The sequence below is a fragment of the Paenibacillus sp. YSY-4.3 genome (assembly GCF_054767475.1).
The window spans coordinates 287,366-402,708 of record NZ_BAABMC010000003.1; the positions used below are offsets into that span (position 1 = coordinate 287,366).

The 115,343-nt window shown below is 48.6% G+C and carries 113 protein-coding genes and 1 riboswitch (1 of these 114 cut by a window edge); of the genes, 30 read left to right on the forward strand and 83 right to left on the reverse strand.

The features are described from left to right. The 15 genes from resB to ACYUJT_RS12175 all read right to left on the reverse strand — a co-directional run. Window positions 1–1,411: the 5' portion of a cytochrome c biogenesis protein ResB gene (gene resB, locus ACYUJT_RS12105; protein WP_460322224.1), read on the reverse strand. 269 nt of this gene lie to the left of the window's left edge; the window shows 1,411 of its 1,680 coding nt (coding positions 1–1,411); its start codon is at window positions 1,409–1,411; its stop codon lies off the left edge, out of view. 19 nt (window positions 1,412–1,430) lie between these two features. After that, window positions 1,431–1,961: a redoxin domain-containing protein gene (locus ACYUJT_RS12110; protein WP_460322226.1), complete on the reverse strand. Its 531-nt coding sequence runs from the start codon at window positions 1,959–1,961 to the stop codon at window positions 1,431–1,433. A gap of 121 nt (window positions 1,962–2,082) precedes the next feature. After that, a complete protein-coding gene (locus ACYUJT_RS12115) occupies window positions 2,083–2,826 on the reverse strand; it encodes a pseudouridine synthase (RefSeq protein WP_460322228.1) in 744 nt (247 codons plus the stop codon). 118 nt (window positions 2,827–2,944) lie between these two features. Next, window positions 2,945–3,478, reverse strand: a complete 534-nt coding sequence (locus tag ACYUJT_RS12120; RefSeq protein WP_460322231.1) for a spore maturation protein — start codon at window positions 3,476–3,478, stop codon at window positions 2,945–2,947. A 6-nt stretch (window positions 3,479–3,484) separates the two neighbouring features. After that, window positions 3,485–4,114, reverse strand: a complete 630-nt coding sequence (locus tag ACYUJT_RS12125; RefSeq protein ID WP_460323289.1) for a nucleoside recognition domain-containing protein — start codon at window positions 4,112–4,114, stop codon at window positions 3,485–3,487. Between the two features lie 31 nt (window positions 4,115–4,145). Further along, on the reverse strand, window positions 4,146–5,306 hold the full coding sequence (locus ACYUJT_RS12130) for a D-alanyl-D-alanine carboxypeptidase family protein (RefSeq protein ID WP_460322233.1): 1,161 nt from the start codon (window positions 5,304–5,306) through the stop codon (window positions 4,146–4,148). Window positions 5,307–5,453: 147 nt separating this feature from the next. Beyond that, on the reverse strand, window positions 5,454–5,921 hold the full coding sequence (gene ytfJ, locus ACYUJT_RS12135) for a GerW family sporulation protein (RefSeq protein ID WP_460322236.1): 468 nt from the start codon (window positions 5,919–5,921) through the stop codon (window positions 5,454–5,456). A 110-nt stretch (window positions 5,922–6,031) separates the two neighbouring features. Then, window positions 6,032–6,742: a DUF2953 domain-containing protein gene (locus ACYUJT_RS12140; protein WP_460322238.1), complete on the reverse strand. Its 711-nt coding sequence runs from the start codon at window positions 6,740–6,742 to the stop codon at window positions 6,032–6,034. An 82-nt stretch (window positions 6,743–6,824) separates the two neighbouring features. Continuing rightward, entirely contained in the window at window positions 6,825–7,430 is a 606-nt protein-coding gene (scpB, locus tag ACYUJT_RS12145) for an SMC-Scp complex subunit ScpB (protein ID WP_460322240.1), read from the reverse strand. Next, on the reverse strand, window positions 7,399–8,196 hold the full coding sequence (locus ACYUJT_RS12150; RefSeq protein WP_460322242.1) for a segregation and condensation protein A: 798 nt from the start codon (window positions 8,194–8,196) through the stop codon (window positions 7,399–7,401). Before ACYUJT_RS12150 ends, scpB begins: the two co-directional genes overlap by 32 nt. Before the next feature lie 105 nt (window positions 8,197–8,301). Further along, window positions 8,302–8,769, reverse strand: a complete 468-nt coding sequence (gene ribH, locus ACYUJT_RS12155) for a 6,7-dimethyl-8-ribityllumazine synthase (protein WP_460322244.1) — start codon at window positions 8,767–8,769, stop codon at window positions 8,302–8,304. A 28-nt stretch (window positions 8,770–8,797) separates the two neighbouring features. After that, the gene (locus tag ACYUJT_RS12160) at window positions 8,798–10,036 is read right to left on the reverse strand and encodes a bifunctional 3,4-dihydroxy-2-butanone-4-phosphate synthase/GTP cyclohydrolase II (protein WP_460322246.1); all 1,239 of its coding nucleotides are present in this window, start codon (window positions 10,034–10,036) and stop codon (window positions 8,798–8,800) included. 47 nt (window positions 10,037–10,083) lie between these two features. Further along, window positions 10,084–10,764 (reverse strand): riboflavin synthase, encoded by a 681-nt coding sequence (locus tag ACYUJT_RS12165; protein ID WP_460322249.1) that lies wholly within the window; start codon window positions 10,762–10,764, stop codon window positions 10,084–10,086. A gap of 37 nt (window positions 10,765–10,801) precedes the next feature. Further along, window positions 10,802–11,908, reverse strand: a complete 1,107-nt coding sequence (gene ribD, locus ACYUJT_RS12170) for a bifunctional diaminohydroxyphosphoribosylaminopyrimidine deaminase/5-amino-6-(5-phosphoribosylamino)uracil reductase RibD (RefSeq protein ID WP_460322251.1) — start codon at window positions 11,906–11,908, stop codon at window positions 10,802–10,804. Window positions 11,909–12,182: 274 nt separating this feature from the next. Further along, window positions 12,183–12,359: riboswitch (FMN riboswitch) on the reverse strand. A 133-nt stretch (window positions 12,360–12,492) separates the two neighbouring features. After that, window positions 12,493–12,774, reverse strand: coding sequence for a hypothetical protein (locus ACYUJT_RS12175; RefSeq protein WP_460322253.1), 282 nt, complete (start codon window positions 12,772–12,774; stop codon window positions 12,493–12,495). 678 nt (window positions 12,775–13,452) lie between these two features. Here ACYUJT_RS12175 and ACYUJT_RS12180 point away from each other — a divergent pair. The 22 genes from ACYUJT_RS12180 (at window position 13,453) to tlp (ending at window position 41,287) form a co-directional block, all read left to right on the forward strand. Further along, window positions 13,453–13,635 carry a hypothetical protein gene (locus ACYUJT_RS12180; protein WP_460322255.1) on the forward strand — a complete coding sequence of 61 codons (183 nt, stop codon included), beginning with the start codon at window positions 13,453–13,455 and terminating at the stop codon, window positions 13,633–13,635. Continuing rightward, complete coding sequence (locus ACYUJT_RS12185; protein ID WP_460322257.1) at window positions 13,598–16,342, forward strand: hypothetical protein; 2,745 nt, start codon at window positions 13,598–13,600, stop codon at window positions 16,340–16,342. Before ACYUJT_RS12180 ends, ACYUJT_RS12185 begins: the two co-directional genes overlap by 38 nt. Next, entirely contained in the window at window positions 16,339–17,106 is a 768-nt protein-coding gene (locus ACYUJT_RS12190; protein ID WP_460322259.1) for a hypothetical protein, read from the forward strand. Before ACYUJT_RS12185 ends, ACYUJT_RS12190 begins: the two co-directional genes overlap by 4 nt. A gap of 158 nt (window positions 17,107–17,264) precedes the next feature. Beyond that, complete coding sequence (locus ACYUJT_RS12195) at window positions 17,265–17,990, forward strand: hypothetical protein (protein ID WP_460322262.1); 726 nt, start codon at window positions 17,265–17,267, stop codon at window positions 17,988–17,990. Between the two features lie 13 nt (window positions 17,991–18,003). After that, window positions 18,004–18,798: a hypothetical protein gene (locus ACYUJT_RS12200; protein WP_460322264.1), complete on the forward strand. Its 795-nt coding sequence runs from the start codon at window positions 18,004–18,006 to the stop codon at window positions 18,796–18,798. Window positions 18,799–18,937: 139 nt separating this feature from the next. Further along, window positions 18,938–19,489, forward strand: a complete 552-nt coding sequence (locus ACYUJT_RS12205; protein ID WP_460322266.1) for a hypothetical protein — start codon at window positions 18,938–18,940, stop codon at window positions 19,487–19,489. Between the two features lie 21 nt (window positions 19,490–19,510). Continuing rightward, window positions 19,511–19,939 (forward strand): DUF1617 family protein, encoded by a 429-nt coding sequence (locus tag ACYUJT_RS12210; RefSeq protein ID WP_460322269.1) that lies wholly within the window; start codon window positions 19,511–19,513, stop codon window positions 19,937–19,939. 60 nt (window positions 19,940–19,999) lie between these two features. Next, a complete protein-coding gene (locus ACYUJT_RS12215; protein ID WP_460322272.1) occupies window positions 20,000–20,758 on the forward strand; it encodes a phage tail tape measure protein in 759 nt (252 codons plus the stop codon). Between the two features lie 362 nt (window positions 20,759–21,120). After that, window positions 21,121–26,130, forward strand: coding sequence for an NlpC/P60 family protein (locus tag ACYUJT_RS12220; RefSeq protein ID WP_460322274.1), 5,010 nt, complete (start codon window positions 21,121–21,123; stop codon window positions 26,128–26,130). A 70-nt stretch (window positions 26,131–26,200) separates the two neighbouring features. Then, window positions 26,201–29,632: a phage tail spike protein gene (locus ACYUJT_RS12225; protein ID WP_460322276.1), complete on the forward strand. Its 3,432-nt coding sequence runs from the start codon at window positions 26,201–26,203 to the stop codon at window positions 29,630–29,632. An 85-nt stretch (window positions 29,633–29,717) separates the two neighbouring features. Further along, the gene (locus ACYUJT_RS12230) at window positions 29,718–30,170 is read left to right on the forward strand and encodes a PAAR domain-containing protein (protein ID WP_460322279.1); all 453 of its coding nucleotides are present in this window, start codon (window positions 29,718–29,720) and stop codon (window positions 30,168–30,170) included. A gap of 45 nt (window positions 30,171–30,215) precedes the next feature. After that, window positions 30,216–30,830, forward strand: coding sequence for a phage tail domain-containing protein (locus ACYUJT_RS12235; RefSeq protein ID WP_460322282.1), 615 nt, complete (start codon window positions 30,216–30,218; stop codon window positions 30,828–30,830). Between the two features lie 15 nt (window positions 30,831–30,845). Further along, on the forward strand, window positions 30,846–31,481 hold the full coding sequence (locus tag ACYUJT_RS12240) for a hypothetical protein (protein WP_460322284.1): 636 nt from the start codon (window positions 30,846–30,848) through the stop codon (window positions 31,479–31,481). An 11-nt stretch (window positions 31,482–31,492) separates the two neighbouring features. Next, window positions 31,493–32,128: a phage tail family protein gene (locus ACYUJT_RS12245; RefSeq protein WP_460322287.1), complete on the forward strand. Its 636-nt coding sequence runs from the start codon at window positions 31,493–31,495 to the stop codon at window positions 32,126–32,128. Between the two features lie 12 nt (window positions 32,129–32,140). Continuing rightward, on the forward strand, window positions 32,141–33,292 hold the full coding sequence (locus ACYUJT_RS12250) for a hypothetical protein (RefSeq protein ID WP_460322290.1): 1,152 nt from the start codon (window positions 32,141–32,143) through the stop codon (window positions 33,290–33,292). A gap of 44 nt (window positions 33,293–33,336) precedes the next feature. Then, window positions 33,337–33,798 (forward strand): hypothetical protein, encoded by a 462-nt coding sequence (locus tag ACYUJT_RS12255; protein ID WP_460322292.1) that lies wholly within the window; start codon window positions 33,337–33,339, stop codon window positions 33,796–33,798. Window positions 33,799–33,869: 71 nt separating this feature from the next. Beyond that, window positions 33,870–34,469, forward strand: a complete 600-nt coding sequence (locus tag ACYUJT_RS12260; RefSeq protein WP_460322295.1) for a hypothetical protein — start codon at window positions 33,870–33,872, stop codon at window positions 34,467–34,469. Window positions 34,470–34,481: 12 nt separating this feature from the next. Beyond that, window positions 34,482–36,617 (forward strand): hypothetical protein, encoded by a 2,136-nt coding sequence (locus tag ACYUJT_RS12265; protein WP_460322297.1) that lies wholly within the window; start codon window positions 34,482–34,484, stop codon window positions 36,615–36,617. A gap of 40 nt (window positions 36,618–36,657) precedes the next feature. Beyond that, complete coding sequence (locus ACYUJT_RS12270) at window positions 36,658–39,522, forward strand: DNRLRE domain-containing protein (RefSeq protein WP_460322299.1); 2,865 nt, start codon at window positions 36,658–36,660, stop codon at window positions 39,520–39,522. Between the two features lie 60 nt (window positions 39,523–39,582). Then, window positions 39,583–40,050: a phage holin family protein gene (locus tag ACYUJT_RS12275; protein WP_460322302.1), complete on the forward strand. Its 468-nt coding sequence runs from the start codon at window positions 39,583–39,585 to the stop codon at window positions 40,048–40,050. 49 nt (window positions 40,051–40,099) lie between these two features. Beyond that, window positions 40,100–40,984, forward strand: a complete 885-nt coding sequence (locus ACYUJT_RS12280; protein ID WP_460322304.1) for a peptidoglycan recognition protein family protein — start codon at window positions 40,100–40,102, stop codon at window positions 40,982–40,984. Window positions 40,985–41,062: 78 nt separating this feature from the next. Next, window positions 41,063–41,287 carry a small acid-soluble spore protein Tlp gene (gene tlp, locus ACYUJT_RS12285; protein WP_460322306.1) on the forward strand — a complete coding sequence of 75 codons (225 nt, stop codon included), beginning with the start codon at window positions 41,063–41,065 and terminating at the stop codon, window positions 41,285–41,287. Between the two features lie 502 nt (window positions 41,288–41,789). Here tlp and ACYUJT_RS12290 read toward each other — a convergent pair. The 14 genes from ACYUJT_RS12290 to ACYUJT_RS12355 all read right to left on the reverse strand — a co-directional run bounded on the left by ACYUJT_RS12290 (window position 41,790) and on the right by ACYUJT_RS12355 (window position 53,669). Then, a complete protein-coding gene (locus ACYUJT_RS12290) occupies window positions 41,790–42,227 on the reverse strand; it encodes a peptidylprolyl isomerase (RefSeq protein WP_460322309.1) in 438 nt (145 codons plus the stop codon). A 114-nt stretch (window positions 42,228–42,341) separates the two neighbouring features. Further along, complete coding sequence (gene lysA, locus ACYUJT_RS12295) at window positions 42,342–43,673, reverse strand: diaminopimelate decarboxylase (RefSeq protein ID WP_460322311.1); 1,332 nt, start codon at window positions 43,671–43,673, stop codon at window positions 42,342–42,344. Window positions 43,674–43,782: 109 nt separating this feature from the next. After that, window positions 43,783–45,438, reverse strand: a complete 1,656-nt coding sequence (locus ACYUJT_RS12300) for a spore germination protein (protein ID WP_460322314.1) — start codon at window positions 45,436–45,438, stop codon at window positions 43,783–43,785. A gap of 45 nt (window positions 45,439–45,483) precedes the next feature. Continuing rightward, window positions 45,484–45,909 (reverse strand): stage V sporulation protein AB, encoded by a 426-nt coding sequence (locus ACYUJT_RS12305; RefSeq protein WP_460322316.1) that lies wholly within the window; start codon window positions 45,907–45,909, stop codon window positions 45,484–45,486. After that, window positions 45,906–46,547, reverse strand: coding sequence for a stage V sporulation protein AA (locus tag ACYUJT_RS12310; RefSeq protein ID WP_460322318.1), 642 nt, complete (start codon window positions 46,545–46,547; stop codon window positions 45,906–45,908). Before ACYUJT_RS12310 ends, ACYUJT_RS12305 begins: the two co-directional genes overlap by 4 nt. A gap of 175 nt (window positions 46,548–46,722) precedes the next feature. Continuing rightward, window positions 46,723–47,478: an RNA polymerase sporulation sigma factor SigF gene (sigF, locus tag ACYUJT_RS12315; RefSeq protein ID WP_460322321.1), complete on the reverse strand. Its 756-nt coding sequence runs from the start codon at window positions 47,476–47,478 to the stop codon at window positions 46,723–46,725. 11 nt (window positions 47,479–47,489) lie between these two features. Further along, entirely contained in the window at window positions 47,490–47,942 is a 453-nt protein-coding gene (spoIIAB, locus tag ACYUJT_RS12320) for an anti-sigma F factor (protein ID WP_460322324.1), read from the reverse strand. After that, window positions 47,939–48,292 carry an anti-sigma F factor antagonist gene (spoIIAA, locus tag ACYUJT_RS12325; RefSeq protein WP_460322326.1) on the reverse strand — a complete coding sequence of 118 codons (354 nt, stop codon included), beginning with the start codon at window positions 48,290–48,292 and terminating at the stop codon, window positions 47,939–47,941. Before spoIIAA ends, spoIIAB begins: the two co-directional genes overlap by 4 nt. 92 nt (window positions 48,293–48,384) lie before the next feature. Further along, entirely contained in the window at window positions 48,385–49,569 is a 1,185-nt protein-coding gene (locus ACYUJT_RS12330; RefSeq protein WP_460322328.1) for a D-alanyl-D-alanine carboxypeptidase family protein, read from the reverse strand. Window positions 49,570–49,739: 170 nt separating this feature from the next. After that, complete coding sequence (locus ACYUJT_RS12335) at window positions 49,740–50,567, reverse strand: purine-nucleoside phosphorylase (protein ID WP_460322331.1); 828 nt, start codon at window positions 50,565–50,567, stop codon at window positions 49,740–49,742. Window positions 50,568–50,608: 41 nt separating this feature from the next. Further along, a complete protein-coding gene (locus ACYUJT_RS12340; RefSeq protein ID WP_460322333.1) occupies window positions 50,609–51,520 on the reverse strand; it encodes a site-specific tyrosine recombinase in 912 nt (303 codons plus the stop codon). A 24-nt stretch (window positions 51,521–51,544) separates the two neighbouring features. Continuing rightward, window positions 51,545–51,781: a DUF4227 family protein gene (locus tag ACYUJT_RS12345; RefSeq protein ID WP_460322336.1), complete on the reverse strand. Its 237-nt coding sequence runs from the start codon at window positions 51,779–51,781 to the stop codon at window positions 51,545–51,547. A 166-nt stretch (window positions 51,782–51,947) separates the two neighbouring features. Further along, on the reverse strand, window positions 51,948–52,424 hold the full coding sequence (gene fur / locus ACYUJT_RS12350; protein WP_460322339.1) for a ferric iron uptake transcriptional regulator: 477 nt from the start codon (window positions 52,422–52,424) through the stop codon (window positions 51,948–51,950). A 390-nt stretch (window positions 52,425–52,814) separates the two neighbouring features. Further along, window positions 52,815–53,669, reverse strand: a complete 855-nt coding sequence (locus ACYUJT_RS12355; protein ID WP_460322341.1) for a putative phage abortive infection protein — start codon at window positions 53,667–53,669, stop codon at window positions 52,815–52,817. Between the two features lie 178 nt (window positions 53,670–53,847). Here ACYUJT_RS12355 and ACYUJT_RS12360 point away from each other — a divergent pair, with 178 nt between their 5' ends. Further along, a complete protein-coding gene (locus tag ACYUJT_RS12360; protein WP_460322343.1) occupies window positions 53,848–54,195 on the forward strand; it encodes a hypothetical protein in 348 nt (115 codons plus the stop codon). Between the two features lie 242 nt (window positions 54,196–54,437). Here the strand turns inward: ACYUJT_RS12360 and spoIIM are convergent, their stop codons facing one another. From spoIIM to ACYUJT_RS12375, 3 genes are all read right to left on the reverse strand, one after another. Then, window positions 54,438–55,073, reverse strand: coding sequence for a stage II sporulation protein M (gene spoIIM, locus ACYUJT_RS12365; RefSeq protein WP_460323291.1), 636 nt, complete (start codon window positions 55,071–55,073; stop codon window positions 54,438–54,440). 93 nt (window positions 55,074–55,166) lie between these two features. Beyond that, a complete protein-coding gene (locus ACYUJT_RS12370; RefSeq protein WP_460322345.1) occupies window positions 55,167–56,399 on the reverse strand; it encodes an endonuclease Q family protein in 1,233 nt (410 codons plus the stop codon). A gap of 2 nt (window positions 56,400–56,401) precedes the next feature. Next, window positions 56,402–56,971, reverse strand: a complete 570-nt coding sequence (locus ACYUJT_RS12375; protein ID WP_460322347.1) for an NUDIX domain-containing protein — start codon at window positions 56,969–56,971, stop codon at window positions 56,402–56,404. An 88-nt stretch (window positions 56,972–57,059) separates the two neighbouring features. On the opposite strand from ACYUJT_RS12375, the gene mciZ reads away from it, so the two are divergent. Together mciZ and ACYUJT_RS12385 are read left to right on the forward strand one after the other, a co-directional pair. After that, entirely contained in the window at window positions 57,060–57,221 is a 162-nt protein-coding gene (gene mciZ, locus ACYUJT_RS12380; protein ID WP_460322350.1) for a Z-ring formation inhibitor MciZ, read from the forward strand. Continuing rightward, entirely contained in the window at window positions 57,218–58,168 is a 951-nt protein-coding gene (locus ACYUJT_RS12385) for a hypothetical protein (protein ID WP_460322352.1), read from the forward strand. Before mciZ ends, ACYUJT_RS12385 begins: the two co-directional genes overlap by 4 nt. Before the next feature lie 83 nt (window positions 58,169–58,251). On the opposite strand, the gene ACYUJT_RS12390 is transcribed toward ACYUJT_RS12385, so the two are convergent. Further along, window positions 58,252–59,379 (reverse strand): M20/M25/M40 family metallo-hydrolase, encoded by a 1,128-nt coding sequence (locus ACYUJT_RS12390; RefSeq protein ID WP_460322355.1) that lies wholly within the window; start codon window positions 59,377–59,379, stop codon window positions 58,252–58,254. 77 nt (window positions 59,380–59,456) lie between these two features. On the opposite strand from ACYUJT_RS12390, the gene prli42 reads away from it, so the two are divergent. After that, window positions 59,457–59,558 carry a stressosome-associated protein Prli42 gene (gene prli42 / locus ACYUJT_RS12395; RefSeq protein WP_083484945.1) on the forward strand — a complete coding sequence of 34 codons (102 nt, stop codon included), beginning with the start codon at window positions 59,457–59,459 and terminating at the stop codon, window positions 59,556–59,558. Between the two features lie 3 nt (window positions 59,559–59,561). On the opposite strand, the gene lipB is transcribed toward prli42, so the two are convergent. The 5 genes from lipB to lpdA form a co-directional block, all read right to left on the reverse strand. Continuing rightward, complete coding sequence (gene lipB / locus ACYUJT_RS12400) at window positions 59,562–60,263, reverse strand: lipoyl(octanoyl) transferase LipB (protein WP_460323294.1); 702 nt, start codon at window positions 60,261–60,263, stop codon at window positions 59,562–59,564. A gap of 37 nt (window positions 60,264–60,300) precedes the next feature. Next, entirely contained in the window at window positions 60,301–61,644 is a 1,344-nt protein-coding gene (locus ACYUJT_RS12405) for a dihydrolipoamide acetyltransferase family protein (RefSeq protein ID WP_460322358.1), read from the reverse strand. A gap of 17 nt (window positions 61,645–61,661) precedes the next feature. Continuing rightward, window positions 61,662–62,648 carry an alpha-ketoacid dehydrogenase subunit beta gene (locus tag ACYUJT_RS12410; RefSeq protein WP_460322360.1) on the reverse strand — a complete coding sequence of 329 codons (987 nt, stop codon included), beginning with the start codon at window positions 62,646–62,648 and terminating at the stop codon, window positions 61,662–61,664. A 2-nt stretch (window positions 62,649–62,650) separates the two neighbouring features. Next, window positions 62,651–63,676 (reverse strand): thiamine pyrophosphate-dependent dehydrogenase E1 component subunit alpha, encoded by a 1,026-nt coding sequence (locus tag ACYUJT_RS12415; RefSeq protein WP_460322362.1) that lies wholly within the window; start codon window positions 63,674–63,676, stop codon window positions 62,651–62,653. 173 nt (window positions 63,677–63,849) lie between these two features. Continuing rightward, entirely contained in the window at window positions 63,850–65,271 is a 1,422-nt protein-coding gene (lpdA, locus tag ACYUJT_RS12420; protein ID WP_460322364.1) for a dihydrolipoyl dehydrogenase, read from the reverse strand. Between the two features lie 183 nt (window positions 65,272–65,454). On the opposite strand from lpdA, the gene ACYUJT_RS12425 reads away from it, so the two are divergent. Continuing rightward, on the forward strand, window positions 65,455–65,739 hold the full coding sequence (locus tag ACYUJT_RS12425; RefSeq protein WP_460322367.1) for a DUF2627 domain-containing protein: 285 nt from the start codon (window positions 65,455–65,457) through the stop codon (window positions 65,737–65,739). Between the two features lie 67 nt (window positions 65,740–65,806). On the opposite strand, the gene ACYUJT_RS12430 is transcribed toward ACYUJT_RS12425, so the two are convergent. From ACYUJT_RS12430 to ACYUJT_RS12605, 36 genes are all read right to left on the reverse strand, one after another. Next, complete coding sequence (locus tag ACYUJT_RS12430; RefSeq protein WP_460322370.1) at window positions 65,807–66,016, reverse strand: hypothetical protein; 210 nt, start codon at window positions 66,014–66,016, stop codon at window positions 65,807–65,809. A gap of 86 nt (window positions 66,017–66,102) precedes the next feature. Beyond that, window positions 66,103–66,654, reverse strand: coding sequence for a methyltransferase family protein (locus ACYUJT_RS12435; protein WP_460322372.1), 552 nt, complete (start codon window positions 66,652–66,654; stop codon window positions 66,103–66,105). A gap of 142 nt (window positions 66,655–66,796) precedes the next feature. After that, window positions 66,797–67,738, reverse strand: coding sequence for a cation diffusion facilitator family transporter (locus tag ACYUJT_RS12440; RefSeq protein WP_460322375.1), 942 nt, complete (start codon window positions 67,736–67,738; stop codon window positions 66,797–66,799). Between the two features lie 12 nt (window positions 67,739–67,750). Beyond that, the gene (locus tag ACYUJT_RS12445) at window positions 67,751–68,059 is read right to left on the reverse strand and encodes an ArsR/SmtB family transcription factor (protein ID WP_460322378.1); all 309 of its coding nucleotides are present in this window, start codon (window positions 68,057–68,059) and stop codon (window positions 67,751–67,753) included. A 415-nt stretch (window positions 68,060–68,474) separates the two neighbouring features. Further along, window positions 68,475–69,281, reverse strand: a complete 807-nt coding sequence (gene spo0A, locus ACYUJT_RS12450) for a sporulation transcription factor Spo0A (RefSeq protein WP_460322381.1) — start codon at window positions 69,279–69,281, stop codon at window positions 68,475–68,477. A gap of 449 nt (window positions 69,282–69,730) precedes the next feature. Further along, complete coding sequence (spoIVB, locus tag ACYUJT_RS12455) at window positions 69,731–71,059, reverse strand: SpoIVB peptidase (RefSeq protein WP_460322383.1); 1,329 nt, start codon at window positions 71,057–71,059, stop codon at window positions 69,731–69,733. Between the two features lie 114 nt (window positions 71,060–71,173). After that, window positions 71,174–72,898 carry a DNA repair protein RecN gene (recN, locus tag ACYUJT_RS12460; RefSeq protein WP_460322386.1) on the reverse strand — a complete coding sequence of 575 codons (1,725 nt, stop codon included), beginning with the start codon at window positions 72,896–72,898 and terminating at the stop codon, window positions 71,174–71,176. A gap of 60 nt (window positions 72,899–72,958) precedes the next feature. Continuing rightward, window positions 72,959–73,408, reverse strand: coding sequence for a transcriptional regulator AhrC/ArgR (gene ahrC, locus ACYUJT_RS12465; RefSeq protein WP_460322388.1), 450 nt, complete (start codon window positions 73,406–73,408; stop codon window positions 72,959–72,961). After that, window positions 73,405–73,911: a hypothetical protein gene (locus ACYUJT_RS12470; protein WP_460322391.1), complete on the reverse strand. Its 507-nt coding sequence runs from the start codon at window positions 73,909–73,911 to the stop codon at window positions 73,405–73,407. The genes ahrC and ACYUJT_RS12470 overlap by 4 nt, the downstream gene beginning before the upstream one ends. 165 nt (window positions 73,912–74,076) lie before the next feature. Continuing rightward, the gene (locus ACYUJT_RS12475; protein WP_460322394.1) at window positions 74,077–74,949 is read right to left on the reverse strand and encodes a TlyA family RNA methyltransferase; all 873 of its coding nucleotides are present in this window, start codon (window positions 74,947–74,949) and stop codon (window positions 74,077–74,079) included. Window positions 74,950–74,972: 23 nt separating this feature from the next. Beyond that, window positions 74,973–76,883, reverse strand: a complete 1,911-nt coding sequence (dxs, locus tag ACYUJT_RS12480) for a 1-deoxy-D-xylulose-5-phosphate synthase (RefSeq protein ID WP_460322398.1) — start codon at window positions 76,881–76,883, stop codon at window positions 74,973–74,975. A 121-nt stretch (window positions 76,884–77,004) separates the two neighbouring features. Continuing rightward, window positions 77,005–77,916, reverse strand: coding sequence for a polyprenyl synthetase family protein (locus tag ACYUJT_RS12485; protein WP_460322400.1), 912 nt, complete (start codon window positions 77,914–77,916; stop codon window positions 77,005–77,007). After that, window positions 77,900–78,184, reverse strand: a complete 285-nt coding sequence (xseB, locus tag ACYUJT_RS12490; RefSeq protein ID WP_460322402.1) for an exodeoxyribonuclease VII small subunit — start codon at window positions 78,182–78,184, stop codon at window positions 77,900–77,902. The genes ACYUJT_RS12485 and xseB overlap by 17 nt, the downstream gene beginning before the upstream one ends. Further along, window positions 78,174–79,535 (reverse strand): exodeoxyribonuclease VII large subunit, encoded by a 1,362-nt coding sequence (xseA, locus tag ACYUJT_RS12495; RefSeq protein ID WP_460322405.1) that lies wholly within the window; start codon window positions 79,533–79,535, stop codon window positions 78,174–78,176. The genes xseB and xseA overlap by 11 nt, the downstream gene beginning before the upstream one ends. Before the next feature lie 34 nt (window positions 79,536–79,569). Further along, window positions 79,570–80,427: a bifunctional methylenetetrahydrofolate dehydrogenase/methenyltetrahydrofolate cyclohydrolase FolD gene (gene folD / locus ACYUJT_RS12500; protein ID WP_460322408.1), complete on the reverse strand. Its 858-nt coding sequence runs from the start codon at window positions 80,425–80,427 to the stop codon at window positions 79,570–79,572. 32 nt (window positions 80,428–80,459) lie between these two features. Next, window positions 80,460–80,906 (reverse strand): transcription antitermination factor NusB, encoded by a 447-nt coding sequence (gene nusB, locus ACYUJT_RS12505; protein ID WP_460322410.1) that lies wholly within the window; start codon window positions 80,904–80,906, stop codon window positions 80,460–80,462. Window positions 80,907–81,089: 183 nt separating this feature from the next. Next, entirely contained in the window at window positions 81,090–81,323 is a 234-nt protein-coding gene (locus ACYUJT_RS12510) for a DUF2273 domain-containing protein (protein WP_460322413.1), read from the reverse strand. Window positions 81,324–81,337: 14 nt separating this feature from the next. Then, window positions 81,338–81,877, reverse strand: a complete 540-nt coding sequence (gene amaP, locus ACYUJT_RS12515) for an alkaline shock response membrane anchor protein AmaP (RefSeq protein WP_460322416.1) — start codon at window positions 81,875–81,877, stop codon at window positions 81,338–81,340. Window positions 81,878–81,946: 69 nt separating this feature from the next. Next, the gene (locus ACYUJT_RS12520) at window positions 81,947–82,354 is read right to left on the reverse strand and encodes an Asp23/Gls24 family envelope stress response protein (protein WP_460322419.1); all 408 of its coding nucleotides are present in this window, start codon (window positions 82,352–82,354) and stop codon (window positions 81,947–81,949) included. Window positions 82,355–82,467: 113 nt separating this feature from the next. Beyond that, window positions 82,468–83,811: an acetyl-CoA carboxylase biotin carboxylase subunit gene (gene accC, locus ACYUJT_RS12525; protein WP_460322421.1), complete on the reverse strand. Its 1,344-nt coding sequence runs from the start codon at window positions 83,809–83,811 to the stop codon at window positions 82,468–82,470. A 64-nt stretch (window positions 83,812–83,875) separates the two neighbouring features. Next, a complete protein-coding gene (accB, locus tag ACYUJT_RS12530; protein ID WP_460322423.1) occupies window positions 83,876–84,376 on the reverse strand; it encodes an acetyl-CoA carboxylase biotin carboxyl carrier protein in 501 nt (166 codons plus the stop codon). A gap of 170 nt (window positions 84,377–84,546) precedes the next feature. Beyond that, a complete protein-coding gene (locus ACYUJT_RS12535; RefSeq protein ID WP_460322426.1) occupies window positions 84,547–85,332 on the reverse strand; it encodes a SpoIIIAH-like family protein in 786 nt (261 codons plus the stop codon). A gap of 68 nt (window positions 85,333–85,400) precedes the next feature. Then, window positions 85,401–86,045, reverse strand: a complete 645-nt coding sequence (gene spoIIIAG / locus ACYUJT_RS12540) for a stage III sporulation protein AG (RefSeq protein WP_460322428.1) — start codon at window positions 86,043–86,045, stop codon at window positions 85,401–85,403. A gap of 15 nt (window positions 86,046–86,060) precedes the next feature. Continuing rightward, window positions 86,061–86,852, reverse strand: coding sequence for a stage III sporulation protein AF (gene spoIIIAF / locus ACYUJT_RS12545; RefSeq protein WP_460323296.1), 792 nt, complete (start codon window positions 86,850–86,852; stop codon window positions 86,061–86,063). 24 nt (window positions 86,853–86,876) lie between these two features. Then, a complete protein-coding gene (gene spoIIIAE, locus ACYUJT_RS12550) occupies window positions 86,877–88,037 on the reverse strand; it encodes a stage III sporulation protein AE (RefSeq protein WP_460323299.1) in 1,161 nt (386 codons plus the stop codon). Between the two features lie 53 nt (window positions 88,038–88,090). After that, window positions 88,091–88,480: a stage III sporulation protein AD gene (gene spoIIIAD, locus ACYUJT_RS12555; protein ID WP_460322430.1), complete on the reverse strand. Its 390-nt coding sequence runs from the start codon at window positions 88,478–88,480 to the stop codon at window positions 88,091–88,093. A gap of 11 nt (window positions 88,481–88,491) precedes the next feature. Next, entirely contained in the window at window positions 88,492–88,695 is a 204-nt protein-coding gene (spoIIIAC, locus tag ACYUJT_RS12560; protein WP_055107680.1) for a stage III sporulation protein AC, read from the reverse strand. A gap of 64 nt (window positions 88,696–88,759) precedes the next feature. Next, window positions 88,760–89,278: a stage III sporulation protein SpoIIIAB gene (gene spoIIIAB / locus ACYUJT_RS12565; RefSeq protein ID WP_460322433.1), complete on the reverse strand. Its 519-nt coding sequence runs from the start codon at window positions 89,276–89,278 to the stop codon at window positions 88,760–88,762. Next, the gene (spoIIIAA, locus tag ACYUJT_RS12570) at window positions 89,271–90,272 is read right to left on the reverse strand and encodes a stage III sporulation protein AA (RefSeq protein WP_460322436.1); all 1,002 of its coding nucleotides are present in this window, start codon (window positions 90,270–90,272) and stop codon (window positions 89,271–89,273) included. The genes spoIIIAB and spoIIIAA overlap by 8 nt, the downstream gene beginning before the upstream one ends. Before the next feature lie 105 nt (window positions 90,273–90,377). Then, a complete protein-coding gene (locus tag ACYUJT_RS12575; RefSeq protein WP_460322438.1) occupies window positions 90,378–90,644 on the reverse strand; it encodes a YqhV family protein in 267 nt (88 codons plus the stop codon). A gap of 135 nt (window positions 90,645–90,779) precedes the next feature. Beyond that, complete coding sequence (locus tag ACYUJT_RS12580; protein ID WP_460322440.1) at window positions 90,780–93,200, reverse strand: glycogen/starch/alpha-glucan phosphorylase; 2,421 nt, start codon at window positions 93,198–93,200, stop codon at window positions 90,780–90,782. 186 nt (window positions 93,201–93,386) lie between these two features. Then, window positions 93,387–94,640, reverse strand: coding sequence for an aspartate kinase (locus tag ACYUJT_RS12585; RefSeq protein WP_460322442.1), 1,254 nt, complete (start codon window positions 94,638–94,640; stop codon window positions 93,387–93,389). 279 nt (window positions 94,641–94,919) lie between these two features. Continuing rightward, a complete protein-coding gene (gene efp / locus ACYUJT_RS12590; protein ID WP_460322445.1) occupies window positions 94,920–95,477 on the reverse strand; it encodes an elongation factor P in 558 nt (185 codons plus the stop codon). A gap of 80 nt (window positions 95,478–95,557) precedes the next feature. Further along, window positions 95,558–96,634 (reverse strand): M24 family metallopeptidase, encoded by a 1,077-nt coding sequence (locus tag ACYUJT_RS12595; protein ID WP_460322448.1) that lies wholly within the window; start codon window positions 96,632–96,634, stop codon window positions 95,558–95,560. A 12-nt stretch (window positions 96,635–96,646) separates the two neighbouring features. Further along, complete coding sequence (gene aroQ / locus ACYUJT_RS12600; protein ID WP_460323301.1) at window positions 96,647–97,090, reverse strand: type II 3-dehydroquinate dehydratase; 444 nt, start codon at window positions 97,088–97,090, stop codon at window positions 96,647–96,649. Between the two features lie 76 nt (window positions 97,091–97,166). After that, window positions 97,167–97,676, reverse strand: coding sequence for a YqhR family membrane protein (locus ACYUJT_RS12605; protein ID WP_460323303.1), 510 nt, complete (start codon window positions 97,674–97,676; stop codon window positions 97,167–97,169). Between the two features lie 151 nt (window positions 97,677–97,827). On the opposite strand from ACYUJT_RS12605, the gene ACYUJT_RS12610 reads away from it, so the two are divergent. Beyond that, entirely contained in the window at window positions 97,828–98,823 is a 996-nt protein-coding gene (locus ACYUJT_RS12610; protein ID WP_460322450.1) for a DUF1385 domain-containing protein, read from the forward strand. Window positions 98,824–98,829: 6 nt separating this feature from the next. After that, window positions 98,830–99,153, forward strand: coding sequence for a hypothetical protein (locus tag ACYUJT_RS12615; protein WP_460322452.1), 324 nt, complete (start codon window positions 98,830–98,832; stop codon window positions 99,151–99,153). Here the strand turns inward: ACYUJT_RS12615 and ACYUJT_RS12620 are convergent. From ACYUJT_RS12620 to ACYUJT_RS12650, 7 genes are all read right to left on the reverse strand, one after another. Then, on the reverse strand, window positions 99,150–100,121 hold the full coding sequence (locus ACYUJT_RS12620; protein WP_460322454.1) for a patatin-like phospholipase family protein: 972 nt from the start codon (window positions 100,119–100,121) through the stop codon (window positions 99,150–99,152). The genes ACYUJT_RS12615 and ACYUJT_RS12620 overlap by 4 nt on opposite strands. A 70-nt stretch (window positions 100,122–100,191) precedes the next feature. Beyond that, window positions 100,192–101,829 (reverse strand): family 10 glycosylhydrolase, encoded by a 1,638-nt coding sequence (locus tag ACYUJT_RS12625; protein ID WP_460322457.1) that lies wholly within the window; start codon window positions 101,827–101,829, stop codon window positions 100,192–100,194. A gap of 166 nt (window positions 101,830–101,995) precedes the next feature. Then, complete coding sequence (mntR, locus tag ACYUJT_RS12630; RefSeq protein WP_460322460.1) at window positions 101,996–102,421, reverse strand: transcriptional regulator MntR; 426 nt, start codon at window positions 102,419–102,421, stop codon at window positions 101,996–101,998. Window positions 102,422–102,530: 109 nt separating this feature from the next. Then, on the reverse strand, window positions 102,531–103,244 hold the full coding sequence (locus ACYUJT_RS12635; protein ID WP_460322462.1) for a cytochrome c biogenesis CcdA family protein: 714 nt from the start codon (window positions 103,242–103,244) through the stop codon (window positions 102,531–102,533). Between the two features lie 42 nt (window positions 103,245–103,286). Next, window positions 103,287–104,081: a metal ABC transporter permease gene (locus tag ACYUJT_RS12640; protein ID WP_460322465.1), complete on the reverse strand. Its 795-nt coding sequence runs from the start codon at window positions 104,079–104,081 to the stop codon at window positions 103,287–103,289. A 144-nt stretch (window positions 104,082–104,225) separates the two neighbouring features. Continuing rightward, a complete protein-coding gene (locus tag ACYUJT_RS12645) occupies window positions 104,226–104,987 on the reverse strand; it encodes a metal ABC transporter ATP-binding protein (protein WP_460322468.1) in 762 nt (253 codons plus the stop codon). Window positions 104,988–105,018: 31 nt separating this feature from the next. Then, window positions 105,019–106,032, reverse strand: coding sequence for a metal ABC transporter solute-binding protein, Zn/Mn family (locus tag ACYUJT_RS12650; protein WP_460322470.1), 1,014 nt, complete (start codon window positions 106,030–106,032; stop codon window positions 105,019–105,021). Window positions 106,033–106,554: 522 nt separating this feature from the next. Between ACYUJT_RS12650 and ACYUJT_RS12655 the strand changes: the two genes are divergently transcribed. Further along, window positions 106,555–112,902: an immunoglobulin-like domain-containing protein gene (locus ACYUJT_RS12655; RefSeq protein WP_460322473.1), complete on the forward strand. Its 6,348-nt coding sequence runs from the start codon at window positions 106,555–106,557 to the stop codon at window positions 112,900–112,902. A 90-nt stretch (window positions 112,903–112,992) separates the two neighbouring features. Here ACYUJT_RS12655 and metG read toward each other — a convergent pair whose 3' ends face one another. Then, window positions 112,993–114,993: a methionine--tRNA ligase gene (gene metG, locus ACYUJT_RS12660; RefSeq protein WP_460323305.1), complete on the reverse strand. Its 2,001-nt coding sequence runs from the start codon at window positions 114,991–114,993 to the stop codon at window positions 112,993–112,995. 104 nt (window positions 114,994–115,097) lie between these two features. Next, window positions 115,098–115,292 (reverse strand): hypothetical protein, encoded by a 195-nt coding sequence (locus ACYUJT_RS12665; protein ID WP_460322476.1) that lies wholly within the window; start codon window positions 115,290–115,292, stop codon window positions 115,098–115,100. Window positions 115,293–115,343 lie beyond the last annotated feature (51 nt).

The following is a 115,343-nucleotide window of genomic DNA, read 5'->3' on the forward strand; positions in this document are numbered from 1 at the left end:
TGAAGTCAACGTCCTCCATTGCTAGCATATCGAATCTCAGCTTGTGGTTAATTCCCCCAAGCGCTTCATTCAGCTTTTCCTGCCCGAAAAGCTCCTGCTGCTGAAGGTACGGAAAGTAGATGTATTGTCCCCCGTCCTCGGGCAGACCCGGTCCTGTTATCGTAAACAAGAAGGCCGGTGCATTCGGTTCGCCCGATTTCGTAATCGGTTTATTATTCTCGTCCAGGCCGAAATCCAAATACTTGTCTTTGAGCTTCAAATGATAAGGCCCTACGTCATATTCCGTTTCGGGGTCGTTCATGCGCAGCGTAAACTTTCCGTACTCTTCCCCCGTCTCCTGATCCACTAGGGTCGGCTGTACGGAGCGCAGCGTCGTAACCTCCTCGAAGTCGAATTGGTAGGCCTGAAGGCCTTTGTAACTCAAAGGATCGTTGACACGGATGTTATGCCGGTCGACCTCTACAAGCTCAGGTTCCTTCAACGGATCATTACAGCTGGCAACGCACTTGTACAGCACGGCCTTCGTTTCGAATAGCTTTGGAACGGTTTTCCCTTTTTCCCTGAATTCCTCGGACATTTCGTCCTCGGTATAATATTCCACGGTAAATTTCTCATTTTTCAAATAATAGTTCGTATCGGGAATCTGTGTGATTTCGCCTTCAGCAAACCATTGGTGCTCGTCCATATGGAGGCCGGGCAGCCCGCGGAATAACACGGCGAGCAGGAAAACAATCAGGCCGATATGAATCACGTAAGGACCCAAGCGGCTGAAACGCTGCTTCTCTGCCAGCAACGCCCCGCCGTCGATATGAACCCGGTAACCCTTCTTCTTCAGAGGAGCAATGGCCCGGTGCACCCATTCCTCTCCGCTGCCAGAAACGGGTCCCTGATAGACGACCCTTTGTCGTGTCAAGAACTGCATATGCTTGCGAATCTTCTGCTTGGACAGCGCTCGGTAGAGCGGTAATACCCTGTCCAAACTACAAATAACGAGCGATGCGCCAATCATGACAAGCAGCAGAATGAACCACCAGGAATTGTACGTGTCGGACAATCCGAGTTTATAGTAAATCTGACCGATGGTTCCATACTTCTGTTTGTAGTAGGTGGCCGCATTGAAGTTTTTTACGAACATCGTCTCTTGGGTAAACACAGTGCCGAGCATCGCTCCGACCAATGTAATGCTGATCAAGTACACCGCTACTTTAACCGAAGAGAAGAAATTCCAAATTTTATCGATGAAATTGGGATTGGCCCGCTGCGAGCGGCGGGCTACCCCGTCATAGCGCATCTCCAGCAGTTCAGCGGAGTTACCGCCCGTCTCTTCATATTGAGGTTTGCCGCATGCTTCGCAGAGCACCGTGCCGACCGGATTCTGATGCCCGCATTCGCATTTCGTATTTTTAATCAATGTCTGGTCCTCCTATTCATCAATTGGCTGCAACGAGCGTGGCGATTTGTTGGTTAAGCGTCTTCAAATCCAGCTCGCCCTGATGGATGGAGATAATTTTGCCTCGCTTATTCACAAAAAAAGTAGTCGGCATCGGAACAACCCCGTATTGTCTAACGATTTCATTTTTCTTATCGAATAAGATCGGGAAATCGACTCCGGTTTGCTTTACGAAATTGGCCACGGTCAAATCGTCTTCCCCGGTATTGATCCCCAGTATAACGACGTCTTGATCCTTCCATTTCTCCCATTGCGTCTGCAAAGCCGGCATTTCGCTCACGCAGTACGTACACCAGGTCGCCCAGAAGTTAATAACCAGCGACTTGCCCTGGTATTTCTCCAGATTATGTACCTGTCCGTCTAAACCGCGCAAGTTGAAGGCAGGAGGTTTATCCCCAGCTTGAGGACTCCCCTTCTCGCCTCCAAGCACAGCCGTGCCTATCGCATAACCTCCCAAAATGACGATGAGCGTCAATATGATAATTTGTACCGGACGCCTTGCCTTACCCATTATCAGCACTCCTTCTATGACAAAGCTCATAATTTATGGACAAAAGGTGAATATCCTATGAACATTATAACGAAAAGTGTCATAGATGCCGCTAGGTTAAATTTGAACTTTATGTGACCTTCTATCGTTTTCTTGGCTTGCCTGCGTTTCGCGCTTGCTTGAACAACTCTTCGACCTCTTCCTTGCTCAAATGGCGGTACAGCCCTCTTTTCAAATTGTCGAGGAAAAGACCCCCGAAGGAGATTCGCTTCAGCTTCGTAACCGGATGCTGGATCGCCTCGAACATTCGGCGTACTTGACGATTGCGGCCCTCGTGGATCGTAATGCTGATGACCGCCTGCTTGCCTTCGGGATCCACGTCGTGGTATTCAACCTCAGCCGGCGCTGTCATCCCATCCTCCAGCATGACGCCTTGCTTCAGCTTCTCCAGCTCCGTACCGTGCGGAACTCCTTTGACGGTAGCCAGGTAGGTCTTCGGCACATGGTGTTTCGGATGCGTCAGCAAATGGGCAAAGTCGCCGTCGTTCGTCAGCAGCAGCAGCCCCTCCGTATCGTAATCCAGGCGGCCTACTGGATACAGCCGCTCGGTAATGCCTTTCAAGTAATCGGTGACGATTTTTCTTCCGTGCGGGTCGGAAGCGCTCGTGATCACACCTTTGGGTTTATTGAACATGATATAAATCTTCTTTTCTGCTCCGATCGTTTTTCCGTTCACGGTAATAACGTCAACGGCCGGATCGGCCTTCGTTCCAAGCGCAGTAACCGTCTCGCCGTTCACCTGCACCTGTCCACTTGTAATCAATTCCTCGCATTTACGGCGCGATGCCACGCCGGCAGCGGCCAATATTTTCTGTAATCTTTCCATTATCCTTAGTCACCTCATAAACATGATACATATATGAAAGATAAATCACAATAGGACAGGTTATCCGGCAAAAATAAAGAGCCGTTCGAGCTGCTTTTCAACAGTCGAAACGGCTTGATCAACCAAATATCAGCAAGCATACCGCGATGGCGGCCACGAACCCTACGACATCGGAAAAGAGACCGACCTTCAGGGCATAACGCCCATTGCGGATACCTATCGCTCCGAAATAAACGGTCAGCACGTACAACGTCGTGTCGGTGCTTCCCTGTACCGTGGAGGCGATCCGGCCAATCATCGAATCCGGCCCGTACATCTTGATCAGGTCGGTGGTGAAGGCCAAGGAGCCAGTTCCTGTCAAAGGGCGGAGTATTCCGAGAGGCAATACTTCGGGCGGCACCTGCAGCTTCTCAAGGAGCGGCCCCATCCACCCGACGAAGAATTCAAGCGCTCCAGAAGCGCGAAAGACGCTGATCGCCACCATCATCCCGACCAAGTGGGGAATGATGCCAATCGCCGTAGAGAAGCCATCTTTGGCTCCGTCTACAAATGATTCATACACCGGAACCTTCTTCATAAATGCATATAACGGGATAAATGCAATCATCACAGGAACGGCCCAAGCCGAAATAATATTGATCCAATCCAGCAAGCACGATCACCTCTTCATCGTTATTGCGGAAGCGGGCGCTGGCGGATTCGGCGTACGGCGGAAAGTACGGTTCCTATACCAGCGGTCCGCTGCAATCGCCGCGGCGGTGGCAATGGCCGTCGCCAGCAAGGTCGAGCCGACGATTTCCGCCGCATTGGCGGAGCCGAAGTTTAGCCGGATTGCGATCAATGTCGTTGGAATCAAGGTAATGCTAGCAGTATTCAAGGCGAGGAGCGTACACATCGCTGCGGATGCCGTCTCCTTGTCTGGATTGAGCTCCTGCAGCTCCTGCATCGCTTTAATGCCCATCGGCGTTGCAGCATTTCCCAACCCAAGCAGGTTTGCGCTCATATTCGAGAGAATATATCCCATCGCAGGATGGTTCTTCGGCACATCCGGGAATAAATAAGTAACGACTGGCCCTAGCAGCTTGGATATCACCTTGACGAGTCCGGCATCCTCCGCCATCCGCATCATTCCCATCCAAAATACAAGAACACTAATCAAACCGAAACAAACGGTAACACCGGTTGCAGCACCCTCAAATGCCGCCTGAGTGACAAGATTGATATCCCCTTTGACCGCCGCAAAAGCAAAACCGATGATAATTAGCCCTAACCAGATTTTGTTGACCATCATTTCATCCCCTCTCCTACAGGGTAATCTGCTAATCTGCGAGGAACAGTAATTTGATAGCTGCCGCAAACGAATTTCCCCAACTGCCGCCAGCAAACACCGCTCTTGTTTTCAGATTCCCCCCCGCCGGGTCTGGCGAGGGAATGAAGCTGCCTTGCTCATAAATGGGAACCTGTCCGATTTCATGGCCATCCAGCGAGATTTTGATTTGCCCCCTATACCCGAAGTCATTAGCCCGCGCGTTCTTGAGAAACAGCTTCCGCTGAACGCGCTCCAGTTCTCCATTGGCAAGAGCATAACTAAAACCGGTGCCCGTCACAAATTCGTTCTCCACGGGCTGCCCCGCCCCGATGATTTCCTTCAGCGGGTAATTGGCAAAGCCGTAATCGAGCAGCTTCTGATGATCATTCCAATCGTCTCCGTCGTTGAGTGTGACGACGGCGAGCTGCTGGCCTGACCGGCTTGCGGAGCTAACCAAGCAGCGCCGGGCGGTTTTAGTGTAACCCGTCTTTACGCCGTCCGCTCCCTCATAGAATCGCAGCATTTTATTTTTATTGTCCCATTTATAATCCCAAGGATTATTCGGATTGGGAGCACGCTTGCTTCGCGTTTTAACGATTTCCTTGAACACGGGATTCTGCAAACCATACGCGGTAATGACCGCCAAATCATTCGCCGAGGAATAGTGCCCCTTGGCATCAAGGCCATGCGGATTCTGGAATTGGGTATGCTTGAGTCCCAGCATTTTCACTTTTTCGTTCATTAAATGCACGAAGCCTTCCTCCGACCCGCCGACATGCTCTGCGATAGCCGTCGCTGCATCGTTCCCTGAGCGGAGCATAAGGCCATAGAGCAAGTTCTCCAGCTTCATCTCTTCCCCAAGCTCCAAATAGATAGAGGAGCCTTCTTTGCGATAGGCGTTTTTGGTGACGGTCACAACCTCATCCAATTTGCCATGCTCAATCGCGACGATTGCTGTCATAATCTTGGTCAAACTGGCCACCGGCATTTCCACGTCACCATGATGGCTGTATAAAATACGTCCTGACTTTACGTCGATCAGGGTTGCCGCCTGTGCATGCGTTTCCGGCGGACGTGGAGCTTTATATTCTGCTGCGGCGTTAACGGGGATCAGTAATGATACAGCCATCATTGCTGTCATGCTGTAACGAAATATCGAGCGTATTGTCATTATGCGACTCCTCCGGTATTGTAGCGCTAATACTTGTACACTATATGCGGAAAAAGAGGAGAGTATGTCCACCATTCCCGGCAAAAAAAGACCCCTCCCGGAATCAGCGGAAAGGATCGGTCAACCTAATCGGCTAGGAAACCTGTCTTAGCTATACGGATTTCCTGTATTATGATCGGCAACAGGGATCCCTTGAATCGAAGCTGATTGAGATGTTCCCGCGCCGTTATTGGGAAACATTGATTGGATTTTGTCCATCATGTAAGGAACAGAATCGATCATTTTCTCAAACAGATGAGTTTGATTATCCAGCGGAACGATATTTACACCCTGCTTCCCAACAACGAGAAATGCGATCGGATTGATCGACACACCTCCGCCGCTTCCGCCGCCAAAAGGAAGCTGTTTATCCGACGCAGCTGAGCTCCCGTGGTTCTCATCCATGTTATAGTCGCTACCACCGGCAGCAAAACCAAAGCCAACGCGGCTAATCGGCAGTATAACGCTGCCGTCCGGTGTTTCTACGGGCTCGCCGACGATTGTGTTTACATCCACCATATCCTTAATGTTCTCCATGGCCGTTTGCATTAACCCTTGGATCGGATGATCTGACATAATTAATCCTCCTCTTCAACCTAAGTAATAAGAACTACCTTCACTTCTACAGTTTGCACAGCACAAGGCCGTAATATGCGCGTTAAAATCAAAAGGAGTCCGGTGGTCTCTTAAGACCACGAACTCCCTTGATGTCCTTTCATGGTAACGCTCAGCCATTTTTTGAATCCGCCTTTTACCTTTAGTACGCGAACAATAAGAACGAAACCGGCGTATAGTGCGCGCCCTAAGCGAATTTGTCCGCTGCATTCGATTTCGGTTACAAATTGCGGCGGCTGGTCAAAGACCGGCACAACGAATAGCCTCGGCATTTGCCTTAAGCGTATGTAGCAAGATAGCCAGCCAATCAACGTCGTTTTCAAGCCCCACAATGCTCCCGATAAAGTTGCGGTATGAGCCGCATTAGGCAAAGCAACATTCGTAGACCAGTCCAGCTTATCAAATGAAATATGCTTAAGCGTGCTTGCCATCCATTGCTTTAGCCCTCTCGTCGCCCGCAGCAAATCATAGAACTGACCAGCCCAGAAACGAACTTTGCCTTTATTGATATCCTGCGCACTGCTATCCACTTGTCCCTTCGCCAGGTTGTTCGTATTATTCTGCTCCACCTTGAAACCGTCCTTCATATTTTTGAAAATGATGTACGGAATTTCATAGCGAAGCCGGATCAACCCGTAAAGCGTAACCACTTCAAAACGAACAGTTTCGTTCCAGTTTACTTTGCGGGCAACCAAGCGAAATTTGATCGGAGATAACAAAATGAGGACTAAAGCAATACATGCGAGCAACAGGATCAGGATGACTCCGAGCCAAATCCACACAGGAAAGCCCTCCATACCATTCAAATGACGATCTTGAATTAGTATGGCTCCGCAAAAAGGAAATCATTCGCTAAAGCTGCTGCTACTCATCTTTGACGTCATCAAACGTAAGCTGCTGTTCCTCCAGCTTCTGGAATAGAAGTTGGGTCTCTTCCTCCAAATTCTCTGCGTTTTCAAACTCATTCAGGTCCGGCAAGTCCTGCAGGCTGCCCAAGCCAAAGTAATCCAAAAAAGCAGCCGTCGTCCCATATAAAATTGGCCGTCCGATCGCCTCGGCGCGCCCAACCTCTTGGATCAAATCCTTGTTCACCAGCGTATGAATGGCCCGTTCCGACTTGACGCCACGGATCTCTTCCACCTCGATCCGGGTTATCGGCTGCCGGTACGCAATGATGGATAAAGTCTCCAGCGCGGCCTGGGACAATGACGAGCGGGTCGGCGAATAAGCAAGCCGTTCGAAATAGGCGGCATGCTCCGGCAGCGTAGCAAGCTGAAAGTTGCCCGCCAGCTGGACGATTTGCAGCCCCCGTCCCTCCCGTTCAAACGACGACTTCATATCCAATAAAGCATCGGTAATGATGTCTTGACGCTGTTCGGTAACTTCGGCAATCTGCTTCACGCTGAGTCCCTCTTCCCCCGCCAGGAACAGCAACCCTTCAATAATCGACTTCAAATCCCGATAATTCATCTGCCTTAACTTCCCCTCTCCACTCCATCACAATATCATCAAATAGCTTGTTCTGATAACAAACGATCTGCTTCATCTTCATGAGCTCCAATATCGCCAGAAAGGTTACGACGATTTCATGCCGGTACATCTCCGGGTGCAGCAGCTTGGAAAATAGGAGCCTGCCGCCTGTGCCCGTACTTTCCAGCGCAGCTATTACGTCGCGGATCCGATCCTTGACCGAAATTTCGTCCCGGTGAATCCGGGCGACCGTGCTGCGTTTCACGGCGCGGCGCAGAGCCTTCTGGAATGAAGCGATCAAATCGGCTGCGTGCAGCCCTTTAACGGGATTGTCCTGCACATCCGGCAAAAAGGACGACAAATCCTCGGCCTCCTTCGTAAAGATCAGGCTGCGCTCCCATTCCCGCTCATGTAAATGCTCGGCAATCCCCTTGTATTTGCGGTATTCGATCAGCTTGCGGATCAGCTCGTCCCGCGGATCCTCCTCATCCTCCATCAAATAATCGAAATCGTCATCGAATTCGATCACAGGCGGCTTTGGAAGCAGCTGCTTGCTCTTGATCGATAGCAGCGTAGCTGCCATAACCAGAAACTCGCTCGTGATTTCCAGCTCCAATTCCTGCATATTATCCAGGTATTCTAGATATTGATCGGTGATTTCACTCACTGATATTTGGTATATATCGACCTCTGCCTTATCGATGAGATGCAGCAGTAGATCCAGCGGACCCTCAAAGGTATCCAGTTTATAAGTTACTGTCGTCAATGGACATCCTCCACCCGTTAGAGGCAGTTCAAAAGGCGCTCCTTCTGAACGCAAAGTGAATAAAAAATGCAGTACCCTTAAAAAGGGTACTACATTAAATAAGCACTATTTTAGCAAATTCGTCAAGTTAGCCATTTCGATTGCAGCCATCGCCGCATCCCAGCCTTTGTTGCCTGCCTTCGTGCCCGCGCGCTCGATGGCCTGCTCGATATTCTCCGTAGTCACTACGCCGAAGATGGTTGGAACGCCTGTTTTCAATCCGATCGCAGCCACGCCCTTAGCGACTTCGTTGCACACATAGTCATAATGAGACGTAGAGCCACGAATAACCGTACCTAGCGTAATGACAGCGTCGTATTTACCGCTCTCGGCCATCTTTTGCGCGGCGAACGGAATCTCGAACGCTCCCGGTACCCACGCTACGCTTACCTCTTCATCTTTTACGCCATGACGCTTCAACGCATCCAGCGCACCGCCAAGCAGCTTGCTCGTAATAAACTCGTTAAAGCGGCCAACTATAATGCCGTATTTCAAACCTTCCGAGACGAGATGTCCTTCAATTACGTGTGCCATAATCAATTCCTCCAATAATAGTTATAGTCTAATTACCCGATGTTTCGTTCTGTTCGATGACGTCAAAGTTAAGCAAATGTCCCAGTTTCTCCTGCTTCGTATGCAAATAATTGCTGTTGTCCTCATTTTCCTTCATTTGGATAGGTACGCGTTCCACTACCTCAAGACCATATCCCTCAAGTCCAGTAATTTTACGGGGATTATTGGTAAGCAGCCGAATTTGGCGAACGCCCAGATCCTTCAAAATTTGCGCGCCGATGCCGTAATCCCGCAGGTCGGCCGGGAACCCAAGCTTCAGGTTGGCATCGACAGTATCCAATCCCTGCTCCTGCAGCTTGTAAGCCTTCAGCTTATTAATCAGCCCGATGCCCCGTCCTTCCTGGCGCATGTATAGCAGGACGCCGCTGCCTTCCTCTTCGATTTGCCTTAATGCCGCCTCGAATTGTGGACCGCAATCGCAGCGATGGGAATGAAACACGTCCCCGGTCAAGCATTCGGAATGCACTCGCACAAGCACGGGCTCCTCGCTGTTGATTTCCCCTTTGACAAGAGCGACATGTTCCTTGGAGTCCACGTCGTTGGAATACGCGATCGCACGGAACTCGCCATAGTCGGTCGGCATGCGTACTTCCACCTCGCGAGTGACGAGCTTCTCCTTTTCGTTGCGGTAATGGATCAAATCCTTGACGCTGATCAGCTTCAAGTCAAACTGCTTGGCAATCTGCACAAGATCCGGCAAGCGCGCCATCGTACCGTCTTCCTTAATTACTTCGCAAATGACGCCGGCTGGGTATGAACCGCACATCCGCGCCAGATCGACCGCCGCTTCTGTATGCCCCGCACGCCGCAGGACACCGCCTTTCTTCGCGATCAGCGGGAACATATGCCCCGGCCGACGGAAGTCGGAAGGCTTCGCGCTCGGATCCATGATCGCCTTCACCGTAAGCGAACGCTCATAGGCCGATATGCCGGTCGTAGTGTCGACATGGTCGATCGATACGGTAAAAGCCGTGCCATGATAGTCCGTATTTTGGGCGACCATCGGTTTTAAATCCAGCTCCTCCGCTCGTTCCGACGTAATCGGCAAACAGACTAACCCGCGCCCTTCGGTAATCATGAAGTTGATAACTTCCGGCGTCGCCTTCTCCGCGAGCGCCACAAAGTCTCCTTCATTCTCGCGGTCCTCATCATCAACGACGATAATGACTTTGCCGCGCATGAGCTCGTAAATGGCTTCTTCTACCCGGTCCAATTGAATGTCACTCATGTTTATGTCCCTCCCTATAGCTGTTCTATTAATTGAAGCAACATAACTTATGCAAACCCGTTATTCATCAGAAACGGCATATCTATGCCTGATGAAGATCCCTCGGTTCCGGACGGCTCTTCCTCATTGTTCCCTTTGCCGTACCCGAGCAAATGCTCAACGTATTTGCCGAGGATGTCGCATTCCAGATTAACGGTATCGCCCTGGCGTTTATAAGCCAGAACAGTCTCCGCCAGAGTATGAGGAATGATCGATACGCTGAAGATATGCCCTTCCGCGCGCACCACCGTCAGACTTATACCATCGATCGTAATGGAGCCTTTAGGAATAATGTATTTGAACAAAGACTTCTTCGCAGGGGAAATTTCGAACACAACCGCATTCTGATCCTGTTTCATTCCCATGATCGTTCCTATTCCGTCCACATGCCCTTGAACGATATGTCCGCCGAAACGGCCGTCAGCAGCCATAGCTCGTTCCAGGTTCACTTTGCTGCCCGGTCTGATCTGGCTTAAGTTCGTGTGGCGGTACGTTTGCGGCATAACGTCAACTGTAAAGGATGAGCGGTCAAAATGCGTCGCCGTCAGGCATACCCCGTTTACCGCCACGCTGTCCCCAAGCTTCATCCCTTGCGTCACGGTATTCGCCGTTATACTGATGACCATGGCCTCGCCCTTGCTTTGAACTGATTTAATTGCGCCGACTTCCTCCACTAATCCGGTAAACATTGCAGCCTCCTCCTTTCCACTAACTCCTTAAGCCATTTCACAATGCGTTCCAAACGGGATATCCCGTAATGCATACATTATCGCCAATTTGCTCCACGGACAGTTCGCTTAAGGTGACCGCATCCTTCATGAGCTCGAAGCCATCGAACACGAAGGTTCCTGGTGCATTCAAACCACCGATGATTTTAGGCGCCAGGAACAAAGCGACTTCATCGACTAGCCTGCCGCGCAGCAGCGACCCGTTAAGGCGGCCACCGCCTTCGACAAGCAGGGAGGAGATGCCGAGCTCCCCAAGCTTTTGCAATCCAGAGCGAAGATCCACCTGCGGCCCTTCGCCGCAAACGATGACTTGAATCCCCTGCTCCGTTAGAGCTGACCGTCTATCTTCCGGTGCCTGCTCCGTAGTCAGCACAATGGTTTGTGCGGCACTGTCGACGAGCACTTTGGCTCCGCCTTGAATGCGGAGAGTCGAGTCCACAATGATTCTTGCCGGGGAGATGCCGGGTACCGATAACCTCGTCGTTAATGAAGGATCATCGGCGATCACTGTATCCACCCCGACCATAATGCCATCGTGCCGATGACGCATCGTGTGTACGCGCTCACGTGATTCCTCGTTGGAAATCCACTTGCTGTCACCGCTTTTAGAAGCGATTTTGCCGTCTAGCGTACTTGCGGTCTTGATGGTGACGTAAGGCAGCCCTGTCGTAATGAATTTGATGAATTTCCGATTCAGCTTGACCGCCTCGTCCCGCAGCACACCGACTTTCACCTCAATGCCGTTTCTCCGCAGCAGTTCTATACCTCTACCGGCCACTTGTGGATTAGGGTCTTCGCAAGCAACAACGACGCGGCTCACCCCGGCCTTAATCAACCCCTCACTGCATGGGGGCGTGGCTCCGTAGTGGCTGCATGGCTCCAACGTAACGTAGACCGTGCTGCCTTCAGCAGACTCCCCGGCCATATTCAACGCATGGACTTCCGCATGCGGAGTTCCCCGCTTCAAGTGACTGCCAAGCCCGACGACCTCGCCGTTCTTCACGATCACGGCTCCAACGACCGGATTGATACCGGTTTGTCCCTGAGACCGGCTCGCCATGTCAATCGCTAGTCTCATATAGTACTCATCATTAATAATTTCCAATATGTTTCACCTCCACCTGCTTCAAGCAATATCAGCAAATAAATAAAGCCCCACCGGAGTCCGATGGGGCCATGAGAGCAATTATACGCAAAATGAAAGCACAAAGTCGGGTATGCGAAAACATAACGGAACATGGGGGCAAATTTGCACAAAAAGCACCCAAAACCGTCATCGCTAAACCAACTCTTCAAGTGTCCGCTATGTGAAAATTGGAACTTAAAGAATATGCTTTAATCATATAGATATATTCGTAGTTGATACGTCATATATCCTGCGTTTCCTTCTCCCATCCAGACTATACTGTCGGTCCCGGAATCTCACCGGCTCAGCCGCATGCTTAATATGTAGCGCAAACGGGTCACGGACTTGTACTTGCTTCAAGCTCATTCTACTGAGTTCTCAAGCAGTCATCACCGTCGGTAGGGAATTTCACCCTGCCCCGAAGTTAACGTTGGAAAATATTTAGTTGTCTCACTGTGTTGATTAATGGCTTCGTAAAGATGTTACCACCAAAAAAATTAAAAAGCAAGGCGCCAATCTGAATGGGCACCTTGCACAATCCTATATTTAATTTGAAATGGTAATCATAATTGCTCTGAAAAATGATCTTTCAAACATTCATTGCTATTTACGGTGAACACGTATTTCCACTCATTTTCTTCCGGTTCAAGCCATTCAAATTGATAAGAAATTTCATGCCCCGCTTTCTTGATACTGAAGCATCGGATGAGAGTTTCTTGGTCATAAGAGTAATCCACTAATAATTTCCCCACTTCAATTAGCGGCGCCTCAACTTCTTTATCGACACATTTTTCTGCATCGGCCTTCCTCAAATAGACGCTGCCGCAATGGATACAGCTATACATAAGAGTCCACCTCTCACTTCACAAAAATATACTTTTTTATTCTTTAACCGATTATGTTTGGGTAAAATACGGTCAAACTAAACGGTTGCTTTAATTCGTTGGTAGTAGGTACATGGTAGCAAACTATTCGATGAACAGAATATCTCGAGCAACAATCATTTACAAGCTATCATTTTCAATAGGTGTAGATATGCTACCTTTCTCGTTCAACAAAAAATCCCCGATTATTCTAGAGCAATTCATCCAGCTTAACCCTCTCATCGACATTCAGAAAATACATCGAATTTAACCAGGAAAATAATATGAAGTTAAAAACAGGATATACAGGAACATATGTTTGCATTTCGTTAAAATCCATGATAGTATTACCTTATTGGTAACAACAGATTACTTTATATTAAAACATGATGGAGTTGAGAATTCAATATGAAAAACGGCAAAAGTTGCGTAAATTCAGGAAATAACTATAGCTACTTGCTTTCCTGCACACATTCCTACCTAAGCGAAATCCTTAGAATTTATGATTAGCCTATTCGATAAATATACCATTTCGGTAATACAAGAGGATCTCCATACATGTGCTTACAGCTAGTGAGAATTAGATGATTAGCGGACACGCCTGTGTCCTTTATGAAATGAAAATACCATGGTGGCGTTAACCGAGGGGAGGTGATGTGGATGAGACGCGGACATTCCAGGCTAAGCTGGCAAGATCTGTACTACGACGGCGAAATCGACAACAAATCCGATTTTTTTGACGAGGACATGCAGGAAATCATCATTATTACGGCAGAGGATCGTTATACTGCAGGAGGTAATTTTATTGGCCAAACAATCAGCTTCCTTGAAATACGTTTATAAAATTCGTTCCTCCCGGCTCCGAAAAGCGAAATGGAACCTTTCCCTTTCCATTGAAGAAGCGATGAGAAACGAAGAAATCGTAGCATTGGCGGACAGTACGGCGCTCCGGTTCATTTTGGAAATAGAACATAGAGAAAATCAAGACCCATACATATTAAGTATCCGGGATCAGATTCATCTTTTAAAAATGAAAGAGAACTTAGCCGCCAATAAAAAAAAGCTCAACACGCTATATAAGGAATTGTACGAGGCCTCGTTCGTTTCCAGCTACCTGAGCGTCGTTATCGATAATAATCAGGACTATGACCGTTTGAACAGCAAAAAGGGCTTTAATATCAATGGCATAAAATATAAAAGATTGTTAGCAACAACAAGCGGAGCGAAGAACAGCACCGTTGTCTTTGTGAATTGTGACATCTACGACGAACTAAACAGAAGAATTAATAACGGCAGAAATATGAACATATCATTTGTCCCTGCCAGGCTTGAAGCCTATAAATCCCTTGTGTGCAGTACAAGCACTCCGGTGCCTCATCCTAATGGAATTCTGGTGATAAATGATTGCGAAACCTCGTTCGTCAGCAATGTCATTGAAATTGACGATTCGGTCACAAAGAAGTTTCCAAAGATGAGATACAAAGAAAATTATGACATTAAACTGAACGAAAGCGATGGTTATGGACTGATCCTCCCTTCCCTTAGCGAAAAATGGGCCAAGCATCTCGGGGAAAATTATATTCCTAGCGGCTTTTGCATCAGAAATGCTTTTACGAAAGGCATGCTGTTTACGTTCGATTTCCACGCGTTTGCGGAGCAAATAGCTGAAAGCTATATCGTCAAAGATATATGGGGATATGAAAGAGACATCCGTAAGGCGGAGATTGTACTGACGGCCTCCATGCTTAAGCTATGGGACTCCTATGATCATCTTGAGCACTATCTCCAAAACTGCCAACAAAACAATTATTCCTTTAGCGTAACCAAAGTGACTCCCGAAACGCTGGAGGATGAACGAAATCTCAATTATCAGTTCATTCAGTCCCTGGATCTATCCGACGAGCAACTCCGAACGCTAATAGCGCCAACCGTGAATGAAATCAATGATATTTTAGGGCTGGATCCATATAAGAGCATTTTGTTTTTAAACGGCAAAGATATTACAACAGATACTTTTCATAAGAAAGGCAATGATTTCTCCAAAGCTCTTATGGCTGATCCAAGCGTCATTCATGACCCGTTCATAAGGAATAAAGTTTATGGAATGATTAAGAAAAGAATAAATGATGCCAAGGTCGGCGTTATAAAAGTAGCCGGCAACTTCTCCACCATCTCTGGCGACCCCTTCAGTCTATGTCAGAGCATGTTCGGGATGGAGATTACGGGGCTGCTCCGTGCGGGTTCCTTCTATTCAAAATACTGGAATGACAGAAACGTAAGCCAGGTCGCCTGCTTCAGGGCACCGATGACCTGCGCGGAAAATATAAGAATACTTCAATTGGAAAATACGCCGGAAATGAATTATTGGTACAAATATATGAACACAGTCACGATTTTCAATTCATGGGACACCACCACCCATGCTCTGAACGGAGCGGACAAGGACGGCGACGCCGTTCTTACTACCAATAACAAGGTGCTGCTGGACAGCATTGAGAGATTACCTGCTATCGTATGCGTCCAGAAAATCGCCGATAAGAAAATCGTAACCGAAGAAGATGCGATTCAAGCAAACAAAAACAGCTTCGGCGACGAAATCGGCAAAGTCACGAACCGGATTACGTCCATGTTCGATGTCCGCGCCAAGTTCCCGAAAAACAGCAAAGAATATAAGACGCTAACCTATCGCATTCAAAGCGGCCAAAACTATCAGCAGAACGCAATCGATAAAACGAAAGGCATCAATAGCAAGGACATGCCTAAAGAATGGTATGACCGCCAGGCTGCCGACGCCTCAAAGGACCGGGAGTTGAATCTGCGCATCCTTGCCGACAAAAAGCCTTATTTTTTTGGTTACATTTATCCCGAGCTGCACAAACAATATCGCAGCCATATCAAAGCCTATGAAATGAATTGCTGGGAAAGATTCAGAATCGGCCTTAACGAGCTCACTGCCAAAGAAGAACGGACAAACGACGAACAATTATTTTTACAAAATTACTATGACTATATGCCCCTCTCGATCACCAAGTCCGTCATGAACAGATTGTGCCGGATGGTTGAGGATGTGTTCGATCGAACGAAGGAAACAGCTTCCAAAACGGAATTTGACTACAGCATTTACAAAACAGCCAAGCCCTACTCCAAAAGAATATTTCAGCAATTATCCGAGGTAGTGGAGATATATCAGGAAACCGTTAAAAGCCATGTCCTCTCAACGAGAAAAAATAGAATGAGCGAAGATGAAGCACAGTCCGCCAGAATGATGTTCAAGGAATCCTTCAAGCAGGAAGTTTATGAAAAATGCAGCAACACAGAAGATGTGTGCAATATTTTACTGGACCTCTGCTACAGCAAAAATACGACCAAGCAAATCATTTGGGATATTTGCAGCGATCAGATCCTATCGAATTTGCTAGAGAAAAATGGCCATACCATCACTTATCCACGGCAGGATCGGCATGGCAGCATTTCCTTCGGCGGAAGTTTGTTTTCGCTTGAAACCGTAAACCTAAAAGATCCTGATCATAAGGAGCTGAAGCCCGCATGAAATTAATCATTAACGAAATAGAGCTCGTTCAACAGGCGCTGACGGAAGGTTTTATCCATCAGAAAATCTCTAAAACGATTACCTGTTTAATCAAACACTATTACTCGCTTGGCAACAACCGACAGGAAACTCGCAATGCAATCGAATTGTTCATGCAGAACCATTATCCGCATTTTAACAGCGTCAAGTGGCAGGATACTTTAGACCGATGGGTCAAAACGATTGAGAAACAAGATCATTCGCTTTTGGAAATCAAGGAAGTCGTCATAACCAACAAAGAATTGGAATATATCAGGGGCTTGAATAGCTTGATTCACGAGAAGCTAGCCTTCGTTTACTTGGTATACAGCAAAATTTTCAACAAGATGAATGGCAATGACTCCTATTGGGTGAACACTCCGCGAAGCGATATTTTTAAAGATGCCAAGGTTACGGCGAATAGCATCAAGCAGGGACTGCTCGTCAATGATCTAATGACGCTCGGTGTAATTGAACCGACCTTGAACACCAAAAAATTGAGTAAAAGAGTGTTGTTTGCGAATGATCAGGACGCGGCAGGAATCATCGTGAGGGATTTCAGAAATTACATCTACCTATATTTGGAGTGGCGCGGCGATAAGATGATATGCTGCAGTTCCTGCGGCATCCTGCTTCGCCAAACTTCCAATCGAAAGAAATACTGCAACGAATGCTCCAGGGCAAAACAAAAAGAATGGCAGCGGAATAGCATGAAGAAAATAAGGGAACACGTGTTCGTGAAGTGATGGAAAACTCCCTCAAGCGTTGATACATAAAGACTTTGACGGTATCGGCCCAAATTTGTATTAGTGATAGGAATTCACAATATTCCTAAATAATTAAATTTTTGACTTTTAAGGAGGTGCTTAACTATGAATCAATCGGAATGGATGGAGCCACCGAAATGACCCATGAAGAAGACATTCAGCTTGCTTTGCTGGCGAATGAACCGGTGTTTGTCGCAGATATCGGTTATATCCGCTCACCGAAGCTGAGAGATGTCATTAAGCTGGGGTACAGCAGCTACATGGAATCACTGTCGTCTCTATTGTTTGACAAGTCAAGAATATCCGGCTTGGGAGAAGTACCGGAGTCGGCATTTGTGCTGGCGTGTTATTTCTTCATGCAGAACGAACACTTCCGAGCTTCTTTTACCAACGGAATCCAACTTCTATTACAAAAAGAAATTGAGCTCGTAGATTCTGAGGAGGCTCCCTATTTCAACCTAGGAGATGGGATGACCCTGCACGAAGGCAATTTTCAACGTTTCCAGGAGATCGTGAAAATCGCTAACAAGGCTGAATTAGCCAACGACAAGGATGAGTATAATCCTGGAAATTCAAAAGCCAAAGAAATGATCGAGAAACTAATGAAGGGCAAAGCGAACAAGCCCGCCAAGAAACCGGTCATGAATTTGCACAGCATCATATCGGGCCTGTCCTGGAAATCGACCAGCGGCATCAATATCCATAATATTTTCGAGCTGAGTATTTATCAGTTCTATGACGGCTATTACCGGCTTGAAAATATCGATCATTACAACAGTGTCGTCACTGGCATTTATACCGGCAATATCGATGCAAAAAAGATTAATATGCAAGAAATCAATTGGACAAAAATTATTTATTAGGAGGAATTTTTTTATGGCAGTTACAAATAGATGGGCAGTACGGGACGTTGCAACAGCATCATTTTTCGATATCGAAACAGGAAAGCTGAAAGTTAAAATCGACACGCTGAAAATGTCTAACATTGAGAACACCGCAGAAACGGTATATGCCGTGGGCGGAAGCGGCAATCCAAAGTTGGTCGGGTTCTCCGGCGGCCGTTCTGCAAGATTCGTGCTGCAGGATGCCCTGTTCTCCAACGAAATGCTGGGCATGCTGCTTGGCAACGAGGTCACCTCTAGTGCGAAGAATGTCATTAAAAATGAAGTATGCGTAGTGAGTGGAGATGCCGCTACACTTACATATACACCAGCTAGCAGCGGAGCGCTGGTCAGCGTGAACCTGCTCCATGCAGACGGAACGGTGGGCAAAGCCTTTGAATATGTCGCCTCGGCACCAGCATCGAACAGCTATACCGTAAGCGGCAAGACGGTTTCCTTCGCCAGCGGCGAAATTCCGGATCACAGCAAAATCATCGTTTACTACGAAACAGCGGCAAGTCCTGATACGAAGGAAATCCGCGCATCCTCCGATAAATTCGCCGGAAGCTTCAAGCTCGTGCTCGACGTATTGGTGCGTGACTATCACCTTCAAAAGGACTATGCAGCACAAATTACGGTCGATAATGCAAAAATCGAGGATAACTGGAACCTCAATATGCAGCCAGATGGAGAACCTTCTCCACTTGATATTCCGATGGAGGCTTTGAAGCCAGCCGACTCTCACGATCTGTACGTGATGCGGATTTATGATGAGGAAGATTTGGCGTAAGGATTTAGGAGGGGCTCTCCCCTCCTCCCTTCATTCTTCTTATCTTAAAGCTAGTGAATTGGTCCTTTGCTCATTTTCAGATGAAAAGAAACCAGCTCATCATAAAATACAAAACAATACGAACTAGGAGATGATTCATATGACGACTAAAACGAAATCCACGAAAACGAATAAAGTAAAAGATACTAAACTAACGCTAGACAACTTGGTGCAAGATGTAGATAAATATGACAAGCTGCAACGGGTCAGCTTTGAAGACGGGCGCTATACAGAGGTACATACCTGCTTCAGGCCAACACGGATCGATGAAATGCTCGTGAGCTTTTCTGAATTCATTACCGAGTATAACCGCAGATTTTCCGAACTGAAAGAAAACAAATTAATGGATTATTTAAGCCTTCATATCCTCTTGTTTTTCTCTACTTTAACCGAGCGGACCGACTATTCCTTTGAGGAAAAAGTCGATATCTTCAATAAAATGCTGGACAGCGAGCTGGCTGAGACCATTTTTGAGCATTTTGAGAAAGCAGAAATTGAAAAAATCTACTCTCGCATCTGGAAGAAATTCAGCATGTACGAGGAATTGGTCCAAAACAATAAAGAACTGCAAAGCGAACTGCTGGATTACATCGAAAATGCAAATTTAGAAAATACAGACGTCATCAAAAACGTTCTGATCCCAAACAACTAAATGCCAAAGGAGCGAATCGCTTTGAAGTTTTTCATTCATGAACTGGAATATGTCATCTCTTTTCTGTATCGTCTGAAATTACTGGATTTTAGCTCTCGTATGAGAACTCGATTCATTAAAATTTTGGCGGAGCGCTTTCAACAATATAAGGAAGAATATCTTGACCTCGTGATGGAGCACTGCGTACTGGATGGCGATGGTCAGCCGGAAATTATTACGGAAGGCGAGGTCCAGCGTTACAACATCAAAGACCTGCAATCGTTCCAAACCTCCCTTGCCCCCCTGCTAAATGAGGAATTCGTCATTGAAGTCACGGACAATAACCGAAACATGCTCAAGAGCGTTGCCTACTCCGTGCTGAATTGCGGTCTGGAATTCGACGGCGACGATCAGTTTAAATACGATGCTTTAGCTTCAAAATTTGAAGAACTCAATCTGGACGAAATTTAAAATATACTTTGTAAAAATGGCCATCGGTTGGTCATTTTTTTATTTAAAGGAGTGAGAACCATGGCAAATGATACGAAGATTCTGCTTACGGCCGATATCAACATAAATTTGTCGATCACCGCACTGAATAAAGCCATAAAAGATATTGAAAAACACCCTTCTTTGAAAAAAATCAAGATCACGATTGAAATCGACAAACAAGAAAGTGATAAGGTCGGGAAAAGCTTCGGCCAAGCACTAAAATCCGTTTATAAACAAACGCAAACTTTCATTAAAAATAACAAGGCTCTCTTGAAGCAAGGTATGCAGGATATTATTAAAACCATTCTTGAGGTCGATACGCAAATCACACAGCTTAAACGGGTCATGAACGAAGGAACGGATTTCGAGAGCATGCTGCGTGGAAGCATTCAAACGGCGAATGAGCTGGGACATTCCATCAGTGAAGTAAATGGCTTGCTGATTGATATTGGCCGGATGGGTTATGACGAGAAGCAAACCCTAGCCCTCGCTAAGACGGCCGCCCTGTTTCAAAATATATCGGAGCTGACGCCGGACCAAGCAATCCAAACCATGACGGCAGCGATGTCCGCGTTCAATATCGAAGCGGAGGACAGCATTCTAATTGCTGACAGGCTTAACGCGGTGGACAATAAATTCACCGTGACAAGCCAGGATTTAGCCAGCAGCTTAACCCAGGCCGGAACTGCGGCCAACAACTATGGCATTTCCATGGAAAAGCTGATCGGTGATACGACAGCCATTTCCATTGCTACGCGTGAGAGTGGTGAAGTGATCGGTAAACTCGTTGCCGCCTGATCAAGCGATTGATCAGTGAAAATCTCGACTAATGGACTTGGAACTCCTATCTCCAAAAATAGGACAACAAGGGGCAAGTTTAAATACAGCCTGAACGACTAAATGTCGAGACATCTTCCCTTCTTCGCTTAAAGGTGAAGATGATGCGATAGTCTGAACACACTAGCAATAGTGTGAGAAGCGGTCGAGTGTAAAGACACTCCTGGAAGCACCGTTTCCGCTGCACTTCTCGATTTAAGATTGTGCAGTCCGTAGGACGCCTTATGTCCGAAAGTAACAGCCTGAACTCACTAACCACAATTTACTCGCGCCTGACGACACTCGGAGAATCTGAACAGGTACTGAACAGCATTGGCATTTCCATGAAAGACATGAACGGCAATGTGAAAAACGGATCTATCGTTCTGGACGAAGTTGCCGGAAAATGGAGCAATTTAAGCAAGGAACAGCAGTATAATACCGCACTGCAATTGGCCGGTCAGTCCCAACTCTCCCGGTTCATTGCCCTTATGGAGAACTATGACACCAGTACGAGCGCAAGTGAAGCCGCTCTCAACTCTCAAGGCTCCGCCATGCGGGAAAATGCCGACTATATGAACTCCCTCGAAGCCAGAATCCAAACAATGAGAACCGCCTGGGACACGCTTGCCTTATCCATGGGGAATGCCGTGATCAACGACTCAATTATTGGTGTAACGAGTGTATTGACGGGTTTGATGAAGGTGCTAACCTGGTGTGTTGATACGTTTGGTTTGCTCCCTACTCTGCTAGGGATCGTTGGTACCTCAGCTGCCACTGTAAGTAAAAACTTTAGAACAACTACGATTGCTGTTTTAACACTTGGTCGAGGCATGACATCGCTTGGAGTTTCTGCAAGAGCGGCTGGTATTGCCATAAAGGGCTTACTTGCAAGTACAGGAGTAGGACTAGCTCTAGCTGCATTAGGTTTTGTACTTGAGAAGGTTATTAATTTATTTGGGAATGCCAAAGAGTCTCAAGAAGAGTATTTTGATAATTTAAAGCAAAATATTGAAGATACTGAAAACAATATCGTATCCCTTGAGAATTTAAGCAAAGCTCTTAGTGACCGTAGTAAATCTCAAGAAGAATTAAATAAGGCTCTTGAACAAACTTCACAGTCCGTCCCAGATATCATCAGTCATTACACCGCTGAGGGAAAAGCTGTTTACAAATCTAAAGCAGAAATAGATAAGCTTATTGAGTCTGAAAAGGCCCTAAATCTAGAAAGAAGCAAAAGATTATATCAAGAATCAACGGAATCGTTAAAAGGCACCGCGAAAGAAATTACTTCAAGTAAAAAAAAAGTTGGGAAGTTACAGCAAAAACATGACTACGCATCAGCTAAGGTTGACGCACTATTATACGCCGAAGAATTCTTTAATAATAACGATTTGGATGCAAACTCTAAAGATTATATTGATAAAATTCAGTCACTTAATGATAAAGTTGCTTCTATATTCAGAGAAAAAGGTCAGTACGTCGATGAAAGCTGGCTTTCTAAAGAATTATTAGGTAATGACGGCATTACTCAAGCAGTTACTGCGGCCAGATCGGAACTGGGCAAACTGGATGGACAATTTCAGGATGCTAAAAGCAAATATGATAGTGGATTAAAAGACTTTACGGATCTTTTTAAAACCTATAATAACAACCTCATCAATGAAACAAACGTGACGGATAATAATGTCAGGCTGTTTCTAGATAAGCTGAGTAATTCCTTTACGGAAACAATGAATGTTACGAAATCGAATTCGGATGATTTGGTTTTTCAATACGAAGACCTGGCCACAGATATCAACCAGTACCTGTCAGACAATAAAATTGATCTGGCACAAGCGATTCAATCAGGAAACACCGCTACAATTATTGAAGATCTAAAGGAAAAATTCCCTGATTACATTAATGTTCTGAATGATCTGGCCATATCTTTAGCTGAAACATCCAAAAATACCAAAGCAGGCCTACCAGTCTATGATGAAACCGGAAGGGAAATCGGCAGAATAGCAAGTGCAGCCGATGCGGCAGCCAACAGCTTCCGTGGATTAAAGGAAGTTTTTGGCGAAAACGACGAAGTCATTGGATTTAAGGGTTACTTAACAAATACCGAAGGTACGATCGGTTATTTGAGCGAGTATTTGCAAGATGCAAAAGATGAAATGAAACTTCTGAATGACGCTGAGAAAGAGCTCGAAGAAGACCAGTCTCTCTCAATATCGACCATAAAGATGCTCAATGATAAATATGGCGATTTTGCTGACGTTACCAAACTTGGACGCGAAGAAATACTTCTTTTCTTGCAAGCCAAAAAACAACAACAAATCGAATCCATAGAAGCAGACATTAAAGAAACCCAAACCTTAATCAATAATGCAAATGAGAGAATTAAAAAAATTAAAGAAGAACGTCAAGCATTTATTGAGACATATGCTGCTAAGGTAGCAAATGGTACAATGACTGATCTTCAAGCAGAAAAACTGGCATTTGGCAAAACTTCTGCAATACAAAATACTACAGAATCTGAACTTGAAGACGAGACTGTCAAACTCAAGTTATATAAAGCTGCTCTCGACGAGCTTACCAAGACACAAAATTCAAACGAAAAAGAAAACAAGAAATCAAAAGAAACCTTGGAGGAAACTACAGAAGTCCTTTCAAGGCTTCAGCAGCAATTAAATGCCGTTGACGATGCAATCAAAAAAGTCAACAGCCAGCGTGAACGATACGCTAAACATTCTCAAAAGTACCGTGATTCGATAATTGCTGAAAATAAATTGCTTGCTGAAAAAAATAGACTTTTAGAAGAAGGTGTTAAAGACCCTTCTAAGTTGCTGCCGGTCAAACAAGAAGTTAATAGTTCTGGAACTAGCAGCTCGTCTAGCGACCCTATTAATAATATGCTTTCTGCTGCTTCCGGTTTGCAAGGTACTTTCACATATAAACAAGTTTCCGGTAAATTCAAAGGCACTTATGAGGAATTCACGAAACAAGCCGTTTCGGATTGCTCCCAATTCGTACAAGAAATGTTCGAAGAGTTTTTAGGAATCAACCTCCCTCGTACCGCTGCTGAACAAGCCAAACAAGGTGCAAAAGTTGATAAAGCAGACTTGCAAAAAGGGGATCTTTTATTTTTTAATACCACGGGCAAAGATAATTCTCATGTTGGTATTTACAAGGGTAACGGCGAGTTTATCCATATGGGTGTCAATAGCGGGTTAAGTACTCAAAAATTGGACAGCAAATATTGGTCAGAAAAATACCAAGGTGCAAAAAGGGTAACTAATAACAGCTCTTCCAGTGGCACTCCGATAAGTGGCGATCATTCGCAAAAAGACCTCGACGAAGCAGGCAAACAGGCTGCTCAAGAGATAGAGGATAATAAAGCCAGAATCTATCAAGGACAGCGGGATTATCTAGAAAGTGTTCGAGCCTATTATGCAAATTTACTAGATATCGAAGACGACAAAATTCACAAATCTCAATTCAGCCAGTCGAATTACTCTGATTATTCTGAGGATTGGAGAAAATATGAAGCTGATGTCGTCGGTAATTTAATTAAAAAGAGAGATATAAAAAAACAGGAATATCAAGAGTTCCAAAATACGATTGATGCAAAAGGATTTGAGCCCGAGCTTTTTGAAGCGGATCTACGAAAGTTGTTACAAGAAATCGATAGTATTTCGCAAGAGATTGACGGTAAAAATCTCGGCATCATCAATAGTAAGCTTGATGAATTCAGCGAAAAGGCCTCTAAGGCTAATAAGAAACTTGAACTTTCTAAAGCTAGAATGGAACAGGCAAATGAGAATTCTGCTGAATACTCTAAAGAACTGTCTCTGCAAATTTCGCTAACCAGTCAGCAAATCGACATTAATGAAAAAGCCATCAAATATCTTGAACAGCAAATACAAAGCGAACAGTTGTCGGCTAAAGCCAAAGAAGAATTAACAAAAGAACTTCATAGCTTAATCATTGCTAACTATGAATATAACCGATCCATCCAGGATATCAGAGAAACCTACGCCGATCAGATCATCAGCAACTTCAAGAAAATGATCGAGACACAGCGCGATCTAGAGCTGGATGCCCTTGAGGAACGCACCAAAGCGGAGAACAAAAGGCACGATAAGTTCATGGAGAACATCGACGAGGAAGACAAACGGTTTGAAGAGCATATCAACAAACAAATCAAACTCCTTGACCGTCAGAATGCCTCGGATGACTATGAAACCGAACTGGAGAAAAAACTCAAAGAACGGCAAAAGATCCAGGAAAGCCTGAACAAATGGTTCCTCGACCAATCCATGGAAGGCAAAGCCAAACGTAAAGAATTACAGGAACAGTTGGATGCTGAAGATGAAGAGATCGAGCGCTTTAAATTAGAGCGTGAAAGAGCCCTCACCAAAGAAGGCCTGCAGGATCAGTTGGATGATCGCAAGAAATATACAGATAAGGTCAAAAAGGATCAAGACGATCTTCATAAAGAAACACTTGATAAAATCGATAATGAGAAAGAGAAAACGCAGCAAAAATATAAAGATATTCTCGAAAACGAGAAATATTTTTATGAAATGAAGAAAAACCTGCTCAGTCAGGATGCTCAAGTTGTTGAAGCAACGCTTAATGAACTAAAGGGCAAGTACGATATATTTTTCTCTATATTAAAGAACCATGCCTTCGATACTTCCCAAGCTTTCGAGAACCTGAACTATGCTATGCAATTGGATTATGATAAGCTGCTCAATTTCCCTATGGGGAGTAATGGTGGCTCCAATAACAATAGCAATACTGGAAACACTAGCTCATCTAGCAACTCTCCTTTTACACAAAAAGAAAAGAATACTATTAAAATGATGATAGCTAATAGCGATGCTTGGGCAGCAGCCACAGATAAAGCTGCAAAAGACTACTACGCTGCAGAAAATCTCAAGCTTGGTACTGAAATTGGAGCTACACGCGATGACAAAACCGGAATATGGTATAAAAATGGGGTCAAGCTATACCATGACGGTGGAGAAGTCGGAGTAGCCGGAACCACAACTCAGACCTGGTGGGAAAAAATAAAGAGCACCCTGAAGCCCAACGAAGAATTAGGCATTCTCAAAACAGGCGAAGTTGTCCTGGATAACCCTCTGCAATTCGTTTATAACTTTGCCGGCGAAATGTCCAAGAAGCTCTCTCTCCTCTCTCCGTCCAGCAGCACGGCCAATGCGGTTTCGGCGGTCTCTGGCGGAGGCGTCGCGATCGATACCGTCATCATTCAGGCCAATGACCGCGAGACGGGAACCAGCCTGCTAAACAAGTTCGAATCCGCGATGAACAGATCCATAAAAATAGGAACGTTTAAAAAATGATATGCTGGCAGAGCCGCTTTCCCATCCGAAAGCCCGCTCTGCTTTTTGCGATTTAGGAGGTAATATACACGTGCTCGGAGAGATCGATTACAACTTAAAGCCGATACAACCGCAGTATTTTCTCTGTAAACCAAACCGTGAAATCATTGGCAAGCTGAAACATATTTATAATGATTCCATCCAGGAGCCGTTAAACCAGGTAGGTGAACTAGAATTCACCATCCCTATGCAAATCGATTGGCACCATAAGCTCATCAAAAACAAACATGCTGAACTTATCCGCGAGAGATATTTGATCAAAGTCGTCCGCGGCCAGAAAACCGACTGGTTTATCGTGGTCAGCCTGTCCCAGGCTTCCGAGAATGACCAGGAAAGCATGACGGTAAAATGTTATTCCGCCTATCACATGCTGACTGACAAAATGATCAAGAGTTATAGCGTCGAAGCGTACTATTGCCGGCAGGTGCTGACGGATATGCTCGCTAATACCGTATGGGACATCGATTATATCGATGCCGATTTCGACCTTTCCTATCGCGCTTTCGAGTTCCAGTCATGTACAGTTCTGGACGCTATTTATTCCATTGCTGACAAATATAATGCCATCGTCGAGTTTAATACGGACGCAAAAACCGTAAGCTTCAAAAAACCGGAATTGTTCGGCCTCAATCGAGGACTTACGTTCAGCTTCGGCAAATATCTCAAAAGCATGAACAAACAAACCACGGCCGACCAAATGGTGACCAGGCTTACGGCCAAAGGCAAAGACGATTTAACGATCCATCACGTCAATCCAACGGGTCAAGGGTACGTTGAGAGCTTTAGCTACTTTGTGTACCCTTTTCGCAGAGATGACCAGCGAGCGGTCCTCTCTTCTTCTTTTCATATGAGCGACTCCCTCTGCCACGCCCTGCTCGACTACGAAGAGCTTGTACAATCGAAGACAGGCCTGATTGAAAGCTACATTAAGCAGCGACAGGTCTATGAGGATGAGCTGAATCAACTAGACATTGACCATAACAGGCTTAAGAACAATGAAAAAGTCATAACAGGCACAGTACTGAGCCAGCAGTTTGATGGCAAAATGTTTTTCGAAAAATATGGGCATACCGGAAGCTCTTCGCACACTTTTGAAGTAAACAGTACTTATGCCTACGCTGTATTGATCAAAGCCGACAATACAGTCGGTCTATCTGTCTTCTTAAATGGGCAGCTTCGAAGCCTGCCCTCCGGACAATGGGCTATGCTTGGCAAAGTAAAGGACGTCTCCTCCATTCAGGTTGCACTCCAAGGGGGCAATACGGGAGTATTCATCCAAGTAACCAACATAAGCCTCGATGAATGGACCAACTCAAACAATGAGCAGACCATCGTGGAAAGATACAGCCTGGATCACAAGGAAAATCAGCTGCGGCTAAAAGAAATTGAAATCAACAACAAGATGGATCAAATCGACGATATCCAAAATCAAATCGATGCCCTTCAAGTTGTTTTAGCAGCCGACAACAACTTCTCCCCTGCTCAGCTTCAAGAGCTGAACGAGTTTGTTATAGAGCGGGAGTTCAGTGACGATGTGTACGTCGACGAGCATGATCTTTATGAAGCGGCTCAGGAAAAACTGCGAGAGCTGCAGCAACCTCAGCTTTCGATCGACATCGATATCGTGAACTTTCTAGAAATCGTCGGCGAGCAGCGCAATTGGCACAAGCTTGTACTTGGCGATTTTGTAAATATCAAGTATGAACCTACGGCTACCTATGTCACGGCGCGAATTGTAAGTATCAGCTACGACTATGAAGGCCAAGAAATCAGCCTTACCCTGTCCAATATTAAAGACGTTAGTGACGACAGCAAGGATATGGAGAAATTCATCCAGAACTCGACCAATACGAATATCATCGTTGACGCCAGCAAGCATAAATGGGGCAAAGCCATCGTCGATGTGTCCGAAATGTCGCAGTTGTTCGAGAATTTTTGGAACAAGGTCACCAATGATATCAATATGGCCTCCAATGAACATGTCGTGATCGACCGCAAAGGCATTACGATCATCGATCCTAATGATCCTTTGAGATTTCTGCGCGCAACCCATGGCGTATTGGGCTTGACGCGTTCTGGCGGATTGAAGTATGAAACAGCCATCTCCCCTGACGGTGTGATTGCCGAAATGGTGCTGGGTAAAATCATCCTCGGCCAAAGGGTCGTCATCGGCGATACGACGGGAGTTTTTACAATTGAAGGCTCTCGGCTCATGATCGATGACCGCTGCGGCAGGGAAGTTCTCAAGCTTGGCTTACTGTCCGAATCCCCGGATAAGTTCGGCATTTTCGTAAATCGTTATGCTTCTCCAACGGACTGCAACAACACAACAATTCTGAACCGGGTAAATATTACTGCCGATGAGGGCCTTGTACTGGAACGAAATCGCAATGGTTCTTTCCAAAAAACACTCTACACCTCCACGGACGGGGATTTATATATGATTGGCAATCTGCGGGTTGGCGAAGATGAGCGAGTGTTCATCGCGGATCGCAACGGAATAAGCGTGGGCGCGAGCATTTGGGATTATGCCCCTTTTCGTGTAGACATGCTCGGCAATTGCTGGCTGGATTCCTTGTTTGCTAATCACGCTGAAATAAAAAACTCGCTATTCAAAGATGGTCACATTGAAGGATCTTCCCTCGTGTTGCGTGACGCTCTTGGCGGGGTTATCAAGATGTATCCTGATCATGGACTGTGGTTTGGAGCAGAACAGTTTAACGACGCCATCGCAAGCATAGCTATGGACGGCACGGCAAAGTTCAAGAAATTAATCGTCACAGATGGACTGAACAAACTTTTGATCGATAGCGAACAAAAGAAGATTTTCATGAACAACTGGGATATCGTAGGCGCTGGCGCCATTGACACGGATCTGCTATCGGCCAACATCGTAACTGCGATGGACGGCTTTGTCACCGATCTGACGGCATCCCGAATGACTACCCTGACCGGTCAGATCCGAGAAAGAGCAATGGATTACATTCGGATTGACGGCCATACACAAAAGTTCATTAGAGGAGATATTAAACCTGGTTCTGCTGTGCATAAATCTCTCCCTGACGGCAGACTGCTCTATTGGATCAACGCTTCCCAAAGCGGACAAATGACAACAGAAGTAACGAATTGGCCGGTCATGACTTATGACATGATTGAACGGGATAAATTGATCATCGGACTTAATGACACCAGGCCTAATGCTACTCCCTTTATTCAAATGGGAATCGGTGACGGGAATAATACTCAAGGCGGAAAATCGCTGATCGACAAATATGACGGCGGATTAAAAACTTCCTATCATTCCAGCGGTTCGGCGATCGAAAGAAGCATCGATCTGGCCGACAACGGCATTACGATTCTATCGGATGGCCAAGGCCATATTACGATCAAGGCTCATAGTATTAAACTAGAAGCTACTGGCACTATTAATTTTTCTGGAACCGAGTATGTATTCACAGGATGATAGCTTTCATTTTCAATTAGTCATCTTATTGATGGATCTTTTTCTTGCTTTATTATGTTTTATGAGGTGATTTAAAATGCCCGGAGTGGCTGTAAACGGATCGACATATGAAACGACTGTTGAGGGGTATGTGACTTTTGATATTTTCACACGTAGAAGAACAGGTACCGATGAGCATGGTAATCCCGAATATGAGTGGGATGAAAGCCCTGGGAAAACTAATGCTAAGATAACGGGGTCTGTGATTGCATCTTCCAAGATGAAAATCAATGGAGTTAGTGTCGCTGTAGTGGGGGATAGAACAAATGAAACTTGGGTTGCTAGCCCACCGGTACCATCTGACACTGAGCGCGTGCGCTATCGAAACATACAACCTGGGACTTCTGGCAGTGGCCAAGGCGAAATCATCACTGGCAGCACCAAAGGAAAGTTAGACGGCAAACCAATTGCTTTAATTGGTTCGACTGTAAGAACTATTATACCTAATGCAACTGCTACTATCAGAACAGGAAATGAAAAAATGAAATTCAGCAGCTAAGAATTAATTATTTCATTTTACTAATCTTTTATTTCAGGAAGGGAGGTGTTCAAAATCACAATTCGGGATTCGTTATATTTTTCATACGCGGGTAGAGTGTCCGCTGAGTTTGGCATTTTAAATGTCAGCCTAAGCGGCGGGATGGCAGAAGAACTTTTGGCGGCAAGCCGTGAGATTCATGAGGTCTCCATAAAAGGTAGAGATCAGCCCTATTTTCAAGGCATAGAGAAAGATCCGCTGCGGTTTAACGTTTCTTTTGCCTTCCAGGACAGATTTAATACGCAAAAACTGAGGGAAGTGGCAAGATGGCTGACCGAACACGATTACTACCAGCCGCTATTTTTTACGAATGATTTAGGCGTGGAGCCTGAAAAAGTTTACTATGCCTTAGTCGTGGATGAACCCGCATTAGTGCACAATAGCTTGCAGCAAGGCTACATCACGCTTGCTTTTCGCTGCGATTCGTCCTATGCGTATTCGCCGCGTATTTTATCCAAGGAATACGATTGGACGGACCAACCGTTTACGAACCGGATAAATCATTTCACAAATCATACGCAAGAGAGAACCGCCGTTGATCCTGCTGGCCACCTCGTTTTAACCTCATCTAGGACTACATGGGCGGATATTCCTTCCGGCACGCGCTGGATCGACCTGTAAGGAAAGGAGATTGCAATGTCAACACTAACTAATCGTTTAGGACTCATCAAGCCGGAACATACAGATGAAACACATCAAACCATTTTAGATTTAAGCCAGAACTTCGATATCATTGACGCTGCAGCGGAAAGATACGCATCCGCGCCGCCCACAAGCGGAAGTCACACGATCCGGGATCGGATTTGGAACGACCGGCCAGCCGCGGGATCATATGCTGGATGGATCTGTTCGCGTACGGGAAGAGCAGCGCCAGCATGGACTGGGCTAACCTCCTACTCTATTGGCCATACCATCGTCCCTACGGCAGATAATGGACATTATTATGAATGCATTCAAGCCGGCTATTCAGCCGTGCAGGAACCAACTTTCCCCGTAACCAGCGGAACTGAAGTGGATGACACCAAAGCAGCGACGGCCTGGACCGCCAATAAGGCTTATGTTCAGAACGAAATCGTGTTCCCCACGATCGATAATGGTCGTTTCTATGTTTGTACTGTAGCCGGTGACTCGGGGATGTTTGAACCTGTGTGGGCAACTACTAATGGCTATATAACAAATGACGGGACTGTCGCCTGGTCAAGCTACCGCATTGCCAAATGGCGTGAGGCTGGAGTTTCGGCCATGTTCCGTCCATTTGGAAAAATAGAATAAAGGGTGATGATATGAATTGGCTGCAACTAGGCAATCTGCAAGGCATTTCGACATCTCCCCCCTTCACTGTACCTTTGCAAGTTGATGGCGCACTAACCAAAATATCGTGGAAGTCCTCTTCCCCTCCTGGTTCGAAAATCATCGTCCAAACCAGGCTTTCTTTTACCAAAGGCACGGAATGGACGGAATGGAGAAATTGCACCGACGGCGGAGCTATTCCCGACCTCTCCCCCACCGATAAAATAGATCACCTGCAAATGATGTATAGAGTCATCATATCTTCGCCGAATTACGCTTCCGTTCCAGTATTTGAGGAGATTACTTTTTTCTTTGAACCTGTAATCGTCATCGATAATACCGGTGATGTAACATGCAACCCGGAGATTTGGATTACCAAAGAAGGGAACGGTGATTTTAGCATCGTGAACCTGTCCAGCAAAGCTGAGGAATTTAAATTCACCGACCTTATCGATCAAGAAGCGGTCTATATCGATAACGAGCAGGAAGATATCGAAACAAGTCTGGCAGCCACCTATAGATACTCAAGCTTCAATGATAACTATTTATGTTTGCCTGTGGGCTTAAATCTTTTGAAATTATCCGGGAACGCCAAGGTGCAGTTCAGGTACCAATTCAAGTACTTATAAGGAGGTGATTCAATGCCACGACTGCAAAAGCAATTGCAATACAACGATCCGTCGATCGTCATTTGGCGGGACCCGCCGTACATCGATCGTGCAGACTCCCTTCCGGTCATTAACGGCATCATTACACTGTTAGAAGTCCCTTCATCCCAGGACAGAGTTCGCATCGCTGGAATGATTGAGGTACATATCGAGGACTTTATCCATAAAAATACGCTGGAGCCGGATGAATTCCACGTCAACTACGGAAACGGCCAAATTCAATTCCATCCCTCCCATGAAGGAAAAACGTTTCTCTGCGAGTACAAGGGCAAAGGGCAAATTCTGCTCCCAGCTTCCCGGGTGTACGCCATGGTTGAACGAAATCCCGATATCGTCAAAACGCTGCAAGACATCATTGACGAAATGCTGCTTCATCTCAGTCAGTACAATTTGAAGCTAGTGGAGATTAACAATGCTATAGCCGCGGCGACACAGGCTGCGGTAGAAGCCAATCTTTCAGCGGATAATGCCAACAAAGCGGCTCAAACAGCCTTAAATGCCGCAGACCAGGCGCTTGTTGTCATTCGCGATGCCATGAAGATTTACAAGGCACCGGTTAATAGTTACGGTGACTTGGCGACAACCTACCCTAGGCCCGAACTGGGATGGACGGTCATGGTTCGAAACACAGGGAATATCTACCGCTGGGATGGGTTCAGTTGGATTCTCATTGAGAACTTTACCCAGATGGCCTTCCCTATTGCCTCTAGAACCGTAAATGGATTAATGAGCAAAGAGGATTTTATTGCATTTCATGATAAATTAGAGCTTAAAACTTTAATGTTCCTGGTGGGGAAACCAAAATTAACGGGCGTTCCTCCGCTGGTCAGCTCTTTTCCTTTTGCCGGAGAAATAAAAAATGTTAAAGCATTCTGTCTGCACAGCGGCTCATTCCAGCCCACCGAAATTGAAATACAAAAAATCTCCGAAACTAATTTCAAAAATAATGGCATCTGGGACAATATTCTAACCGATAGTATTAACTTTCCGGTAGGGAGTTTGGAGTCTACTACGCACACCGTTTCAAATCATAAAGTAAATACCAACGATTATTTCAGGCTTAATATTACGGACCTGGATTCCGAGATTCAGGGCATTACAATTCAAATCGATATTCAAATTTAACACTCAAGTTGGAGTGTTTTATTATTTTTAGGAGGAGATTATAAATGGCAATCGCACCAATCGTAGAATTTACGCAACCCAACGGGACTTCTCAGGTGAATTCCCTGGATTTTCTCACTGTCGACGCAGGTACGGTTTCAAAAGATTTCTCGATACTTATTTGGAACAATAGAGGAAAATCTTCTGCAGTTTCAAATATGGAACACTGCACGATTACAACGCAGGATCAAAACGGCGGGAATACAGGAGAACTCGTTACCGGACGATGGATTGAAGTACGAGTGGACTCAATGGATGAAACCTCTTATACTCCAATCGGTGGAAACAACACTAAAACCATTCAAGCCAAAGGTGCTGGTGCGGGCGAGATCTCCGGTGCAGCCAATAATGGTACGGTCGATGGAGCCAAAGCTAACTATGCTCAAGTAACGCTGCAAGCGAATGTGCCTTCTTTGGCAACAGCTGGGAACATCGACTTCTTAATCCGGGTAGCTTATCAATTTTAATAAAATAGTGACGCTTAGGACACTCTTGCGGTGTCCTTTTTTCATATTCCAATACAATGGGAGGCGATTTTATGTTTCATAACATACATCCTTGTTCACCCGTGGAGCAAGAATTCATTTGGATGGCCGAATATGACGATACCACCTATTTAGCCGAATATAATTTCGATGATAAAGCAGGAAACCTGTTTACCTCGATCAACAAAGACAAACTGCTTAGATTCGGTCTGATCGGCAGTGGAAAAAGATTTTATTTTGAAGTCTGGGGCGGCGTATTCAAAATCGACGGAAGATTGTATGAGCTGTTTTTCGAAACGAAAGATCAGACGATTCCCCTCACGGGAAATCAATTGAATTATAACGATATTATTTCCTATAAAACGGCGGAAGTCCTGTTGAACCCTGTGACGCTGCAATCGGTAAGAGATACCGCAATTACAAGCTACAACTTTGGGTATAAGGCAAGCTTAGATACAGACAATCACGCGCTTCAATTTAAAGCACAATGCGTAATTCCGTACGATCATCCTGTTCATTTCAACTTCAGGCTGGTATCGGACAAAACGCTGCACGGAGATTTCATCATCAAAAAGAACGGCAAAGAAATCGACCGCATTGCAACATCGCTAAACAAAAACGTGGCAAGCGAACTGAACTGGATCATTCAATAAGGAGGTGTACATATGAGTCTGGGATTAAATAAATTAGAGGCTGTCGCGCTGCCGAAGCCAAAATATGTTGACGACAACGGCATTGAGCGAGACGTAGAATTAGAGGTTACTTCAAGCTCTGATCACAGGTATGAATTTGAGAATACAACGAACTTGATTAAAACTTACTTCAAGAAAAATATTAGCGAGTACGCGCCGGTCAAAGTAGTTGTCGGAGATCGGTTTTTTGAGTGGACTCCTTTCGGAGTAGGATTCGCGGATGAGCATGGCAATGAAGATTGGTTTGGAAGAATCAATGATGCTCAGGCAGTGATTGACGACAATAAAGTCACCTATAAAAACCTATTGCATGGTATTGACGATGAGTTCATCGTGAACGCTGGCGAGTTGAAGCATAACACCATTTTGAGCTCTAAGCCGATCTATAATCAGACGCTGCCAGGGAAACAAATTAGTGTGGTCGTTGATGGAATCATCGACTTCTCCACGGACATTGATATGTTCGTTGACGGCACGCTTCAACAGGATGAGTTCGACACTTCATCTGAGATCCAGTTTAGGGACAGAAGTGGAGATACTGTTTTCACTTTGCCCCCGCCAATTGCCTATGAAATCAACGGGAGAGAAAGTATTCAATGTATGTATAAAGTGATCAAAATCGGAAGCGTGATTAGTCTTAAGATTTTCTCACCTTATGAGTGGATTGAGGATTCTAGTAGGGTGTTTCCGGTGGCGATTGATCCGACAATTATTAGTATTGACACTAACTATCTGACATTTCCTGCAAGAATAAGAACTAATACAGTATCTTATACCGGAGAGTATGTTGCAATCAGTAATATATCCGAATTTAAAGCAAGAATTTATAGATTTAATAAGGCAACAAATTTATTAACTGAACTCCCTGCCCCATTTGGAGGCTACACTAATGATACTAGAAATAGCATACTATTTTCAAAAAATGAAATGTTTGTTTTTATGGGTGGAAATAGTTCATTTGCTATATTTAAATACGATTCAGTAACTGGCGGGTTTACAAATCCAATATACAATTCAACAGATAGTGCGCAGGCCATAGCACTTACTTCCGACAATAAATTTATAGCTTATGGGAATGGCTATAATATTGTTTTTCACAATTTTAATGATACAACAGGACTCCTGACTAGCAGAACCACCTATTCAACCTCATATAGACCAACACGGATACAGTTCACTAATAATAATAAATTTGTATTGAGGGTTGATGATGGCGGAAAATTTGCTATTGCGCCTTTTTCAAATGGAACAAAAGGAGCAGATATGTCAAATAACTCCCTCCCCATTGCATCGTATAATATTGCTGACTTTAACCTTTCATCAGACAACAGGTTTATTGTATTTGCATACGCTGGCTCACCGCGAGTTTGTGTTTGTCCATTCGATATCGACACAGGGGTAATAGGAAATCCAATATTTCCAAATGAAGGAGCAGAAGTGACCACTCTTGCAGTTTCTTTTTCAAAGAGAATGCAATATCTAGTGGTATGTCAATATGAAGCATGGAAAAATGCTCCTAGAATATTCTTTTATCGATTTAATAGTGAAACTGGCATTATAGGTGAGAGGTTTACAATTCCAGACTCTATTACTCAACCAGATCAAAGTGGGTCTAGTGGGAATTTATCGAACGCTAGAATGGATATAGGATTTAGTGGACGAGGAGATTACTTATTGGTTACCCAAGACACGGGAAATATCAAGAATAATTTCTTTATGTACAGATTTTTTTACGAACCATTTGACAACATCTTCTTTAAAGATGAAGTAAGCCAAGATTACTACTCAGATAATAAGGGCAACACCCTTATGCTCATTGATTTTGGAACAATAGTTGCAGGTCAAACCACTAGTCCAAAGAAACTACTTCTAGAAAATTGTTATGACTATTCTGTGAATAATATCCAATTATCAATATCAAATCCGTCTCAAGAATTTAGGGTCGAGCTAAGTGAAAGTGAAGTCCCTTTTATACCACAACAAACGCTTAGCTTTAATCAAACACTAAATACGAAAGAAACCATGCCATTTTATATTCGTGTTACAACAACAGATCAATCTCAATCGGGAGGAACGTTTGAAGTGTTGGCTAAGTGTGATGTGGTTTAAAAACTATATCCAATTCCAATACAATGGAAGAAGGTGAACTATGTTTAGGATAACTGAGCAAACTCAAGCTCAAATGCAACAGGGATACTTCAGCAACTCGGATATATATGTGGACGGGTATGGGAAGTTAACGCTAGTAAATCGTAACAAGCAGACGAATTTGGCGTTGAATAAACCTTATACAAAGACATTAAACTCTCCGCTTTCCCCAGGATACGGGGACACTGGTGATAAATTATTCACAGATGGAAATCAATCTACTTGGTTTAGATATAATAGTTTATCAAAGGAAGAAATAATTGTAGATCTAGGTTCTGCTCAATTGATTGGTGGCATGCTTTTTTCAACAAATTTGCAGATTAGTGCAGCAGGAAATCCTCACTATGTAGAAGTGCATGGTAGTGTTGATGGAGCTGACTTTGTTTATCTAGGAGCTGATGGGACAGGTTCTTCAGTTCAGAACACATTTACTTCAGATTTCCATGGTAGATATAGATATGTCAAGTTCATAATTACAAGAAGGGTCCCTAATACTGTTCAGATAGCAGAAGGTGAGATTTATTCCGGTTTAACCCATACTGCCTATAGGGAACAACTATACGATATTTCATCTGTCGGGAGTCTCCGAACAAACAATGTGTTTTGGATGGAGGACTCCCCTTTTGGAACCAACATCACTGTGGAAACGTCCATTTCTCTCGATGGGGGAGTAACTTGGTCTACTTGGAAACCGCTAATTAACGGAAGCTCAATCAAGAACGTTCCACTGGGAACAGATATAAGTAACGGTCGATTAAAGATTAGGACAACATTATCAACCAATAATATCAATGTTCCTTCTTTTTATAACTTCAATCTATACTTTGACGACACCACAAAGATAGATGAGAAGTATATTGTTATCCCTAAAAATGCTTATTCGTTAAATAAAATTACTCCAATAATGACTTCTAGAAATACTCCTGCTCCATATGTAGCGACTGGAACGGGCGTTAACGAAACAACCAACCCTGCTTGGAAATTATTCGATGGAATCCTTAATACCGGCACTACCACAAATTCTTGGAGAGGAAATGGTGCAGGAACATACGCACAGATTGATCTGGGGGTTGAAAACTTAGCAGCCATTTCCGCCTATAGACTTCATAGAGCGACTATGCAAAACACCGGACACATCCTTAATTATCGGTTAGAAGGAAGTTTTGATGGTGTCAGCTGGGATATCCTCGATGCTAGAAATACTGGAACTGGACTTACATGGCCTTCGCTTGAGCAGGATTTTCAGATAAATTTTGAAAATAACAAGAATTCTTATAGATTCTATAGATTCACCTTATCTGATGTCGGAGGTATTAGCCCTGGTGCGCCTTACATAGCCGAACTTGAGCTCTTCGAACTCGTAGACGGCAACGGCTATCAAATCAAGTCTTCCCTAACTGTTCCCTACGGAGTATCTTTACCATCAAAGCTTTATATACCGCCACATAACAAAGCCACTGGTTATGTAGATGTACGAGCAGTCTATCGGCATGATTTGACGGCAACGGTAAGCATCAAGGTACATGATAATCTACCATGTCGCATCAACATTCCTATTAACAATCGAGCCAATGCGATCATCAATGTCGTTCAGCCGCCGACGAAAATGCTTTCGATGAGCCCGGTCAAAGATGCTTTTGTTCGTGAAGGCACTCCAAAGTTCAACTACGGCACCGAACAGGATTTGTATGCAGGGTACAACCAAACATTCCAAGAAAAGTACCGTTCCTTTATTGGCTTTGATCTAACCACCTTGCCGCTGGATCAAACCATTAAATCAGCCCACCTTAGGTTATATCACGAACTAGACCATGCACCGGTTCAGAAAATCGAAATTTATGAGTTGGATCGCGAATGGAATGAACGAGGAATTACGTGGGACAACCAGCCGTTACCGACCAATAAAATAGCGGAGCTCGATATAGGCAGCGTTGGAGGCTATCTCTCCGTTGATTTTACAGACATCGTTAAAGACTGGTACGATGGCAGCAAGAATAATAACGGCTTTATCATTAAGCTCGCGGACGAAAGCGAGCAGAATTATAAGAGGTTCTATTCCAGGGAAAGCAGGCACAGCCCGGTACTGGATATTGAATATCTTGATCAGACCGTTTACACCTACGAAAGAGCAGATCTCAGAAACAACCGTATTGTTGTCCGCCAAAACAAAGATAAATCCATCTCTGCTAAAATTAACATACATCAAATTTGGTTCGATAAAGCAATCAAATCGCGGATCAAAATTGCCAATATGGGCGTTATCGATGGCAGTTTGATCGTTAAAAATCCCGTCTTGTTGTCACGAATCATCGTCCGGCAATCTGAGCAGAGAGATTTAACCGCCAAGCTAAACGTTCAAATTAAGAAAAGCGAAGATATCCTCTCTCAAATCACGGTCAGCAGAGATTTTGCGTTCGGACGAATTAGAGTACGGCAACGCAAAGATTTTGGCTTGGCGAGCCGAATTGCCATCAGAGTATCTGAACAGCGAAATCTACAGGCAACACTTGCCGTAGTTAACCCTTACCTTAGTGCCATAATTTCCGTCGTAAAAAGCGAATACCTGACCGGTACTATCCATGTCATCGGGTTGGAGGAAAAGGTACTACGAAGTAAAATCGTTATCCGCAGGAATGAAACTAAGGATCTTCCCGCCCATATCAGGGTATTCGAAAAGGAAATCTTACCTGCAAAAATCCATGTCATCTCTGCCTATATTCCATGCCGAATCTCCGTTCCTACTCACGCCAGCTTCGATCAGCCTTCCCGGATCAGAGTCAGAGTGAAATGGGCTGCCGACTTGAAGAGCCGAATTGTTATAGACGATCCCAATGGAGATTCGCAGGGATATGTGTATATATTGTAAGTTTCCAGAGACTTCTCATCATGAGAAGTCTCTTTCATTTTTCACAGCGAAGGGAATGGAATGATGAACAACTATATCAAATTACTCGAGATCAGAGGTTTGATCGTCGCCTATCTCAAGCCACTGACCGCCAAAGAAATTGGATTCTATGGCATATTTGGCGTGATCGGGAGTATGATCGCACAAACATTTGGGGGTTGGAGTCCAGCAATGACATTACTTATTATTCTCATGGGTTCTGACTACATTACAGGCATTCTCGCCAGTCTGAAGGAGGGCCGGGGCATCGCCAGCGCCGCCTCATTCTGGGGCCTGATCAAGAAAGGCCTGATGCTTCTTGCCGTGCTCATCGCGCACCATGTAGACATCGTGATGAATACGGATTCTGTCATGATTGGGAGTATTTATTTCTGGTATGCCAATGAAATTATTTCACTGGCCGAAAATTATGGACGACTAGAGCTTCCTTTTCCAGAATTCATCAAAGAAAAAATCGCCATGCTTAAGGGCAAAGAAAAACACAATTAAACTTTTCATTATAGCTGTAATTCAAATAAAGATTTCATAAGGAGACATCATGAAGCAGCAAGGCCACTTTCTGTTAATGGAACGCTCGGAATTCCGTGACTGGCTCCAGAAACAGACCATTACGAGGAGCATCAGCAAGCTGCAGGTGCACCATACAGCTTCCCCCAATTATGCTACCCGCAAAATGAACAACGGGATCGCGCAGCAGGATGCTTTTGCTTGCTTGGAGGGAATGCGGAACTACCATGTTAACACCAATAAATGGAGAGCAACGGGTCAAAACATTACCATTATGGAAGACGGCCGGATCGCCATTTCACTGGACAGGGATTTGAACCAGACGCCGGCTGGTATTGCCAATCAGAATAGCGGATGGGTCTGCATTGAGATCATAGGCAATTTTGATGCCCGTCAGGATGTGATGACTACTGAGCAGCAGCAATCCGTCATCCATGTATATGCTTGCTTATGCGACAAGCTATCTATCCCGGTAAATACCAGCCATATTGCTTACCATGCCTGGTTTACGGGTACTGGCATCCGCTTGCCGGACTACACCCCCGGCCTGTCCGCAAAGACATGTCCAGGTACAAGCTTCTGGGGCCATGGCAATACAGTGGCCGCAGCCAAGCAAGGCTTTATCCCTGCCATCAGGCAGGAGCTAGAACGACTACAACACAAAGGAACGGTGGAACAGCCCATGACAGCAGATGAGAAAAAGGTTTTTAAAGAGCTCAAGGAGCAAGTAGCCAGCTTAACGCTAAAAGCTGCCCTGCCGCACATCCCTGCTTACGCCCAACCAGCTATTGATGAGTTAAGTAAGATGAAGGATAAGAATGGCAATCCTGTATTAAATGCCGTCCATGGCCGAAGCCAGGATTTTTACGACACCATGACGGTACTCTTTCGGGCGGGAGTTTTTGCACAAAAATAAACCAAGCGGCCCAGTTTGCATAAAAGCATTTGTTGGCGGGAAAATTACAAACAATATGCTGACAAGGAGGTAATTATTGTGGCCAAGCCGGACGATCGTTCCGATAACGTGGAAAAGTTGCAGGATGCCATCCAGGATACCATTGAAAATTTCCGTGAAGGACAGGATTATTTAAGCGAGCATGCCGACGAAATCAGCGGCGAAGAAAAAGCCCAAATCGAGGCTAAAAACGAACGCCGTCTGCATAGTATCCAAGGCTTCCGCGAAGAAGCTAAGGACGAAGCCGCCGACGCTAAGAAATAGCTGCCTGCTTGATTCATACTTCAGAGAGAACAAAGATATTCATCTTGCGTTCTCTCTTTTCTATTGCACTTCCTTCCCTCTGCCTTCTCGCGTCCTTGTTACTTATTCTGCTCGCTAATCATTTGATTCAAAATAGCCTGCGCCTCCTCTTGAATATGCATCGCCGCCTCATCCACGGATTTATTCTCCTCCTGCACATGCATAAGCTCCCTATTAAGCAATTCGGAAAAAAGCGAATCGAATTCTATAGGTATAACACGCTTCCCGTGGTCATTGCGGACATACTGTTCATCATATCCATAAATACGCGTCTGTTAGTAGAATGATTGCCGATCGTTGCCACAACTGAACTTGAATGATATCCCTCATGACTATCCTCCAAGAAAAAATGATGTTATCTAACCAATCATCGTTCCCCAGTGGTAAAAAGTTACAAACGCGCTCATAAAAAAATGACACCGATCTCTCGATCGATGCCATCCTTCTTCAAGCTTCGCTTAAATTAAGCTTCATCCCAAACGGTAACTTCCTTCATTTTGTCGCCAGGGCGAACTTGATCTACAAGCTCCATGCCGGAAGTCACTTTCCCGAACACCGTGTGTACGCCGTTTAAATGGGGCTGTGGCTCGTAGACGATAAAGAACTGGCTTCCGCCCGTATCTTTGCCCGCATGCGCCATAGACAGTACGCCACGCTCGTGCTTCGTCGTATTCGTAGCCGTCTCGCACTTGATTGTGTAGCCAGGGCCGCCTGTGCCGTTTCCAGTTGGGCAGCCGCCTTGCGCTACGAAGCCCGGAATAACGCGATGGAACGTTAGTCCATTATAGTAGCCGGAATTAGCCAGCTTCTCGAAGTTTGCTACAGTGCCCGGCGCCTCTTCCGGCAAAAATTGAATTTCTACCTCTCCGCCTTTTTCCAGTACGATTTTCCCTTTTTTCATATCGGATCACTTCCTTCTTTATTCTCAGTAAGACAAACCTCTTACAGTTTACTATGAAATCGGGCGATGAGCAAAAAAATCCGCCACCAATTTTGGCGGCGGAACTTTACAAACTTATTTAAACGACGGTTGCTTGGCAATACGCTCGGGGATGACATCACATGAAATGATATCATCAAGGGTTTCTCGCTTAACAACAACGTCGCTAACCCCATCCTTGACGAAGACGACCGCCGGACGGCGGATGCGGTTATAGTTGCTGGCCATAGCGTAATTATACGCTCCCGTGCAGGCTACAGCGAGCAGATCTCCTTGGTTCGCCTTAGGCAGCTCCAGATCCCAAATGAGCATATCCCCGCTTTCACAGCATTTGCCGGCAATCGATACCGTCTCCTCATTGTCGTCCTTGCCCCGGTTCGCCAGCATTGCCTCGTATTTGGAATCGTACAATGCAGGGCGCGGATTATCGGTCATCCCGCCGTCAACAGCAACGTATTTGCGTACGCCGGGAATATCCTTCGTCGAGCCGATCGAATACAGCGTTGTACCAGCATCGCCGATAATGCTGCGGCCCGGCTCCACCCAAATTTCCGGAATTTGCGCATAGGTCTTCGCGAAGTGCTTCTTCACCGCATCGGTAATCGCTTTGATGTATAGAGATACATGCAGAGGCTGATCCTCCTCGGTGTAACGGATTCCAAAACCGCCGCCGAGGTTAATGACCTTGAACACGATGCCAAGCGTCTCCTTGACGTTTGCCGCAAATTGAGCAACGCGCTCGACGGCAAGCTCAAAGCCCTCTACCTCAAAGATTTGCGAGCCGATATGGGAATGCAGGCCAAGCAAGCGGAGATTCAGGCTGCCGGAGGCAAGCTCCACCGCCTCTTTAGCCGAGCCGTTCCCGATATCGAAGCCGAATTTCGAGTCGGTCTGTCCCGTTGAAATAAATTCATGCGTATGGGCTTCCACACCGGGAGTCACGCGCAGAAGCACATTTACAGCGACGCCCTTCTCCGCAGCGATCGCTTGGAGCATATGCAGCTCCGTGAAATTGTCCACGACGAAACAGCCAATACCCGCGTTAATGGCCATTTCCAGCTCCTCCAACGTCTTGTTGTTGCCATGGAAATGAATACGTTCTGCCGGGAATCCGGCTTGCAGCGCCGTGTACAGCTCCCCTTCCGAGACGACGTCCAGCGACAGCCCCTCTTCCTCTACGACTCTGCACATTGCCATTACGCAAAATGCCTTGCTCGCATATGCCACCTGAAAAGACAGGCCTGATTGCTTAAATGCATCCATATATTCGCGGCATCTTTGCCGTACAAGTGCTTCATCAACGATGTAGAGGGGCGTACCATACTGCTGCTTCAATTCGACGGTATCGCAGCCGCCGATTTCGAGATGCCCTTTGGCATTAATTTTACTAGTACCGTGTAAATACATTTAGCACTCTCCACTTTCAATTTTTACACCAGTATAGCAAACATTAGGTGAACTGAAAAATGGATTTTTGCGAATATCATTTGTATTTTTTAGCGGACAACCTATTCTGCTACTCCTTCCGCGGCATACGGCTGCGGTCTCTTGTCTTGTTGAAGGACGGCCTTTGCTTGGAAGTCATGACTGGCAAACGGAACAATATGGCGGCCATCGCCTTTGCATTAAACGGAATAAACGGCCACAAGTAGGAGGAATTATAGGACCGCCGCAGCGTCAGCCAGATAATGAAGGCCGTCACGCCTACAACAAACCCTGGCCCCCCGAAGATCGCAACAGCGATAAGCAAGCCCAGCCGGATTACCCGATTGGCAAGGCCCAGCTCATAGCTCGGCGTGGCAAACATTCCGATGGCCGCAACAGCCATATACAGCACTACCTCATTCACGAACAAACCTGTTTTTACAGCGATGTCTCCAACTAATATCGCCGCAATCAAACCCATAGCCGAAGCAAGCGGGGTCGGCGTATGTACCGCAGCCATTCGAAGCAAATCCACACCGAACTCGATCAGAAGAAATTGTGCAATCAGCGGAATTTTAGCATTGGTCTGGGGGCCAATAAACGAAAGTGTAGCTGGCTTAAGCTCAGGATGAATAACCATGAGGAGCCATAGCGGAAGCAGAAACAACGAGGCGAATATGCCGGCAAACCGCACCCAACGCAAATAAGTACCCATAAACGCCGTCTGCCTGTTCTCCTCCGCATGCTGGCACAGATCAAAGAATGTCGTCGGTAAAATAATAACGCTGGGAGACGTATCGCTAAATAGAACAATCCGCCCTTCCAGGATATGCGAAGCAACGACATCCGGCCTCTCGGAATACCGGACCAGCGGGTACGGATTCCAGCCCTTGCGGACGATCGCTTCTTCCAATTGCTTGTCCGCTAGCGGAATGCCGTCCATATCGATGGAAGTGATTTTATCTCGCACGGAATCGACCTGCGTCTTATCAACGATATCATCGATATATGCGATACATACATCGGTTTGTGTTCTGCGCCCCACTTTATGCAGCTCAAAGACGAGGCCTGGATCGCGAAGCCGCCGGCGGACAAGCGTGATGTTCGTGAGCAAAATTTCGGTAAAGCCGTCCCTCGACCCTCTGACAACGCGCTCGAGCGAAGGCTCTTCAGGATTACGCGCAGGGTAAGAGCGGGTATCCATTACCAGTGCTTCCCGCTCGCCGTCAATGAATAAGACGCTCATCCCGCTGAGTGCCATCGTGATGACATCGCTGAGCTTATCGAATTTTTGAACCTGAACATGCGGGATATAGAGTTCGAAAAAATCATGCAGCACGTCAGAGGAAAAATTATCGGGCGTCAAATACGTCAGCCGCTTCAGGATCTCCTGCAAAATATTCTCCTTCACGAAGCCGCTGATGAAGAACAAACCCGTTCGCTTATCCCCAAAGGTCATTTCGCGGAAATCAAGATCGAAGCTCTTGCCGAGACCGACAACCTCCTTCAGCGTTTCCTTTGTCGTCTCCAAATTCTCGCTAATATTGCTGCTCTTCTGCCAATACAGGACCGACTCCTCAATCGTATCCGAATGCTCCTCCTCAATCTTTTTATTCCTCAGTTTATCGCTTCTGTCCCGCTGCTCTCCGTCGGCACCATCCGTCTCCTCGGCAGAGTATTTCTCCGGGTAAGGAATGAAATCCGGCTGCTCCTCCTGCGAATAATCGTTATGCTCCCGATCCGTCATATCCCTTTACCTCCTTGCATTAAACTCATTTCGGCCTTTCCACTTCTATGGCGTATAAACGAAAAATTCAAATAAAGAGCCGGCTACTTTACCGAATACCATCGCCAGCAGCAGCCCCAGCAAATAACGCTGCATCCGGAGCCTCTTGGCAAGAATCGGCAGGACATTAAGCACCTCGGTCAAGGCTGCCGCGAGCATGCCGATAAAAATGCCGTTCAACAAGCCGACAAAACCGCTAATCAGCCAAGGGCCATGCATATGCAACTGATAGAAATCGGCTACTGTCCCAACGAGGGCTCCGCTGACCATCGCTCCTTCATACCAATGCACCTTGTCATACGACTGGGTCACTTGGGCGAGTCTCGGAATTACGTCAAGTACGATAAAAAGCGCTATAATCCCTCCCCCCACTGCAATGCCGCCGGCCAACCCGAGAAAGACAAGCACCGCCGCTAACCAGGGTGAAATCAAGACTTCTTCTCCCCCTGTCTTTCCGCTTTATGCATCTTCTTATATTCCTCGGTAATAACGAATTGATCGAGGTTTTCTTGATATAGATACATTTCCACTTCAAGGGGAGTAGGCTCCTCATTCCACTTTTTCTTGAACAAATGATTAAAGAACACCACCATCCCAAAGCCGATGCCGAGGGAATACGCCCCTTGAAACAAGTGCGGATGTTCATCCCGCTCTCCTGTAATCATCTCCACGATCCGTACCTGAACCGCCTGCATGCTGACATCCGCGTGGAAGTTCATAATCGTCAGCGCCGATCCGAAGAAGAGAAGCAGCCAAACGGCAAGAAACAGAACCAGCAGCGGTCTTTTTTCCTTGCCGACCATCTCCACCAGTACCTGAGGCTCGCCCATATACTCCACTTGTATATCCGGAAAGCGCTCTTGTAGGCGCGATATGATCTGCAGCATATCGATCAGAACGAGATTGCCGTCCTGCTCCCGCGGCTGCTTAAGGACCATGTCCAGAAGACTCTGCTCCAGTTTCGGATCGGTAAGAACGCGAGCGACGTCCCTCAGCCGTACGGCCTGGCCTAGCGGAAGCTTGATATGCTTGCGCAGCTGCAAATAAATCGTAGCTGTGCCCTGTTTCATCCTAACACCTCTTTCCAGGACGAATTGTCCATAGTATGCCAAGCGGAGGGCCGCTTTACTCGCGATTAAGCAAAACACCGCCCCACACATCTATGATGAATACAAAAAAATAAAACGGCTCCCGGTATTAACCGAAAGCCGTTTTACTGCAACCGCTGCCCATATTAGCCCTATATCATTGGGCGATTTGGTCACGAATGCTTTGCAGGATTTTTTTCTCCAGCCTCGACACCTGCACCTGGGAAATACCAAGCCGGGTCGCTACCTCAGACTGGGTCTGATCGCGATAATAGCGCAAATACACAATCAGCCGTTCCCGATCGGACAAGCCATGTATGGCCTCATGAAGCGCCAGCTTGTCGAACCAGCGCTCTTGAGACTCATCTGCGATTTGGTCCATCAGGGTGATGGGATCACCGTCGTTCTCGAATACCGTCTCATGAATCGATGTAGGTGGCTTGTTAGCCTCCTGAGCAAATACGACATCCTCCGGCGTTATGCCGAGCTCGTCCGCCACTTCCTTGACCGTGGGCAGACGATTCAGCACCTTGGATAGCTCATCCTTCTTCTTGCGAACCTTGTTCGCCATCTCCTTCAGCGAGCGGCTGACCTTAAGGGTCCCGTCATCGCGCAGAAAACGCTGGATTTCTCCGATAATCATCGGCACCGCGTACGTGGAAAATTTGACGTCATAACTAAGATCGAATTTATCCACTGATTTTAGCAAGCCGATACAGCCGATTTGGAACAGATCCTCGGGCTCATACCCCCGATTCATAAACCGCTGTACTACCGACCAGACGAGCCGTATATTGCAGTTCACCAGCCGGTCGCGGGCACTATGGTCCCCGGATTGGCTCAGAGCGATCAACCGCTTCACTTCGGCATCATCCAAAAACTCTCTTGAGGTTTGCTTCACATCCGCATCCATAGATCCAACCCCTAATTATATAAAGCTTTCTTGGATACAATCCTCTTCTTCATCCGAATGGACGTGCCGCCACCCATTTCACTCGCGACGTCGAACTCATCCATGAAATTCTCCATGATTGTAAAGCCCATGCCCGAACGCTCCAACTCCGGCTTGGACGTGTAAAGAGGCTGTTTCGCAAGCTCTACGTCTTCGATTCCCCGCCCTTTGTCTTCTATCACTAAAGTAACGGTGTCCCCTTCAATCTGAGCAGAAATCTTGACGATTCCTTCGGGATCGTTGTCGTATCCGTGAATGATACAGTTCGTTACGGCTTCGGAAACAACGGTCTTCAGATCCGTAATTTCATCCATGGTAGGATCAAGCTGCGACACGAATGCGGCAACCGTCACACGGGCAAACGATTCATTCTCAGACCTTGCGGCAAATTGCAGCGACATGAAATTGTTGGCGGACTGGTTCATAATGCGACCTCCAATTCAGAGAGCGCATCGCTCTCATTCTCGAAAATGCTCATGATTTTGAAGAGCCCGGACATTTCGAACAGCCGATAAACCGAGCGGTTTACGTCGCACAGCACCATTTTGCCGCCTTTGTGCTTGATCAGCTTATATCTTCCCAGAACTACGCCCAGACCGGAGCTGTCCATAAACTCCAAAGACTTCAGGCTGAGCACTAGATGGCGGCAATCCCCCCGCGCAATCTCTTCATCCATTCGCATACGGACGTCGTCGGCCGTATGGTGATCCAGTTCCCCGCTTAATCGTACGATTAGCGTCTCGCGATGCCTTACCATTTCCACATGTAAATTCACGTCTGTTCACTCTCCTCCCTGACATGAACACAACAATTCGATAAGCCCAAGCTTAATTCCTCCCGCCTGACAAAACTAGAAGAAAAAACCTATTAATCTACAAAAAAGAGATGCGAAGCAGAACGCTTGAACATCGTCCACCAACCCGCCTTATCGATATCCGTTGGTGATTTCAATTGGAACTCGGTGATGACCTTATCCTCTTGATAGACGATCAGCTTCCCGATATTTTGGCCTTTCCTGATCGGTGCAGCCAGCTTTTCGGGCACCTCTAGCTTATGGGTGATGCTGCCAGGGGTGGCTCCCTTGTTGACCAGTACATTCAATTGACGGGCTGCCGACAGTTCCAGCATCGGGGATTGTCCCTTCTGGATTTTCACCTTCCCGATCACTTCGCCCGCCTTATAAATCGGCAGCAGAGCATATTGGGAGAAGGCGTAATCAAACATGGCGGAGACTTCGCTGTTCCGCGTCTTCGTGTTCGGTTCTCCAAGGACAACGGCGATCAGCCGCAGGCCGTCTCTTTGTGCCGTAGCCGCCAAACAAAATTTGGCCTCCGACGTATAACCCGTCTTTAAGCCGTCCGCGCCACTGTAGAATCGAACAAGCTTGTTCGTGTTGACAAGCCAAAACGGCTTCTGCGTATTCTGACGCAAATAATCCTGGTAGGCCCCCGTATATTTCGTGACCTCCGGATGCTTCAGCAGCTCCCGGCTCATGATGGCAATGTCATAGGCTGAGCTGTAGTGACCCTCCACTGGAAGTCCATTGCAGTTCTTAAATTGCGTATCCTTCATCCCGAGCTCGGCGGCCCGCTGATTCATTAGCCTTACAAAGCCTTTCTCCGACCCGGCGATTTTCTCAGCGATCGCCACGGAAGCGTCATTGCCCGAGGCCATCGCAATGCCTTTGAGCAGTTCGTCCACGGTCATTTGTTCCCCAGGCTCCAGGAATATTTGCGAACCGCCCATCGATGCCGCGTATTCGCTCGTAGTCACTTTATCCGAAAGCTTCAAGGTGCCTTTCTCAATCGCCTCCATAGTCAGCAGCATCGTCATGATTTTCGTAATGCTGGCTGGCGGCAGCTTGTCATGGCTTTTCTTTTCGTAAATGATCGTTCCCGTATCTGCATCCATCAAAATGGCGGAGTTGGAATTTTCCGCTAACAGAGCGTCTCCTTCCCCATGCATCCCGCCGGGAGCAGCAGACATTGCTGCCGGCCAGGCTGAGAAAATCAGCAGAACTGTGATGCTCCAAATTAACAGCCGCTTGCTCAAGATTAGTCCCCCTTCAACAAATTTTACAAAATATTGGATTCTGCTAACCTAGTATCGGCGAAATAAAGGGAATATATTCCTGACCACACAAAAAAACGGCATTCTCATCGATCTTCATAGATCGACAGGAACGCCGCTTAATGCATTGAGGCTTAGCCAGTTTCATTTTTTTACAACTTCGGGATAATCCCGAGAACAAGGTTAAGGAATTTCTCGCGAACCCGGTCCGTAGTCTCGATTACTTCCTCGTGGGATAGCGGCTGATCAAGAATGCCAGCGGCCATATTGCTGATGCAGGATATGCCCAGAACCTCGATCCCCGCATGTCTGGCCACGATAACCTCTGATACGGTGGACATGCCTACGGCATCCGCTCCCAGAGTACGGAACATCCGAATCTCTGCAGGCGTTTCGTAAGAAGGCCCCAGCAAGCCTACATACACTCCTTCCTGCAGCGGAACGCCCTTCTCTCCGGCCACCTGCTTGGCAATTTCGCGAAGCTTGCGGCTGTAGCCTTGAGACATGTCAGGAAAGCGAGGGCCTTGTTCGGAATCATTCGGACCTACGAGCGGGTTTCTTCCCGTCATGTTGATGTGATCCGAGATCAGCATAAGATCACCAGGATTGTACGAAGTGTTGATTCCTCCTGCCGCATTCGTAACGAGCAGCTTGGCCACTCCAAGCGCCTTCATCACCCGAACCGGAAATGCCGTTAACTCCGGCCCATAGCCTTCATACATATGAAAGCGGCCCTTCATCAACACGACAGGGGTTCCTTGTACGGTACCGATCAACAGTTCGCCGGCATGCCCTTCCACCGTTGATTGTGGAAAGTAAGGGATATCCTGGTAAGCAATGCTCACAGCCCCTTCGATATGATCAGCCAGCACGCCAAGGCCCGAGCCGAGGATCAAGCCGATCTTCGGCGCCACACTGGATTTAGAACGGATATAATCCGCTGCTTCCTGAATCATTCCTTGCGTTAGAATCGTTGTCATTGTCATAGATCTCCTTTGGCATAATTGTCATATTATAACGTTTATTCGGCCGGTAAATTGGAGGCTTGCGCCTTAGCCCGGGGATGAAAAGCTTCATAAACGGACTTCAGATTAGGCTTGCGTTTGCTTAAATACATTTGCACGGTGACCATGTCGGCATGGCCTAACATTTCCTGCACCGACTTTACGTCCGCTCCGCCTTCAAGCAAATGCACAGCAAAGGAGTGGCGAAGCGTATGCGGCGTAATGTCCGCCTCGATGCCAGCCTCCCTTCCGTACTTCTTGACGATTTTCCAAAAGCCTTGTCGAGAGAGACGATCTCCCCTTGCATTCGGGAACAGCACCTCGGCATCAGACTGGCCTAACAAGATATGGCGGCTCTCCCCCAAATATTTCTCCAACCACTTCGCCGTAACGGAGCCCATGGGAATAATCCGTTCCTTTCCTCCTGTGCACCGTACAAATTTCATCGCGGTATCGACGTCCTGGACATTCAGGGCAATAAGCTCAGATACGCGAATCCCTGTGGCATAGAGCAGCTCCAGCATCGCTTTATCGCGCAGCCCGGAGGCTTGGGATATAGCAGGCATGTCCAGCAGCAAATCGACCTCGGCTACGGTCAATGTCTGCGGCGGGGATTTGTCGATTCGTGGCGACTCAATCCATTCGCCAGGTTCCTGATCCAAAAGCCGCTCCCGCTGCAAATATGTAAAAAAAGCACGCAGCGACACCGAGGATCTGGCCACGGTTGCCGGAGCCTTGCCGTTGTTTCCGAGCATGGTAAAATACAGCTTCACCCCTGCCCTAGTCAGTTGGCTCGGCGCTGTTACCCCGCGCTCTTGCAAATAACCGATAAATTGCTCTACATCCCGCTTGTAGCATTCCAGCGTTGCAGTGCTCAACCTTTTATGATCGGCTAAATAACCCATGAACGGGGCAATGTACTGTTCCAAGTTCCTGCGCCCCCAATTCTCCATTTATTCTCCGTACCAATAAAACAGCTTCAATCGATCCGCCATAAATTCGATGCCATGACTGCCGCCTCGTTCTGTTTGGAACGCCTTAACGGCCGTACCATCCGGAATGCGGTATTTATCCGCCGGAAACAAATACCCGCCGAACGTGCCCAGCACCTTGTACAGCAAATATGCCAGCGCAACGAACAGCACGGCGAACTTCAGACTGCGCAGCCATTTTCGAACCGAAATCACCATAAGCCTCTCCTTCTTTCTTTACCCGAACTCATGTGCCTTCCAAACGATAAGATCGATCGGACAGGCGCTTTATCATTAGTATATAGAAGAGATAGAGGAATTATGTTGCTCAGTTTAAAAAAAGCCCCTCACAGCGCGGCGGCCGTGCGGAGCTTGAGATGCGGACTTAAGATTTCTTATTGCCGGACTCGGGATGGTTATCATTCTTATCTTTACATCTGTAACAAATCCCATGAAAATCGAGACGATGGTCGAGTACGGTAAAATTGAACTCTTCCTCCAGCCTTTCTTCCAGTGGCCCTAGCCAATCCTCGCGGATTTCATCCATGGCACCGCATTGTACGCAAATGAGGTGATGGTGATGATGTTTGCTTGTATCGGTTCTCAAATCGTAGCGGGCAACGCCATCTCCGAAGTTGATTTTCTCCACGACATGCAGTTCGCTAAGCAGCTCCAATGTCCGGTAAACGGTCGCAAGACCGATTTCAGGAGCTATATCTTTGACGAGCATGAAAACATCTTCCGCACTAAGATGATCGTCTTCGTTCTCGAGTAGTATCCGTACTGTAGCTTCCCGTTGGGGCGTCAATTTGTAACCCTGGGATTGTAACTGCTGCTTGATTTTGTCGATCTTTGCTTCCATGTTCTCCCTCCCCCAGGAATCGCCGCTCAATGATCTAATATCTACAATCGCTTCTTTCATTATAGGGGGAGTCATTCAACAAAGTCAAACATTTTGCTAGAGTGCCAGGCTGGATTCAAGCATCGGTGTGACCCACCCCATCATGTGTATTTCTCCACACACCTTCACTTTGCCTTTTCTTGCCCATTTTTTAGTGGATACAGATGTAATTATGGATTTTCCTCCATATAGCTTTCTGACGCTTTTCCGTTTTCGTGACCATTTTTTTGATTCAATCGGCACTTTCCAAAACTGAATTAATTACAAAACCACTGAGGCGTAAATCCTGGTGGTTTTAAAATTAACGTTAAGCTGGTTAATCGCCAGGATGAGGGTTCATATTCCAATCACTTATTTACCTAATTGCTCACGATAAAGAACAATGTCAATTTTATCAAAAAGTAAGCTTTCATCCATATTGTCAAATAACTCATATTTATCAGCGTAATATTTAAATTTATATCCTTTTTTCTGAAAACAATTATAAAAAAGAATGATGTATTCAAAAGCAGATAATTGTGATCTTACAATCCTAGTATATTCCTTTTTCTCATTAGTTCCTGCTACCCACTCATTCTTATCAATCATCCTAAATAAATTATATAAATTTCTAAGATAATGCCCTAAATAGTGCTCTCTATCTTTAAAAAAATTATCACAAGCAGAGATTATAAAATTACATCGCCTTAAAAAAAGATGTTCATCTGTGTAAAAAAATTTTCCCTGTGCTCGTATGATGGTGTTTTTAATCTCTATTTTAAGAGCTTCGTAGTGGAGTAAAAATACTTCCCTACCTTCTTTATTATCACATACTGTGCTTCTAATAATATCATTATGTAGTCCTATCATTTGAAAAAAAGTATTTTCAAAACGTTGAATATTTGCTGCTTTAACTTGCTCATTCATGGCCAGATTTGTTTTAGCAACTTCTTCTCTCTGTAACTGCAGTTCTTCCCTTTGTAATCTAAATTCCGCTCTCTGCTGATAAATCGTATAAATAATACCTCCAAAGGCCAATCCTGAGAACAAAGTATTAATAGAGCCGAACATATCTCCAATTGTTCCCCTATCAGGTAAGAAAAAAAGAACAATTCCTGATACTATCCAAATGACACATATCGCTTTTAATAGATTGAAAAGCTTAATTTCCTCTGCTCCATTCTCTTCGTCCTTCTTAATAAACATATCATAAAGTCGCTTTTTCATCATATCCCCCTCTTGTTTCCAATATTATCAAATAAGCAAATAAAAAAATAGGTCGACATTAGCCGACCTCGACATCATTAAATACCTTTAATTTCTATATTTACATATTATATTTAAATTTTAATTGATTTTTTTTCCACAAATGTCTATTATTAATTAAAAAAGGAGGTGTTAATCTATGATATTTAGTTTAAAAAGAATAACTTTTATCACTCTCTTCTTGACATTTTTAATAGCTATTACTTCAGTATTGCCAGCATCAGCAGCCAGTGCAGCAAATAAGGCTAATGACTTCTATGATACCTCTCCGAAATATGTAGAAGTTTCTAGAACTATTTATTTTGGAAAGGGAGAGAAAGATTCTTCTAGTCCATCACTTAGTTATTTCTACATTACTTACTTTCCAGCTGGTAAGTTTACAGGAGCACTACAACTGGTTAATCCTTACCTCACCGTTATTAATAACGATGGTTCAGGTTACCATTATGTGACCTATAGAGGTTACGTTACCTACAATCCATATTGACCTTGATAGATCAGGAGCATTCAGTTACATAGAATGCTCCTTTTCTCTACTCATTAGGTATTATCTTCGCAATCACATGCCTCACACCAAAACAGCAATCCACAAAGGTTGGTGCAAACACTACGCTTAAAATTTACACACATGTAACTAAAAAAATGAAAAAGGATGCTACCGAAAAGTGAAAATTCACTTCAGTAATATCCTAAATCCAGAAGATATACAGTAAATGTAATTTTTTATAGTCACAAGGCTGTTTCCACCAGAGAAGGAGTGATCCACCCCATCATAACCGGGGTTACCCAGGTTTCGAAGGACGAGGCCGCCAGCAACATTACAGCCAAAGCCAAGGTCAGCCCCGTATAAGTTACGAAGGGCTTAGCGACACTCCCGCTCCGGCTCATGAGCACCCGGCTGCGGATAATATTCAGTGAAAAGCCAATCGCAGCCACGCTGCTGATCAACAGCACGGGAATGACAAGTAAATTATGGGGAGCGACGGAAACCAGGGCGAATAATAGCCCTTTCCAGGTAAATTGGCCTACCAGACATCCAACAGTAAAACCGATCAGAACCCCTTTCAGGAAGTCTAAAATAAGAATACCTGGAAGCCCGATCACGGATAAACCGAGCAGCCAGATCAAACCGAGCCATTTCAGATGCAGGACTGCGGCCTCCCAAAATGTCACCGGGTGAAAGTCGGCTCCCCCCTCGTTGACGGAGATGAAGAAATTGCCTAAATACCGGGACAAGTCCTGCTGCTGCTCGAGCGTAAGGGCATTGACCATCAAAGCGCCGAACACGACCCCCATTAGAAAAAGCACCGAGACGAACACATATAAAGGAGTCTGATCCTTAAGCGCATATCGAAAAGGCTGAATCATGCAGGCATGCTCCTTTCCTCGTTCACATTGTTTACCACGGGCGATAACCCCTTACAAGTAAAAATATGAACAAGCCTGCCCCCTTATGCCCTATTCGCGAAATCCTTTCGATGCGTCGACTTTGCCGTATGTCCCGCCACCGCCGGAGGTTAAAGCGAGCCGTCCGGCGCGTGCAGCGCTTATGCGCTCAGCCAGCTCCTCGCCAACGATTCCGGCCAGGTCCTGCTCGGAAACCCGGTGCAAAATATCCATCTCCGTCCCGAAAGCACGGAGCAGCGCTTCAAATTTCGCAGGTCCGAGACCCGGAATGAATTCAAGCGGCACCTGGTAATGATATGGAGGCCGGTGCACCGGGACGGACGGAACAGGCCGATCGGCAATCGAGCGGATCCGATCCTGCACGCCCCGGACCAGCTTGGCGGAGCCGCAGTAGGGGCAGCGATCGACAGCTGCTTCCGCCTCATCAATAATATAGCTGCACCCGCTGCAAAATGTCCGGTGATACTTGCCGAGCCGCGGATTCAAGCCATAATTTGCAGCAACCCTTCTCCCTTCCTCCATGCTCAGAGCCTTTTGCAGCTCGCGGTAATTCGGCCGGGCAATCCGCAGCTCATTGTATTCCCTGCCGATCTTCCCTAAAGAATGGGCGTCCGAATTCGTCAGTATTGTATAAGGGTCCAGCTCGCTAAGCAAGCCAGCCATCTCGCTGTCTGCGCTCAGACCCAGCTCAACAGCGCTCACCAACTCGGGGTCAAGCACCTCTGCCATCCGTGGAGCACAGCTCCCGTAAATGCTCCGGTGGGGCGTGAAAATATGCGCCGGAATGACCATGCCGCCCCGGTCATAGACCTCCCTCTGAAGGTCGCAAGCGGGAACGTAGATGCGCTGCGAGCTCAAATGTACGTTCTTCATGTGCTTATCCAGCCATTTTGTGAAAGATTTCATTTCCTCCAGGCCCGGATAGAAAACGAGCAAATGGGCAGGCCCCATCCCCGGCTCCCGAATTTCCAGCTCACACCCGAGCAGGATCGTCGTTCCGCCGTAAGCTATCCCGCCTTCCTGCAGCTCTTTCATTTCCCCGGCCAGAAGGTAATCATCGATGTCCTGCTGTACACCGGGAGAATGGCAGTCGATGATCCCGATAAGGGAGATTCCTTTGCGCTCCTCTGCTTCCTTGGCGATATTGCCGAACGTCAAGTTTCGGCTGCCGCTGATTTTAACCGGATTTCCCGCATTTGTCCGTCCAATGTGCACGTGAAGATCGGCGTAATACGTTCCTAAAGAACCGTGCGAGCTACTTAATCTTGCTTGGTTACTTGCCATACCTATGCACCCTTATTGGCATTATGGTCAGCTATTCTTTGCTGCCATATATATGCGGCCAAAATCGTTTTCGCATCGAAAATTCGGCCTTCCGCGATATATTGCTGCGTCTCCTCGAAGGTCGCTTCAATAATCTCCAGAAATTCATCCTCGTCCGGCGAGGCATCGCCTGCCGTCAGGTCCTCAGCCAAATACAGATGGATAATCTCATCGGCAAAACCAGGCGACGTATAGAAAGAATGCAGCAGAGATAGCTTGCCGCAGCGATAGCCCGTCTCTTCCTCCAGCTCACGTCTTGCCGCCTCCATCGGATCCTCACCGCGCTCCAGCTTGCCAGCGGGAATTTCCAGCTCACAGCGTCCCAGCGCTTGGCGATATTGATCGACGAGCAGCAGCCGTCCTTGATGGACGGCGAGAACCGCTACAGCGCCGGGATGCTTGACGATTTCGCGTTTTCCTTCAGTCCCATCGGGAAGCCGGACGGTATCCACCTGCAGCGAGATCACTTTTCCCGTAAAAATATGCTCCGTAGATACGGTTGTTTCTTTGAGTTTATCGTTTGATGACGTCATGGAAATCCTCCCTAATGATTACATTCATAACTTGTCCCAGACTAACATATGGTGTTATTATACCAAACCCAACTAGGAGGGGACCGCAATGAAAAGCTATTTTTCGGACAATTCTCTTCGCGCTCAGGGAAAAGCCTGGCAAATCCGCATCCTGCTTAACCAGTGGCAAAAGCAATCCGGCCCGGCCGGCAAGGTAAAGGATCTTATCGCATCTCGGCAGCTTTTGAAACACGAAGGTGAACAGCCGTGAATAGAAATTTGCTGCCGCTTTCAGAGGAAGCTGAGCGCCTGCTGCAAATCGGTCTTAGCCTGCAAAGCACGCAGAGAAGCGCCGATGACGAAATCGCTTCTGCACTGCGCGATGTAATTGAACAGGACAAGCTGCCAGACGGCAAGAAGGTTATTATCCTTGTACTAAATCAGCTTGGGGCGTACGATAGCGCATCAACTTTGTTCTCACCCGAGCTGCTGGAAGATAAGCAAATGCAGCTCATCTATGCCGAAATCCTCATCCGGTCCGGTGAAGCGGAACAGGCTATTTCCTTTATCGAAGAACACCTCACCCCTGCAGCGCAGGAGGATGCGGATTTTTTGGATCAAATGGGCCGATTGTCCGATCTTTCCCGGTTCATCGCCCATCGTGATTACGACAGGAATGAAGTGCCCATGTATCGTTTGGCTGCTTTGATTAGCCTGGCGGTAAAGCTGGGCTATACAGAAACCGCCTTAATGCTCGCTGGCTTCGAAGTTGATCTCCAATGTCTCCTGATTGACGCGCTGTATCAGGAAGGCTATGCCGAAGAGGCCAAGCGCCATTTGTCCCATCTGCCCGATCCCCTCTCACTGGGCTCGCAGCAGCTGTTTCGGAATATTGCCTTCATTTCTGCCGAAATGCTGCATGATGAAGGCTGCTACAAAGAGGCGTCCCGCATCTTTGAGGCGCTGATCTGTCTAGCCCCAGAAATGGCGCGTGCACGATTTGGCGCGGCGTCCTGCTATTTGCATGAGACCATGGCCAACTTAATTAAACGCATCGAGCTGTATCATCCTTCCGAAGAAGAACGGGGCAAAATCGATAAATACCTAGACACGCTTCAGCAGACCCTGCTCACTCTAGAGAGTTCAAATTGGCATACATCGTGGAATCCTGTCCAGCAGAAAAATCTTGAAGGCCGCGAAAGGCTATCTCTGAATTAGAGTGCAAAAAAAGGTGTCCCTAGCGACAACTCCGGATTAAGTTATCAGGACACCCCGTATATGGACGAGCTCCGCTTATTCGCTTATGAATTTACAGTTTGCGAGACGATCTCCAGCGCGTATTCGGCTATTTTCACAATATCATCGGCCTTGATGCGCTCATTCGTCGTATGAATTTCCTCGTATCCTACCGCAAGATTCACCGTAGGCACACCGAAGCCATTCATGATGTTGGCGTCACTGCCCCCGCCGGAGGTAAAGGTTCTTCCGGAAAGCCCCAGCTTGCCTGCAGCACGTTGGGCCAGTTGGACAACGGCATCCTGTGCTCCAAGATGGAATCCCGGATAAATGATATCGCTTCTAAACTCTCCTCTAGCTCCGAAATCGCGGCAAGCCGTATCGACAGCTTCCTTCATCAGCGCCAGCTGTTTATCCACCTTCTCCGGCGACAGACTGCGCGCTTCGGCATACAGCTTCACGTAATCGGTAACGACATTCGTCGGACCGCCGCCTTCGAATTTGCCAATGTTGGCTGTCGTGTCTTCGTCGATGCGCCCCAGCTTCATCCGGGCAATCGCCTTGCCAGCCACTTGAATCGCACTGATTCCATCCTCCGGATTAACGCCGGCATGCGCGGATTTGCCGAATATTTCAATTTCGATACGCGCTTGTGTCGGTGCGCCCACACAAATCGATCCCACTTCCCCGTTCGAATCGATTGCAAAACCGAAGCCGGCGTCAAGCAAACTGCGATCCAAGGCTCTGGCGCCAAGCAAGCCGGACTCTTCTCCTGCGGTAATGACAAACTGGATTTGTCCGTGTGGCAGCTGCTGCTCCTGCAGCACTTGAATGATTTCCAACAGAGCCGCCAGACCTGCTTTGTCATCGGCGCCAAGAATCGTTGTTCCATCGCTGCGGATCCAGCCGTCCTCACCGATGACTGGCTTGATGCCTTTGCCCGGTGTCACTGTATCCATATGGCAGGTAAACAGAAAAGGCTGCGCTTGAATGCCAGCTCTTGCCTGCAGTGTTGCCACGATATTGCCGGCACCGTGTCCGGTACGCTTCATGGAGTCGTCTTCCACCACATTCAGTCCGAGCTTCGCAAATTTTGTTTTCAAATAATCGGCTATATTCCGTTCGTCCTTCGTCTCGCTGTCGATTTGCACTAATTCCACAAATTGTGCGATGATTCTGTCCTTGTTGATCACTGGACTTTCCTCGCTTTCCCTTTTGCGCTAATATTAATGAATAGAGGGTCAAGTACATGTAAAGGAGCTTTATGTTCATGATGCAAAAAAAATGGTTCAAAGTCGTAGTATACCTTATGCTATTCGCCATGATCGGTTCAACGCTGCTTGCGCTGCTCGAGCCGCTGCTGTTCCGCTAGAGCTTATGACTCCCAGTGCTCCTTGTACTCGGAGATTTGAAACACTTCATTGAAATAAGGCAATATTTCACGGGCCACCTGCTCTACGGAGAAGGGAAGCCCGGTCATGTCCTCCAATGAAGTTACGCCGTATTCCTGAATGCCGCAGGGGATGATGCCGCGGAAGCCATCCTCTTGGATACCGGATTTGATGTTAAAAGCAAAGCCGTGGCTTGTGATGAATCCTTTTCTCCGGCGGCATTTATTGAATTTCACACCGATGGCGGCAATTTTGACATCGCCCACCCATACCCCGGTATAACCCTGTTTTCGCGTGCCCGAAATACCGTACCGCGCTAAGTAGTTTATGATGACCTGCTCGATATCCCTAAGGTATCCGTGCAGATCGATCCCCTGATTCCCATCCAGCCAGAGCAGCGGGTAGCCGACGAGCTGGCCCGGTCCATGGTATGTAATATCTCCCCCCCGATCGATTTCAAACAGGGAAATTCCACGTTCCTTCAGCTGCTCGGGACTGAGCAGCAAATGCTCCGGATGGCGCGAAGAGCCGATCGTATACGTTGGCGGATGCTGAAGAAGCAGCAGGTGTCCCTGCTGCTGTCCTTCGTCGATGGCCTTCACGATCTCTTTTTGCCTATTCCAGGCCTCTCCGTATTCCATCATCGGGAAATATGTGACTTCCAAGGATTTCGTCATACGGTTCATCGCCTTTCTCGGATTCATGAAGACTCGCATTATTTACTTAATATACTTGAGTATCTAGGGAATAACTCTCCATATTGTCTTTGACGCGCTGCATAAATCGGCCGCAGATGACTCCATCCAGTATACGATGATCCAGTGACAGACACAAATTCGCCATAGAGCGTACGGCAATCATATCATTAATGACGACGGGCTTCTTCACGATCGATTCGAATGTTAAAATCGCCGCTTGCGGATAGTTGATGATTGGCTGGGTCAGAATAGAACCAAATGATCCCGTATTGTTGACGGTGAACGTTCCACCCTGCATGTCATCCAGCTTGAGCTTGCCCGCTCTTACCTTCGACGCCAATTCCTCGATTTCTCTGGCTAGGCCGGCAATGTTCTTCTGGTCCGCCTTCTTGATGACCGGAGTCATTACGGAATCCTCCGTGCCGACGGCGAGCGAAATGTTGATGTCGCGCTTGACGATAATTTTGTCGACCGCCCATACAGAGTTCATGATTGGATAATCCTTGATGGCGCTGACAACCGCTTTAAGCAGGAATGCGAGGTAAGTCAGGTTGACGCCTTCTCTTTGTCTGAATTCGTCTTTCAGCTTATTGCGAAGCTGTACCAAGTTGGTCACGTCCACCTCAATCATCATCCAGCCGTGTGGAATTTCCGACACGCTTTGCCGCATGCGCGTAGCGATCGTATTCCGGATTGGCGTCACGTCGATGAAGTACTCCGAACGGTCGCCGCCTTCAACTTCGATCGTCGGAATCTTCGGAGTTTCCGAGAGATGTAATCCTGAGTTGCGCACCGGCTCTGCTGCTGCATTGCTAAGCTCTGCCGGCGGAGCTGCCGGGGAAGCTGGCGCCGCTGCCGGAGCATTAGATGGCATCGTCGCACCTTTATTATTCTCCAAGTAATTCAACACGTCCTTGCGGGTTATGCGGCCGCCTAAGCCGGTACCGGATACGGCCCGCAGATCCAGCCCATGCTCCTGCGCAAGCGTCTGAACGGCCGGGGAATAACGGCTCCGCTGCGACTGATCGACAGACGCGCCAGGAGCTGCATTCGTCAGGCCGGCAGAAGCTGCCGCCGGGGAATCACCGCCAGTCGCGGTCTCAGCCTCCACACTGCCTGCTGTTTCGATCCGACAAATGACCGCCCCGACTTCGATTTCCTGTCCTTCTTCGGCCAGGAGTTCGCCCATGACCCCATCCAGCGTGGACGGAATTTCGGCGTTCACCTTATCGGTAATAACCTCGCAAATCGGCTCGTACTGCTCGACGGGATCTCCCGGCTTCTTCAGCCATTTGCCGATCGTCGCCGATACGAGCGATTCCGCAAGCTGTGGCATTACGACATCCTGCAATGTTTTATTCGATGACATATCGTCCCTCACTCCCATTAATACAGAGCCAATTGAAGCATAGCTTCCTTGACCTTATCTTTGCTGAGCATAAAGAACTTTTCCATCGGCGGGCTGATCGGCATTGCCGGAACATCAGGTCCGCACAGCCGAGCGATCGGCGCATCCAGTTCGAACAGGCATTCCTCCGCGATGATGGCCGATACTTCTGCTCCGACTCCGCCAGTCTTATTGTCTTCATGCACAATTAATACTTTCCCTGTTTTGCGTGCCGCCTCGATAATCGCTTCGCGATCAAGCGGCTGCAGCGTCCGCAAATCCAAAATGTGGGCGCTTATGCCTTGCTCAGCCGCGAGCTCCTCTGCGGCCTGCATGGCGAAATGCAGCGGCAAACTGTACCCGATTACGGTAATATCCGTGCCTTCACGAAGTACATTTGCCTTGCCAAGCGGGACGATATAGTCGTCCTCAGGCACGTCTTCCTTGATCAGCTTGTAGCATTTCTTATTTTCGAAGAACAATACGGGATCCGGATCGCGAACCGCGGCCTTTAGAAGCCCCTTGGCATCGTAAGCCGTATAAGGAGCGACGATCTTAAGCCCTGGTGTTCCGAAGAAGATCGATTCCGTGCACTGGGAATGGTACAGCCCGCCGAAGATCCCGCCGCCGATCGGCGCGCGGATGACGACGGGGCAGTTCCAATCGTTATTGGAGCGGTAGCGTATTTTAGCTGCCTCACTAATGATTTGGTTCGTTGCTGGCAGCATGAAATCAGAATACTGCATTTCGGCGATCGGCTTCATCCCGTACATCGCGGCACCGATGGCTACCCCGGCAATCGCAGATTCGGACAAGGGGGTATCGAGAACGCGCAGCTCGCCGAACTGCTCCTGAAGCCCTTTCGTCGTCGTAAACACTCCGCCTTTTACGCCAACGTCTTCCCCTAATACGAATACGTTGTCGTCAAGCTCCATTTCTTCCTTCATGGCAAGACGAATAGCGTCGATATATTCCATTACCGGCATGATTATTCCTCCCCTTCGCTATCCGCGTACACATGCAGCAGTGTATCCTCCGGCTTCGGAAACGGCGCGTTCTCCGCCCGTTCGATCGCTGCTTTCAACTGCGCCTGAAAGTCCTTCAAAAGGGCTTCATCCTGCTCTTCCGTCCAAAGCCCGTTTTCAATAAGATAACTTTTCATTTTCGGTATTCCGTCCTTCTTCCAATTCTCTTCAACCTCTTCCTTCGTGCGGTACACGAGGTCGTTATCCGAGGTGGAATGCGGAGACAGGCGGTACATCATCGCTTCAATCAGCGTTGGCCCTTCGCCGCGAATCGCGCGCTCGCGCGCTTCCTTCACAACACGATAGACCTCAAGGGCATCATTGCCGTCCACGCGAATGCCCGGGAAGCCATATCCCAGCGCCCGATCGCTTACTTTGCCGCCGAGTTGTTTCTTCACTGGAACGGAAATCGCATACTGGTTATTCTCGCACATGAAAATGACCGGCAGCTTCTGCACACCAGCAAAGTTCAGTCCTTCGTGGAAATCTCCCTGATTGCTGGAGCCTTCCCCGAAGGTAACGAAGGAGACGAAGTCCTTCTTCTGCATTTTAGCGGCAAGCGCAATGCCAACGGCATGCGGAACCTGCGTCGTCACCGGGCTGGAGCCCGTGACGATCCGGAGTCTTTTGCTTCCGAAATGGCCAGGCATTTGCCGGCCCCCGCTGTTCGGATCACCCGCTTTGGCAAAGGCGGACAGCATTAACTCTTCCAGCGTCATGCCTACCGACAGAACGAAGCCATAGTCGCGATAATACGGCAGAAAATAATCCTGCTCGCGATTCAAGGCAAAAGCCGCCGCTACTTGCGCGGTCTCCTGTCCGATACCCGAGACGTGGAAATTGATTTTTCCCGCCCGCTGCAGCAGCAAATTACGCTCGTCAAACTTGCGCGCTAGCAGCATATATTTGTACATGTCCACTACTTCGGCATCCGTCAATCCTAGTTGCTCATGCTTGGGCTGTGTCTTTGTTGATACTTTTGCGTTCATGGGAGTTACCTCCTTCGATTAGAACCTATAGTCGCTTGTACCGTACATGTTTGCTCTTATCTTAAAACCTGGTACTAAGACTTGGGTTAACCTTATTATAATCCCTTTTTCCGCAAAAAGAAAATGTTCTTTGCAAGGGTTTTGTTGATTATGTGACACTTTTGCATATTTTGTTAAATTCCAATCGCTTTGCCGTCCACCGCCAATGCGGCTTCGCCAAGAATTTCAGCCAGCGAAGGATGGGCGAAAACGGTCTGGCCGATTTCCCACGGCGTCGCATCCAGCACCTGGGCGAGCGCGGCTTGACTAATCAGCTCGGTAACATGGGCACCGATCATATGCACACCCACGATGTCGTTGCTCTTGCGGTCACCGATCACCTTTACGAAGCCATCCTTCTCCCCGTGCACAAGTGCTTTGCCTATAGCGGAGAACGGTACTTTGCCGATCTTGACGTCGATGCCCTGCTCCTTCGCTTCCTTCTCGGTCAAACCAACGGAAGCTACTTCAGGGCGTGTGTACACGCAGCGGGGCACATGGCGGACATTGTAGCCATGGGATGGCTCTGCAGCAAGATGATGCACTGCCACCAGCCCTTCATGGCTTGCCGCATGGGCAAGCTGCAGACCGCCAATGCAATCGCCGATCGCATAAATATGCGGCTCAGTCGTCTGCATCGAGTCGTTCACCCGGATATAGCCTTGATGCAAGGCGATATCCGTATTTTCAAGACCGATGTTCTCGACATTTGCTTGCCGTCCGATCGATACGAGCACCTTGACCGCCTGCAGGCGTACCGCATTTCCATTTTGCACAGCAGTAATCGCAATACCGGTACTGTCCTTCTCGGCGGTTTCCGCTTGTACCTGGCAGCCGGTCAGAATCTCGATTCCGCGGCGCTGCAGCTGCTTCTGCAGCTCACGCGCCACTTCTTCATCCTCGTTCGGTAGAAGCTGTGAGGCAGCCTCGACCACCGTGACCTTGACCCCGAAGTCATGAAGCAAAGAAGCCCATTCAACACCGATGACACCGCCGCCCACAATAATCATCGAAGCTGGCAGCTCCTCAAGCAGCAAGGCCTCGTCACTGCTGAGCACGTGCTTGCCGTCGGGCTCCAGCCCCGGAAGAACGCGCGGCCTCGACCCTGTCGCAATGATCAGATGAGTGGGTACAATCGTCTCCATCTCTCCGTCATGCAGCTCGATCGCCACGGCGCCGCTTTTCGGCGAGAAGATCGATGGGCCAATCACTCTCCCTTTTCCATGGATGACCTGAATTTTATGTTTACGCATCAAATATTGAATGCCGTTATGAAGCTGATCTACGATGCCCTGCTTTCGTTCCTGCACTTTCGGAAATACAAGGGATAATCCGCTCGTTTCAATGCCGTAGCTTGCGCTGTCCTTCATTTGCGCGTACAGCTCTGCACTGCGCAGCAACGCCTTGCTCGGAATGCAGCCACGGTGCAGGCATGTTCCTCCCAGCTTGTCCTGCTCAATAATAACCACTTGCTTGCCGAGCTGAGCAGCGCGAATTGCCGCAACATACCCCCCGGTCCCGCCGCCTAACACCGCTACATCACATGTTATCGTCATTTCCGATCTCCACCTATCCCAAAAAATGTCCAGACAAACTTCTCGTTTCCTATTGTACCTCGTTTTTTCCACATTACAAACATAGAACGAAATAGACAGCCGTCCAAGAAGAAGGTATGATAAACGTAACATGATCTTGATCGTACAGGACATATTTGTCGAGGAAAGGAATTGCTTCAGCCCATGAAATTGATGATATCCCGTTTTATTGCCATCATAATTCTTGTTATTCCCGGTATCGCCGCCATGATCGGCTTTCTGAAAATGAAGGACGCTTTATTCCTATACATGTCCGGACACGGAGATGACTCATTGACCCACGTCCACTTCGACTGGCTCGATTTCGGATTGGGAATTGCCTTGTTCGCAGCCGGAATCGGATTTCTGGGCGGCTGGATTTATTTCCGCGACCGTAAGCGCAATTACCTGGGACCGCGGTTCAAGAAGAAGACTGAGAATCCTTCTTAATTTTACGAATTAATAAACCCTCTTGAATCAGGCATTTAAGCCAATCCAAGAGGGTTTCTTATGTCCTTTATTCGTACAAGGCATCCTTCAGCTTGCTGGACATTCTTTGTCCGCTTGAGGATTTTCTCAGCAGTGTCCGCCGCAACCTTGTATTTTCTGCCGATAATTGACTGGCCGTGGCCAGCAGTTCAGCAATCAGCGATCTATGCTGTTCAGACAGGGATAGGTCATCCAGAAGCGCCTTATATTTTTGCTCGTCTAGCGATATTTTGTTCATTTTGCCTGCTCCTCTTACCGCTTTGGTTGCAACTTAATCCGCTATTGCAGCTCTCTCCACTTATTGTAACACAAATGAGGCGTTTTTCATTTCCCAAGTCCGATATATCTGGGGGTATGTTTTGCGTAATTGCTGTACATATCCCCAAAGGTACTTTTCAAATGCCGCTCTTCCTGGCGAATCAGCAGATGCAGGCAAACGATGTTCAACAAGCAAATGAATAAAGTGACGTAATTCATATAAGTAAGGAATAATCCGATAAACATCAGATCGAATCCGACAAAAGCGGGGTTCCGGCTGTATCGGTATATACCGCTTGTGATCAGTTCGGTGGCAGTGGCTTTGTCAATCCCAACCCGCCATGAAGTTCGCATATGCACCATCGCCATGATGAAGAACACTAGCCCTAATGCCGTAACCAATAAGCCAAAAACGCTTGCCCAACTTGCCGTACCGCCATCTTCAGGCAGAATCAAAGCAAATCCTAGCCATCCTTCTCCGAAGCAGCTTAGCGCAAACCACAACCCGCCCCAAGCAAACGTTGCCAGCTTGACGCCTACTTCTACGATACGGGTCTGTAGCGGTTTCCCCCCTTTTCCAAGTACATTAGCCTGGATGAGGCCTCGTGCTCGAAGCATCCATAATTTTGATAAATAGCTTATAAGAAAGATGCAAAATAAACTTAGACTTGCCATATTTACGACATTTGCTTTCATTAGGATTCACCCCTTCCAGACTCTATGCTTTGTTCCAAACAGTCTGTGCTTCCACCGTGGTTCCTCAAACGATCAGCTCTGCATGCCTGATGTGCGGGCTTTCGATTTGAATCGTCGCGTGGGTTATGCCGAACTGCTGCTCAAGCAAATCGATGGCATTTTGCAAAATGTCCTGGGCATCGAATTCCGACTCGACGACAAGATGACAGCTGAGTGAATTCATCCCGGAAGTAATCGTCCAAATGTGCAGATCATGCACACTAATAACCCCTGCAACCTGTTCCAAGCGTACGGACACTTCATCCTTGTTAACGGAAGCCGGCGTGCCTTCCATCAAAATGTGGACCGTCTGGGCAATCACTCCCCAGGCTCCTCTAAGAATAAGCAGTGCAACAAATACGCTGATTATCGGATCAAAAATATACCAGCCAAAGAAATACATGATGATCCCGGCGAGAATGGCTCCTACCGACCCCAGCGCATCACCAAGCACATGTAAATAAGCGCTTCTAAAGTTAAGGTTCTCCTTGACGTCCCCTTGGCGCATTAGAGTCCATGCACTAGCCAGGTTAGCGAGTAGTCCAATAGATGCGATCAGTATCATTGTACCGCTTGCCACCGCAGGCGGATCGAACAGCCGTTGATAAGCTTCCCAAATGATGAACCCCGCGATGACAAACAGCGTTAAACCGTTCAGCAGGGCTGCTAAAATCTCCGTACGGTAAAATCCGTAGGTCTTTTTCGATGTCGCGGCGCGGCTTGCAAACCAGATAGCCAGCAGACTAAGCGCAAGCGAGCTGGCATCGCTAAGCATATGACCAGCGTCGGAAAGCAGCGCCAGACTGCGTGTAACGAGCCCGCCGACAAACTCTAGAACGGCGATTCCCGAAGTGATCAAGAGTGCGATGATGAGCCCTTTCATATTTCCGGATCTGGCGGAATGATGGTCATGTCCATGATGAGTGTGCTGATGGTAGCCGTCCTGATTGCTTGCATGATTATGCATTTGGTATCCCTCCTAATCACATTCAACGTGACTGATCGCCTGCTTGAGCAGAGAAATAACGTGATCATCATCACAGGTGTAATACAACGTATTAGCTTCTCTTCTGTACTTTACGAGACGAAGCTTTCTTAATAAACTAAGCTGATGCGAAACCGCGGACTGAGATAACTCTAAAATTTCCGCAATATGCGTTACCGCGCATTCCTCTTCCGACAGCAGATACAGTATACGAATCCTCGTCGGATCGGCCAATGCCTTAAAAGTTGTTGAAACATTGTCGATAACATCTGGTCTTAATGTGGAATGCTGATTTTTATCCATGTGAGGTCACCAACCTTTATCACTATATGATCATATGCTCATATACTCATTATATTAATACTTCAGCAGATGTCAAGCTAAAGCCCCAAAATGTAAATAATTATCCGCCAACATCTACCACTTGATCTGGTTTCATTCAAATCATACAATTAGAATGAAGACGTCGTTCTTCATAACCTTTTTTACTTCTCTTCTCCAGGTACCCTGAGTATCTGGAGTTTTTTGATTAACACAAAAAAGGCGTAAGCTTATCGCGAGGTACCGCGATAAGCTTACGCCTTCATGATTTGCAAAGATTATGATGATGAATTCCTTCAGCTAAAGACCCAATAGTTTATCGGAGCCTCCGAGCAATGTCCGATAAAATATCGGGAATCCTTTAGTCAGATTCATTATTCCGCGCTTCCTTATGCTTTCAGCTTACCTTATGCTCAATGCGCAGCTTGTCGGCAACCATAGCGATGAACTCCGAGTTCGTTGGCTTCGATTTACTGATATTGATCGTGTAACCGAACAAATGACTTATGCTGTCGATATTGCCGCGCGTCCAGGCCACTTCAATCGCATGGCGGATTGCACGCTCTACGCGCGACGGAGTCGTCTTGAATTTCTCGGCGATGGCCGGATACAACGTTTTGGTAATCGCCCCTAAAATCTCAATATTGTTGTAGACCATGGTGATGGCTTCCCGCAAATATTGATATCCCTTAATATGCGCAGGAACACCGATTTCATGGATGATGGAAGTAATGTTTGCATCCAGATTTTTGCCTTTTCCAAGCGGTACTACATTGGATTTCGTAAAGGATGAGGATGGTGAACTGCTTGAGGATAAGGATTGGACTCCAACAAGCTGCCGAATTCGATTGGCCAGCACTTCCATATCGAACGGCTTCAGGATATAGTACGACGCTCCCAGCTGAACCGCACGCTGTGTAATATTCTCTTGTCCGAAGGCAGTCAGCATAATGATCTTTGGCTGTGGAGACACATTTATATCTCGTAAACGTTCCAGCACACCCAGTCCATCCAAGTGGGGCATAATGATATCCAGGATCAGCACGTCCGGAACTTTAGAAGCATGCTCAATCATCTCCAAAACTTCCTCGCCATTGTATGCAATACCTGAAACAACCATGTCATCCTGCTCAGAAATGTACTCTGCAAGCAAATTCGTAAATTCCCGATTATCATCCGCCAACAACACTTCAATTTTTTGCACTGACGACTTCCTCCTTGTGTATATGAGTTTCCTTAATCTTTCTTCCAGAATAAGGATTCGACACTTAAAAGTAAATTCCTTCTGTCGAAAATTATTTTTATTTATTTTTTTAATAATTTGATATATAATCGTTTGATGCTTACAAATAATGATCTAATTCGTTACCATTCGACAAGTATTTGCGGCGGAAATGTCGGATTTAAGTGCATTGGAGAGCAGCGAAGCGCATAGGGTGAATAACTCCTCATCTCCATTAGCATATAGTTTTATACTCAATGTGGCAAGTTTCAACGTTAAAACTTCGTAAAATTGCGACTTATTCATTGATTTCCGCCATGACCTATAAGATTAAGATATTTAATTATTATCTTACAGACCCTCCAAATTCGCATCATGCAAATCTGGATGAGCGATCGGGTTTCTTAAACAAAAAAACCAATCTTAAGGCGCTAGCTCGCCTTAAGATTGGTTGATGTCGTCTTGTCCTTTAATATTCCCGCATCCTGCAGCATCCATTCGATAAAGCAGCCGTAGCCTGAACGCGGATCGTTGACAAACACATGGGTTACAGCCCCGATCAATTTACCATTCTGTATGATTGGACTGCCGCTCATCCCCTGCACAATGCCACCGGTTTTCTCCACCAGTCTCGGATCGGTGATGCGAATAACCAAGCCTTTGGTCTGTGGGGTGCTCTGCCTGGAAACATGAGCGATTTCCACCTTAAAACGTTCCACCTGCTGGCCTTCGACCACCGTCAAAATTTCCGCCGGCCCCTCTTTTACCTCCTCCGAAAATGCTACCGGAATTGGCTTCTTATACACGCTATGATCTGGATTTTCCGACATCTTTCCGAATATGCCGAAATGCGTATTGCGCTCGATCGTTCCCAGCGTCTTGCCTTCTTTGACAAAGTGCGCTCGCTTCTCACCAGGTTCGCCACTCTCGCTCTTGGAAATAGACGTGACGCTCGACTGCAAAATTTGTCCGCTTCCTACAACGATTGGCGTTTGCGTGTTCATATCGGTAATGACGTGTCCCAGTGCCCCATAAACGCCTTCGTTTGGCGCATAAAAGGTCAGCGTACCCACGCCAGCAGCCGAGTCGCGAATGTAAAGACCCAATCTCCATGCCTTGTCCTGCTTATCAAAGGCAGGAGTCAATGTAGTCGTAAATTCCTTATTACTCCGTTTATAAACGACTTTTAGGGGCTGTTTCTTTTTGCCCGCTTGCTCAACCAAAGACGCCACCTCATGAACGTCTTTTAGACGTGAACCGTTCAAATGGGTGATCAAGTCTCCCGGCTGAATACCAGCTGCCTCGCCGGGCGAAATTTTAGCCTTGTCCGTATTCACAAGATGATGGCCAACTACCAGAATGCCATCGGATTTCACTTTAACGCCGATCGTTTGTCCCCCGGGTATAACCTTTAAATCAGGGATAACATTCACTTTCACTGGTTTCAGAGGAATTTGTCCAAAAAGCTTCATGCGGAGCTTGGCTTCGCCGCTGTTCAGCGAGGATAGCTTTAACGGCGAGCCGAGGGATACCTTCATGGAGGAGTTAGGTTGATCGTTCAACATCACGACATCAGGCCGATCAACGCTAACCTCTGCCAATACGGGTATGGCCAAATCGATTTGCGCGCCCTGGCCTTGAAACATGCGCAGTTCATCCGGCAGCATCGGCGAATGACCTTCGACGGCTGACGTGCCAAGAAAACAAAAGAAGAAGGCAAGTAAAAGACCGAGAAATCTATTCCTGAGGTTCGGGTTCAATGGCTGTCACGCTCCCTTAGCTTCTTTCGCTTGACGAAAAGGTGGTCGCCAATTGCGTACCTATAAGATACCCCGGGTGTGGTCTTTTATTACTGTCAATCATTGTTCCGCTCGTTAAATCACACCCTTCTGCGCCCGAGCCAGATTAAGCATTTCCTTAGCATGGTGGCGTGTCCTGTCCGTAATCTCCACGCCTCCGAGCATCCGAGCGAGCTCATTGACCCGTCCGTTTTTACCCAAATGCTCTACTCTCGTCATTGTTCGTCCGTCCGCTACAGTCTTCTCGATCAAATATTGCTGATCCGCCATACAAGCGACCTGCGGCAAATGGGTGATTGAAAATACCTGGCATGTCGCGGATAAGCGATACAGCTTCTCCGCGATGGACTGAGCTGCCCGGCCGCTTACCCCGGTATCCACCTCATCGAAAATTAATACAGGAACTTCATCATGGCGGGCAAATATACTCTTAAGGGCAAGCATGATCCGCGATAATTCACCGCCCGAGGCAATTTTACTCAAGGAACGCAACGGTTCCCCGGGATTTGGGGAAATTAAGAACTCCGCGCTGTCCATGCCGTGTTTTCCGAGTCTCACCAGATCGCCTTCCCATTCAACCCCGCCCGAATCGAATATTCGCTCCAGCTTGACTTCAATCGAAGTCCGCCCCATCTGCAGATCCTTCAGCTCGTTTTCGATTTGCTGTGCCAGCAGGTCCGCCTTTTCCCGACGAACATCGCTAAGCAAAACCGCTTCCCTCAAGGCAGCCTGTAACAACTGCTCCCGCTCGGCAGACAGCTTCTCAAGCCGTTCGTCCTTATTCTCAAGCTTATCCGTATCGCGGGAAATCTGCTCATAATATTGAAGAATTCCTTTGACATCGTCTCCATATTTGCGGCGCAGCGTGGAAATCAGATCGAGACGATCCTCTACCTCTTCCAGCCGCTCGGGATTAAATTCGATTTTATCCCGGTAATCACGCAGACTAAAGGATGCATCCTCAAGCAAATAATAAGCCGACTGCAGCTGCTCCAGCAAAGGGGCGACCCCCTTCTGATCATATTCCGCAACATCCTCTAACCTGGATACTGCCTTCGCTATCGCTTCCAGTCCCTGAGGACCATAAAGCAAATCGTAAGCACCAGACACCGAGTCCATCATTTTCTCGCTATGGGATAGCTTTACCTTTTCTTCCGCAAGTAATTCATCCTCTCCGGGCTTGAGCGCAGCTGCTGCGATCTCCTCCAGCTGAAAACGATATAAATCAAGCATTTGCAGTGCCTGCTGGCTAGTGCTTTGCAATTCTCTCCATTCCCTGTCGACCCGTTGGAACGCTGAATAGGCCTCCTGGTACTTCGCCTTCACGGCGGCAATATCCTCGGAACCAAAGGCATCCAGAAGCTTCAAATGCCGCTCTGGATGAAGCAGCGTCTGATGCTCATGCTGACCGTGCAGATTGATCAGGCTCTCCCCCACCTGCCGAAGCATCGACAAGTTGACCAATTGGCCGTTAATTCGGGCAGAACTCTTGCCCTGGGCGCTAATCTCGCGCCGGACAATCAGAGCTTCGCCAGCATCCGCACTAATTCCCAGCTCATCAAGTATAGCCCAAACCGGATGATGCTCCTTCAATTCGAAGGCAGCCTCCATCTCCGCTTTGTCGCAGCCGTAACGGATTAAATCCGCCGAGCCCCTTCCCCCCGATATTAATCCCAGCGCATCAATAATAATTGATTTACCTGCTCCGGTCTCACCGGTCAATACATGAAAACCCTTGTCAAACGTAACATCAACCGCCTCGACAACGGCCAGATTCCGAATGGATAAATGAACCAGCAAGTAAAGGCACTCCCTTCGCCAAATGTAGACAATGCAGCAACAATCTTCAAAACAAGTGAATTATGAAATAAACGCCATAATTTGATCGATGACGTAATGGCTGTATTCTTCGTTACGACAGATCAGCAGGATCGTATCATCGCCGCAGATCGTTCCAAGCAAATCTGGCCATTCCATGTTGTCGATCAGAACCGCCACCGAATTGGCTGTCCCCGGCAAGCATTTCATGACGACCAAATTTCCCGTATGGTCAATATGCACAAAACTGTCTACAAGCGCCCGCTGCAGCTTCTGCACTGGATTGTAACGCTGCGCTGTAGGCATCGAGTATTTATATTTGCCATCGTCGGTAGGTACCTTGATCAGCATAAGCTCCTTGATATCCCGTGATACAGTAGCCTGCGTGACCTGAAATCCTGCTTTGCGCAAAGCCTCTACCAGCTCATCTTGAGTTTCGATTTCATGAGCGCTAATAATTTCCCTGATCTTAATATGCCGTTGACCCTTCATCTTGTCCTCCATATATCTTTGATATGCGACGCCTCTTCAGCATCGTCCGAATCTGCACTTAAGGTGATTTCTTTGATTTGTTCCTGTTCCGTATCGATATAGAGCACCCCTGCACAGTCAGGATACAGAAGCAGGTAAGGAAGGATGTCCCTGCGAAGTCCGGCGCCTGTCCATTCGATTGGCAGACGCTCTCTCGTTCTCCTTACCAAGTAGTATTCTCCATGCTTCTTCACAACATAATCGATATATAACCGGCTGTGCAGCACCTGAGCGTCCACCCGGAAAGCGAGCGGAATCTTCAGCTTGTCGCTTACAATCTCAAAGCCTGCTGACTCCAGTAAATCAACGGCCGGATGCTCCTGAATATCCTCGTTGAACTCGAACCCCACACCGGAACCCAGCGAAAAAGGCTTGCGCAGCCACGTCCTGAATGCGCGATACAGCAGCAATAAGGCAATGCCCGCAATGGCTACCATGAGAAAACCATCGGTATATTCGCTCATCGAAATCACCTCAGATGATTAATTCGACGCGATTGAATAACCTCCTGTTTGCATGTGGATATTGTTAAGCATTATTACATAATTATTCGCATGAACCCATTATAAGCGAACACTCGTTCTATATGCAACATTTTAATGAATATATGCATAAAAAACAAAAGCCCATCAATAAGATGGGCTTTTCGTCATAAATGTATCTTTCGCTTCCTGCACGACGCGTTGCGAAGTGTCGCGAATATGCTGCAATGCCTCAGAGGACTCAGTCCCCTCAAGCTGATCCTTCTTCTCACTAGGGGGCAATAGCCTTAAATGGGCCAAAAACTCAATATTGCCTTCTCCGCCTGTAATCGGGGAAAAAGTTAACCCTTGCAAAGCATACCCCAGCCCTGTCGCAAAGCCGAGCACGTTCTCCAGTACCTCTTGATGCACCTTTGCATCGCGTACGACGCCGGATTTGCCGACTTTCTCCCGGCCGGCTTCAAATTGCGGCTTGATCAATGCAACGATATCCGCAGGCTTATGGAGCAATGCCACAAGCGGGGGAAGAATGATCCGCAGAGAAATAAACGAAACGTCAATGCTTGCGAAATCAGGGCCAGGTCCGTCCAAATCCTCAGGCGTCATATATCTGAAATTGGTCCGCTCCTTGACGTTAACGCGTTCATCGTTCCGCAGCGACCAATCCAGCTGATTATAGCCAACATCGATCGCATATACGTAGCTGGCTCCATGCTGAAGGGCGCAATCCGTAAATCCGCCGGTCGACGAGCCGATATCAAGCATAACCCGCCCGTTCATATCGATCTGAAACAGTTTCAAGGCTTTCTCCAGCTTCAATCCCCCGCGGCTTACATACGGATGGATCGCTCCCTTGACCGTCAGCTTCGTGTCCCTCGGTATTTTGGTGCCTGCCTTCTCGATCCGTTCCTGATTTCCGAACACGAGCCCCGCCATGATCGCGGTTTTGGCCTTTTCTCTGCTGTCGAAATATCCTTGCTCGACCAACAAGACATCTATGCGTTCTTTGGACACAGACATAACATTCTCCTGACTCTGTCTTGTTAAGATGGTTTGAATTTCTTGCCGAAGCCGAACTGATGTTCCGCCCGATACTGCTGAATTTGCTCCACGACAGCCTCGGCGGTCAATCCAACCTCCTGCAGTTGCTCCTTGATGCTGCCATGCTCGATGAATTGATCCGGAATGCCCATCAGGGATACATCGATGCCGGTGATTCCCTGCTCGGCATAGAATTCCAGCACCGCACTTCCCAGGCTGCCAGCCTGACAAGCTTCCTCAAGCACGATCAGCTTCGTGCCGGCGCTCGCCAGATTAAGCAGCATGCTGTTATCGAGCGGCTTCAGGAAACGAGCATTCACCACACCAACGTTAGCGCCTTCCCGCTTCAATGTCTCGGCCGCCTCTTCAGCAACCTGCACCATTGGACCCGTGGCGATGATTGCTACTTGCTCGCCCTCTCGCAGCTTCTCCCAGCTGCCGATCGGTATAGGCTTAAGCTCATCATCCAGTGGAACGCCCGGAACATTGACCCGCGGATAACGATACGCGATCGGACCGTCATTATACTCAAGCGCCGTCTTCATCATATGGCGCAGTTCGTTCTCATCCTTCGGCATCATCAGCACGATATTGGGAATATGACGCATAAACGCAATGTCATACACCCCTTGATGCGTCTCGCCGTCAGCGCCGACAAAGCCGGCCCGGTCGATGGCGAACATGACATTCGCGTTATGGCGGCATATATCATGCACGATCTGATCGTACGCTCGCTGCATGAACGTGGAATACACCGCAAAGACCGGCTTCATTCCCTCCATGGCCAGTGCCGCGCACATCGTAGCCGCATGCTGTTCGGCAATACCGACATCAATCATCCGATCCGGGAATCGTTCACCAAACTTAACCAAACCGGATCCTCCCGGCATTGCCGGGGTAACCGCAACAATTCGCTTATCCTGCTCAGCCAGCTCGATCAACGTTTGCCCGAACACCTCGGTATACGTCGGATTGCCCACGGCTTTGAGCAATTGACCAGATTCGATCTTGTAAGGAGTAGAAACTCCATGCCATTTATGAGAATCCTTTTCCGCAGGTGTATATCCCTTCCCTTTCGTTGTCAGGACATGAACCAGCACAGGGCCGCTCACATTGTTTGCCTGATTGAACGCATCAACTAAGCCCGACAAATCGTGGCCGTCCACCGGCCCCAAATAGGTAAAGCCCAGCTCTTCAAAAAGAACCCCGGACACCATCATATATTTCAAGCTATCCTTCAGCCGCTCCGCCGTTTTGGCCAGCTTGCCGCCGATCGCTGGAATTTTTTTGAGCAATTGTTCTACTTCGTCTTTGGCGCGCAAATAATTTTTATCAGACCTGATCTTCGTTAAGTAGTTGTGCATCGCCCCGACATTGGGTGCAATTGACATTTCATTATCGTTCAAAATAACCATTAAATCCTTTTGTTCATGACCAATATGGTTCAACGCCTCAAAGGCCATTCCGCCCGTCAAAGCACCGTCACCAATAATAGCGACAACCTTGTTGTCCTCGCCTTTCAAATCCCTGGCCAGCGCCATGCCCATGGCTGCCGAAAGAGACGTGCTGCTGTGACCGGCCTCCCACACGTCATGCTCGCTTTCACAGCGCTTCACAAATCCGCACAAGCCCTTGTGCTTGCGTAAAGTATCAAACCGATCCATGCGGCCGGTCAATATTTTATGAACGTACGCCTGGTGACCTACGTCAAAAATAAATTTATCCCGTGGACTGTTATAGCAGTAATGCAGCGCAATTGTAAGCTCCACCACACCCAAATTGGGCGCAAGATGTCCTCCTGTCGCGGACAGTTTCTCGATAAGAAACTGACGGATCTCGGCGGCTAGCGGCGTCAATTGTTCGATTGGAAGTTGTTTCAAATCGTTGGGCTCATGTATTTGAGAGAGCAGCAAAGCGAATTCCCCGCTTCCTTCATTGGATTTCTCATGTTGCTAATTATAATGACACTAATTATAACATATGAATAACTTTTGTCGAAGTTATCCAACTTACTATCCTCTTGCAGCTCTTTTCTTAACGATCCCGATGCATCAAATAATCGGCGATTCCCATCAGACGCTCGGGGCTTTGAATGATTCCGCTCGAAACTGCTTCCCTCGCTTGCTTGGTTAGGCGATCCACTTCAGCCCGGGACTCATCAAGGCCGATAAAATAAGGATAAGTCACCTTCTGCTGTTTTAAATCACTTTGTGTTTTCTTCCCGAGCTTGCTCTCGTCCCCGACTAGGTCAAGAATGTCGTCCTGGATTTGAAAAGCAAGTCCAATCGAACGGCCAAAGGTTTCCAGAGCTTGCAGCTGCTCGGCCGAAGCCGATGCGATGCGTCCTCCGGCTTTCAAACAGAAGACGATCAAATCGCCAGTCTTATGCTCGTGAATGTAGCGTAGCTGGCTTAGATCGGTCAACCCCTGCTCCCCTTCCATATCGGCAGCCTGTCCGCCAACCATGCCGGAAGGACCCGCATAACGCGCCAAATCCTCGACTATGGCCAGCGCGGCCTCGGCGGGAACGCCATGATTCTTGCTCGCCTGAACAACGCTGTAGAAGGCATGGGTCAACAAGGCATCGCCCGCCAAAATCGCCATGGCTTCGCCGAACACCTTATGATTCGTCGGCTTGCCGCGGCGAAAATCATCGTCGTCCATCGCCGGGAGATCATCATGAATCAGCGAGTAAGTATGCACCATTTCTACGGCGCAGGCGACGGGCAGAGCCGCATCGCGGCTCCCATGAAGCGCTTCCGCGGCAGCGATGACCAGCAGCGGGCGAAGACGCTTGCCGCCGGCCATCAGGGAATAGCTCATCGCTTCCTTCAGATTGTCCGGGAAGCTCCATTCCGCCGGTACCGCGTGCTGCAAATGAGAGGCCACTAGCGCCGATATTTCCTCGATATAAGGAATAATCGCTTGCCTATCCAACCGAATCACCGCTCTCTTCGGTCAATGGATCGAAGGGCTTCTTCACGATTTGTCCATCGGCTTCCATGATCATTTCAATTTTTCGTTCAACCTGTGATAATTTATTGCCGCATAATTGCGATAACTGCATGCCTTTCTGAAACAGATCGATCGCCTTCTCCAGAGGCACGTCGCCATGCTCCAACTGGGACACGATATCCTCCAGTTCGTTCATCGCTTCCTCGAAGCTGTAATCCTGCTCCTTAAGCTCATTCAGATTCTGCTTCTCAGTCTCCATGATCGTCACCTTCTCCCCTCATGCCCCAAACCTGGCAGTCCAGCTCGCCGTCGGTGAGCTTAACCTTGACCAGGTCTCCAGGCTCTACATCTTTCAGCGACTTCACTAAGCGCCGCCCTTTCTCGTCATATACAAGACTATATCCTCTAGCCATAACCTTCAGTGGGCTGAGGGCATCGAGCTGCCTAATCCCGTAGGACAGCGTCTGGCTCTTCTCCTTCAAAATCCCGTTCATCGCCGAACGCAGCAGCCGGCTTGCCTCCTCGTGGCGCCGCTTTGTCAGCGCCATCGTATCCTGCGGATGGTAGCGCAGCAGCCGCTGATGCAGCCGCGCCTGCGCCGCTCCCGTCAGCTCCGCCTGCGCCCGCATGCGCCGCACAAGCCGCGCTTGCAGCATGTCCAGCCGCTCCGCGTGCTGGAGCAGGCTGCGCCGCGGCTGCCGCAGCGCCGGCGACGCCGATAGCCGCCGCAAGCGCTCCTGCGCCTGGCGGAGCTGGTGCTGCAAGCCCTGCTGCAGCACCCTCTCGCGCTGGCGCAGCTGCTCGCGCAGCTCGGCGGCGTGCGGCACGGCGAGCTCAGCGGCGGCGGTGGGCGTGGCGGCACGCAGGTCGGCGACGAAATCGGCGATCGTAAAGTCCGTCTCGTGGCCTACGGCCGAGATGACGGGAATCGCCGATTCGTAAATGCTGCGCGCGACCGCCTCTTCGTTGAACGCCCACAGCTCCTCGAGCGAGCCCCCGCCCCGGCCGACGATCAGCACGTCGGCCTCGCCGAGCGAATTCATCGTCCGGATCGCCTTGACGATGGACGGCGCCGCGCCCTTGCCCTGCACGAGTACAGGGTGCAGGATGATCCTAGCCTGCGGATAACGCCGCTCCAGCGTTGTCAGAATGTCCCGAACGGCAGCTCCGGTCGGGGAGGTGACGACGCCGATCACGCGCGGAAACGCAGGCAGCGGCCGCTTGCGCTGCGGCGCGAACAGCCCTTCGGCCTCCAGCTTCTGCTTCAGCTGCTCGAAGGCCAAATATAAGCTGCCGATGCCGTCAGGCTGCATTTGCGTCGCATAGAACTGGTACTGTCCGTCCCGCTCGTATACCGACACATTGCCCCGGGCAATGACCCGGGTACCCTCCCGCGGGATAAAGGGCAGCCGCTGGTTATGCGAAGCGAACATAATGCTCTTGATCCGGCTATCCTTATCCTTCAGCGTAAAATACATATGTCCGCTGGAATGATGCGTAAAGTTGGATATTTCTCCGCGAATCCATACCTCAGACAGCAGCGTATCCGACTCCATCTTCATGCGGATATAGCGATTCAATTCTTTGATCGTATAAATTTTTTGTTCCATGGGGCCTTACATTCCCCCCTTTATCGCCAGCAGCTTAAGCAAGGCCTTGAAGCCGCTTGGCTGCGATCAGCGTATTTTGCATCAGCATCGTAATCGTCATTGGGCCCACACCGCCTGGAACAGGCGTAATCGGTCCGGATACTTCCTTCACGCTTTCGAAATCTACGTCGCCGGCCAATTTGCCGTTATCAAGACGGTTCATCCCTACGTCAATCACGACAGCCCCAGGCTTCACGAACGAGGCATCCACGAAGTTGGCCCGGCCGATCGCTACGACGAGAATATCAGCCTGCTTCGTCAATTCCTTCATGTTCGCCGTGCGCGAATGGCACATTGTCACCGTAGCATTCTCCCGCTGCAGCAGCAGGGATACCGGCTTACCGACGATATTGCTGCGGCCGATGACGACTGCATGCTTCCCGGACATTTCATTACCGGTGCGCTTGATCAGTTCGATAACGCCGGCGGGCGTGCAAGGCAACAGACTATCGTCACCGATGACCAGGTTGCCGACGTTAACCGGATGGAAGCCATCTACGTCTTTCTCAACCGCAATCGCGTCGATCACCGCTTTCTCCTCGATATGCCCCGGAAGCGGAAGCTGCACGAGAATGCCGTGGATTTCGCTTTGTTTATTCAGCTTGTCTACAAGCGCGAGCAGCTCTTCTTGGGTCGTAGAAGCAGGCAAGCGATGAACCTCAGAGTAGAATCCGAGATCATGGCAAGCTTTCTCTTTATTGCGCACATACACCTGTGAAGCCGGGTCCTCGCCCACAAGAACGACAGCCAGCCCGGGCTTAAAACCTTTGCTCGCCAGATTCTCTACTTCATTGCGGATACTTCCTCTAATTTCCTCAGAAATCTGTTTTCCGTTAATGATTGGTGCTGTCATAGACTTCTCCCCTTATCCTCGTTCATTATTTATTATTGATTTTTCAATTTCTCCAAATCATGAATCATCTTGCCGAGCACGCCGTTGACGAACTTCCCGGACTCCTCCACGCCGAAATGCTTGGCCAGTTCGATCGCTTCGTTTACCGCTACTTTGCCCGGTACGTCATTGCGGAATACCATTTCGTAGACTGCCAATCTCAATACCTGCCTGTCCACCTTGGACAAGCGGCTAACCTGCCAGTTTTTCAAATAACCGGCCAGCATCTCGTCGATGGCCGTTTTATGCTCCCAAGTACCATTTACGAGCTCCAGTACAAAGGCCTTCGTCTTTTCGACATCGGACAATTCGACCATGCTTTCGTTCTCTCCAGCCGCTTCCGCTATAAGCATCGATACGGCTTCCTCGGCTCCAACCTCGTTCATTTCCATTTGGTACATGCTCTGTATCGCAATTTCCCGTGCTAGTCTGCGTTTCATGTGTTTCCTCCTTAACCTCCATAAGAACAACGATTATGCTTCCTACTACTTCATGATGAACCAAAATGCCGGTATTCTATTACAACAAAATTCAAACAAAAAAAACCCGTGACATGCTCTCTCCACAAAAATGGGCAAGATAAAAACGCAGCTCTTTTTCCGGAAGACAGCATATCACAGGAATCATTTAAAAGGGCGCCAGCGCGCGTTCAACCATTCCATCAGCTCTTTCCACGGAATGAGCGGGCCTTGGTCGAAATCCTTATATTTGCCGATCGTATAACCGACATATAGGAGAAGCGCACAAAATAACATGTTCCAAAATCCGAAAAACAGATAAATGGGAATTAGAAATATCGCGGCCGCCGTTCCCAGCAGTCGTCCCTTGTAATCCTCCCATATTTGCTTCCAATTCATTGGGATCTTCACCCCTATTCAACCCGGCTTTTGATAACAGGAGATTGCACAAGGTTAGCAATATACACAGATACGTAAGAAACGGGAATACCCGTAATGTCCTCCACATGATCATGCACCTGCTTCTGCACTTCCCCCGTGAGCTCCGGAATGGAGGTCTCGCCGTCTACCAAAGCACGGACGATAATCTCCAGGCCCGAATCCGTAATGCGGATGCGCGTCTTCACGTCGCGAATGCCGCGTACCCGGGACGCCGCTTTTAAGGATAAATTCTCAATCGTCTCTACCGAGATTTGAATATCCCCGTATTCCGTACGCTGGTCGATGGAAGGGAGGGAGCCGCGGTCGCGCTTGATCGAAATATAGAAAAAGCGAATGCTGAGCAGAAACAGAAGAGCGGCTACACTGATGGCAGCGATTGTCCATGATCTGTTGTCATATTGCTTCAGCTCGACGGGCACAGCGTTTGTCACAAGGAGGATAGCGATGACAGAAATTATTCCAATGCTTAGGCTGTAAATAAACAGCAGCAGTCTGTCCAAGATTTTGGGCACGACGGATAGAGCCTCCTTAAATTATAGTAAACCCCTGACGGAGATCGTCGGGGGTTCTTAGCATGATCATTATTTCACCCTATGGCTCAGTTCCGTCTCTTCACTTTTCTCAGCCGCCTTAAAAATGACGTCGTGAATATGTACGTTAACCTCAACCACAGTCAGTCCGGTCATCGTTTCGATCGAACGCTTGACGTTGTGTTGAATCTCCGTTGCAACCTCAGGCAAGCGGTTGCCATATTCCACGATAACGGATACGTCAACAGCCGCCTCGCGCTGACCGACTTCAACCTTCACGCCTTTGGACAGATTCTTTCTGCCAAGCAGCTCAACAATGCCGCCTGCGAATCCGCCACTCATGCCGGCAACGCCTTTGACTTCAACCGTAGCCAGCCCGGCGATTACTTCAATAACCTCGGGTGCGATTTGAATTTCTCCGATATCTGTACGTTCAAATTCCGTAGGCAATGTACTCATTACTCATCATCCACCTCTCAATAAGTTTGACGAAACCTCATGACAAAGAGGCTGGCCACTTATTATAAATACTATATCATTTCAGGATCATTATGACAAACAGTCAGCGAATTCTAAATCTCATTTTCTTCCAAAAACTTAATGTCGAAATCGCCCCGGATAAACACCGGATGATCCAGCAATTTTTGATGGAACGGGATGGTCGTATGAATACCTTCGATCGCGAATTCGGCCAGGGCACGCTTCATTTTAGCGATCGCCTCCTCGCGGGTCGGCGCCCAAACGATCAGCTTGGCGATCATGGAATCGTAGTGCGGGGAAATGGTATATCCCGGATAAGCAGCGCTGTCCACACGAACTCCAGGTCCGCCAGGTGCCAGGTAGAAACCGATCTTGCCCGGCGACGGCATGAAATTACGGGAAGGATCCTCTGCATTGATCCGGCATTCGATCGACCAGCCGTTAATGACGACATCCTCCTGTTTGAAGGATAGCGGATTGCCTTCAGCGACGGAGATCATTTCCTGAATCAGGTCGAAGCCAGTAATCATTTCGGTTACCGGATGCTCTACCTGGATGCGCGTATTCATCTCCATGAAGTAGAATTGGCCGTCGGGACCGAGAAGGAATTCCAATGTCCCCGCCCCTGAATAATTGACGGCAAGAGCTGCACGCACGGCCGCTTCGCCCATTTCCTGACGCTTCTCGGGACTGAGCACCGGACACGGAGCCTCTTCCACCAGCTTCTGGCGTCTGCGCTGCACGGAGCAATCGCGCTCTCCCAAATGAACGGCATTGCCATGCTTGTCCGCAATAATCTGGATTTCAACGTGCTTCATGCCCGTCAAAAATTTCTCCAAGTATACACCGGCGTTGCCGAAAGCCTTTTGTGCTTCCTGCTGCGCCATCGTAATTTGCTGAATCAGCGACGCTTCGTCCTCGGCCAGACGGATTCCCTTGCCTCCGCCGCCCGCAGTCGCTTTAATGATGACTGGATAACCGATATCGCGCGCGACCATAACCGCTTCATCCAGATCGTCAACCAAGCCGTCGGAGCCAGGGATGACAGGGACGTTTGCGCTCTTCATCGTTTGCTTCGCCACGGACTTGTCACCCATTTTCGTAATGGCTTCCGGGGAAGGGCCGATAAAAGTAATGTTGCAGGAATCGCAAATCTCTGCGAAATCCGCATTCTCGGCCAAGAAGCCGTAACCCGGATGAATCGCATCGCATTCCGTCAGCGTCGCAATGCTCATCAAGTTCGTAAAATTCAAATAGCTGTCTTTGGACAAGGTCGGTCCAATGCAGTAAGCTTCGTCTGCAAGACGGACATGGAGCGAATCCTTATCCGCTTCGGAATATACGGCGACGGTGGAAATGCCGAGCTCCCGACAAGCGCGGATAATCCGCACGGCGATTTCACCGCGATTTGCAATCAATATTTTTTGAAATTTCACTGATTTCCCATCCTCCTTGGAAAGCTAGATAAGACCCTTCAACAAGGCCTCTTTCAACCGTAGCTTATTCCGGCTTCACCAAAAAGAGAGGCTGTCCGTATTCTACGAGCTGCCCGTTCTCTACGAGAATATCCACGATCTGGCCTTTTACTTCCGCCTCCAGCTCGTTCATCAGCTTCATCGCTTCAATAATGCAGACAGTCGTCTTCACGCCTACCTTGTCGCCTACGTTTACAAAAGGGTTTGCATCCGGTGAAGAAGCTCTATAGAATGTTCCAACCATAGGGGATACAATCTTATGTAGGTTAGCATCTGCAGCTGCGCTGTCCGCGCCCTGTGCCGCAGCCGGAACCTGAACATTGTCCGTAGCGGCAGGAATCGCCTGCTGAGGTGCTGCTACGATTTGGGTTGCGCTAGGCACTACCGCCGGTTGAATATGCACAAGCTCGCTTTTTCCTGGCTTGCGAATACATAGCCTTGTACCTTCGTTTTCGATTTCAAGCTCATGAACCGAGGTTTTATCCACCAGCTCGATCAGCTCTTTGATTTCATTTAATTTGAACATATTTTTTCTTCACTCCTTCAGCTTTTTCGCAAAGCTCGGGCCTTTTCGCATCATAACTTTATGTATTATATCACAATCGATCAAAATGGAAAGAGTCCAAGATTCCCTTGGACTCTTCGGCTTCAATCGACAAATGAATAATTTTAATGCGAGGAATTAAGGCAGACGCATTATTGCGAAACATACTGTACTTTGACTTTATCCTGGGATACGCCAAGCTCTTTGATCACCATATCGACGATGCTTACGGCCTCCTTCACCTGAAGCTTTTCGCTGATGACGACGACCCGGTAGCTATCGTTATCCTCGGTCACTACCGCATTCGCATACTGCTGCTGAAGGCGTTCTTCGATATCCATGATTTTAGCTTCCTTTTCTTCTAGCGCGCCCAACTGCTGCTGGGCCATCGTCGCTTCATCCAGCGTTTTCTTGTCATCGTTCATCGTTTGCAGAAGCTGCTCCTGCTTTTTCATGTTCTGCTCGGCGCGGTCCATTTGGTAAGCGGTCAAGGAATCTCTCGTCAAAATTCCCTCCGACTCTAGCTTTTTGAGCACATCTTCATCCTTGACGCTTTCGGAAGCATTGTCCTTGTCCGCCGCCTGCGGCTGGCTGCTCTTCTGCGCATTATCGGCCGCCTCGCTGTTATTCGCCTCCATGCTCCGGGAAGCGTCCGCCCCCTCTTTGTTCGTTGCGGCTTGATCCTTGCCGGTAATGTCCTCCTTCGCAGCCTCTTCACCCGCAGCAACCTCGGAGACGACAATATCGTCATCCGACAATGCGCTGCCTTCGACGACAGCTTCATCGCCGGCGGCCTGCTCCATCATCGTAACCTGTTTACCGTCGGTTGTTTTCGGCTTATTCATCCCTGTGTCTTCAGTAAATAAATAATAAGCCGAGAGAATGACCATCAAGCTGAGCATAGAGACTAGCCAAATTGTCTGTCTTTTCGATTTCATTGTTTTTCCTCCTAGAATAAATGTTTTTGATTTTGGTTATTTTTAATTATTTTTAATAACATTGCCATTTACTGTGATTGTTTCCTAGGGACGACGGAAATCCGGTATGCAGGCACATTCAGTCCCTTCTCAACCGCATCGACGATCAGGTTTTTGACGGTTTTGTTTTCAGCTCCCCTGGCCACGATGAGAACGCCGCGAACTTTCGGCTTGATCTTTTTAGTGATAATCGGCTTTTCACTGCCAGATTCTTCATTTGTGACGATTTGCCCATCGCGGGTGTACTGCGTAATATGACGTTTTCCTCCGTCCTTGTCATTTTCTTCAGTCAACTGCTGCGTGTCTTTCGTATTGCGGCCAATGATCAATTCCTCCGTGGAATCAACCGTGACGAGAACGTCAACGGAGCCAACACCGACGATTTTCTCTAGGATCTCTTTCGTTTTGTTCTCCAGCGACAGCTCGATCGCATCGAAGCTGCCTTCGCCCCCGCCATGATCGGGCAGCGCGGACGTCAGCATCTCTTGTCCTCCGGGGGGCTCCCTCCCCGCACCGCCTGTGTCAATCTGCTTCACATTAACGAAAGAATTAAACAGCATAATTGCGACGCCGATCAACCCCAGTATAATTAGCATCCGGTATGCATTTACCTTCTTTTTTCCTTCCAAACCGCGCCCGATCAGCGACTCCAGCTTCTTCCACCAATTCAGCATCAATACCCCCCCTTGCTACTTCATATTTTCCGGTATGACAACATGAACGATCTCTTTCGGGATTCCCCAGTCACGAGCCAGCAGTCCGGCGATTTGTCGGCTTAGTCCGCTTGAACCCGTTTCTGGGGGATTCTCTGTCCTTTCTCTGGCCGTATCACTTGTTCCGATATCTTTATCGCTGCCTCTTTCGGCTAGGACGGGAATGCTGTTATCGTCTCCGTGCTCCTGAGGCTTTACCTCAATGCGCACAGGCTCCACTGGCGCAATAGCGATCTTTGCCGGATCATCCCGACTCTTATTGTCCTGGCCCTCTATGCGGGGAAGCCCCTGCCCTTGCTCTTGCTCCTGCTCCTGCTCCTGCTCCGCCATATATACTTCTATCGCCGAGATAGCCGGCTCTGTATCGTTCTTGTCCGTCTCCAGCCGGACCGCCACCCGCTGCACAGACTGACCGGTTTCCCGCTCGATTTGATCCTTCATTCGTTTGGCCGCTTCCTCGCTGGCCCATTGTATCGCCTCCTGCTGCCTTTGCATTCTCATTTGCTCCCCTTGCCGCAATATTTCCTCGGTACCTGCCGTCTGCAGTTCCCCACTTCCGCTGTCGTCCATAAAGGCCATCTCTAGCCTCCGTTCGGCATCCGGGGCGAACAACCGCATCACCGGCGTGATTAGCGTCAGCAGTATAAGCAGGCTGACCACCAGCTTCACATATCTTTCCATCGAACGATTAGGAAGCAGCAGATCGATAAACGTTGCTAGGAGTACAACAAAAATAATATCCTTCAGCCAATCCGCCAGCCAGGTCATCAAGAAATCACCACCACATCTCTTCTATCTCATCATCACCGTCACATTGCCCGCAGTTAACGTAATCGTGATGGCGAGAAAGAACATCAATCCTACTGCGGCAAGGGCAGCGAATACGTAGATCATACTTTTCCCGATCGTCTCTAGGCAGGACACGATCGGCGTTTCGCCAAGCGGCTGCATAACAGCTGCCGATAAATTGTATATGAGCGCCAGCGTCAAAATTTTAATGGCGGGAAAAGCGCATAAGAACAGCAGAATAATCACTCCAACGAGGCCGATTGAATTTTTGACGAGCAGAGAGGCCGAAATAACAGTATCTGTAGCATCGGCAAAAACCTTGCCTACAACCGGAACGAAATTTCCGGTCAAATACTTGGCCGCCCGCAGCGTCACGCCGTCTGCAACCGAACCAGTAATCCCTTTCACCGAAATGACGCCGAGAAAAACTGTCAACATTACGCCGAGCAGAGTCATGCTGATCGTGCGCAGCAGATTGGCAAGCTGCGTCAGCTTGTACTTCTCCGATAAGGAGCTAACGATATGAAGAACAGCGGAGAAGAACAGCAGCGGAAACACGATCGTATGCACGACCGTTCCTACGGTATGCACCATAAATACGACGAGAGGGTGCGTGACAGAGACGGTGACCACATTGCCCATCGAAGCAAGCAGCGTAAACAGCAGCGGCACCATCGCCATCATGAAATCAATCATGCCGCGGATGGCCTCCGTAGCATACGAAATCGCGACATGAAAGCTGTTGATCGCCAAAATGAGAATGACCATATAGCAAATCGCGTAGGCGACTTTGCTGACTTGCTTGCGTTCAAAAGCAGATTGAAAGGTTTCCAGAATCGAGCTGAATACTGACAGGAGAACGATCGTCGCCAGAATATGGCCGTTGTACAGCACCTCATGCCACATATATTTCAACAGCCCCGCCAAGCCTGACTTGACGCTAAATGAATCTCCGTTCGGGTCCTGGAGCAGCATATCCATGAAAGAAGGCATTTTCTGATCCGGAAAAAAACCGCCGTATTCCTTCATCAACTGCTGCCAATAGGTTTCCACCTGATCCGTAGGCAGTTCCTCCGCCTGCTTCTTCATCCATCCGTCACCGGGTTCCGCTGCGAGAATCGGGATAGGCCATAACAGGACGAGACTGAGGACGAGCATAAGCATCGATCGTTTGCGCCAATTGAATATCTTCTTGTTCATCATCTGTCCCCATTTCATTAAGCAGGCAGCATCCTCATGACGGTCTCAATAATGATGCTGATGATCGGAATGGCCAATACCATAATGAGTATTTTGCCGGCAAGCTCAATTTTGGACGCGATGCTCTCTTGTCCGGCGTCTCTTACGATCTGGGCCCCGAACTCGGCAATGTAGGCGATTCCGATAATTTTCAGGATCGTCTTGAGGTAGATCATCTGCACACCGGAGGATTCGGCCAATCTCTCCAGCACCTCGATGATTCCGCCGATTTTGCCTGCCAAATACATAAAGATCATGATGCCCGTGGCAACTGCGATTAGAAACGCAAACATCGGCTTCTGTTCCTTTATGGTGAGGATGAGTATGGTGGCGATCAATCCCAAGCCTACGATCTGGATCATTTCCACTGCCGTATCACCTACTGGAATAAAAAGATCGATTTAATTTCCTGAAAGAGATTGTCCAGCAATCGGATAACCATAAACAGCACGACGACGAACCCGATCACGGTCACCCAATGCGCCATGTCCTCTTTGCCCATTTGCTTGAGCACCGTGTGTATCATGGCGATAATGATGCCAATACCTGCAATTTGAAATATGGCATTCACTTCTAAGTTCATTGTTTTGGCACCTCACGATCATTTTTGCAGCGACAATTCGTCGGCGATGAGAGGGTAGTCGCAATTAATAGAGCAAAATGACGATAAAAGCCCCGCCTAGCAATCCCAAGCTCCTGCACATCTTTTCATAACGGGCTTGCTCTTCTCGGGCGGCCTGCTCCTCGCTCTCCAATTGGCGGACGGCTGTCGCGATATGCCCCAGCTGATTCGCCCGGTCGCTTGTCCCTAAAGTGAAACCGAGCTGATGCATGACCTCTTTCTCCGACGCCTTCATGGCGGTATGCTTCCATCCCGCCTCGATCGCATGATGCAGACTTTGCTGAGCCGTCCAGTTCAGCGGCGGGTTCATCCTACGGGCTGCATCCTCAAACAGGACCTTGATCGGCTCGCTGCTCTGATCCGCAATGCGCTGCATCGCTTCGGGCAACGGTGTGAAGCCATAAATAATTTCCGTTTCCAGCCGTTTCAGTGCCAGAATGAGCCTTCTGACCTGATTGGGACGACTCGCATACTGCCCCGCCTTCACCAAGCCGGCCAGCGTGGCGGCAAGAAGCACAAGGGCCGCGCCAAGCATCTTAACCATATCGCTCCCTGCCCTTCGCACCGAGTCCCGATTGGTCGATGCCCCTTCGCTTGCCGTCCCAGAGGCGATAGGAAAGCCCCCCTTCACTGCGGCTAAGGACGGCATACATCTCAAAGAACGGCGGGTCAGCCAGCTTAGATAGGGCAGGCCTCAGGGATAGTTCGTTTACATCGGAGCCATGTGCGGTGGCGATCACCTTGACTCCCGCATGCAAAGCTTCAGCAAGAGCATCCGCATCCTCCGGACGGCCGATTTCATCGACGATGATTACATCCGGGGACATGGAACGGAGCATCATCATGATGCCTTCCGCCTTGGGGCAACCGTCCATGATATCGGTTCTAGGACCAACGTCAAAGCTAGGGACCCCCTGCTTGCTGCCAGCGATCTCAGAACGCTCATCGATAATGCCGACTTTCAGGCCTGGCCATTTTGCCTCCGGATGCCCCCAGGCTCCGCTACTGATCCCCCTGGCCAAATCGCGAATCAAGGTCGTTTTCCCCTGCTGAGGGGGCGACAGGATCAGCGTATGAAAGATGGTCCTATGCTTGAAATCAAGAAGCTGGGGCAATATCCGGTCGCCGATGCCCAGCACCTCCCTTGCGATCCGTATATTGAACCCGCTGATGTCCCTTAAATGCTCGACCCTGCCTCCGCTCAGCACGGTTCTGCCGGCAAGTCCGATTCTATGGCCCCCGGCAATCGTGATAAAGCCTTTGCGAAGCTCCTCCTCCATCGTATACAGCGAATGATTCGTTATTAAATCCAGGAGCCGGTTGCCTTCCTGCTTGCCTGGCTTATAAGCGGCGGCCGGATCGTCCGTCAGTTCGCCTTCCGGGGTCAGGTAATAATGCCGTCCGGAGGCGTTAACTTCCAGCGGCCGTCCCTCGCGGATGCGGATTTCCTCAAGCCCAGAGAACAATGCAGGCGGCAGCTTAAGCAGCAAGGAACGGATTTGATCGGGAAATACAGTTAACCAGCTAGGGTTGCTCATCGTTTGTACCCCCAAGAACTTCTCTTGATTTGCGGAATTCTATGTCTTAGCTTGTGTCATATCTCATGTGTATGCCTGTACTTTGTCTTTATGACGGGAAATCTATCATTTCTTCAAAATGCCGATTAAGAGACACGTAACACCGCAGCCGATCCAAATCATTTTGCTCCATGACAGCTTATCCGCCATCCCGGCCAGTCCGATAGCCGTCGTTAAAAGAAGAACCACAGGACCTACGAACGCAAGCATTGAGTTGACTGCCAAAGCTTTGTCCACGCGCCCTAGTTTCAGCATAAGTAAGGCAGCAACGATCTCGATCGAGCCAGAAATCACCCGTATGGTTGCCATGCTGGTCACGAATTTATCGAGCATAGCCGGATAACAACCCCCTTCTTGTCCATGTCTCTCTTACCATATGCCCCTTCATCTCTTTTTATTTGCAAAAAATAGAAAGAAGACCCCCATAAAATATGGGGGCCTTACGGATAGGATGTGCTATTTTCTTCTCTAGGGAATCAAGGGCTCAATCTGCCAAATGCCCGTAGCGTATTGCTTAATCGTATGATCACTCGAAAACTTGCCAGAATGGGCGATATTGAGCACGGATTTCTTTAGCCAGTCCCGCGCATTGCGGTAAGCCAGATCAATTCGCAGATGGGCCTCTACATAACTGGCAAAATCCTTAAGCACAAAAAATTCATCCTGATGGTGCAGCACCGATTGGTAGACAGACTCGAAATCCTGGCCTTTCGGACAGAATCGGCCCGGATGAATCAATTGATCCATCACTTCTTTTACCCGTGAATCTACGTCGTAAATATGCCATGGCGAGTATTCGCCGCTCTGATTGTATTCCATGACCTGCTCTGCTCGCAAGCCAAATAGAAACATATTATCATCGCCCAGCATTTCGTGCATCTCCACGTTGGCTCCATCTAAAGTACCGACCGTCAAGGCTCCGTTCATCATAAATTTCATATTCCCGGTTCCCGAAGCCTCCTTGCCTGCCGTGGAGATTTGCTCGCTGACATCGGCTGCGGGAATCAGCTTCTCGGCCAAGGATACAGAGTAATTCTCCAGGAAAACAACCTTCATTTTATCCCGGACCGTCCGATCCCGGTTTACCGTGTCCGCTACCGTGTTGATCAATTTAATAATATTTTTCGCCAAATAATATCCCGGGGCGGCCTTGGCGCTGAACAGGAACGTCCGCGGAGTAATATCGACTGATGGATTATCCTTCAGCTGGTTGTATAAGTGCATCATATGCAGCACATTAAGCAGCTGACGCTTATAGGCATGCAGCCGTTTGGCCTGGACGTCAAAGATCGAATCGGGATCGATGCTGATGTGCAGCCTTTCCCGCACGTATTTCGCAAGCCGCAGCTTGTTCCCCCGCTTGATCTCGTGCAGCTTCTCCAGGAAGCCGCGGTCCTCGGCGTATTTGATGAGCCCGATCATTTCTCTCGGCCGCGTAATCCAGCGCGAGCCGATAGCCTCGGTAATGAGCCTTGATAGTTCCGGGTTGGCGTGCATCAGCCATCGCCTGTGGGAAATGCCGTTTGTTTTGTTGTTGAATCTCTCTGGATACAGCTCGTAGAATGTCTTCATCTCGCGTTTTTTCAGTATTTCGGTATGAAGGGCAGCCACGCCGTTAACGCTGTAGCTGCCGGCGATGGCTAAATTGGCCATCCGGATTTGATCGCCGTACACGATGGCCAGCTGCGAAATCCGATCCTGATCCCTCGGATAGCGTTCCAGGAGCTCCGCGCAAAAGCGTTTGTTCAATTCCTCGATAACCATAAAAATACGCGGCAGTAATTGCTTTACCATAACAGCGGGCCATTTCTCCAGCGCTTCGCTCAGCGTAGTATGGTTCGTATACGAAACCGACCGGTTCGTAATGTGCCACGCTTGCTCCCAGGAGCAGCCCCTCTCATCCAGCAGAATCCGCATGAGTTCTGGAATCACAAGCGTAGGATGCGTATCATTGATATGTATCGCTGCTCTATCCGGCAGACACTCGATCGGAAGCTCCAGCTTGTCGAAAGTTCTCAATATGCTCTGCAGGCCGGCAGAGCATAAGAAATACTGCTGTTTCAGACGAAGCAGCTTGCCCTCAAATTCTGAATCGTCCGGATAGAGAAATTCGGATACGGATTCGACCGAACGGTAATAATTCAAATAATTATAGTAGCTGCCGTTATTGGGTTTAATGGATCCTTTCGCCGGCCGGGCGCTCCAGAGACGCAGTGTATTAACATGGCTGGAACCGCTGCCGATGACCGGGATGTCATAGGGAATGGCCCAAATGCTCTCGCAGCCTGCCAATTCGAAATGCAAACGACCGTTTTTTTCCGACATATGCACCTCGCCGCCGAAGCGCACCTCCACCTTCTTATCTTCCCGGCAGACCTCCCACACATTCCCCCGCTGCAGCCAGTAATCGGGGAGCTCCACCTGGTGTCCGTCAACGATTTTTTGCTCGAACAAGCCGTAGCGGTACCGGATGCCGCAGCCGTGGCCAGGCAGCTGCTGCGCAGCCAAAGAATCAAGAAAACAGGCAGCCAGGCGCCCTAGGCCTCCGTTGCCTAGCCCCGGATCGCTCTCCTCCTCCTCTGCGGCCTCCAAATCAAAGCCCAGCTCACGAAGGCCGTCACGCACAAGCTCCAGTACGCCAAGGCTAAGCAAATTGTTCCCGAGCTGCCGGCCGATCAGAAACTCCATAGAAAAGTAGTACACTTGCTTGGCTTTCTCCGCCTTCAGTTTTTGGTTCGTATTCGCCCAATCCTCGCCGATCCTTTCCCGGATCATGATTCCAAGGATCCGGTATACATCCGCATCTGTAGCCTGAGAGACCGGCTTCCCCAGCTGGCTGACCAGCTCTTTCCTGAACATCTCCTTGAAGCTCTCTTTGTTATCGAACACGTCTATGTTCCTCCCTATGCAGCATTTCCTTCAGGTAGGCATTAAAACCTATACCTTATGTTTAAACTGACGGGAGCGATAAAATAACAAAAATAATAATTTATCATTATAAAAAAGACCGCCTCGCTTGCAGAATCATCTGCAGCGAAGCAGTCCCCTCATTTGTATTTCTATGAGCTAATCGGTTTAGCGGCGATCCTGCGGTCCGCCGACGAACACTTGACTTTCGGTATCCAGGCCGTAAGCGGTGTGCAGAGCCTTGACCACTTCATTGAGCTTTGCTCCCTCGATGACGCAGGATACTTTAATTTCCGAGGTGCTTACCATCTTGATGTTGACCTCCTGCTTGGAGATGACATCGAACATTTTCGCCGCTACGCCCGGATGGCTGACCATGCCTGCGCCGACGATCGACACCTTGACCAAGCCTTCTTCCGAAGTGACTTCATCGAATGGCAGGCTGCCGCGAATCCCGTTAATCACTTGCAGCGCCTTCTCCAATTCTGTCAGGGATACGGTGAAGGAGAAATCCGCCTTGCCGTTCTGTACGCCACTTTGAACGATGATGTCTACATCTATTTTTGCCTCTGCTAAAGAGCCGAACACCTGGGCTAATACTCCCGGGATATGGGACACGCCCAAAATGCTGATTCTCGCTACATTTTTATCATAAGCTATACCGCTGACTACTACACCTTGCTCCATTTTCACTTCCTCCTTAACAAGCGTACCCTCATTATGATTAAAGCTTGAACGAACGACGAGACGAACATGATTATGCTTCGCATACTCCACCGCACGCGGATGAAGCACAGCGGCTCCCAGGTTGGCCAGCTCCAGCATTTCATCATACGATATTTCCTTCAGCTTGCGGGCGTTCTTGACGATCCGCGGATCCGTAGAGTAGATTCCGTCCACGTCCGTGTAAATTTCACAATAATCGGCAGAAATGGCCGCTGCCAAAGAGACCGCGGTCGTATCCGAGCCTCCGCGTCCGAACGTCGTAATCTCTCCGTCCTCGCTGATTCCCTGGAAACCAGCTACGACGACGATATTCCCTTCGTCCAGTGCCGCTTGCACCCGCTGCGGCTGAATATCGGTAATGCGCGCTCTGGAATGTTCTTTATCCGTACGGAAACCAGCCTGCCAGCCGGTGAATGCTACGGCCTTGCGGCCCAGCGCATGAATCGCGATCGATAGCAGCGAAATCGAAATCTGCTCGCCGGTCGTCATCAGCATATCCATTTCACGCAAAGGCGGCTCTTTGCTGAGCTGCTTCGCCTGATCAATTAAATCATCCGTCGTATCTCCCATGGCGGACACCACGACTACAACCTGATGTCCCTCATCCTGCTTCTCGGCGATGCGCCGGGCTACGCGCTGCATCCGTTCCGTATCGCCGACAGAACTTCCCCCAAACTTCATCACAAATAAAGCCAAAATCAGACCCTCCCAAAAAGTAGACTCTCCTATTCAAAAGCACAGTACGGCTATGAATACACGATGAATTCGAATTAGAATCGCTATCGCTGCAAACTCAAGCAGTAACGCTTTAAACCAGTATAATACGAAAGAGCTGAATTAATCCATTGCTTTTCACGGCAATATTCGAAGTTTTCGTCATATTTCCCGAGCCAAATGAATCCAAAAAAATTCCTCCACTCGGAAAAGAGTGGAGGACGGCGCTGCCTTCTGCAAGGCTTGCATGTAGCGTGAACTTTACGCGCGGGAAATGTACTTGCCTTCGCGAGTGTCAATCAGAAGGACATCATCCTGATTAATGAACAATGGAACCTGCACGTTGAGGCCAGTTTCCAGCTTGGCATTCTTCGTGGCGCCGGTAGCCGTGTTGCCTTTAATGCCTGGCTCGGATTCCACTACGCGCAGCTCTACGCTGTTCGGCAAATTAATTCCGAGAATTTCGCCTTGGTAGCTGACGATTTTCACGTTCATATTTTCCTTCAGGAAATTCAGTTCCCATTCCAATTGGTCAGAGGACAATGTGAATTGGTCATACGTTTCATTATCCATGAAAGTATGGTCTTGTCCACTGGCGTACAAATATTGAACATCGCGGTTCTCGATCAGCGCTCTGCTCACGTTCTCACCGGCACGGAATGTTTTTTCAACCGTATTCCCGTTGCGGAGATTTTTCAATTTAGAGCGCACGAATGCAGCCCCTTTACCCGGCTTTACGTGCTGGAACTCCTGTACCGTATAAATATCACCTTCGAATTCGATGGTCAGGCCTGTTTTAAAATCGTTAACTGAAATCACAAATAGAACCTCCTATAGGATCAAATAAGTTGCATAACTACTATATGATAATAAAAATTACCCAATTTTACAGCCGTGCATTAACAATCAATGACGGTAAAATCCTTGCTCGATTCCGTCAGCCTGCGGCAGCCGTCTTCTGTAATGACGACATCGTCTTCAATCCGGACCCCGCCGAAGCCCGGTATGTATATGCCCGGTTCGACGGTAACGACCATTCCCGGCTGCAGAACATCATCGCTCAGCTTGGACAAGCGCGGGGCTTCATGCACTTCCATCCCCAGCCCATGGCCTGTGCTGTGGCCGAACTGCTCGCCGTAGCCGTACCGCGTAATAATGTCGCGAGCCAAAGCATCCGCTTCGCGTCCGGTCATGCCGGGACGGAGATGCGCTAGCGTATGCAGCTGCGCTTCTAGCACGATGTCGTAAATTTCGCGATGCTTGGGCGAAGGCTTGCCGAGCATTATCGTTCGCGTAATGTCCGAGCAATAGCCGTTCAGCAGCGCGCCGAAATCCATTTTGACAAATTCGTCTGCGCGCAGGACGCGATCGCTGGCTACCCCATGCGGCAGAGCCGAACGCTCGCCCGAAGCCACGATCGTATCGAAGCAGCTGGAAGTCGCGCCGTTCTTGCGCATGAAAATTTCGATCTCCAGCGCCATCTCCCGCTCCGTGACGCCCGGCCGCAGCACCTTCAGCATATGCATATATGTCTGGTCGGCCAATTCCGCTGCCTGCTTCATCAGCGCAAGTTCGTGATCATCTTTATAGATGCGCAGACCTTCAACCAGACCGGCTGAAGGAATCAGCTTGACCGGCTGCAATTCCTGTTCATATGCCCGGTAGGTGGAGAACACGACGTTCTCTTCTTCGAACCCGAGCTCGCTGATCTTCTGCTCAGCCAGCAGCTCCTTCAGCGTCTTCGCCACGGATGAGCCATGCTCCACGATTTCGAAGCTCGCCGCTTGTTCGGCTGCCTGCGTCATATAACGAAAATCCGTTAACAAATAAGACTTGTCCAGCGTAATCAGCACATAGCCGGACGAACCGGTAAAACCCGTCAAGTACTGCCGATTAACAGCTCCGGTAATCCATACTGCTTCCAAGCTCTTCAGCTTCATGGCTTCCCGAAGGCGGTTCACTCTTGAATTCGCCATTATATGCTCTCCTTATTTCCGACTTTCCAGATGCCGCACCAGCGCCGTTAGTCCCAACTCATAGCTGTGTGCGCCGAAGCCGGCGATTTGCCCGACCGCCAAGGCGGCGGTAACCGACGTATGACGGAATGATTCGCGGGCATGAATATTCGACATATGGACTTCCACAAAAGGGATATTCACCGCCGCAAACGCGTCGCGCAGCGCATAGCTGTAATGCGTCAATGCCCCCGGATTGATCAGGATTCCATCGATGCTGCCAAGCGCCGCATGAATTTTATCGATCAAGTATCCCTCGTGGTTGCTTTGATAAAATTCAAGCACCAGACCCTGCTGTTCGCCCAGCTTCAAGAGCTTGTCCTCAATATCACGAAGACCTTCAGAACCATAGACGCCAGGCTCGCGTATGCCGAGCATGTTTAAATTCGGTCCGTTCAATACCAGGATACGGTACATCATTCCACACCCTTCCTGCAAAATAACCAAAAGTAATTTTAACATAGGTGTGTGGGAAAAGAGAAGCCTTTTATACTTATTGCAGCGCTTTTTCCGGTTCCCTGCGGCGTTCGTCCGTATATTCCATCGCGGCGGTATAACCGATGAACAGTCCCCACAGCAAATACAAGCAAAATTCGCTGATCACCGTATCGGTCGGCAGCGCAGATATCTTTTTTGTCATGCCCAGTATCGGCCCGACAACAAGAAAGGTAATCAGCCACCAGAAGATGCCGTACACGATTCCTGGATAAGGTCCCTTTAAACGCCGGAATAACAATGTATACAGCACTGCGGCTACGATCGAGAACAAAATAAAAAATAACCAGCCGACATAATATCCTGCCTGCGTTTTTAGAAACTGGGTCTTGAAAAAAGGCTCTGCCAAATAGCCCGGCACAATGGTGGTAAGTCTTAAAAAATACATCAGCCCCCTTGCGCCTCCCCAGATTAGCCCGGCAAATATACCAAGCTGCAAGCTGAACGTCCAAACATTCGTTCCTGTGATGCTTTGATTTTCATGCTTCTGTTGTTTCGACACTTGCACATCCCTTCCTTCCTGCTCCATCCATGACTTTCATTCGCATTTTAGTATGCGCATTTCCAAAAAGACTAAACAAACTAGAATTTGATTCCCAGATTCGATACAATGGAATTATTCTTAGCGACAACGATATTAATTAGGGAAGGTGAAGTATTTGTCCAAGGATTCCAAACCGAATATATATGGCGGGCAAGCCGTAATAGAAGGTGTCATGTTTGGCGGAAGGCACGTAAACGTCACTGCAGTCCGCCGCAAAAGCGGAGAGATTACTTTTTTGGAGGTTCCTAAAGAGGACAAGTCTTGGATCAAGCAGCTGCGCAAAATCCCGTTAGTTCGCGGCATTGTCAGCATTATCGATTCCAGCGCCAAAGGCTCGAAGCATTTGAATTATTCCGCCGAAGCGATGGCCGATGACGAAATGGAGCCTGAAGAACGGGCCAAGCAAAAGGAAAAGGAATCGTCCGGCTTCTCTTTGACGATGATCGTAGGCGTGGCAATCGCCGGCGTTCTCTCCTTCCTGTTCGGCAAAGTCGTATTTACCCTAGTTCCGGCCGTCTTAGAGCAGTATTTATTCGAAAATGCCTTCGACAACCGGGTACTGCATACGCTGGTCGAAGGAGCCATCAAAATCATTCTCCTTCTGGTTTATCTGTGGGCGATCTCGCAAACCCCGGTAATCAAGAGATTGTTCCAATATCACGGCGCCGAGCATAAAGTAATAACAGCATACGAGCACGGGGAAGAATTGACAGTTAAGAACGTGCAGAAATACAGCCGGCTCCATTATCGCTGCGGCAGCAGCTTCATTATTCTGACCGTCATCGTCGGCGTGATCATTTACTCCTTGTTCCACTGGGACAATGTCTGGGAGCGCATGTACATTAGACTGCTGCTTCTGCCGCTTGTCATCGGCGTTTCCTTTGAACTTCTGCGTCTGACCAACGCCGTTCGAGACATTCCCGTGCTTCGTTTTCTGGGTTATCCAGGTCTGTGGCTCCAGCTATTGACGACGAAAGAACCGAAGGACGACCAAGTGGAGGTATCGATCGCTTCCTTTAATCGGATGCGAGAGCTTGACGCACAATATGAGCGGGAGGGTGTCGTTGAACAGCCCGCCCCTAAAACTGCCTTTGATCCCGTGAAAGGATGATTAGCGATGAAGAAGCAGGCCATCTTATTTTGGAGCATGATTGGACTTGCTGCATTTGGCGTGATTAACGCGTTATTCGGAAAAGGTCAAATGAATTGGACCAGCTTGCTGATCCCTGCCATCCTGGTGGGCGTCGTAGTCTGGCTGTACAAATTCCCGCCCCGCAAATACAGGGTGAAGCATCCCAAAGTGAAGCCTTCTGCCCGAACGATGGCCAAACTGGCCGCCGATCAGCGCCAGTCCAGCGGACAAAAGCGCAAGCATTATCCGTTCCAGGTCATCGAAGGAAATAAAGGAAAGAACGACGAGGATATTCCGAGATACCATTAAGTCTTTAGATTTGCCTGCTGATACTTTATGAACTGTTCTTCGTAGAATTGGGAATTCCACTCTTCGAAGAAATGGTTGCCGGATTGAAGTCCGGATTCATAAAGCAGCAGGCTTTCTTCTTTACTGATATCAAATTGGGTTGTACCGATGCCAAGCGTCGGTATTTTTATCGTTCGGTAACGGTTCGATTGCTCAATGTACCTTTCATCATGCGCCGAGAGCATCGTCTCTACGAGCGCCTGCAGCATCGTGAACGGCCCTTTGATCAAACGGGGCTGGTTGGAGTTCTTCCCGACCATCTGAAAGCCTACCGTGGGAATCATCTTCTCGCGGGGCTTGCAGCTATCCTCATCGAACAGCCATAACGGAAAATTGCTGAGCAGCCCGCCATCGACGATATGCAGGAACTGATCAGCAAATGGTTTGCCCGTGGACAGCCGCGGCGGCAGCCGCAAAAGTACAGGGTCAAAAAAATAAGGAATGCTGCAGCTCATTCTCACTGCCCGGGCCACTTCGAACTTATGTGGCGAGATCCCCAGCTTCTGAAGATCATCGGGCAAAATCAATATTCTGCCGCTCGTGATGTCGGAGGCAATGATCGTCAGTTTGTCCTTCGGCAAATCCCCAAACGTTCTAATGCCCTTATCCTTCAAAAGCATGCGAATCCAATTCTCCAGGGACTCCCCTGAGTAAAGCCCTTTCTTTAGCAGAACCCGGAGTGCCGGCCCTACGAGCCGCACGTTAAAAATGCGCGCTCTCTTCAGAAACTCCAAAAATGAAGTTCCCAAAATGATGTCCTTCATCTCCTCCGCTGTATAGCCCGCGGCGATTAAGGCCGCCACGATGGAGCCGGATGAAGTACCCGCAACCCGGTGAAATACTGCCCCATACCGCTCAGCCGCCCTGACAGCCCCCGCCAGAGATATCCCTTTGACGCCTCCGCCCTCGAATACGCCGTTTATCAACATAACAAACAGCCCCCATTCCATACACAAGTCTACTGCTTATGTATGTCATGAGGGCTATTCCTATGTCATTCTAGGAGCCGAAATATAATTTCAATAATGGAATGAGTCCAAGGGGATTTTTCTTTAAATCTTTGGCGCTAAAAAAGATGCTGCCCTTCACTTCGGGAATCCTTTCGTTGTACTCTAGCTGATGGATAATTTCGTCCGCTGATTGCCAACCTACTTCCGGCGTACCGATCTTATAAGGAGAATGACCGATATACAGCTTCACACGTGTTCCCCGAACCTCTTGAGCCCACCAGTCAACCAGAATATCGTAACGAACTTCCTGGCGGGTTAAACTCCAATACAATTGCGGCGTAACGTAATCGATCCATTCATTGCGAATCCAGGTTCTGACGTCGGCATAGGTGCTGTCATACGCCGTTATCCCGGCCTTCGTGTCCGAACCGGTAATATCCGAAGCCTTGTTGCGCCAAACCCCGAACGGGCTGATTCCGTACGAGACTGCTGGCTTAGCGGCATGAATACTCTGACCGAGGTCGCGCACGAACTGGTTGATATTATCCCTGCGCCAATCCCCTTTACTCAACTGCCTTGTGTTGTACCGCTTCATCGTCGCATCGTCATTGAACTTGCTGGAAGCCGTCTCGCCGGATGGATAGAAATAGTCGTCCAAATGCACCCCGTCGATATCGTAGCCCTTCACGACTTCCATAATGGTATCAATAACATGCTGGCGTGCTTCGGGGATACCGGGGTTAATGTAGAGCTTGTCGGCAAATTTCACGATCCAGTCCGGATGCTGATGAACGACATGGCTGTTTGGCAGCTTGCTCGTATCAGCATTCATGCTAGCCCGGAACGGATTGAACCATGCATGGAACTGCATGCCCCGGCGGTGCGTCTCCTCGACGAGAAATGCGAGTGGATCGTATCCCGGGTCTTTGCCCGCTATACCGGTAAGGTAAACCGACCACGGCGCAAGCCTGGAAGGATAAAACGCATCCGCGGTAGGTCTGACTTGAACGAATACCGCATTTAATCCCATGGCCTGCATCTCGTCCAACAGCTTAATGTATTCCTGCTTTTGCTGCTCCACTTTTCCGTAAGAGGCCTTGGTTGGCCAATCCAGATTGAGCACCGTGGATATCCATACTCCGCGCAGTTCAGACGCTGCCCCGCCTCCGTTTGGCGGTTGCACAGGCGTTTGGTCGATTGGAGGAATAGTGGGCGTTGTTGGCTCAGTGATCGGCGGAACGCTTGTCCCTTGCGAGGTTAATGTAATTGTTCGCGTTGCGGAATTCCAGTCGACCTGCAAGCCGAGCTGCTCCCCGACGAAACGAAGCGGAACCATCGTACGTCCGGAATTGATCTCTGCTGATACATCAAGCTTAACCGCGGCACTGTTTACCTGGGCCGTTGTACTTCCTGTCCGCAATACAATGATATTGCCATCCTTCATAATCGTGACAGACTTAGCGCTGGCCAGCCAGTCTACCTGAGCTCCCAAGCCTTCGCTGATCACCCGAAGGGGCACCATCGTGACATTGTCTTTCGGTTTGATATACGGAGGCGCATCGCTGGATAGGATCTGCCCATCAAGAATGATTTCGATCGGACGCGCCGCAGCTGCATTCACGTGGCCAGAAAAGGGCCAAATCAACAGCAAAATAAAGAAAGAAAAAAGCCAAGTGCGAAATTTCATCAGTAACCTCCAGTAATTTATAAATTGTTGCCGTCGTTCAAATTACGCTTCCATTATTTCTAACGCCTTTCAACCCCCAAGAGTTGCGCTTTGCTTGCAATAATTGGCGCCGTATATCCGGGCGTAAAAGGAAAAAGCATCTGTCCGGGCAAGACAGATGCTTTAGCTAGGATTCATTCATAATCTCCTTGTCAACATCCCGAAGATGTTGAATTCTGGATTCGTCGCGTTTGAAATAGTCCACCAGAGCGGCGATTCGGGTAATCGAGTCCCAGCTCAAATGATGCTCGATTCCCTCCACGTCTTTATAGATGTTCTCCTCATCGACGCCAATCAACTCTAAAAATTCCTCCAGCAGATGATGGCGGTCAACGAGACGCTTTCCGATCTTCTTTCCTTTGCTCGTAAGCACCAGGCCACGATATTTTTCATAAATGACATATTCGTCCTTATCCAGCTTCTGGATCATCTTAGTGACGGAAGAAGGATGTACTTCCAGTCCTTCAGCAATATCGGAAACACGCGCATATCCCTTCTCATCTATGAGCTTGTAAATGCGCTCCAAATAATCCTCCATACTAGGTGTTGGCATCTTACGAACCTCTTTTCCTCAGTTGGTCGCAGAATCTGACCCGCGTTACCAAATGCTACTATAATTAATGATACATGTTGTACTTGTCCGTTGGCAAGTGCGCCGAAAATTAGAATTTAAGCCATTCCGGCGTGATCTGCTGCAGCCAAATCGTAATTTTGGCCATTTGGTTCGTAAACAACAGCACGCCCATCAACAGCATCAGCGCACCGCCAACTTTCATGATCGCCGCAGAATATCGGGTAATCCATTTCGTGCTGCCGATAAAGAAGGCCAGAACGAAGAACGGCAGAGCAAAGCCCAGCGTATATGCCGTAATCAGGCTTAGCCAAGTTCCCGGTTCACTAACCGCAAGCGAAATAATTGCGGCCAAAATCGGCCCTACACAAGGAGACCATCCGGCTGAAAATCCGATACCAAAAATAAAAGAAGCCACGTATCCGCTCTTTTTCATTTTAATATCCATTTTCCGTTCCTTCAGCAGAAACTGCGGCTGGAATATGCCAAGCAAAAACAAGCCCATAAGTATGATTAAAATAGCAGAAATCTGGCGGATCAAGTCCCGGTAGCTAACGAAAAATTCGCCAAAGAGTCCAGCTCCGAAACCAAGTGTATAGAAGACAACCGAGAATCCCAGGATAAAAGCAAGCGTGTGCGTCATCGTCTTCATACGAACTTCCCGCTTGTTTTGCTCCGTCTTTAGCGTTTGCACCGACATCCCCGTAATATAAGACAGATAAGACGGATAAAGCGGCAAACAGCACGGTGAAATGAAGGAGGCAACACCTGCCCCGAATGCTACCAATACATTAATATCAGCCATTAGAGCCTCCCATCCTCATGATGAAATGAATGTATTGTAATTCTAAGCGCTCAGCCCTTTTTTGCCTGCGAGCGTGACGATCAGCATGGCGATGAGCAGCAGCACAATCGTGGCGCCTGGTGCCAAATTCCATACACCCGCCATGATCAGCCCGATGACGACGGCCACTTCCGCAATAATGACGGAGAAAATCACCGAAGACTTGAAGCTGCGTGCTATTAGCAAGCTGCAAGCTGCAGGAATGGTTATTAAAGCCGATACGAGCAGGGCGCCGACGATTTTGATGGCGGTACTGATGACAAGCGCCGTCAGCACAGTTATCAGCAAGTTGAACAGCTTAACGGGCAGCCCGCTGACCGCAGCAGCGTCCTCCTCGAACGTTAAGAGGAAGAACTCCTTAAAGAACAGGGCCACAACGGCGATGACGACAAGCGTTACTGCGCCCACTATGTATAAATCTTCCCTGCTTAAAGTATAAATACTGCCGAACAATACATCCGTATTGTACCCTATCCCGAGTGTAAAGAACAGCGATGCCAGCGCCACGCCTCCGGACATGATGATGGCAATTGACAACTCGGCGTAGGCTTTGTAGGCTTTACGCAGCTTCTCGATCGCAAAGGAGGCCAGCACTGCAAAGACCAGTCCTACCCATATCGGATTGGCATGGATCAAAAATCCGAGCGCCACGCCCGCGATCGTCACATGGGCGAGCGTGTCCCCGATCATCGACAAGCGGCGCAGCACTAAAAAAATACCGATCAGGGGGGCTGTGATGCCGATGAGCAGCCCGCCTATCAGTGCTCTTTGAAAAAATTCTGCCGTTAGTATTTCCAAGTTTCACATCTCCTCAAAGTTTTGCGTAAGCAAAACTTACATCGAAAGCATAGGCTTAGTTTTGCGGAGCAAAACTTACTTCGTAAGCATAAGCTTAGTTTTGCGTAAGCAAAACTTACATCGAAAGCATAGGCTGAGTCCAATTTAATTGATTGAATGTTGAAGATCGGGGATCGAACAATCCTGATCATGGGAGTGTTTCACGTAAAACTTAATCGCTCCACAACGATCGAGCGGCTCATTGCCCAAATTATCCTCAATCATTTCCACATCATGCGAGACCAAGAGAAACGTCATATGATGATGCGCATGCATATGAAAAATCAGTTCAAAGAAATCTTCTTGGGTCTGCGCATCGATCCCGACCGTAGGCTCGTCTAAAATAAGCAGATCCGGTTTATTGATCAAGGCCCTAGCCAAAAAGACGCGCTGCTGCTGACCGCCCGATAGCTCCCCGATCCGTTTATCGGCAATATCCCCGATGCGCATTACCTCAAGCGCATCATCGCATTTTACCTGCTCCGCCTTGCCGATGCGGCGAAACAGCTTCTTATTGTTATACAGCCCCGACATGACGACTTCCCTTACAGTCGCTGGAAATAGAGGGTTGAACGAATTTTTCTGGGGCACATATCCGATCCTGTCCCAATCGCGAAAACGCCGAATCGGCTGTCCGAACAACCGGATTTCCCCGTCGGTCGGCGACAGCAGCCCGACCATCATCCGCAGCAGGGTCGTCTTGCCTGCCCCATTGGAGCCGATGACCCCGACGAAGTCGCGTTCTTTTACCGTAAAACTGAAGTTCGAGATCACTTTCTTGTCCTTATAAGCAAAGGAGATATCGGCAAGCTCGATTATATTGTCATGGCAGGCCAAAGCCGATGCTGCTAAATTATCCGGTTTCATCTTGACCGTCCTTCCGCTGGTATGTCTATCCTTATTGTAAAGCGAGAACGAGATTTTGCAAATTTTTCTCCATCAATGTAAAGTAATTCTCTCCCGCCTGCTCCTGCTGCTTCGTCAGCCCCTCAACCGGGTTAAGCACTAACGTTTTCACGCCTGCTTCCGAGGCCAGCGTTTTCACAAGCTTATCCGACACAAGCTCCTCGAAAAAGATATACTGGATACCCTCTTCCTTCACCAGTTTGGATAAATTGATCAAATCCTGGGCTTTCGGCTCTGCTTCCGGCGTCAGGCCCATAATCGAATGCTGAGTCAGCCCGTAATCCCGGCACAGGTATCCGAACGATTGATGGGACACGACGATCTCCTTCCGGCTCATCTTCGCCAACTCTTCCGTAAACTTCGCGTCAAGCTGCTGCAGACGGGCATGCAGCTGTTCATAGCGGGCCTCATACTGCTCACGATGAACAGGATCAACCTCGATAAAGCTGTTTTTGATATTTTCAGCCATGATCAGCGCCGACTTCGGGCTTACCCACGTATGCGGGTCAATGTGGCCGTGGTCATGATCATGATCATTCTCGGCATGCCCATGTCCATCGTCCTCATGATGATCTTCGTTGTCCATACCATGCTGATGTCCGTCTTCTTCATCGCTTGCGATCAGGGCAATCCCCTGGCTTACTTCGACGGTCTTCACCTTGGAGTCGCTCCCCAATCCTTTAAGGAAGCTATCCAGCCATCCTTCGAGTCCTGCTCCGTTGTATAAGAACAGCTGTGCTTTGGAGGTGTTGAGGATTTCCTGGCTGCGCGGCGTCCAATCATGCGGCTCGACGCCTACGGGCAGTAAATTAATGACATGCGCTTCCTCCCCGCCTATCTCTTTTGCAAATTCATAGAGAGGATAAAAGCTCGTTACAACGTTGACTTTACCCGCAACGACCTTGTTTTCGCTATTGCCGCTTCCGCAGCCGGCCAGCATCAGAACCACTGCGAGCAGCAGCGGGACCAACTTCCAGCCTTTATATATTTTCATGTATGACGCCATTATGATCTTCCTTCCTAGTCATCCTTAATCGTAATTATTACTAGAAGGATTATAGGGTCAACATAAAACGATTGTCAACCGCCTAAATCTGTCTTTTGCCGTATTGTCATCATTTAGTCTGGGCGCATGCCAGGCAAAATAAACAGCGCATGGTGTCATGGGTTGATTCAGGAGCAAATAAAATTACATGTTCTGAGTCGAATTTTTCGTTATTTTCTTTGCGGGGATAATGTTTCGCTATAGATACATAAAAATCTTGCAGGATATGCATTGAAAAGTGCATGTTCCCCTACTGACGTGTATGGTATAACAGCTTATGAGTTTAAAAAAGCGCTTTCAAATAAAGCGCTATCAATATTGAGAGGAGGCGTGCATCCAAGGAAATAACCGAAAATGAATCGGGTCGATCCACCTGGAAAGTCGAATCCGGCCGTCGGGCGAGAGTATTTCTTGATAGCGATTTCATACTTGTGTCCCATTAATACCGACGGCTGTAGTTTGTATCAAAAGGAGGATGTATGAATGAGCAGTAAGCATTCCGTTAGAAACAGGATATGCTCCATAGCTATGACCGCGATGCTGTTGTTTGGTTTGTTTCCCCCATTCAGTCTATCTAACGTATTCGCCGATAGCGTGAATACCGTTCACGCGGCCGCCTATATGGGGGCGAAGACAACGGCAGGAACGACTTTGCCTGACAACATGGAAGTAGACGGCACGAGCGCGCCTGTAACCTGGAATATCGGCGAGGATACCTTTGCTGTGCCTTACGATACCGTGAAGGTTACTGGTACGGCGGGAAGCAAGGCGGTCATGGCTAATGTGGAGGTTATTCCGCCCTCAAGCCATCCTTTGGTTTATTTCGTGGATAGCGGCCGCGGCGGCGATTCCCTTGGCAACGCCCCTAGTTCCTCGCCGTTGTATGAAGCGGTCAAAGAGTTGTCCGGCGGAAATTTGCTCAACCAGCTGCCGGATCAGAAGTTTGACGGAACGAACGACTGGGGATTCGACGATTCCATACACAAGGTGAAGAACTCCAAAGACGGGGGACATACGGACCCCGCTGCCGATTCGTCGATATGGGTTGTCGGGCTGCGCGCTGCCAACGATCATATCATTTATCAGCTAAAGGCCCTGGAAGCCGGAACCTATACGCTCAGCAGCGGCTTTCACGATTGGTACGGCAGCCGCTCCCGGGTGATGCGGCCCAGCATCGAGTATCAGGATATCAGCGGCGGTACGCAGACCATTGTTCTTGATCAGTTCAATACCAATGCGACCCAATCCATTTCCAGCGAATTTACGATACCCGGGGACATTGACACCAGCGTTCCCATGACGTTGACCTACACTTATGTGTCTGGCGAAAAACCGATCTTGAGCTGGTTCGCCATTGCTGAGGGCGGGATCAAAGGAATGATCGAAGACGCTCGGCAAAATGCAGCTTCTGCGGTCAAGGTGTTGCTGGACGGCAATGATATCAAAGCCGACAATGTCAACGGCCTCACGTTCAAGGGATTTGGCGCACTGAGCGCCAACAGCACCAGTGCTCTGCTGATGGATTATAAGGCTGAGCATCCTGAGGCTTACGCGGAATTGCTGCAGATTCTGTTTGGCGGGGATAACCCCATTATGACGCATGTAAAAATTGAGATGGGCAACGACCGCAACAACTCCACCGGCCCAGACCCGGCCACGATGCGTACGGCCGATGAAGACGCCAACGTTGCCCGGCATCCCGGCTTCCAGCTTGCAGCCGACGCCAAGGCAGTGAACCCTAATCTCAAAGTGAGCATCCTGCGCTGGAGTGCTCCCGCCTGGGCTGACAGCAACGACAAAATATATACTTGGTATAAAAACACCATCCTGGCCGCTTATCGCGAGTACGGCTATATGGTCGATTACGTCAACCCCCATATTAACGAGCATGCGCCGGATTTGACGTGGACGAAACAATATGCCGGGCGGGTCAGAACGGATAACACAGGCTTTGCGAGCGAAGAAGAGAAAACGTTATACCACGGCATCGAGGTTGTCATTTCCGATGAAGTCGGAATCGGCTCCTTCGGCGGCAGCATGGTGAGCGACGCCTCTCTGCGAGACGCGGTGTCGGTTGCCGCATACCACTACAACACCGATGATGACAGCGCGGGCAATTTCAAGCGGCTCGCGGAGCAATTCGATATTGAGGTATGGAACAGCGAGGCGCAAGCCACCTTCAGCAACTCTTCCTTCCGTCCCAACAACAATATGAAGGATCCTGCAGCGTCAGGCACGGGCATAGGCGGAACGGGCAGCGCGCTGGAAATGGGCAACACTATTATCAAGGGGTTTGTCAATTCTCGCCGGACGCATTTTGTTTATCAGCCAGCCATCGGCTCCTTCTACGAAGGCGGTCAATATTCCTTCAAAGAATTGGTCAGTGCGCGCGATCCTTGGTCGGGCTGGATTCATTATGACGCGGGCCTTCTCGTCCTGCGGCATTTTAGTTGGTTCGCGAAGGTCGGCTGGGAGAACGGCAATAATGACGAGGGAATTTGGAGAGCGGTTCCGCAGGCCAGCTACACCGGCGCGACAGGCACAAATCCGGTCAGTGGACGCAACGGCACCCCAAGCTACATGACGCTCGCGGCTCCCGACAAAAGCGATTTTTCAACCGTTATTGTAAATGATAGCGAGTATGAGAGAACCTACAAGCTGCAGACAGTCAATATGGCGTATACGGGCACTCCTTCCCTGGAAGTATGGGATACCCGCGCGGCTGGCGAGGGAGAAGCCTTCAACAGCAGTTACATGCAGTATCGCGGGAAGATTTCAGCCGATGGAGGCGGAATTTACACCGTGCATGTAAAACCCTATTCGATCGTGACCGTAACGACATTGGAAAACAACGGGAAGGTTGTACCGCTCCCCGTTGAGGGCGAGCGCACCGTGCTCGACACCGATGCGACCGGATCGGTTAGGAATACCGGGGACCGTATTCTTTACGCGGACGATTTTGACTATTCCAGCAAGACGGTTCCAGTGATTGGAGCAAGCGGCCAAATTACGGGCACCCAAAGCTATATTGAATCTCGCGGCGGCCCAAAAGGAGCAATCCCCCGCTACACCCATGACCGCAACGGTGCCTTCGAGGCGTATTTGGACGAGCAAACCGGTAATTATGTTTTGCGCCAGCAGTTAGACCGGGGGCTTATGGGGCTTGGCGGTACGTGGAACAACGGTGAGCCCGTCACAGCCATCGGCGACTATCGGTGGACCAACTATAAGGCCAGTGTCGACGTTTCATTCGAAACGAACAATACCCAAGGCGGCGCAAATTACGCCGCAATTGGCGCCCGGTATCAGGGCGGAGGCAGCTCCCACACCATCAATGGTACGCCATATGTGCTGAAATTCTGGTTCGACGGCGGCTGGCAGCTGCAGGCCGACAACCGTTCTGTGGCAAACGGGAATGTCGTGACTGGTTCCGGCGGCGTGAAGATTGATGGCTTTGACAACGCTTATAATGCTTGGCATAACATTGCCATTCAAGTGGCGGGCAGCCAGGTGACAGCCTACCTGGACGGCGTGGAACTTGCCTCCTACACCGATCCGAATCCTAAGTTGTCCGGCCGGGTGGATCTTGGCAGCGGATATTATCACGTTCGCTTTGATAATTTGCTGGTAGAAACGGTTGAAGGATACGTGCCGTACTATTCCGAGGCGCTAGACGATCTGGAAATGCACGACCTGACTCCCGTCCCCAAGCCCAAACTCGTTTACAGCGGTTCATGGGCGCATAACAACGGCCAGGGCATGTTCCATTACCAACGCTCCCTTTCCACCAGCCAAGGCGCTAATGCTGCGCTGGATTATACGTTTGTAGGTACGGGACTGGATATTCTGGGTCCGAATGACGGTTCGGCGAAGCTGGAGGTAACGGTGGACGGGCAGATCGTAATGCCTTCGGCCAGTACGCTGGCCTCTAGAGAATTGTACCAAAACTTTACGCTACGTGGACTTGCATACGAAGAGCATACCGTTCGAATCAAGGTGTTAAGCGGCACCTTGGTTGTTGATGCTGTAGCGGTTTTTTCCGGTGAAGTCCAAGGGGCGCCCGATACGGCCGATCTCCAGAATGCGGCAGCAGCGGCGCAAGACATCAATAGGCTGGATGAATTCCGCGACGATGACTGGCAACTCTTTGAAGCCGCTAGGAACGCCGCATTGGATGCCTTGGCAAATCCCGTTTCCTTCCGATTGGATCACGAGGGAGCCGAACAGCTCGTGGCGCGTCTGATTTTTGCCCAAAACCAGTTGTTTACGGGTGATATACGCGGGCTTAGCTCGCCTCATTACGCTGCCGCCTATGCGGGAAGTCCGCCCAATCTCCCCGAGATGGTAGAGGCGACGCGCGAAGACGGGACTACAACGCTCGTAACTGTAAATTGGCAGCTGAACAACGCGAGCTTTGACACCGCCTATGACACGGTAGCTGTAACCGGTACCTACGGAAGCCTTACCACCGTTTGTTACGTAGAAGTAGTCCCTGAAGACATTCTGTATTTCGCGGATCTTAACGCTACCGCAATCGGACTGACAGCAGAGCATACATCTTCCAATACGCTCGGCCATGATTCGCCGGCATACAGCGCTGTCGCGGCCCTTGCGGAAGCTGCCGGCAAACCGCTTCTCAACGATGCGCCCGACCGGATTTACGACTCCGCCAAAGGTTGGGGTCATAGCGGCTACAGCGCCAGCGGCACGCCGTCCGTGTCTTACAAAGGAATCGTAAGCGGCCCGTACAGTAAACAAAGCACGACCGGCGTCTATACCGCCAATCAGATCGGAGCGGCCCTTACTTATACGTTTGACAATCTGCCTGCCGGCGAACATAAGATAACACTTGGCACGTACAGTTGGTGGCCCGATTACTCCCGTACCGAAGAAGTCTATCTTGAATATGACAACAAAAGCATGCTTGTAGACACCATTACGCTCGACAACAATTCATTTGACGCAGTAAAAGAGTATACCTTTTCCTTGGCAGAAGCCGGATCATTGACTCTTAAGCTGTTGGCGGCGCAAAGCAATCAATCGCCGATGCTGTCCTTTGTAGGCGTTGCACCGGTCAGAACTCCGGAAGCTGATGTAACGAAGCCAGTTATTACCCTGCTCGGCGATCCTGTAGTCCAATTGCCCACCGGTGCTGACTACACAGATGCAGGCGCGACGGCGATCGACGACCGGGACGGCGACATTACAGATCGGATCATGACTACGGTGACCAGCAGCGTATACGGATTGACGGCAATCGATACATCGATTCCAAACGTTTACACTATCCATTACAATGTGAGCGATGACGCAGGCAATGCGGCTGACGAGGTGACAAGAACGATCATCGTAACCGAAGATGCCGAAGCCGATGTGACGAAGCCGTTCATTACCTTATTAGGCGAGCCCGTTGTTCGCCTGGCCGTTGGCGCCAGCTACACGGATGCGGGCGCGACGGCGATCGACGACCGGGATGGCGACATTACGAGTCGCATCGTGGCCACGGTGACCAGCAGCGTATACGGCGAAACCAAGCTCAACACATCCAAACCCGGAACGTACACGTTCCACTACAATGTAAGCGATGCTGCGGGCAATGCGGCTGACGAAGTAACAAGAACCGTGATTGTCTATTACAAGGATCACGGCGGTACGACAACGACTCCGTCATCGGACGCGCCGTCAGTTCCAGCGGTGTCTAAGAATCCAACGAAGCCCGAGACTCCATTGACAACACTGGTCCTTGGTGCAGACGATTTACGAGACGCAGTCGATGGTACGGTGATCGTTCATATTTCGGAGAACCAAGATACCGTCATTTTTCCAGGAAATATTGCCGAAATTCTTGGAGATAACCGTCTCCGGTTCGCAGGGCCGAAGATGACCGTCGAATTCCCTGCCGAAGCGCTGAAAAGCATCCAAGCCGTTGTACCTGGAGTTGCGTCCGAAGAGGCGCAGATTCATTTCTCGATGCGGCTCGTTCCGAAGGATGAAGCTGCCCGGCTTGTTCGGAACTCTGCCGCTAACCGTACAGCTCAGTTGACAGCAGCAAGCGATATGTACGACTTCAATATGCTGGCCGTTGGCGCGGACGGAACTTCCGTACCAGTAACAGCCCTTGCCGAGCCATTAATAATTGCGTTTCAAGTCGAGCCGAATGCTGATCCCGATTTATTAGGCATTTACTTTATTGCAGCAGACGGAACCCTTGAGTATATAGGCGGAAGGTTGACGGACGACATCATAGCTGCGAGGCTGCATCATTTAGGGAAATATGCTGTTCTCGAATACAACAAAACCTTTGCCGATGTAGGAGGGAACCACTGGGCGATTCAAGCTATTAAAAAAATGGCGGCAAAGCACATCATCGCAGGGGTCGACGCTACACGTTTCGATCCGCAAAGAAACGTAACGCGAGCCGAATTCGCAGCGATGCTGACACGCGCGTTAGGACTAACCACTGCCGATACCCTGACGTTCACGGACGTGAGTCCCGATGATTGGTATGCCGAGGCGATAGCTAAGGCAAGCAGCGCTGGGATCGTACATGGGCGCAATTCAAGCACATTTGCGCCGGATGCCGTTATATCCCGGGAAGAAATGGCTGTTATGATCATACGTGCGTATAAGCATTTGCACGGCGCAGAGACAACCACGCCAAACCCTAGCTCCTTTAGCGATAACGAGCGAATTGAAGCTTGGGCGCGGGACGCCGTGGGAGCCGCGCAATCCTGGAATCTCATCCGGGGACGCGGGAATAACCAGTTTGCTCCGAAAGCACCGATGACGCGAGCGGAAAGCGCACAAGTGGTTTCTAAAATTCTAAATTAAACAGAGTTCATGAATGAAAATAGGCGAGTATGCGCCATACATGGCGCATACTCGCCTTTCAATTTCTTTGATCTACCCTAATCTATCTGCTTACTTGACGATCGCACCGTTCGGCATCGATTCGGGAACGGTGGCCAGCGTCAGCTTATCCCCCTGCGAGGCTGCCAGAATCATACCCTGTGACAGCTCGCCGCGGAGTTTGACCGGCTTAAGGTTGGTCACGCAGATCACTTTGCGGCCTACGAGTTCCTCCGGCTTATAGAACTTCGCGATGCCGGAAACAACCTGGCGCTGCTCATAACCGAGATCGAGCTGCAGCTTAAGCAGCTTATCCGCCTTTGGCACCGGCTCACAAGCGATAACCTCGGCCACGCGCAGTTCTACCTTGGCGAAATCGTCAATGCCGATCTCCGGTTTCGACTCCTGCTTCGCAGCTTCAGCCTCCTGCGCTTTGGCAGGCTCCTCTGCTGCAGGCTCTGCTCCCGCTGACATCGAATCGACGATATACAGGATTTCCTGCTCGGTATCGAGTCTAGGGAAAATCGGCTCCCCTTGGCCCAGCTTCGTTCCGGCCGGAATCAAGCCGAACGATTTCGCGCTCTCCCAGGAAGTGAGCTCTCCTGGCTCAATGCCTAGCTGTGCCCAGATTTTAGCCGGAGCCTGGGTCAGGAACGGCTGCAGCAAGATGGAAGCGATCCGCAAGGATTCTGCCAAGTGAACCATGACTGAAGCAAGCTCCTCCCGCTTCGCTTCGTCCTTGGCCAGCACCCAAGGCTGCGTCTCATCAATATATTTATTCGTCCGTCCGATGAATGCGTTAATGGTCGTCAAAGCTACAGAGAACTCCAGATTCTCCATCACTTCCTCCACCTTGCGGACCGTTTGCTGCGCGAGCTCGGACAGCTCGGCATCGTACGGCGTTACATTTGGACGATAAGCCGGCAGCTCGCCGTCAAAATATTTACCAATCATCGCCACCGTACGGTTCAGCAGGTTGCCGAGATCATTGGCCAGATCTGAGTTGACACGCTGGACGAAGCTCTCCGGGGTAAAGGAGCCGTCAGAGCCGAACGGAACCTCGCGGAGCAAATAATAGCGCGTCGCATCCAAGCCATAGCGGTCGATCAGCATATTCGGATCAACAACATTCCCCTTGGACTTGGACATTTTGCCGCCTTTGGTCAACAGCCAGCCATGCCCGAATACCTTCTTCGGCAGCGGCAATTCCAGCGCCATAAGCATGATCGGCCAGATGATCGTATGGAATCGGACGATTTCCTTCCCGACAAGGTGGACATCCGCCGGCCAATAGCGGTCATACAGCTCCGGATTGTCCGTACCATAGCCCAGCGCCGTAATATAGTTGGACAAGGCGTCGATCCACACGTAGATCACATGCTTCGGATCGCCTTTGACCCGGATACCCCAATCAAACGTCGTACGGGACACGGCCAAATCCTCGAGCCCCGGCTTGATAAAGTTGTTAATCATCTCGTTCTTCCGGGATTCCGGCTGAATGAAGGCGGGATTCTCCTCATAATATTGAAGCAGGCGGTCCGCATAATGGCTCAAGCGGAGAAAATAGCTCTCCTCCTTGACCAACTCCACCGGGCGTCCACAGTCTGGGCAATTTCCGTCTACGAGCTGATGCTCCGTAAAGAACGATTCGCACGGCGTACAGTACCAGCCTTCGTATTCACCCTTATAAACATCGCCCTTTTTCACCAGACGTTCGAAGATTTCCTCAACAACGGCTTTATGGCGCGGTTCCGTCGTACGAATGTAATCATCGTTGGAAATGTCCAGCTTCCGCCACAAGTCCTTAATGCCTACCACGATATCGTCGACGAATTGTTGCGGCGTCTTGCCGCTCTCCTTAGCCTTCCTCTCAATCTTCTGCCCATGCTCATCTGTGCCCGTTAGATAACGCACATCATAGCCACGCAGACGCTTGTAACGTGCTATAGCGTCCCCAGCCACCGTCGTGTAAGCGTGGCCGATATGCAGCTTATCGCTTGGATAATAAATCGGTGTCGTGATATAGAATGTTTTCTTCTCAGCCATTTTCCTTCGTCCTCCTTCATATTCAATAGCAACGCAAACAAAAAAACTCCCACCCCATATGGGGCGAGAGATCACTCACGCGTTACCACCCAAATTCCCTGCGTCTTCGCAGACGGCAGGCTCTGTCGGTCTTAACGACCCTCCGTTAACGCCGGATTCCGCGCCGCTCCCTTACCGATGACCGAGGTTATCCCCCCGCCTAGACGGCTCGAAAGCAGTTCCTCCCGGACCATCTTCCAAAGCTGATTCAGACCGGTTTGCAGCTCCCCCGGCTCTCTGTCACTGAATCCCTCTTCGTACTTATCCGTTCGTTGGAATGATATCATGCATGATCAAGCAGTTCATGTGTTTACCTTCTATCTTAGAAAAAGACCATG

Excerpts from the sequence above, each read along its gene's own strand:
- ACYUJT_RS12110 (WP_460322226.1), bottom strand. The coding sequence starts at position 1,961 with ATGGGTAAGGCAAGGCGTCCGGTACAAATTATCATATTGACGCTCATC.
- ACYUJT_RS12115 (WP_460322228.1), bottom strand. The coding sequence starts at position 2,826 with ATGGAAAGATTACAGAAAATATTGGCCGCTGCCGGCGTGGCATCGCGC.
- ACYUJT_RS12125 (WP_460323289.1), bottom strand. The coding sequence starts at position 4,114 with ATGGTCAACAAAATCTGGTTAGGGCTAATTATCATCGGTTTTGCTTTT.
- ACYUJT_RS12130 (WP_460322233.1), bottom strand. The coding sequence starts at position 5,306 with ATGACAATACGCTCGATATTTCGTTACAGCATGACAGCAATGATGGCT.
- ytfJ (WP_460322236.1), bottom strand. The coding sequence starts at position 5,921 with ATGTCAGATCATCCGATCCAAGGGTTAATGCAAACGGCCATGGAGAAC.
- scpB (WP_460322240.1), bottom strand. The coding sequence starts at position 7,430 with ATGAATTATCGGGATTTGAAGTCGATTATTGAAGGGTTGCTGTTCCTG.
- ribH (WP_460322244.1), bottom strand. The coding sequence starts at position 8,769 with ATGGCACACGTAATTGAAGGACATCTCGTCTCGGAAGGTTTGAAATAC.
- ACYUJT_RS12160 (WP_460322246.1), bottom strand. The coding sequence starts at position 10,036 with ATGAGTGACATTCAATTGGACCGGGTAGAAGAAGCCATTTACGAGCTC.
- ACYUJT_RS12165 (WP_460322249.1), bottom strand. The coding sequence starts at position 10,764 with ATGTTTACCGGATTAGTGGAGGAAGTCGGCGCAATTAAATCAGTTCAA.
- ACYUJT_RS12175 (WP_460322253.1), bottom strand. The coding sequence starts at position 12,774 with ATGTATAGCTGTATCCATTGCGGCAGCGTCTATTTGAGGAAGGCCGAT.
- ACYUJT_RS12180 (WP_460322255.1), top strand. The coding sequence starts at position 13,453 with ATGAGACGCGGACATTCCAGGCTAAGCTGGCAAGATCTGTACTACGAC.
- ACYUJT_RS12190 (WP_460322259.1), top strand. The coding sequence starts at position 16,339 with ATGAAATTAATCATTAACGAAATAGAGCTCGTTCAACAGGCGCTGACG.
- ACYUJT_RS12195 (WP_460322262.1), top strand. The coding sequence starts at position 17,265 with ATGACCCATGAAGAAGACATTCAGCTTGCTTTGCTGGCGAATGAACCG.
- ACYUJT_RS12200 (WP_460322264.1), top strand. The coding sequence starts at position 18,004 with ATGGCAGTTACAAATAGATGGGCAGTACGGGACGTTGCAACAGCATCA.
- ACYUJT_RS12205 (WP_460322266.1), top strand. The coding sequence starts at position 18,938 with ATGACGACTAAAACGAAATCCACGAAAACGAATAAAGTAAAAGATACT.
- ACYUJT_RS12215 (WP_460322272.1), top strand. The coding sequence starts at position 20,000 with ATGGCAAATGATACGAAGATTCTGCTTACGGCCGATATCAACATAAAT.
- ACYUJT_RS12220 (WP_460322274.1), top strand. The coding sequence starts at position 21,121 with ATGAAAGACATGAACGGCAATGTGAAAAACGGATCTATCGTTCTGGAC.
- ACYUJT_RS12240 (WP_460322284.1), top strand. The coding sequence starts at position 30,846 with ATGTCAACACTAACTAATCGTTTAGGACTCATCAAGCCGGAACATACA.
- ACYUJT_RS12245 (WP_460322287.1), top strand. The coding sequence starts at position 31,493 with ATGAATTGGCTGCAACTAGGCAATCTGCAAGGCATTTCGACATCTCCC.
- ACYUJT_RS12250 (WP_460322290.1), top strand. The coding sequence starts at position 32,141 with ATGCCACGACTGCAAAAGCAATTGCAATACAACGATCCGTCGATCGTC.
- ACYUJT_RS12255 (WP_460322292.1), top strand. The coding sequence starts at position 33,337 with ATGGCAATCGCACCAATCGTAGAATTTACGCAACCCAACGGGACTTCT.
- ACYUJT_RS12260 (WP_460322295.1), top strand. The coding sequence starts at position 33,870 with ATGTTTCATAACATACATCCTTGTTCACCCGTGGAGCAAGAATTCATT.
- ACYUJT_RS12265 (WP_460322297.1), top strand. The coding sequence starts at position 34,482 with ATGAGTCTGGGATTAAATAAATTAGAGGCTGTCGCGCTGCCGAAGCCA.
- ACYUJT_RS12270 (WP_460322299.1), top strand. The coding sequence starts at position 36,658 with ATGTTTAGGATAACTGAGCAAACTCAAGCTCAAATGCAACAGGGATAC.
- ACYUJT_RS12275 (WP_460322302.1), top strand. The coding sequence starts at position 39,583 with ATGATGAACAACTATATCAAATTACTCGAGATCAGAGGTTTGATCGTC.
- ACYUJT_RS12280 (WP_460322304.1), top strand. The coding sequence starts at position 40,100 with ATGAAGCAGCAAGGCCACTTTCTGTTAATGGAACGCTCGGAATTCCGT.
- ACYUJT_RS12290 (WP_460322309.1), bottom strand. The coding sequence starts at position 42,227 with ATGAAAAAAGGGAAAATCGTACTGGAAAAAGGCGGAGAGGTAGAAATT.
- lysA (WP_460322311.1), bottom strand. The coding sequence starts at position 43,673 with ATGTATTTACACGGTACTAGTAAAATTAATGCCAAAGGGCATCTCGAA.
- ACYUJT_RS12300 (WP_460322314.1), bottom strand. The coding sequence starts at position 45,438 with ATGACGGATCGGGAGCATAACGATTATTCGCAGGAGGAGCAGCCGGAT.
- ACYUJT_RS12310 (WP_460322318.1), bottom strand. The coding sequence starts at position 46,547 with ATGAAACAGGGCACAGCTACGATTTATTTGCAGCTGCGCAAGCATATC.
- sigF (WP_460322321.1), bottom strand. The coding sequence starts at position 47,478 with ATGGATGCGGATGTGAAGCAAACCTCAAGAGAGTTTTTGGATGATGCC.
- spoIIAB (WP_460322324.1), bottom strand. The coding sequence starts at position 47,942 with ATGAACCAGTCCGCCAACAATTTCATGTCGCTGCAATTTGCCGCAAGG.
- ACYUJT_RS12335 (WP_460322331.1), bottom strand. The coding sequence starts at position 50,567 with ATGACAACGATTCTAACGCAAGGAATGATTCAGGAAGCAGCGGATTAT.
- ACYUJT_RS12345 (WP_460322336.1), bottom strand. The coding sequence starts at position 51,781 with ATGGTGATTTCGGTTCGAAAATGGCTGCGCAGTCTGAAGTTCGCCGTG.
- fur (WP_460322339.1), bottom strand. The coding sequence starts at position 52,424 with ATGGAAGCAAAGATCGACAAAATCAAGCAGCAGTTACAATCCCAGGGT.
- ACYUJT_RS12355 (WP_460322341.1), bottom strand. The coding sequence starts at position 53,669 with ATGAAAAAGCGACTTTATGATATGTTTATTAAGAAGGACGAAGAGAAT.
- ACYUJT_RS12360 (WP_460322343.1), top strand. The coding sequence starts at position 53,848 with ATGATATTTAGTTTAAAAAGAATAACTTTTATCACTCTCTTCTTGACA.
- ACYUJT_RS12370 (WP_460322345.1), bottom strand. The coding sequence starts at position 56,399 with ATGGCAAGTAACCAAGCAAGATTAAGTAGCTCGCACGGTTCTTTAGGA.
- ACYUJT_RS12375 (WP_460322347.1), bottom strand. The coding sequence starts at position 56,971 with ATGACGTCATCAAACGATAAACTCAAAGAAACAACCGTATCTACGGAG.
- mciZ (WP_460322350.1), top strand. The coding sequence starts at position 57,060 with ATGAAAAGCTATTTTTCGGACAATTCTCTTCGCGCTCAGGGAAAAGCC.
- prli42 (WP_083484945.1), top strand. The coding sequence starts at position 59,457 with ATGATGCAAAAAAAATGGTTCAAAGTCGTAGTATACCTTATGCTATTC.
- lipB (WP_460323294.1), bottom strand. The coding sequence starts at position 60,263 with ATGAACCGTATGACGAAATCCTTGGAAGTCACATATTTCCCGATGATG.
- ACYUJT_RS12405 (WP_460322358.1), bottom strand. The coding sequence starts at position 61,644 with ATGTCATCGAATAAAACATTGCAGGATGTCGTAATGCCACAGCTTGCG.
- ACYUJT_RS12410 (WP_460322360.1), bottom strand. The coding sequence starts at position 62,648 with ATGCCGGTAATGGAATATATCGACGCTATTCGTCTTGCCATGAAGGAA.
- ACYUJT_RS12415 (WP_460322362.1), bottom strand. The coding sequence starts at position 63,676 with ATGAACGCAAAAGTATCAACAAAGACACAGCCCAAGCATGAGCAACTA.
- lpdA (WP_460322364.1), bottom strand. The coding sequence starts at position 65,271 with ATGACGATAACATGTGATGTAGCGGTGTTAGGCGGCGGGACCGGGGGG.
- ACYUJT_RS12425 (WP_460322367.1), top strand. The coding sequence starts at position 65,455 with ATGAAATTGATGATATCCCGTTTTATTGCCATCATAATTCTTGTTATT.
- ACYUJT_RS12430 (WP_460322370.1), bottom strand. The coding sequence starts at position 66,016 with ATGAACAAAATATCGCTAGACGAGCAAAAATATAAGGCGCTTCTGGAT.
- ACYUJT_RS12435 (WP_460322372.1), bottom strand. The coding sequence starts at position 66,654 with ATGCTTCGAGCACGAGGCCTCATCCAGGCTAATGTACTTGGAAAAGGG.
- ACYUJT_RS12440 (WP_460322375.1), bottom strand. The coding sequence starts at position 67,738 with ATGCATAATCATGCAAGCAATCAGGACGGCTACCATCAGCACACTCAT.
- ACYUJT_RS12445 (WP_460322378.1), bottom strand. The coding sequence starts at position 68,059 with ATGGATAAAAATCAGCATTCCACATTAAGACCAGATGTTATCGACAAT.
- ahrC (WP_460322388.1), bottom strand. The coding sequence starts at position 73,408 with ATGAAGGGTCAACGGCATATTAAGATCAGGGAAATTATTAGCGCTCAT.
- ACYUJT_RS12470 (WP_460322391.1), bottom strand. The coding sequence starts at position 73,911 with ATGAGCGAATATACCGATGGTTTTCTCATGGTAGCCATTGCGGGCATT.
- ACYUJT_RS12475 (WP_460322394.1), bottom strand. The coding sequence starts at position 74,949 with ATGTCTGTGTCCAAAGAACGCATAGATGTCTTGTTGGTCGAGCAAGGA.
- xseB (WP_460322402.1), bottom strand. The coding sequence starts at position 78,184 with ATGGAGACTGAGAAGCAGAATCTGAATGAGCTTAAGGAGCAGGATTAC.
- xseA (WP_460322405.1), bottom strand. The coding sequence starts at position 79,535 with ATGGAACAAAAAATTTATACGATCAAAGAATTGAATCGCTATATCCGC.
- folD (WP_460322408.1), bottom strand. The coding sequence starts at position 80,427 with ATGACAGCACCAATCATTAACGGAAAACAGATTTCTGAGGAAATTAGA.
- nusB (WP_460322410.1), bottom strand. The coding sequence starts at position 80,906 with ATGAAACGCAGACTAGCACGGGAAATTGCGATACAGAGCATGTACCAA.
- ACYUJT_RS12510 (WP_460322413.1), bottom strand. The coding sequence starts at position 81,323 with ATGAATTGGAAGCAAATATGGGAGGATTACAAGGGACGACTGCTGGGA.
- ACYUJT_RS12520 (WP_460322419.1), bottom strand. The coding sequence starts at position 82,354 with ATGAGTACATTGCCTACGGAATTTGAACGTACAGATATCGGAGAAATT.
- accB (WP_460322423.1), bottom strand. The coding sequence starts at position 84,376 with ATGTTCAAATTAAATGAAATCAAAGAGCTGATCGAGCTGGTGGATAAA.
- ACYUJT_RS12535 (WP_460322426.1), bottom strand. The coding sequence starts at position 85,332 with ATGAAATCGAAAAGACAGACAATTTGGCTAGTCTCTATGCTCAGCTTG.
- spoIIIAG (WP_460322428.1), bottom strand. The coding sequence starts at position 86,045 with ATGCTGAATTGGTGGAAGAAGCTGGAGTCGCTGATCGGGCGCGGTTTG.
- spoIIIAF (WP_460323296.1), bottom strand. The coding sequence starts at position 86,852 with ATGACCTGGCTGGCGGATTGGCTGAAGGATATTATTTTTGTTGTACTC.
- spoIIIAE (WP_460323299.1), bottom strand. The coding sequence starts at position 88,037 with ATGCTTATGCTCGTCCTCAGTCTCGTCCTGTTATGGCCTATCCCGATT.
- spoIIIAC (WP_055107680.1), bottom strand. The coding sequence starts at position 88,695 with ATGAACTTAGAAGTGAATGCCATATTTCAAATTGCAGGTATTGGCATC.
- spoIIIAB (WP_460322433.1), bottom strand. The coding sequence starts at position 89,278 with ATGGTTAAGATGCTTGGCGCGGCCCTTGTGCTTCTTGCCGCCACGCTG.
- spoIIIAA (WP_460322436.1), bottom strand. The coding sequence starts at position 90,272 with ATGAGCAACCCTAGCTGGTTAACTGTATTTCCCGATCAAATCCGTTCC.
- ACYUJT_RS12575 (WP_460322438.1), bottom strand. The coding sequence starts at position 90,644 with ATGCTCGATAAATTCGTGACCAGCATGGCAACCATACGGGTGATTTCT.
- ACYUJT_RS12595 (WP_460322448.1), bottom strand. The coding sequence starts at position 96,634 with ATGGCGAATTCAAGAGTGAACCGCCTTCGGGAAGCCATGAAGCTGAAG.
- aroQ (WP_460323301.1), bottom strand. The coding sequence starts at position 97,090 with ATGTACCGTATCCTGGTATTGAACGGACCGAATTTAAACATGCTCGGC.
- ACYUJT_RS12615 (WP_460322452.1), top strand. The coding sequence starts at position 98,830 with ATGAAGAAGCAGGCCATCTTATTTTGGAGCATGATTGGACTTGCTGCA.
- ACYUJT_RS12620 (WP_460322454.1), bottom strand. The coding sequence starts at position 100,121 with ATGTTGATAAACGGCGTATTCGAGGGCGGAGGCGTCAAAGGGATATCT.
- ACYUJT_RS12625 (WP_460322457.1), bottom strand. The coding sequence starts at position 101,829 with ATGAAATTTCGCACTTGGCTTTTTTCTTTCTTTATTTTGCTGTTGATT.
- mntR (WP_460322460.1), bottom strand. The coding sequence starts at position 102,421 with ATGCCAACACCTAGTATGGAGGATTATTTGGAGCGCATTTACAAGCTC.
- ACYUJT_RS12635 (WP_460322462.1), bottom strand. The coding sequence starts at position 103,244 with ATGGCTGATATTAATGTATTGGTAGCATTCGGGGCAGGTGTTGCCTCC.
- ACYUJT_RS12645 (WP_460322468.1), bottom strand. The coding sequence starts at position 104,987 with ATGAAACCGGATAATTTAGCAGCATCGGCTTTGGCCTGCCATGACAAT.
- ACYUJT_RS12650 (WP_460322470.1), bottom strand. The coding sequence starts at position 106,032 with ATGGCGTCATACATGAAAATATATAAAGGCTGGAAGTTGGTCCCGCTG.
- ACYUJT_RS12655 (WP_460322473.1), top strand. The coding sequence starts at position 106,555 with ATGAGCAGTAAGCATTCCGTTAGAAACAGGATATGCTCCATAGCTATG.
- ACYUJT_RS12665 (WP_460322476.1), bottom strand. The coding sequence starts at position 115,292 with ATGATATCATTCCAACGAACGGATAAGTACGAAGAGGGATTCAGTGAC.